The sequence below is a fragment of the Brevibacillus sp. MS2.2 genome (assembly GCF_013284345.1).
In the GTDB taxonomy this organism is placed as follows: Bacteria; Bacillota; Bacilli; order Brevibacillales; family Brevibacillaceae; genus Brevibacillus; species Brevibacillus brevis_C.
Genome location: NZ_JABSUZ010000015.1, coordinates 57,672 through 141,365, shown reverse-complemented (window position 1 = coordinate 141,365; position 83,694 = coordinate 57,672). Strand labels below are relative to the sequence as shown.

Genomic DNA, 83,694 nt, shown 5'->3' with positions numbered 1-83,694 from the left:
CGAAGTTACGAATAGGGGCTGTCCTCGTTCATGATAACTTATGAAATACTTCTTCGAAACTTCTACGTTTGAAGCGCTCCCGCCATTTATTCCGAAGCGGACAGTCTTGACCCCTTGCGGGGCGTAGGCCGAAGCGTAGACTGGAAATGCGCTTCTTCCCCCACCACAGCAACTTTTAAAAAAGACCTCCACCGCTTTTATCAAGCAATGGAGGTCTTCTGCATTTTTCAAACGGACTTACTTCATCCACTTCACATTCTCTTTTTTCTCTTCATTCACCAACAACGTAAAAACATCGGGTCGCGAATAATGTCCAACGACATCAAAATCAAATTGGCTATAAGCGATTTCGCGAATGTCCAGATCAGCGTAGAGAATCTCCTCCCGACCAAAAACAGGCTCGACGATATAGTCACCCAATGGCCCCACAATCGCACTTCCACCTCTGCTCATCTCGTCTGGCGAAGAAGCCAGATCGTCGTAGCACGCCAAATCAGTTGGATACATATCTTTTGTTACGTACTGATTGCACGATAAGACGAAGCATCTGCCTTCCAATGCGATATGGCGGATCGTAGCTTGCCATGCATCCCTCGCGTCTGCTGTTGGTGCGATATAGATTTGAACGCCTTTTGCATACATTGCTGCTCGTGCTAACGGCATATAATTCTCCCAACAAATCAGAGCCCCGATCTTACCGTAAGGAGTATCGAATACCGGCAAAGTACTTCCGTCCCCTTCGCCCCAAATCAACCGTTCGGATGCAGTCGGCTTCAGCTTGCGATGCACGCCGAGCAACTCACCATCTGGTCCGAAAAATAGGACGGAACAATATAGGGTGCCACCGCTATTTTCACTGTCTCTCTCAATCACACCAATGACGAGATACACGCCCGCCTTGCGCGCTGCCTCCCCGAGCTTGTCTGTCTCTTCACTCGGGACGACAATCGAATTGTCCCAATAACGAAACCAGTCTTTACGCCCCTCAGGGGAACGACTGCCTACTTTTGTCCCGAAAGTAAGGCCTCTCGGATACGCAGGGATAAAAGCTTCAGGAAAAACAACGATTTTCGCTCCCTTTTCTCCTGCTTCCAGTGTCAGTGAAACCGCCTTTTCCGTACTTGCCTCAAGGTCCATGATGACAGAAGCAGCTTGAACAACAGCAACTCGAACGTTTTGTTGCGGATTAGACATATTGACCTCCCCTGCTCTCCTAGAGAAATTCGCTTGTTCTCCTACTATTCGGTGTATCTAGGGGTCTCCCCTACTGCTGCAACAATTTAATATCCTCGATAATTTGATTGTAAGGCACGTCCGTCATTCCTTCGTAACGGTTAACCACTGTTCCCTTTTGATCGACCAAGTATAAAAACGTGTCGTGGATGATTTGATCGGAATTAGGGTCCTTTTCTATTGGAGTCTTGAATGACTTGAGAATAAACGTTTTGATCTCATCAAATCCATAGCCAGTCAATGCATGCCAATTGGAGAAGTCAGCATTGAATTTGCCCAGATATGACTTCAATGCCTCTGGCGTATCTCTTTCTGGATCAACCGAGAAGGAAACAAACTCCACATCAACGCCAGTTTCTTTTGCTTTTTTCTGCAATTCAGCCATGTTTGCTGTCATCGTCGGACAAACGGTTCCACAATACGTAAAGACAAAGTTAGCAACCCACACCTTATTGTCCAAGTCTTTCGATGAAAAAGGCTTCCCTTCCTGGTCCGTATAAGCAAATTCATTAACCGGATAGTTGTAATCATATCTTGCTGGACCACACGCAGTTACCAAAACCATCAGGATACTGAGCATGATCAACCAAGCTGTTTTTTTCATTGTACCGCCCCTCTCCTATTTCTTTTTCTCAGAGAGCCACTTCGCTAACTGGCCGATTTCTTCGGCGCTGAGCACTTTTTCATAACCAGGCATGCCATTTGCGCCGACCGTAATTATTTCAACGAGGTTTTCCTCCGTCATTTTCGAGCCAACTTGCTGCAAGCCTGGACCCACCCTACCGGATAAATCGTTACCGTGGCAGCTCATGCAATTATTTTTGTATAGCTTCATCGCACTTTTCTCTGCATCTGCAACTTCTGTTTGCTCTTCTGTTGCGCCATTGCTGCATGCAGTTGCAACCAAGAACAGGGAACCAATCATGAGATACTTAATGGCTTTCACAGAACCCCCCTACCTTTCAGACGGGAATAACGGTACCTTACAAAAAGGGACGGCCTGCTGTATCCATTACCATAATCGTTACGGTTGTTAGCAGCAGCACCACGTACGGAATCATTTGCAGCTTGGTTCGCTTGATTCCCTTCACTACCGGAAAGAGAGGAAAGCCACTCCCGCAAGACCGAGAACCAGGGCGTACAAGCAGTACGCACCCAGGTTTCAGTCGGTCCGCAAGCAAGTGGTCAGTCTTTCGTACCGGTCATTTTTTGATCAAGCTGCTCATTATAGTGCGACCATGTTGTACATCATGATCCAGATGGAGCCGATCACGATAAGGAATACGATAAACAACCCGAGTAAAAGCGACATCAAGTTGTAACGTGGTTTATCCTCTTCTTTCAGATGCATGAAGAAGAATAACTGGACAATAAACTGGAACAGAGCCGCTACCAAATAGATGATGAGTCGTTTATCACTATCCAACCAGCCGTTCTCTAGGGCCAAGATGGGAATGATCGTTAATACAAGCGACAAGACGAAACCGATCACATACGATTTCAGGGAACCATGACCGCCGTGTTGTTCTGTCGTGCCATGCACAGATTGCTTGCTCAATTAATTCACCCCCATCACATACACGATGGTGAAGACGAAAATCCAAACAACATCAAGGAAATGCCAGAACAAGCTGATGATGTTTACTTTTCGTTTCGTTACGGGTGTAATACCGTGCTTCGCGATTTGCATGATGACGATGATCATCCACCCAATACCGAGCGTCACGTGTAATCCATGTGTTCCTACCAATGTGTAAAAGGCAGTCAGGAATGCACTCGTTCCAATCGTTGCGCCTTCACTAACCATATGAATGAACTCATTGATTTCTAGGAACAGGAAGGACGCTCCTAAAAATATGGTAACTCCCAGCCAGTTCATCAGAGCAAGACGATTCCCCTTGTTCATAGCGAGAATCGCAAGACCGCTCGTGAAGCTACTGGTCAGCAAAATAAACGTACTCGCGTAAATACCATTCATCTGAAAAAGCTCTTTTGGACCTGGACCACCATCCGTGCTACCTTGCAGTACGATATAAGTCGCAAACAAGGTAGCAAACAAGATGACATCCGTCATGAGGTAGATCCAAAAGGCAAATGTGCGCAATTCCTCTTGGTCTGGATGATGATCATGGTGTCCAGCATTCACATTAGCCATTACGTAATCACCCTCCCTGCTTCTGCCTCTGTACGTTTAATCTCTTCCACCGTGACATAATAGTCCGTGTCGTAGTTAAACGAGTGAACAACCATACACGCAATTACACCGATAAATCCTGGTACAGCCATCCATAGCCAGTCAAAAATCAAACCGAATCCGACGAAGAACCAGAACATAGACATCACGATCGGAATACCGGAGTTTTTCGGCATATGAATCGGTTCCAGCTCTACTTTCGCTGGCTTTTCCAAGCCTTGCTCGATGCGCAGCTTTCTTTCATGCCAATCATCTTGAGACGTTACCTGCGGCATTACGGCAAAGTTATAGAACGGAGCTGGAGAAGGAATCGACCACTCCAGTGTACGAGCATTCCATGGGTCTCCTGTTGTATCTCTCTTCATGTGCTTGATACTGTGTGCAATGTCCCAAATTTGGACAAGGAATGCAGCTCCCATGATTACGGCACCAATCGTCGATACCAGGTTCATTTCGAACCAGCCCTTGTCCCAGCCGTACGTGTAAATACGACGTGTCATACCCATCAAGCCCAATGCGTATTGCGGCATGAAGCACAGGTAGAACCCGATGTTCCACAGCCAGAAAGCCCAACGGCCAATACGCTCATTTAGCTTGAAGCCAAAAATCTTCGGCCACCAGTAGTACAAGCCCGCGAAGAATCCAAACACGACACCCGCAATGATCACTTGGTGGAAGTGTGCAATGAGGAAGTAGCTGTTGTGATACTGGAAGTCAGCAGGTGCCACGGACAGAAGGACACCCGTCATCCCACCGATGACGAAGTTCGGGATAATCCCAACCGTCCACAGCATCGGTGTTTCGAACGTAATTTTTCCTCGGAACATCGTAAACAGCCAGTTAAACACTTTCACACCCGTCGGAATCGCAATCAACATCGTCGTAACCGCGAAGAAGGCATTGACGTCCGCACCGGAGCCCATTGTGAAGAAATGGTGCGCCCATACGAGGAACGAAAGAACGCTAATGATGATCATGGCGAATACCATGGATTTGTAACCAAACAGCTTTTTCCGTGAGAACGTCGCAACGATCTCGGAGAAAATCCCGAACGCTGGCAAAACGATAATGTAAACTTCCGGGTGACCCCACATCCAAATCAAGTTAATGTACATCATCGGATTACCGCCGCCATCCAAGGTGAAGAAGTGCCCACCCAAATAGCGGTCGATAAACAGCAGTGCCAATGTAACCGTCAAGATTGGGAATGCGAAAACAATCGCGATACAACTCGACAAAACCGACCAGGAAAACATCGGCATTTTCATCAAAGTCATACCAGGAGCACGCACTTTCAAGATCGTCACAATAAAGTTAATCCCGGTCATCAAACTACCAATACCTGAGATCTGAATCCCCCAAATGTAGAAATCCTGACCTGGTCCCGGGTTAAAGGCTAGCTCCGAATACGGCGGGTAAGCCAGCCATCCTGCATCCGGCGAACCCCCAATGACGAAGGACAGGTTAAACAGCATCGCCCCTGAGAAAAACAGCCAGAAGCTGAGCGCATTCAGAAACGGAAAAGCTACGTCACGTGCACCGAGTTGCAGCGGCACGATGACATTGAACAAACCAAACATAAGCGGCATCGCCATAAACAGAATCATAATGACGCCATGCGTTGTAAAAATCTGATTGTAGTGATCCCCACTCAAAAACTGCATCTCAGGCATAACGAGCTGCGCCCGCATCAGGAGAGCATCTACCCCTCCTCGAAACAGCATGAGAACGGAAGCGAGAATGTACATGATACCGATCTTCTTGTGATCGACAGTTGTCAGCCATTCGCGCCAGAGCCATCCCCATTTTTTAAAGTAAGTCAGCACCGATACGATTGCGATGATACTGAGCACAATGCTGACGTCCGCACCGTAAATAAGTGGATCGCCTGTTACGAAAAATTCAGAGGCGAATTCTTTTACACTCTCCCACATCGTTGTCTCTCTCCTCCCTCTTTCAAATTCAAGCGACTATTCTTTCACCCGCGCTGGCGGCTGCACTCTCGTAGATAAGCCGTGATTGTGTGAAGCAGCATACTTGGTCACCGTCATCTCGTACAATCCTTCAGGGAAAGCGGAGAAATAGCGCACATCCGATGTTCCTTGTTTGGTCAGCTCTTTGTAACCATCCAGCGTTAGCGCAGGGGATGTATTTTTCACCTGATTCACCCATTGATCAAAGTCTTCTTGGGAAGTCGCATTCGCTGTAAAGAACATCTTCGCAAATTCTTTTCCGGTAAAGTTCGCACCAGATCCCATGTACTCACCCTGCTCATCTGCTTGCAGGTAGAGAGTCATAGACATACCGGACATGGCATAAATCTGACCGCCAAGCTGTGGAATCCAGAATGAATTCATCGGGGCGTCAGATGTCACTTCGAAGCGTACTGGCGTATCCTCTGGGAACTGTACGTAGTTCACAGTGGCAATCCCTTGTTCAGGATATTGGAACAGCCACTTCCAATCCAAATTCGTCACTTGAATCGTGATCGGTTTCTTCTCGGATTCCAACGGCTTGGATGGCTCCAACGAATACGTGTACCGAACTGTCACGATCCCAATTAACGTAATAATGATGATGGGAATGCCCCACCAAATGATTTCCAGTTTCGTACTGTGTTCCCAATTAGGCGTGTACTTCGCCTTTCTTCCTTCTCTGTCACGGTATCGCCATACAATGACAAAAGTAAGAATTAGTACAGGAACAATCACAATTAACGTTAAAAGCGTGGATAAAATCATTAAGTCCTTTTGCTGTTCACCAATGGGTCCTTTCGGATCGAGCACGATATAGTTATCAGCGCAACCGGTCGTCAAGAACAGCAGGATGAACATGAACAAAAATGACATACAGCGTACTGTCTTGGACGTCTTCATGTCCTTGTCCTCATCTCCTATCACCATGCACGGGGTACTATTGAAACAAGTCTTACTCTAAAGCCGGACCATTGGAGTGTCACCAGCCAATGACAAAGTGGATCAACCAGCCATGTTCAATTTTCCGCAGCATTTTAGACACTTTTTGGACATAAAAAAGCCCTTCTCATGCAAGAAGGTCCTTATCTAGTCGAATGGAATTGGAAATCGATGGGTACGCTAAGATCACTTCCATCTCATTGCTGATTAGGTGAAGCTACGTGATCAAAAAGTTTCGGAGAAAGCTATCCATCCACCAAATCAAACAGAACCAGGAACCACAAGAAACTCCCCTACAGGAGGATCTTCAAGCAAATGTTACCACCATTCGGAGTCATTTTGGGTTCACGAGTGATCTAGCCGTCCGGACCATTTGGCTTGGGACAAATCCATCACAACAAGCATCTTTGCTGTTCCTAAAAGGTATGACGAATCAAGACGTAATGGATCGGGATATTATTAGACCCTTGATGAACACCGTTGGCGATCTCAACGAGGGCATGATTGATCATATGATGAATGCTGTTCTGCATGTCTCGATGGCGTGGAAGGAAAACACACTCGAAAAAGTACTCGAACAGCTTGCACGCGGATATATCGTGCTTTTTGTTCATAACCAAGCACAATGCATTATTATCGGAGCCAAATCAATCGGACAAAGAAGCGTAGAAGAGCCTTCTAAAGAAGCAGTCATTCGTGGGCCACGCGAAGGCTTTATTGAAACGATTGACACAAATCTCTCACTCATTCGCAAAAGATATCACAATCCCAATCTCCAAATTGAAACCTACTGGATTGGTACACAATCGAACACAAGAGTATGTCTCGCCTACGTCCGAGGAATTGTGAAGGAAGAATTGGTCGATGAGGTGAGAAAACGCCTATCTGTCATAAAAATGGATGCCATCTTGGACTCCGGCTATATCGAGCAATGGATCGAAGACGAACCGTTTTCTATTTTCCCAACCATCTTCAACAGTGAGAAACCGGACATCCTGGTAGCGAAGATTTTGGAGGGGCGTGTCGCTATTTTGGTGGACGGCAGTCCAGTGGCCCTCATGGTACCAGCCACGTTTCAAGAGTTTTTTCAAAACCCGGAGGATTATTATTCCCGCCCTTTCTACGCCAGCTTTTTGCGCTTGCTTCGCTATGCAGCATTTTTTGTCTCAGCATTTCTCCCGTCTCTTTATATATCTTTCGAAAATTTTCACAAGGATTTGGTTCCCCCGACGTTGTTGTTCAGTTTTATCAATGCCAGAGAAGGGGTTCCGTTCCCTTTACCCATCGAGCTGCTTCTTATGGCGATCGTGTATGAATGGCTGCGTGAGGCTGGGGTCCGCATGCCTCGCCCCATCGGACAAGCTGTCAGCATCGTAGGAGCTTTAGTCATTGGTGAGGCCGCCGTTAGTGCGGGATTAGTTGGGGCACCGACGGTTATTGTCATTGCCGCGTCAGCCATCACTTCGTTTATTTTCCCTGCCATTTCTGATGTGGTAGTCATTCTGCGATTTGTCTCAATATTTGCCGCCTCGGTGCTTGGATTGTACGGCAATTTTCTCGTCTTTTATCTGGTCACTATCTATTTGTGCGATCTCCGCTCGTTTGGGATACCTTATCTTGCTCCTTTAGCTCCTTTGAAACTGCAAGATTGGAAGGACTTCTTTATTCGCCTTCCACTTTGGTTTATCAAACAAAGCTCTGGTGCTACCCCTTTCCCACTGAAGAAGCAAAAGGGAGAATGATCATGAAGACGCTAACCGCTGTGATAGGCTTGCTGACTGTCATTTTAGGGGGATGCTGGAATAACATCGAGCTCACTGAGACAAGATTTGTCACGGCAATAGGAATCGACTTGAACGAGGAAGGCCGCTATGTCCTTACTGTGAACGTCATGAAGCCAAGCAGTGGAAAAACGGATGCAGGAGGCGCTGCGGAAAAAAGCGCGATTATCCAATCGACAGGCTATACCATGTTAGATGCAGCCCGAAATATGATCGAGTACTCGGGGTACAAGCTTAGCTATCATCAAATGCAATACGTAGCGATTGGCACTGACGCAGCCAAAAAGGATATCATCGGTCCCCTTGATTTATTTTTTCGTGATCAGGAATTATCCGGGCGTCACTGGGTCATTTATGTCGAAGGAAAAGCGGAATCTCTCCTGCACTCAAAAGGAAATACGAACGACATCCAGCCGCTGCAAATCAACGAAAAAATGATATCCAATCGATCCATTGGCAAATATCCACCCGTACGTTCACTCGATCTTATGCGCATGATGGCGAGTAAAGAGAAAGTAGGCTATCTGCCGATCAGTCATCCAATCCAATCGAAGAAAGAAAGCCGTGAAGCTAGAGCTGTCATTATCAAAGGCGGAAAAGCGATCGCTTCAATCAATGAGACACAGGTACGCGGATTACTGTGGACAACGGGGAAAATAAAAAGCACGATTGTCATCGTTCCACTCAAGAAGCAGGGACAATACGCATCGATCGAGATAGTGGATTCCAAAACAAAAATCCGTCCCGTTCTCGAAAATAATCAGTTATACATCCAGGTGACTGTCCATCCACACGGATATATCGGAAGTCTCAATCATCCCATTCCAATAGACACCGAGACGTATGAATGGTTGCAGACAAAAATCAATCATGTCATTAGGGATGAAATCCATGAGGCTGTAGCAGTAGCCCAAAAAAACAAGGCCGATATTTTTGGCTTTCATGAATATGTGCATCGGGCGTATCCACAAGTGTGGAAAACCTGGGAAGAACAATGGCCCGCTCGCTTTTCAGAACTAGACGTAAAAGTGAACGTCCAGAGCAAGCTCCTCTTAAATGGACTTCTGGCAGAGCAACTTGGCGAAAAATAAGGAGTGGGATGGTTGGACGTCCGCACGATTTCAAGATTTCAGTGGGTCTCAATCCAAGCATTAAGTCTCCCCATAATGGGACACGTCTTCTTAATCGAACCACTGATTCATACCGCTGGCAGAGACGGCTGGATATCTGCTTTGATCAGCATTCCCTCAGGTATTGTATTCGTTCTGCTGTTGAGCATTCTGCGAAGGAAGCTTCAAAGCAACTCGTTGCTGACAGGAACTGAAGAAAAAGCCGGTAGAGCAACAGCTGTCATTTTGTGTGTAATCTTACTCGCTTATTTTCTGTTTGCTTCCGCTACGACGATGCGCGGTCTGGAGGAGTTCGTCAAAATAACCTTTTTGCCGGAGACGCCTCTCTGGGCTATCGGAACGAGCTTCATGCTTCTCATTTGGTTCAGTCTCCAAAGAAACATCGAATCCATCGCTAGAATAGCCGTTATCTTTTTTTTGTTGACGATGATCACAGGACCGCTAGTTGGACTGACACTCATGCAAGAAAAGGATTACGCCCGTATTTTGCCGATCCTCGACCATGGGTGGGGACCTGCTCTGGAGGGCTCGCTTTACTATGTTGCGTTGTGGGGGGAATTGATCTTAGTCCTCCTGCTTCAGACAAAATGGGTCGGAGTGCGTCATGACTTCAATGGCTTCTCCTTTCTTATTTTATTCAACGTCTTTTTGGGCGCATCGATGCTGATGAGTGCCATTGCTGTATTTGGGCTGCCCCTCTCGGAAAAATTGGACTGGCCCGTGCAAAATACAGTCAGACAAATAAAAATGGGCTTTATAAGCCGCGGAGACATTTATGGCTTATATACGATGACAGCAGGCTGTTTCATCCGGGTAGCGGTATTTTTATATGCCATCTGTGAATGTCTTGCCTTTCTTCTTTCCACCACTTATAAAAAACTGAGCGTACCTGTCTGTTTGGTTACACTTTTCATGTCATTACTCTTGTTTTCCAATCATCAACAACTCTTGCAGGCCAATCACTCCTATTACAGGTATGGATACGTGCTTCTGTTGCTGCCGATTTTTTTGCTGATTCTCTTCCGGATCAAAGGGGGTAAAACGCTAGAGAACCCTTGAGTAAGCAAAAGAAAAAGGCCAACCCAAGGCGGCCTTTCCTCTTGTTTGGTTATTCCTTGATGACACGTATGGTTTGAAGCGTGGGGTCTTCAAAACCTTGTACAGGTAAACCTGCCTCGATGTTTTTCTTCGTATAGATGAGGTTCTCTTCCGAAATGATCTCACCCGGGATAAAGATCGGAATACCTGGTGGATATACCATGACAAACTCCGCGATAATTCTTCCCACCGATTGTTCGACAGGAATCATCTCTGTCGGTGCGTAAAATGCATCACGCGGGGTGACAGCGAGCACCGGTATTTTTGGAAGCTGCATCTTCGGGCGGCTTTTTCTGTTTCCTTGATCCTCGGACCCGGCAGCCAGCTCCTCCAAGGCATAGACAAGGATTTGCAAATCTTCTTTCGTATCACTTGGTGTGATAATACAAACGATGTTATACAGGTCAGATAGCTCTACCTCAATGTTATAGCGGTCACGGAGCCATTTTTCAGCTTCATATCCCGTAATGCCGAGGTCTTTTACCGAGATGACCAGCTTGGTCGGATCATGAGCAAACGCTCCATTTGTCCCGATAATTTCTCTCCCAATGCAGTACAAATGATTAATTTTATTGATTTGTGCTCGTGCTTCGTTTGCTAGCTGAATCGTTTGATCCAATAGCGTTTTCCCGGATGTAACCAACCGCTTTCTCGCCACATCGAGCGAAGCAAGCAGTAAATAGGAGGTGGATGTCGTCGTGAGCATGCTATAGATTGCTTGTACACGCTGAATCGAGACGAGATTTCCCTGAATGTTCAACAACGAACTCTGCGTCAGAGAGCCTCCTAATTTATGCATACTGCTTGCTGCCATATCTGCACCAGCTTGCATCGCCGACAGGGGAAGCTTGGGATGGAAGTGAACATGTGAGCCATGCGCTTCATCTACGAGTACAGGCACTCCTCTGGCATGCGCAATTTGAACGATACTCTTTAAGTCACCGGCAATTCCGAAATAGGTTGGATTGATGACGAGAACTGCCTTTGCATCGGGATGCTGCTCCAATGCTTTTTCCACAGCTTGCGGTGTAATTCCATGTGAGATCCCGAAAACAGGGTCTATTTCTGGATGTAAAAAGACAGGAGTCGCGCCCGATAAAACAATTCCGCTCATGATAGATTTGTGTACATTCCGTGGCACGATGATCTTGTCGCCGGGATTACATACCGCCATAATCATGGTCATGATGACTCCGCTCGTACCTTGAACAGAAAATATGGTGTGATCAGCGCCAAAGGCTTCAGCAGCCAATTCCTGCGCTTGTTTGATAATTCCTTTTGGTTGATGCAAATCGTCTAATGGTTCAATGTTAATCAAATCGATGGAAAGTGCATTTTTTCCCATGAACCATCGAAATTCAGGATCCATCCCTTTCCCTTTCTTATGACCTGGTATATGGAATTGGATTGGATTCTTCTGGGCATGCTTTCTCAGCCCGTTAAAGAGCGGCGTTTGCCCTTGAATCAACATTTTTCCCACCTCACTATCCTTCCGTGTTGTTTGAATGAGTGATGTTTCTGGGCTGATTATAAAGGAAGCGGCTCCTTCCTTCATGATCCAATCTTGACTTTTATGAACCATCCAATTTGTGTCCTTCCTCATAATTGGTCTGTTTCATCTTTCGCGAATTGGCTGGTTACACTGCTGGAGATTTCCCTTACAGTGTTGCTACCATGAAGTTTGGGAGGCCATATAGATGAAACAACTGCCCACGACACAATCGCGAAAAACATTAGAAAAGATACAATCCTATCAACCTGGAATGCCGATTTGGGAGATAAAAAAAATGTACGGACTCTCTCAGATCATTAAATTAGCCTCAAATGAAAATCCTCTCGGCCCATCCCCCAAAATCATTCGCGCCATTCTCAGTGCGCTCCCGGAGCTGCATCGTTACCCGGATGCCAATACAACGACGCTGAAGGAGCACTTGGCTGATCATCTTGAGTTAAGTCCGGAGCATTTAATCGTCACGAATGGCGGTGATGAACTGATCAAGCTCATTTCCGAAACCTATTTGGAGCCTGAGGACGAAATCGTCGTGCCTTCTCCGACCTTTGGTGAATATGAATTTGGCGCACATCTCATGGGAGCTGTCATCAAAACGGTTCCGCTTGAAGCCGATTATGCATTCAATATTTCTGCTATTTTGGCAGCCATCACGAATCGAACAAAGCTTGTCTACCTTTGTTCCCCAAACAACCCGACAGGCACCTATTTGACTCGTCAGGACTTGACTGCATTGCTAGACCACTTGCCAGATGGGGTGCTTGTGGTACTCGACGCAGCATACAGTCACTATGCAACGGCTGACGATTACACTACAGGAATTGAATTTGTCCGCCAGGGATACCCTGTTCTCGTCTTGCAAACCTTCTCGAAAATTTACGCGCTTGCCGGTATTCGCGTCGGATTTGGTGTCGCTCATCCATCGGTGATCCAAAAAATCCTGAAAGTAAAAGAGCCGTTTAACGTCAATTCATTGGCACAAACAGCCGCCATTACCGCCCTTTCTGACGTGGAGCATTTTGAAAAATCCCTCACGGAAAACACCAAAGGCCGCAAGCAGTTATATGATGCATTCGATGAAATGAATATCCCTTATACGGTGAGTATGTCTAATTTTATCTTGGCAAAATTGGGGCCAAACGCAGGCAGGATTTATCAAGAGCTGCTGGAAAGAGGAATCATTTTGCGGTACGGAGACACTTGGGGGTTACCGGAGCATATTCGAATCAGTGTAGGTACGCTGGAAGAAAATCAAATCCTCTTACAAAACCTCCGTGAGCTATTGCTTATCGTAGGAAAATGAACGAAAAGCACCGGATGAAATTGTCCGGTGTTTTTGCTTTTGCAAAGTGTTTCTGAAGCTGAAATCTCCTTGTGTTTACCCGTCGCCAATACTATACTGAATGCAAATTCCCCAGTCCATTCCACACGAAGGGATGACTGAAATTTCATAACTTCACGAAAGCTCCCTCTCCATAGAAAGGTGGATCAGATGTCACTCAAACCTGAAGCTTTACAAAGCTACATCGACTCCCCAGATAAACAGCAAAGACTATACAAGCGAACGCTCTGGATTGTAGTCATCTCACAAATTTTTGGTGGCGCAGGACTTGCGGCAGGTGTCACCGTAGGGGCTCTCCTCGCTCAGGATATGCTCGGTTCGGAAAGTCTCGCGGGCATCCCTTCCGCATTGCTCACGCTTGGCTCTGCTGTCGCTGCATTGCTGGTGGGTCGACTCTCTCAACGCTTTGGACGCCGTTTGGGGCTCGCTAGCGGCTTCTTAGCCGGAGGTATTGGCGCAATTGGGGTGGTTATCGCAGCCGTCGCAAACAGTATTGTCCTTCTGTTTGCTTCCTTAATTCTGTATGGAGCTGGCACCGCTACTAACTTGCAGGCCCGCTATGCAGGCACAGACTTGGCAAAGCCTAAACAGCGCGCGACTGCCGTAAGTATTGCCATGGTCTCCACTACATTCGGGGCCGTTGCAGGACCAAACCTGGTGGAAGTCATGGGACGATTCGCTACATCCTTCGGTGTCCCCGCACTGGCTGGTCCTTTCATCCTGGGGGCCGCAGCCTTTATCCTCGCTGGTCTCGTATTTTGGGTATTGCTTCGCCCGGACCCGTTCATCGTTTCGAAAGCAATCGCGGAAGCACAACAGGTGGATCAGAGCTCGCCATCCCGTCTGAATGAGAATCAGCTCGCAAGCAACAACCGGGGAATCATCGTGGGAGCCACCGTCATGATTTTGACGCAGATCGTCATGGTCGCTATTATGACGATGACACCTGTACATATGAAGCACCACGGACATGGTCTCTCCGAAGTAGGCATCGTCATCGGTTTTCATATCGGTGCGATGTACCTCCCCTCGCTTTTGACGGGTGTACTCGTTGACAAGATCGGTCGCTCTACAATGGCATATGCTTCAGGTGTCATACTACTTGCAGCCAGCATGACTGCTGCTTTCGCGCCAGCCGATTCGATGCCGCTACTCATCACCGCTCTTGTGCTGCTCGGACTGGGCTGGAATTTTGGATTAATTAGCGGCACAGCGCTCATCGTAGACGCAACGCAGCCCGCCACTCGTGCGAAAACACAGGGAATGGTTGATGTCTTGATTGCCTTGGCTGGTGCATCCGGTGGAGCCCTGTCTGGTATGGTCGTCGCCAATGCCAGCTACGCAACACTTTCCCTTGCCGGAGGCGTTTTATCGCTGTTGCTGGTCCCTGTCCTGATATGGTCCCATAGAAAAAGCAAACACAGTATAGAGATCTCCCAAAACTAAAGCCACCCTCATCAGGTGGCTTTTCTTCTATCCCAAGTACCCCGAAACAAAAAATAACACTGCTCACAGGCAGTGTCATTTTCCTCCAACCACTTTATTATCATGTCGCTCATTCGGACTATGCTCATCTACAATCTGTTTTAAGCTAGCGAAGCCAGGAGTAAATTTGCTGTTGGGAATCTTCTTCTTGGAAGAGAGATTTTTCGAGTAAACAGCAGTTTCGTTGCCTCTTTTCGCGAAGAACTCAGCTAATTTCATCGTATCCCACTCCTAACTAGCTCTCTTTAAGGTTTTGACCTTATTCACAAACTTGGTAACAAATCCTAATAATAACATATACGTAGTCAACCGCTCGAACTCCTGCATATTTTCGGGAGTAAATGTGTCATTCTTGTAAACGGCGACCGCAAATCCAAGCCTGAACTTACCAAAGTTCTTCACAATTGCAAATTGTTCAATATCCGTGTTTTGAATACGTCCCTTTACTTGTTTATCGGCAATTCTGCAATCCTCTTGAAGCATGGAAGACAGTAATAGCGTACGTACTGTGTCAAAATCTTTCAACTCGGTTAAGTAAAACACTTCAAACTGCTTGTCATTATTCGTAGGTACGATCCAATAACAGCATAGCTCGTCCGGTTTCAATCCATAAATCGTCTTTACTTCCATTTCAAATGCCTTCATAAACGTGATCGCGTTCGCATTAATGATAGCTGTTGATTGACCGCTGCCATCCAAACTGTAAATGGCATTGGCCAATTCTTTCTCGCAATATTTCACTTCCATCTGGAACTCGATTTCGTTCCCTCTAATCTTGTTGCAGATGAACAAAACGATGAATACCATTCCTGCCAAAATGGCGGAATACAAGATAGACAAGCCTAGAACAGAGCCTAATGAAGCTAGTTTGTTTTCCTCATGTGGTGGTGCCAGGATAAACAGCCATTCGATCGGTTGAAACATCCACTTATGTATGACTGCTATCAAATCTGGCAGCAAACCTTTTAATAATTCAAATACGAGCCATGAGACCAGAACGAACAAGATGCCAAGAACAGAAAAAACAATCTTTACATGGCTCTGCACGAGATTCTTTAGCACCTGTAAACCTCTCCTTCTGGTAAAGTTTTACATTATTTTAACATTATATTTGGATTCTACAAATAGGAAAAAACTACCTACATTTAGGTAGTTTTTTAGGCGTCTCTATCGTAATCGTACTGACTTTTTGATTACCTATGTACTGTATCGTCTGCTGTATGATCTTGCTGTTCTCTTCGATTATCTTTAGTGGTTTAAATGAACTCAACAATTTCTTATTCCCCCTATCGGTATACTGGGTGTACTTCGTGACGAAACGCTCCCTTATTGGTCTGCCCATTTTTCACCTCTATCAAACACGAAATGCTCATCATGACCTTCATCTGTCTTGGTAATACCCCATACCTTATGCCGTTCTGATTTTGTTTAGACCCCTCTTCTAGGTGCTGCTTTTCCACTGTTAGTGACGGTTTTGTTACAAACAAGGTTGCTTCCATTGGCACAATTGACTTCCTCAATTCTTGCCATAATAAAGGATAATCCGAACGAAAAGGAGTTAGTCAGAATGAATTCAGTGATAGCGAAGAATGAAACCATTCTTTCCTTTATCATTGCCATAACGCTTATCTTGCTCATGGTAGCCGCTTCCGTCATACTCGATGATCCCGAAGTGATTCTACCAGAAATAGCAGCGATGGCGATTGGCATATGGGTATACCGAGAACCGGGATGGATCAGACAGCCTTCTAAAATTTTTGTGGCTCCGTCAATTACGGCTGCAATCGGATTTGCGATAAATCAAGTAGATTTTCCATACCTTGGAAAAGTCAGTATCACACTCGTACTCATGATGCTCTTTTTACGAATCATCCAATCGAATTTTGGACCATCCCTTGCCACAGGCTTATTACCTCTGGTCACGAATGCCGTTGAATGGTCTTTTATGATCTCCGTCGTCATTTTTTCCTTTCTTATCATGCTCGGCGTTCTCGCCTTCAAATGGAATGACGGCCTGGAGAAGAAAGTGAAGATACCGTATCAGTATATGCTCGTGTTCTTGATTTTGATATTCGTGTGGATTGGTTTATGTTGGATAGCTGGTTACCCACAGTTAGCAGTTATTCCGCCCATACTCGTCGTTGTCTATGAATCTCTTCACAAGCCGATGTTCAACGGCAAGATGGCCTTTAAGCTGGGCCTCGTGTTAACCATATCGGCGACAGTCGGTACATTGCTCTACTTTGCGATTGATTCGTGGGTAATCGTCACGTTGCTAGACATGCTTTTGATGCTTGTTTTGTTACGCATCGTTGGCATGCGTGTCCCAGCCGCATACGCGTTTCCCCTGCTCCCCTTTGTCTTTCCGGTTGAAATGGTAATCATGTTGCCCGTGGGTGCGCTCATCGCTTCTATTTTCATGTTTGGCTCCGTGCTTATGTACAAGATGTGGGAGAGAAAAAGAAATCAGCTTCATTCCCCGAGGAATTAGCCCATAATAATAGAGCCACCCTTCTTTGGGTGGCTCTTATCCTTACTTCACCTTTGAGGTTACCTTTTCCACTTTGTTTTCGCCCAGTTTCACTTTGAATAGATCTTTTTTATCACGATCGGAACCTTGATAGTCGTAAAAAAAGATGAAATCTCCTCCGATGTTTATTGCTTGACTGGAAATGCTGCCCAATGGATACAGTGGGGTTGTCTTGCCGTCCGTCATATTCATTCTGCCTACCGTATGTGCGTCCTTTATTTCTGAGATGTAGTATAGATGCTTCCCGGCGACAATGATCGGATTTTCTGCTGGAGGCAACCCTTTCTTGACGAGAGCGGTTTTCCCATCCTTTAGTCCGATTTTATAAACATCGACGACGCCCTTATCGTTTACCCATTTTGTGTAGTAAATGAAATCACCAGACAGACCGATAAGGGTCAGTTCTTTGTCTTTGCTTACGACCTTTTTTTGCGTTCCATTCCGCTTCATTTTGTATAGAAGACCACTCTTATTGGTGTAAAAAATCCAATCCTGATAGAAATAAACTTCCTCAAACTGATCAAGCAGCTTCTTTTGATTTTTGCCGTTCGTGTCCATCCTGTACAAAGGACCGTAACCGTCTGCGTAGTAGATGATATCGCCTACTACATACAATTGGTGTACGTTATTGCGATCCCCTTCCGCAAGGCTTCCACTTTTGATGACTGTTTTCGAACTGCCGTCTGTCTTGATTTTCATGAGCTCCGTCACATCTTCATACGTATCATTGATATCGAAATGGGGCATCTCAAGCTGATAGATTTCTTTCCTAGGCTTATTGCGCGTATAGTAAATCCAGTCCCCTACCACATTCAGATTATCGGCCCAATCACTGCTCAACTTTTGAAGAGAGCTTCCATCCTTTTTGATTTTGTATAAGCCATCGTTGTTATAAAAAATCCACTCTCCTTGAACGGTGACAAAGCTTCGATTTGAATTGATATTGACAGGATCGCTGCCCATAACATTTATCACTGGCTTTTTCGTTGGCTCAGTCGCCATTGTTTGTTGATGAAAACCAAAGACCACAATCAGACATACTGCCATCGCAATGCTGATCATCCATTTCCCTTTATGGTGCACCATGCATCCCTCCCGTTCATAGCCTAATATAGCCACAGCGGAGATATCCCCATTCCTATACAATCCGGCAACACTGATTTATATGTATCAAAACGATTTCATTTTGTCTACCTTTATATGGATATTCAGGAAATTTATACACAAAACTATACAAACACATTTGAACAATGGGACGAGTTCTATTTATGATTTTCAGGAGGGATAACCGTGTCACAAGCAAATTTGCCGAATATTACTCCGACCATAACACTCACGCGTGACGACGCGATTCATTTGTTATTGTCCTCTATTGCTATTGAAGAGCTAGGGTTAGGACATATCATTAACGCGGAGGGGGAAAAGCTTCAATTTATTCTGGAGACGCTTCCAGGGGTTACCGCTCCGCCAGCAACGATCAGCGATCTTTTAAATATCAACCAGAGTGTACAAACAGCCAATGTCAGTATTACCGTCATCGAGTTATTTTGAGAATAGGAGAAGCCACCCATGATGGGCGGCTTCTTCTATTCTCTATGCTAAAGGGAAATGACACGCGACTTGGCGATCCTGCCCAACCTCTATGAGCTCGGGAATCTCCTTGCTGCATCTCTCCTGCGCCATTGCACAACGAGGATGAAAACGACAACCTGACGGCGGATTGGCCGGAGAAGGTACATCCCCTTGCAGGACGATCCGCTCTTGTCGCCGATGCGGAGTAGGCTTCGGAATCGCCGACAACAATGCCGCCGTATACGGATGCAGTGGCTGTGCAAACAAGTCGTCCGTTCGTGCAATCTCCACCATTTTCCCCAAGTACATCACGCCTACCCGATCAGAAATATGGCGTACCACATTCAGACCATGCGCGATAAACAGATAGGTCAGCCCCATCTCTTTTTGTAATTTCATCATCAGGTTCAAAACCTGTGACTGTACGGACACATCCAGTGCAGAAACAGCTTCATCCGCCACAATAAACCGTGGCGAGAGTGCAATCGACCGCGCAATACCGATCCGTTGCCGCTGTCCGCCAGAAAACTCATGCGGATACCGATTTCGCCTCGATGGATCGAGTCCCACCAGACTCATCAGCTCGACTACCCGCTCATCTATTTCCTTTGCAGATGCACGCAGATGAACTCGTAACGGTTCTCCAATAATATCGCTTACCAAAAATCGTGGATTCAACGAACCAAACGGGTCTTGAAAGATAATCTGCATATCCCGTCTCAGCTTCAAATTCTCTTGTCTATTCACTTGATGGATATTGGTTCCGTCAAACAGCACTTCTCCGCTCGTCGCCCTTTGCAAATTCAGCACGACACGCCCCAGCGTCGACTTCCCGCAGCCGGATTCTCCTACGAGCCCAAAGGTCTCCCCTGGCCGAATTCCGAAAGATACATCATCTACGGCTTTTACATGACCGATGACACGGCTCAGCAAGCCAGCCTTAATCGGAAAATACTTTTTGATATGATTTGCTTCGATCAAATATTCCCGGTTCATTGGCGGTTCACCTCTGCTTTGCTTCCAGCGACTGAATTGGCACGCTGATTTATTCTGAATAGATTGCTGACATCTTCATTCAACCAGCAAGCCACTTGTTGTCCTGTAACAACCTCGCGCAAGATGGGTTCCTCTTTTCGGCATTTGTCGATCGCATGCGGACAACGCGGGTGAAAACGGCAGCCCGTCGGCAATTGGGTAATACTCGGGATGGTGCCTTGGATCGTGTACAATTCTCCGCCGCGCTCCCCTTCAAATCCGGGGATGGACTGTAGCAGGCCAATCGTGTACGGGTGCCGGGGCTCGTCAAATATGCGTTCGACCGTTCCTTCCTCCACAATCGTCCCTGCATACATCACCGCAATACGATCCGCCATCTCTGCTGCTACCCCCATGTCATGGGTGATCAGCAAAATCGACATGCCCAATTCCTTTTGCAGCCGTCTGAGCAAATCCAAAATTTGCGCCTGAACCGTAACATCTAGAGCAGTAGTTGGCTCGTCTGCTATCAGCATTTCCGGGTTGCAGGCCAAGGCCATCGCAATGACAACACGCTGGCACATCCCTCCAGACATTTCGTGCGGGTACTGCTTCACTCGTACTTCTGGCGCCGGAATCCCAACTAGCCGAAGCATCTCGATCGCTTTTTTGAACGCATCCTGCTGGCTCATATTTTGATGCAGCATCAAGCTCTCCGCAATTTGATCGCCTACCGTAAACACCGGATTGAGAGCCGACATCGGGTCTTGGAAGATCATCGCGATTTTGTTCCCACGAATGTGCATCATTTCATCCAAGTCCTTTGCCGCCAGATCCTGACCGTGAAACATGACGTTCCCACTCTGAATAAATCCGCCCGCATAATCAATCAATCGCATGACCGCAAGTGACGTCACACTTTTTCCACTACCGGATTCCCCTACCAAGCACACCGTCTGTCCTTTGCCAACGTTGATGCTCACTCGATCCGTGGCCTTGACCGTGCCGTCATCCGTAAAGAAGCAAGTGGTCAAATTTTTTATTTCGAGGATGTTGCGTTCCACTTGTTCAGCCTCCTTTTCGGGTTCTTCTTTTTCTTCCGTGGGTCGAATGCATCGCGAATGCCGTCTCCGACGAAGTTAACCGCGAGCACCACGAGTAAAATACAAAGACCAGGATAAAGTGCTTGCAAAGGATCGACCAGCATAAATTCCTGTGCCTTGCTCAGCATTAATCCCCAGCTTGTTTGAGGCGGTTGAATCCCCAAGCCTAAATAAGAAAGACCTGACTCTGACAGAATGGCCGAACCAACCATGAGAGTCGCGTACACAATGATCGGAGCCATTGCATTGCGTATCAGGTGACGCGTAATAATGCCCCAATGTGAAACGCCGATCGCTCTCGCTGCTTCCACATACTGCATTTCCCGTAGCTGCAAGAACTGTCCGCGCACTAAACGTGCCACACTTGTCCAGCTCGTCAGCGACAAAATCAGGATCATGTAGATAAATTCCGCACCGAAGAGAGCCAGAACCAGAATGTTAAAGAACAGACTCGGAATGGAGTTCATCACGTCAACGAGACGCATGAAGCAGGTATCGATCCAGCCGCCGAAATAACCAGAAATCGCTCCAATCAGCGTCCCGATGACAACCGCAGCAAAAGCAACGCTGAAGCCGACCAGCATAGACACCCGGCTGCTATGAATGAGGCGGGACAAAATATCACGACCGAGCTCGTCTGTTCCGAGCACATGCCCTTCTGTTCCAGGAGGCAGGTTGGTAATCATAAAATCAATCTTTGCCGGATCATGCGGTGCGACCCAATCGGCAAACACAGCAATTCCAATAAAAAACAGGAGTACGATTAAGCCACTAACGGCATACGGGTTCCGCATAAATTTTTTGCCGGCGGTTGTCCAGAGTCCAGGAGGTTTTTGTCCAACGGGATTCGTCGGAAGCTGCCCTCCTGTCCGATTCGTTTCAACGACAGTGTCATCCTGAAGCTGTACTTGACTCATGCTGCCCTGCCTCCTTTACGTCCAAGCTGCACGCGTGGATCAACCAGTGCGTAAATTAAATCGGCAAGCAGGTTTCCGATAATCACCATCAGTGAAATCAGCAACGTGATCGACATCAACACAGAATACTCACGCGCTACAGCCATTTCCACAAACAGACGCCCCATGCCTGGCCAGTTAAATACACTCTCAGTCAATGCTGCACCTGCTACCAAAGTCGGCAAATCCAATCCGATGATCGTCACAACAGGAATTAGTGCGTTCCGCAGAGCATGGCGGAAAATAACGCGTCTTTCCTTCATCCCTTTGGCACGTGCCGTCCGAATATAGTCCTGCTCCAAAACCTCCAGCATACTAGCACGTGTATATTTGACATAGGCTGCAATGTTCACCAGTGTTAACACCGTAACAGGTAGAATCAAGTGCAATATGAGGTCGCTTACTTGTCCCTCTTTCCCCATCGTGTACATGTCAGATAATGGGAGCAGATTCAGCTGCATCGCAAAATACTGCTGTAGCATAATCCCAAACCAGAAGGTCGGCATCGCAAATCCGAGATAGGCAACAATGGAGGCGATCTGGTCAGACAGACCGTATTGCTTTGTGCTGTTGTAGATTCCCCACGGGATGGCGATCAGCATGGAAAGCCCCCACGCTACAGACATGAGCACAAACGTATTCCAGACCGTCGGCCATAAAATATCACCAACCGGAACGTTATTTTTAAAGGTATGGCCCAAATCTCCCTGCAACAAATTTCCAACCCATTTCATGTATTGAATGTAGACTGGCTGATCCAACCCCATATTTTTCATCTGGATGAGTTGTGCTTCTGGGGACATTCCCGGTGAGAGCATGACTTTTAAGGGTCCCCCCGGTGCTGCATGCATCAGTCCGAACGAAACCACGGTGATCAAAAATAAGACAAGCACAGCTTGTAGTACGCGGCGTACCAAATATTCAGTCAATCCAGCATCCTCCTTTCGTTTGAAAGGGGAAGGGACATAAGGCTGCCCTTCCCCCTTTTCCTATTGCTAACCGCTACCAGCCGAGCTTATTTTTTGGTATCGTCGATCCACCAGTTCAGGAAGCCAAAGGTCTCCCCATATGGAATCATGGATACTGGTTTAAACTCATCCTTATATTTGACGCGAGAAGTCATGCCTCGTGGCGTTCCGTACTGATACATGAATACGTATGGCAGGTTCGTCGAGATTTCTTTTCCGACTTCTTTATAGATCGCTGCACGCTCCTCTTGTTTCACCGTGGATACAGCTTTTTCCCACAGCGCATCCAGCTTCGGATTGTCGTACCAGCCAGCGTTGTTGCCAGGCGGGAATGCCTTTTTCCCGAAAGTAGAAATGCCATCCGGATCTGGGTCAGACAATTGCCAGCCGAGTAACAGAACCTGGAATTTACCAGGGTTGGCATACTGATCGACAAGAGCCGAGAAGTCTAATGCTTTTGGCTTCGCTTCAATTCCGATCTCTTTCAGGTTTTGCTGAATAACGACGGCTGCCTGCTCACGACGACTGTTCCCCGAGTTGAAAATGAATTCAAAGGAGAAACGATTGCCGTCTTTGGCAAGAATTCCATCTGCCCCGGCTACCCATCCGTCTTCTTTCAGCAGTTGTTTTGCTTTCTCTACACTATATTCGTAATGGACTGCTGCATCGCCCGGATCTGCCCATGTACCTGGCAGGAACGGTGCATCCATAATTTTTCCGGTTCCTTTCAAGATATTGTCGATAATACCTTGACGATTGATTGCGTGGGCAATGGCCTGACGCGTTTTTTGACCTTCAAACAACCCGTAGTTGTTGGGGAAGTTCTTCTTGTCAAAGTTGAAGGCAAAGTATTCATAGCTAGGACCTGGCTCCGTCGAAATGTTGATCGTCCCTTTCGCCTTCACCGCTTCGAGCTGCGTGACAGGAATGGAATCTACCAAGTCAACGTCGCCTTTCATCAGAGCCTGTACTTGTGTGTTTTGATCCGCATAGATTTTGTAAACAACCTTTTGAATATGCGGCTTCTTTTCACCCCAGTAATTTGGGTTAGCATCTAGCACATGGAATTCCTTTTGTTTCCACTCTGACCATTTGTACGGTCCGGAAGTAGGTGTCTTGGCTGGATCTTTTCCGTAAGAATGTGCTTGCAAGTCTTTAAACGGTACATCTTTCAACACGTGGGCTGGTGCCAACTTTTGCATTAATCCAAAAGCAAACGGAGCGTACAATTGAGTCAATTTGATTTCTACGGTGTAATCATCCAGTTTTTTCATCTCTTTCACTTTGTCGTATTTCGTAATTTCTGGTGATCCAGTCTCAGGAGTTTTAATGGCATTAATGGTAAAAATCAGGTCGTCAGCCGTAATTGGCGTTCCATCGGACCATTTCGCATTATTCTTCATCTTGATTGTATAGGTGAGGCCATCCTCGCTTATTTTCGGCAACTCGGCTGCGAGGGACCAAGGGTAAACTGCTAAATCAAAAGACGGGTTCCGATTGTACAAATACGCCTGGGTGTACTCCATAACGTCGCCAGATGCTGTGTCGTTTCCAAAAATCGGATTGATCGTGACGATGTCAGACGTGGTAGAATGCGTGAACGTTCCACCGTCTATTGGCTTCTCATCATCCGTACTGGTCGCCTGAGGAGCCACCTGCTCCACTGGTTTTTGTGTTGGTGCTGGTGTTCCTGGCGAAGCATTGTTCCCGCTTGAGCAACCGACCAACAGCGCGCCGGTTAACGAGAGCAACGCCAACGGCTTCAACCAACCTTTCCCTTTTTTCAAATCATTTCCCCCTCTTTCATGTGTTTTCAAGCCTTTTCCATAACGGGAAATACATCCCAAGACTTGTCTTTTTAATATTAAATAATTTTCTGTTATTTGAAAATATTTTCCCTTTAAAAGATTTAAAAAAATCTGATGATTTTATATTCCTTTATAAACCTTAATAACTCCCCCTTCTAAAAAAGGGGGAGCGAACATGTCTGCCCTACACAGTTTGGAACTGCAACAATTCACGTACAATGCTTAGCGCCTTATCGATATCCGCTGTCTCAATACCGGAATGAGTCACCGCTCGAATTCTGCCGTGACCGAGCTCGGCTACGCGCAGCCCATGTGCTTCCGCTGCTTCTACGAAGGTCTGCCACGTATGGACTGGGTGTTCAATCCGGAAGAACACAATATTGGTCTCTACATCCTCCACATGAGTCACGATTCCTGGAATCTCCGCCAGACCATGTGCCAAGCGAAGGGCGTTTGCGTGATCGACTGCCAATCGATCTGTCATCTGCTGCAAGGCAACCAGGCCTGGTGCTGCAATAATCCCTGCCTGGCGCATACCGCCACCCAGCATTTTGCGAAGACGATACACTTTCTGAATCAAGTCTTCTGTTCCCACAACAAGGGAACCAATCGGTGCTGACAACCCTTTCGACAGACATATTTGCACGGAATCCGCATAACGCGCAATCTCAGCCGCATCCACGTCAAGAGCAACTGCCGCATTGAACAAGCGTGCACCGTCCATATGAACGGGCACAGCCTTTTCGTTTGCAAATGCGCGAACCTCTTCCAAGTAAGACAGCGGTAGGACACGTCCCCCCATCCGGTTATGCGGGTTTTCCAGGCAGATCAAGGAAGGCAATGCGAATTGTGGATCTTCAGGCTCCAATGGAAATACCCGCTCCATATCAGCGATGTCCAACCTTCCGTCTGGCTGCGTCGGAATCGGTTCGTACATAATGCCGCCACACACAGCCGCGCCACCCGCTTCATAGATGTAAATGTCGGTCTCATTGCCTACAATGACTTTGGAACCGCGCGGACAATGTGCCATTAAGGATGCCAGATTAGCCATCGTTCCACTCGGCATGAGAATGGCTGCCTCTTTGCCCAGCTTTCGGGCTGCTTCTTGCTCCAATTGGCGAACCGTAGGATCTTCCCCATACACATCGTCACCGAGTACCGCCTCTTGAATGGCATCCATCATCTGACTTGTCGGCAAAGTGAATGTATCGCTTCTCAATTCGATCACTGGTTTCATACCCCACTCTCCAAATGCTGACCTACTTGTACTTTCAGGCTGTCTTTCACCTGCTGGATCAGCTCAGCGGTCTCGCTGTAATGCTTGCCTTCCACGATGACATAGCCGAGACGATGCGAGAAGTTTTGCGGAGGCCAGACGCTTTGACCGATTTTTGCATGAACGGCCACTTCAGCTATCCCTGGCAGGTTGCAAATGGTATCCATTCCATGCATCCCGCTAAAGGTCCCCTGACTCTCCGACACGAGAAAATGAATGCCTGCATAGCGTTGCTCTTTGATGGTTTGAGACAATTCTGGCGCAAGTCCTGCCGCACACCGAATCTGTTGCAAAAGCAGATCAATCCCTGTTGAACGGCGAACCAGCTCTGGAATCATTCCACCGGCAAGCCTTGCGTTGACTTCGATGACAACACAACCTGCTGATGTCCACTTCACTTCAGTATGGGCAGCACCGAATTGGTAGTTCACCGCCGCTAATGCCCTTTCCACTGTTCGCTCGATCTCCTGTTTCTCTTCTGTCGACAGCGGTGCAGGGAAAATATGCCCTGCTTCCACGAAAAATGGATATCCCGTTAACCGTTTCTGGGTAATGCCGATGACAAAGCATTGTCCCTGCCAAGAGAACGTCTCCACGCTAAATTCAGGGCCCTCGACATACTGCTCCAGAAGAACTGTTCGAGCCGTTTTCTGGCCGCGCGCATTGTACTTGATTGCAAGGATTTCCGCTGCCATATGCTCCACTTCCTCCCAGCTAAAGCACAGCCTTACGTTATTCGACCCGCTATCGTCAGCGGGCTTCACCACGCAGGGCAGAGAAATGGAAGACCGCGCTTCCATCAATGCCTCCATAGAGCCTATTGCCACAAATTCAGGCTGAGTCACTTGATGACCCTGAAGCTTCTCTCGGAAAACCGCTTTATTGCGGCAGGCCTCAATCGCCTCCAGCGAATTGCCTGTCCAACCGAATTTTCGGGCCAGCTTGGCTACCGATTCGAGGTAATAGTCGCTTGTTGACATGATTCCGGCAATCTCTCTGCCTTCCTTAATCACTTGTGCTACACTGTCAGTCAGCTCTGCTTGGGAATTCGTATCTGTCACGACTACGTGACATTCCAACTCATTCAAACCGTGGTAGCGTTCAGGCTTTTCTGTGAAAAATATGGGCGTAAACCCCAATTCGCGCGTTTTTTTAATCGCGAGCATACCTGTCCCCGTCGTATTTGCTTCAACGAACAGAAAGTGTTTGTTCATTCGGATACATCCCCATCAATTTGGAATAGGACCAGCTAGTCACGACTGTCTTTGGTTCCACACATTGAGGCGTGTCTCGCAGGTTCGTTTGCATCAGACCCTTGCTCTCCCGGTAGGAGTGGCTATAGATCGTATCGACATAACGATCCCCTCGATCCGGCAATATAGCCACGATATTGCATTCACTCCCGACTTGGCTCGCTAACCAGTTGGCTACGGCGTACACGGAACCTGAGCTGTTGCCAGCAAAAATATACTCATTACGGGCCAAGCGTAGCGTAGCCGCAAATGCCTCAGCATCATTCAGCCAATGCACTTCATCGATCATGGAAAAATCTACATTCTTAGCGACCAAGCTGTTTCCCAAGCCACCTTGTAGACGTGTCGGCTGATCGGGCTGTCCGAATATCACACTCCCCGCTGCATCAACCGCCACGACTCGCAGCTCCTTATAATGACGCTTCAGTTCTCTGGCTGTCCCGGACAGGGAGCCTCCGCTGCCAACTGCACCAACAAGCACATCAATTCGTTCAAGGTCTTGCATCAACTCGGATGCCAGCGCAGCATATGCACGCGGATTTTCCGGATTATCGTATTGTCGAGGCCAAAACGCTCCTGGATACTCCCTCATTAATTCTTGGAGTCGTTCCAGTCTGGCGCTTTGCCACCCTTGTTTCCCCATCTGCGAAACCACATGAACATGGCAGCCAAGCGAAGTCAACTTGGCATAGGTAATCGGGTCAATTCTTGGATCAGTCACGATGTGTACATCATGCCCCAACTGACGCCCAACCAAGGCCAAGCCGCAAGCCAACGTTCCTGACGAGCTCTCGATAATCGGCATGCCCTCCTGAAGTTCTCCCGACTGTATCGCTGCCAAGACCGATTGCTTGGCTACACGATCCTTCATACCGAACGGATTCATTAACTCGAGCTTTGCAAATACGGAGCCCACTGCCTTTTCATCAAGTCTCAGCTTGACCAATGGGGTATCCCCGATCGTATCTGCCAACTGTTCATACCGCATCTACGCTCACATCCTTCCCTTGCTTGCCAGAAAGCAACCTCTTCATTACCCTCCCCCGCCTTTCTTGGATCGCCTGTAATTCCCCTTGTCGATCCTGCCACTCCCGTTGCAGCTTCTCTGCATGCTCCCTCTGTGCTGTCAGCATCTGCTGCACTTCCTCCGGGTTCGTGGAGCCCGTTGATTTCTTTGCGTACAAGCCCCCCTGCACATCGAAGGAAGCAGCGAGGAGTGCAGCCGTGTCCGGTACTTGAAAGCCTGCTTCCGCGCAAGCTTCATAGAGTAACCGTGGATCTCCCGGCTCCGGCGATACACCGTGTTCCAGTGCACGAACGATGTATCTGCCTGCAATTACCTGTGCTGTGCGATACGGAATCTCATGCTCCAACGTCAGCAAATTCGCAAGAGTAAATCCTCCAAAGAAGTCCCGTTTACATATATGGAGCAAACGATCCTCATTGAATTGCAAATGATCGATCACCGCTTTTAACAGGCGCAACAACGTTTTGCTTTGTTGAAACAACGTCAGAAGGTGCGTCCCTGCCTCTTTGGACGTCTCTACCAAATTCGTGAAAGCTGTATTGCGCTGACCTAGCACCATATCCATATAAAATCCGGTTAGATGCGCACTCTTTCCCCGGATACGCTCCAGGATCGGGAAGTTTCTTTTCTGTGGCATGGCAGAAGATATTCCGGATAGCTCATCCGGCAATTGGAGGAAGTTCATTTCGCTGCTGCCCCATTGAATCAAATCTGTTGTAAATCGGGAGATCAATACTGAGAAGGTGGACAGCTCTCCTGCCATTCTCAAAACCCATTCCCGAGACGCAACTGCCGACAACGCACTCATTCGAGGCTGTCGGAACCCAAGCAACTTGGACAACCGTTGACGGTCCCACGGCAGTTCTACCCCAGCCATGGCCCCTGCCCCAAGCGGGCATTGATTCATGTCGTCATAGATTTGTATCCATCGATTCATGGCTTGCAAGAATTCACTGTTAATAGAGGAAAGATAGAATCCAGGGGTAATCAATTGTGCGGATTGGTAGTGTGTATATCCTGGCATGGGAACAGAACGATATTGATTAGCGAGTGTATGCATTGATTGAATAAGCTGTCCCAATTCTCCCATCGTCTCCAGCCATTGTGCACGACCAAACATCACCTGGGCGCACGCTTGGACATCATTGCGACTGCGATCCATATGCCAACACGGTACCGGTCTCGGGAGCAAGCCTTCAATATAACGCTCGAGGGCAAAAGAGATATCAGACATGTTCTGTCCGGGGTCAGGAGCGATTGTTTCTGGTGTAGCGCCCTGAAGTGCTTTTGCGATAGGCAAAGCGTCTTGTCGTGTAATCAAGCCCATTCTGACATATTCCAACAGCATGGCGAATTCAATCTGAATGTACCCTGACAGCAAATGATCGACTTCATATTTGAACTGTGGTTCCAATACTTCATCATGCAAGAGGCGGCTTGGTGTCGAAGCAATTCTGCCCGTTAATTTTACACTCATGCAAAAATACACCTCGCTTCCGACAGAGTAACGATCGAACCAGGAGTTGCCCTAAAGAGAGATACCTCCTGATTTCTGTTCCGCATAATCGTAGTGATGTTCTTTTTTCATTCTCAAGTGTGGATTCATCCACATGAGAACCACAATAAGAAGTCCCGCTCCGCCAATGATTCCAAATATCGTAAAGATGGAAACAAGACCAGTAGTCAGACCTACCAGGAAGACGGAGACTGGCATGGCGCACATAACCATTACATTGATCAAGCTCGATGCTCTTCCCAAGACTTCTTTGGGCACCATCAAGGTGATCAACGTACTCATTTTGATATTGACGAATGCCGAGCCTATCCCGTTCACGAATACACATATGACTTGCCAAACAAGTGGAATGCCGAAAGCAAACATTCCGATTCCGATACTGAACAGACTAATGCCGCAGCAAATGTAAATAATCGCATCATATCGATTCAAATAATTAATACATAGCGACCCAAGCATAATCCCGATAAAAAAGATGATCTCGAGCATGGCCAATTCAGTAACATTGGTAACGACCAGTGGCAGCAAAATCGCTTCTGGAGCCGTCAAAAAATTGAGGATGGTAAAATAAATCATGCAGTTTCGCAAAAAATCATGCTTCGTAATCGCATGGATTCCATCCTTCAAATCCGTCATGATCATCCTTGCTGTAAACTCACTGACAGTAGATAGGACAAGCTCCCTCTCGTTTATCCATAAAATAATCAGTGCCCCTAACAAATAGGTGACGACATTCAAAATAAAAGCATATTCCATTCCAAACGCGATCACCCCCGCTGCCAATGCCGGAGCCGCCAAACTGACAATCGTTTGAATCATCTGCGATAAACTTTGGGCTTGCGTCATATGTTGTTCGGGAACCAGCGTCCGTATCGCTACCGTGAGTGCTGGCCTGAAGAAGGCACTAACCGTAGTTAGCAAAACGGCAATGGTGATCAGTACAGCAGGATGCAGCCTGTTAAACAAGAACAACAAGACGATGCATAATAGGAGCGCAGCTCTCAATAAATGGGAAACAACCATGATCCTCTTTTTATTTCCTCGATCAACAAAAACGCCCGCGAACAATCCGAATACGATCAATGGAATGGTCTCCGCTGCCAATAAAACCGACATTAACAAAGGACTTTCCGTCAAAACCTTCATTAGCCAAATAAGCGCTAATCGATACACTCCATCTCCCATATTCGAGACAAATTGCGAAAAGATTAAATAGCGATAACTTTTCAAGCTCAGCAATGCCCGAAAAGATACCTTTTCATTAACGCTTATTGGCTGTTCCATCTCGATCATCCACTCCCAATACGAACGGAATCATTTTTTGGGGAAGATGACTTCCGTGCATGCCAGAAGCCATCTCTTGGATCTGCTCCTCTACGTGTGGTATACATGCACTTCTGTATTCAATTCACTTAACCATCTATACCCCAGTTCCAGCTTTTGATAGAAGTCAGGTTCTTCTTTCAACAATAAAATACCGAGGCTGGTCCCACTGTGTGCAACAACCGTACCTAACCCTCCAATTTTGTCGTTGATCTCCATGACTTCCGGCAATAGTTTCTTGGGCAGAATTTTTTGATTCAAGATCGCACTTCTGGACGACACGGCGCCTATCGTGTGGACATCTCTTTCTCTGATCGCTTTCGTGATTTTTTGCAGCAAGAGACTGTATTCCATCTTTTCCTCATTGGTAAACGGTTTTGATTGCTTGTTAAACTCAACCGTATCAATTGTTCCCCCCTCATCAATGCTTACAATACACAAAGGCGGGAGCTCCCCAAGATATTCTCGGAGCTTGACCTCCTTATGGTAGTAAGCAACAGCTCCTTCATACATCACTCCGTCAGTCGGCTCTATCGTCGATAAAAACAACTCCAGTAAAGCAGGCTCCATTTTTATATGAAAACAATTTTCTACTGCTCTGGAGGCAGCCACCAAATCTGCTGATGAACTTGCCATGCCTTTTCCTACTGGGAGCTCCGAATTGATCTCCAAAATTCCGCCAGCCGGAAAGCCATAATGCTTGAGTATTTTTTCTACGAGTTTTTTCGATTTTTGCTTGGAACGAGGTACAGTGACGATCTCTTGTAAGGATGGAATAGAATAAAAAGTAGCATAGGAAGCATTTTTTATAGGCAAAGTCACTAGAAAATCCCGATTATTTTCCCCTAGAATCCCCTGCAGAAGCTCCCCAAAAGTCCCGTTAGCTGCTCCAATGCCTACGTCTGTTGTTTGAGGAAAATTACGAATGGAACTCGTCTTTATCATGCTCATAGAGGCCCCCCAATTAAATGGATATCGTTTCTGCAGGATGATAGTTCTTCATAAAATAATCAAAGAATTCTATTTTGTTAAATTGACTTTTATTCGTACTAATAAACACCCCCAGATTCTTTTCTGGTAGCAACCACATGAAGGAGTTATACCCGATTACCTCGCCTGCTTTCGCCAAAATATTTTCATGGACATAATCAGGATGGAATTTCGCAGTGAAGCCATACCCTGTATAAGCCCCTTGTGGGTGAGGCACCGCTTTACTGGCGAACATTTTGCTAATCGAATCTTCATTTAGTACCCTTTCAGTCCCATAAGCGCCTTTGTTTAATAGCGTCAGCATCCATTTTGCCATATCGTCCCCAGTTGAGAGCAGACTGCCATCAGGAGAGTCCGCAGGGCTAAAATCGTACCTTTGAATCGGATTATTTTCCAGATCATAGCCTGTTGCCAGCTTCGCCTCCAGCTCTGGCTGCAAAAGAAAACTGCTCCTTCTCATTTCGAGAGGCTTAAATAATTTCTCACTGACATAGAGATGGAAGGGGATTCCAGTCACTCTTTCTACCAAATACCCTGCCAGCATAAAGGAGAAATTCTCATTGCAGTATTGTTCCCCAGGTTGATAAATAACGGTTGGCATATAGCGTTGAATGTATTCCTGCAAGGTTACGGACTCACGCTCGCCGTAGTGGTAGCTTTGGGCATTTCCCGTAAACGGTTCGTCAAATCCTGCTGTGTAGCTGAGTAAATGCTCAACCGTCAGGGGTCCTTCAACCTTTCTCGGTATTTCCATATCATCTAGATACGGCTGAATATCATCATTCCATCCAACAAGTCCCTGCTCCACGAGTTGGATGATGGCAGCGACTGTGACAATTTTGGATATCGAACCTACCTTCATTACCGTTTCATCCGCACTCATCCGCACTCTTTCGTTTCGATTCGCATATCCATATGCTTTCTTTAGCTGCACTTGACCATGATGGACGACAACTACGACGGCACCAGGAATATCACTCATCCTAGAAGCATCAAAAAATCCGTCTACCACTCCCTCGAAATCTACCGATTCCCCGGGGATTCTGAGATCAGTACTGTTGTGTATTTTCGTCAAGCAATGTTGAATGATTTCACATAAGCTCTCCTGAAGGCATGCCGTTAATTCGTCTATGGTTTCATTTTTATACTGATTCTCACTGTAAGCTACCATAAATTGAAAACGACCATGTAACACAACGCACTCAATATCGATCTTGCATTCTCGGGATTGATCCAGACTCATTGATTCGCCACCAGAAAATGTCGACAATTGAATGTCGCCATCCTCTTCTTTTCGATCCAGATCAAACTGCCCCAAATAATTAAAGCTGACCTCAGGCTTTATGTTGTTCTTTCGAGGATTTGCCGCCAAATATTTCAATATCCCGTAGTGAATCCCTTTGTGAGGAATTTGGCGCACATCCTTTTTCATTTTATGGATGATAGCAGACAGATCCTGTTCGTTGCCAACGTCTACAATCACGGGATATTCACTTGTAAACCATCCCACTGTGCGGTTTATCTCCACATCAGGTAGAATCGATTCCCTGCCGTGCCCTTCCATATTGATGGCGAATCGATCGATATTCGCCCATTTTTTAAAGGCCACCCCGATTGCTGACAACAATAACTCATCAATTTCCGTGTGATAAGCGCGATTGGCCTGTTTCAACAAGTCCCTGGTCTGTTGCTCATCCATCACGATTGTTTTTGTCCTGGTTTGCTTCCGAAGAGGTTTCCATTCAACGTAATCGGTTGGCAACGATTGAAGTTCCATCTCCTCGATACGATTCCAATAAGCACACTCGACCTCGATTCTATCGCTATGGGCATATTCGTTCAGCTTTTCTGCCCACAATTGGTAAGAATCGCTCTTGAGAGGCAGCGTCATCTCCTTGTCTTGAAGGAGCTGTAGATACGCTCGGTTGAAATCCTCGATTAGTATTCGCCACGATACCCCATCTACGAGTAAATGGTGAACTGCCATCAGCAGATGATCGCCATTCTCGCATTGGAATAGCCCTAACCGAATAAGTGGACCATCAAAAATATGAAGACGGGATTGTATTGCGGTGCATTGTGCATCCATCACTTGCTGTATATTTGCATCGGTTATATTTCGATAGTCCCACACTTCCAGACTGTACATGACGTCGCTTTCGCTGACCCCTCGGTTATAGGCTTGATAGCCCTTCTCCGTTTCGCGGAATACCATTCGTAGAGCATCATGATGTTGCAGGAGCTTTTCAATTCCTTTGCGTACCAGCCTCTCATCAAACCCGTCTTTTCGATAGAGCATAAAAGATTGGTTATAGTGATGGGGATGCTGATTGTGCTCCTGAAAAAACCAATGCTGAATCGGGGTCAACTGTACAGCACCTTCGATATCCCGCTGATCAATTTTTTGTTTCATCGGTTTCAGTCTTGTACCCAGTTCTGCAATGGTTGGAGATGTAAACAAATCTCTGATCTCCATCTTGTATCCCAAGCCTGACAATTGAGAAGCAACTTGTATGGACTTAATAGAGTCCCCGCCAAGCTCAAAGAAATTATCCAAAATCCCAACCTGCTTCTCATGCAAAACGTCTTGCCATACTGATACCAATATCTTTTCGATCTCTGTTTTGGGTTCAACGAATTCCCTATCACTACGCAGCGTTATGTTGAGTTCTGTTAACGCTTTTCGATCAATCTTTCCATTTGGGGTCACTGGTATTTCATCTAACTGAACGAAATAAGAAGGTACCATGTACGCCGGCAACGTTTTTCGTAGCGCCTCTCTCACCATGCTCGCTTCCAGCTCTTGCGCAGCCACATAAAAGGCAACCAGCCTCTTTTGACCTGATTCATCCTCTTTTGGGATAACAACAGCTTCTTGAATATCGCTCGTTTTTAACAATTCCGCTTCGATTTCTTCCAATTCGATGCGATTGCCACGTATCTTGACTTGATTATCGAATCGCCCTAAAAATTCGATGTTTCCGCTGGGGAGCCATCGAGCCATATCCCCTGTCTTATACAATTTTTCACCCGCACAAAACGGACTCTGAACAAATTTTTCATTCGTCAGATCTGGTTGCTTGAAATATCCCCTTCCTACTCCTCGTCCACCGATATACAGTTCGCCAGGAATCCCCACAGGCACTACATTGCCGTTCGCATCCAAAATATACATGTTCACTCCTGGCAACGGCTTGCCGATCGGTAAAAACTTGTAATCTTGCTGAGTCTCTTTCTCGTAATAGGAAGCATCGATGGTTGCCTCCGTCACGCCATAGCTGTTAATGATGCGCATGGTGTGACCGTACCTGTCTACAAGGTTGTGGAATACATGCAACGGACATTGATCCGATCCAAGAATGAGTATTTTCATAAAATCCATGTTGAGGCCCTTCTCATAAATATCGTTCATAAGAGGGATCAGAAGGACCGGTGTGGATTCAAACAGGTTGATTTCGTGCTTTTCCATCAGCTGATAAATCCGTTCCAAATCAATTCTTGCGTCCGCTGGGCAAATGACCAGCTTTCCGCCGTATAACAGGCTCCTTATATAATCTCCAGTAAAAACATCAAAAGCAAAACTCGCCCATTGCAAGCATCGGACCGGGAATTCGTCCAGCTTGTATTCTTGCTTCCATGCCTGTGCAAGCGCTTGAAGCTGTTGGTGCTCGATCATGACTCCCTTCGGCTTTCCCGTTGTACCTGATGTATAAATGACATAGGCTAGCTGGTCGAACTGTATGGATAATCCCAAATTTGTATACTCATGATGATAGGATTCATGGTCATCGAGTACGATTATTTTTTTGTCAAAATCGACTTTCTCTCTTAATGCTTGATGCAGTAGGAAAACTTCCGCTTCCGAATGTTCTAGCATATACCGAATCCGTTCTTCCGGATAATCAGGATCAATCGGAATGTAGGCCCCACCTGCTTTTAAAATCGCCAATACACCGACAATCATCTCAATCGATCTCTCAGCCATGATGCCAACCAATTGATTGGCGCAGACACCCTCCGCTACCAATGTTCGCGCCAGTTGATTCGCCCGTTTATTCAGTGCGGAATAGGACAGCTCTTGCTCTTCAAAAACGACAGCAATGTGATCTGGCGTTCTCGCACTTTGCTCTTCGAACAGTTCAATGATCGTTTTGTTTTCATCCCCGTTGGTAAAATGCACGTCTATAAATCTGCTTACCGCAGCCTGTTTTTCATCCACGGACAATAACTCTATCTGTTTGAGAAAAATAGTTGGCTGATTCGCTACTTGTTCGATGATGTTATGCAAATATCCAAGCATCCGTTGAACAGTTTCTGGCCGAAATAAATCTGTCCGATATTCAATGCTAAGACTCGCCCCATCTTCTTGATCCAGGCATACAAGCGACAAATCAAAGTTCGTCATGGAATTATAGGATTCGACTGCCTTCATTTCCAGGCCGCTTATTTTTCCGTCTTCCTCTAACTTTTCAATATATTGGAACATAAAAGAAAAAATAGGGTTGCGGCTTACATCTCGCTCAGGGTTAATTTTCTCCACCATTTTATCGAATGGATATTCATTATGCGCGTATGACTCCAGCGCCAGTTGTCTGCAAGCCTGAAGCGCTTCAACAAAAGTATGCTTCATATTCACTTCAAGCCTTAAAGGAAGGGTGTTCACAAAAAATCCGATGACTTCTTCGATATCCATGTTGTTTCTTCCCGCTTCCGGAGTACCGATGATAATATCCTGTTGATTGGTCAGCTTGGACAGCCAAATGCCGACAACGGATAAAGTCACCATAAACATGGATGCATCATACTGCTGAGCAATCTCCCGCATACGACCGAAGATATTTTCTGGAAGATGATAAGATTCCACTGCCGAGAAAAATGTTTGGACGGGCTGACGCTGATAGTCTGTAGGCAAGTCCAATACAGGAATTTCTTTTTGGAACGTCTTCAACCAGTACGCTTCTGATTCTGCCAGCTCTCCGTGATTGATAGCATGATTTTGCCAGACTGCATAATCTTTATACTGAATGAGCAGAGCAGGTAATACGGGATCGATCCCTTGCTGCAAGGATTCGTAAATCTGACTGAAATCCTTCAGTAAGATCCCCCATGACCACTGATCACTGATCATGTGGTGCATGTTCAGCAACAATGTATATTTTTCTTCGGCCACCTTACATAACTTCACGCGAAACAGTGCATCGCTCTCCAAGTCAAAGTACGTCTCCGACTCTTGTTGCATGATCAGTTGAATGGCTTTTTGCTTCGCAGCTTCTGACTGCTTGGAAACGTCAACAAATGAATAGGTAAAATCATGATTCCGCAGCACCTGTTGCACCGGATGTCCGTCTTTTACCAGGAATTTCGTTCGCAGTACTTCATGCCTTTGAACCAAGAGCGAAAATGCCTTATGAAGAATAGGCTCCTTCAATGGTCCCGTAATATGGTAAATCGTCGGCATATTATATGCCGTACTTTGAGGCTCCAGCTGCTGAATAAAAAATAATCTCCGCTGCGCATGTGAAACCGGGTAGTAATCCTTCTCCTCTGCCTTGTGAATCGTCGTTCTCTCCTGACTGGTATGGAGCTGACCACTTGCTGACTCTTCCCTGTGAGCCAGTAAGGAGGATAACTCTCGAATCGTTCGATGCTCGAACAAATCCTTGATCGTAACTTCAATGCCCAACTCTTTTTTCATTCGCAAACGAACCTGAATGGTTTTCATGGAATGTCCGCCAAGTTGAAAAAAATCATCATCGATCCCCATATCATCTACGCTGAGCACTGTACTCCAGATCACTGCTAGCCTTCGCTCCAAATCGTTACGAGGTGCGACGTATGCTTCATTCTTGGTTGGAACCGTATCCACTGTTGGCAATGCTTTTTTATCTACTTTTCCGTTTCGATTAAGAGGCATCGCATCGAGGATCATGATACGCTCTGGAATCATATATTCCGGCAGAATCGTTTTGAGATATTGCTGGAACTCCTGTTCATCCTGTTTTTCATGCAGGACAACATAAGAGACGATTCGATTATCTCCATTCCTATCTTCGCTTACGACCGCGACACATTGTCTAACGCTCTCATGACGTAAAAGGGCACTTTCTATCTCGCCAAGCTCAATCCGATGTCCACGTACTTTCACCTGGAAATCGGCACGCGTCACGAATACAAGTCTCCCACTTGGCAAATAACGTCCCAAATCGCCTGTTTTATAAAGTCTTTCTTTTTTCTCTTTCAAAAAGGGATTCTCTGAAAATGCGTGCTCGGTACGTTCGGGATCATTTACGTATCCCCGCCCTACTCCCATCCCGGAAATGTAGATTTCTCCCACACAACCAGTGGGAACCGGACGCATCCATTTGTCCAGCAAATAGTGCTTCATATGGCCGATGGAATTGCCCAACGCAACATACGGATAATCGTCATGCTGATAAGAGCGATCAATGATTTCATGCATCGTATCATCCGAGCATTCTGTCGCTCCATATGTGTTCACTACAATGCCTTCAGGATACAAGGTCTGCCACTTTTTACACAGTGTTACCGGCAGTCCTTCACCAGTAGAGATCATATATTGCAAGTGTGGCAAGGCTTGTTGTTCCGGAGAGCGAGCCAGCGCAGTGTTGTGCACGGCTTCAATCATTGCAGGAACCATTTGAATCACCGTTACCTTGTCACGGCTTATGGAATGAAACAATAACTCCGGGTCTGTTGCTGTCTCGTTGTCATAAATCACCACTTTTCCCCCTACCATCAGGGGAGCCAGGAATTGCCACACCGATATATCGAAGCAGTGGGAAGCATTCTGTACAACAATGCTGTCTTGGTTCAGGACAAGCACATCGATTTTTGCAAAAAGGTGATTCAACATTCCTCTGTGCTCAATCATTGCTCCTTTTGGTATACCGGTAGAGCCCGAAGTAAAAAAGACATTTGCCAAATCATCATAGGCATTAATGATCTCAGGATCATTCGTATCCTCTGTTTGCAAAGAAGTCTTATCCGGACTTACGCCGTTGCCCTCGTTCAAGCAAAACACGATAGGTTTATGCGCTACTTCCGTTGCCAATGTCATGCTGCGTGACTGATAATTCGCCTCGGTTAGTATAACTTTCGCCTTGCTATTTTCCATAATCGTAACCAATCGTTGATCAGGGTGGGAGGTATCTAGCGGAACATAACATCCCCCTGCTTTTAGAACGGCCAGAATGCCAACCAACATATCGATGCTTCTCTCTAAAAAAACGGCAGCCAGATCATTTCTACCAAATCCTTCTCTGCGGAGCCAATGAGCCAAACGATTGGAAGTTTCATTCAATTCTCTGTAGGTAATAGAGTGGTTCATATAGACAGCAGCGACAGCATCAGGATTGCACTTAACCTGTTCTTCTATGATTTGCTGAGCCAGTTGATCCATGTTTCGATGTGACTTCGTAAAATTGCCCATCACGCTCGTCATCATGTTTTCCTCTTCATCCGTCATGGCATTCAGATCGCTGATTTTCATTTCGAAATCCGAGCAAACCTGCTCAAGTATACGGATGTAATGGGACTGTAGCCTTTCCAGATCGCGCTTGGCAGAAGTATAGGGATGAATGAATTGAATTTGTATGGACTGGCCAACCTTCACCATTATTTCGAGCGAAGGAAGGCCACCTCGATAAAGGACGACCGATTCATAATCATCTCCTGCACCACTCACTACCGTCACTGTTGTTCCGATTAAAGGATGATCTTCCGGGACTCCAGCATAGTTACGAATCATCTCTTGTGTAATGAACTGATTTTGCTGCAATTCTTCCCAGCTTATCTGAACAATTTTTACAAAATCACACACGTTTTGATTCGCATGTAATGTCATGAAGACTGGCAAACTGTGAGCCAATGGCCCAATAATGGTATCTGCCCCTTCCAGTGACTCAGGTCTCCCGGAGACGGTAACACCAATCGCTACCTTTTCATCCCCGCTATACATATTTAATAACAGCAGCCAAGCAGCCTGAAAGACAGCTTCAATCGAGACGCCTTGTTTGAGTGCCATGCTCTTGATTGTTTGGGATAATGGTTCGGAAAGTACAGCATGGCAGCTCGTCTGCTGATTCGCTTCCTTTTGTGCACCCTGACCCTGTACTGGATAAAAGACTGACTCGTTATCATTGTGATTGATTTTATCTATCCAATAGCTTTTCGTTCTGGAGCCATCTTGACTTGACTCCCAGATAAAATAGTCTTTGAATGATGTTCGATGATGATTAGATGAATAATTGCCCTTTGCTCTCTTTAGCCATTCCTCCAGAAGAAGCCCGCGACTGACATCGTCCATACACAATGTATGATTGGTCCAAATGATAACCGTTTGATTTTCCTCCATCTGCATCACAGACAGTCGGATCAATGGACCTTCCTCAAAGGCAATAGGCTCCTGATGGGATGCAATCTCAAGAAGATACCTTTGCTCCTTTTGTTCAGCAGATAATCCTCGCAGGTCGTGCCAGTCAATAGAAATCGGGAATTGCTTTAAAACCACTTGTACATATTTATTTTTTAGTTTACGAAAAACCGTTCTCATTAGCGGCGTCTCACTGACTAATTCATTCCACGCTTCTTGAGCTCTTTCCCTTTCGATAGGCTGTTTGATCAGATAGCGCACCGTTGTTATCATGTCTTGGCGTAAGAATTGCTTCTGCACCTTCGAAAGCTCAATTACTTCCCCTACATTTTCTTTTGTTAAATGCTGCAAGCCCGTGCACCTCTTTCGCTAAAGGAATAGTTGCTCATAATCATCATTTGAAAGAAATTGGCTGTTTAGATGACTGACAAGTTCACGGATTCGTTGATGCGGCTGGGCTATCACACTTTGCAATACGTATTCATATTGAGATAACATTCTTTGTGCGGTCTCCCTCTTGAATACATTTGCATGATAGGTAATGGTTCCATACAGTTGACCTTGTGACTCGTGGATGCGGAATTGAAAATCAATCGTGGAGTGTGGTTCTTCCTCGTTCATTTCAAACAAAATTTGCGGCTCAGGTTGTCCATGTAGCAGCGATTCCAAGCCGTCTTTATATTGATAGGCTTCTTTTACCTTGCGCTGTACTTGCAGAACCAGCTCGGAAAAAAGTGGATTTCCTGATAGATCCGTTCGTAGCAATAGGAAAGAAATTTTTTGTAGCTGATCACAATCCGCCCGAAATGCCAGGGCCATATCCTCCTTCTCGCTTTCAGCATGCAAGAGGACCAAAAATGTACTCATGAAAATCTCAAACGATGAGCTGTCCCAAGATTGGGCCAGACGGGATATTTGAGTCGACAGCACCCCTGTTATTTCAAACTTCTCCCGTTCAAACACAGTGGAATCGCTAGAAAGACTACTTCCATCCTCAGGCAATATTTTAAAGGATGGCAAATGGACAAAGTTCTTCGTCCAGTAGTCTTTTTTCGCTTGGCTTTTTAGCATCAGGATATTTTCACTATCATTTTTCAAAAGAAATAGACTGGCGGCTTCAAAATCGGCAATCCATTGGACGACCGTTTCTTCATTCAAAATATCCGCATTGTATTCAAATCCTGCCAATATGTCCTGTTGGTTGTCCTTTTCAACCACAAAACATAAATCATACTGGGATATATTTTTATGAATAGGATAAGAACTGATTGTTAAGTCATTGCTTTGAAACGTATTTTGGGCATTGCCCACAAAATAGGCGCCATCTTGCTTAATGGCTTTTTGATGGACAAAAGCGATTGAAAAAAAAGACGAATATTTTTTATCGCGATCATAATCCAGCTCTCCTGCTATCAGAGAAAATGGGTAGTTTTGATACTGGGAGCATAATGACAACTCTTCTTGAACAAGTCGGGCTAACTCTTTAAATGAACAATTCTTCGGGATTTTGATTCGGAGTGGCAGCATGACAAGACATGGTCCCATGATGGAATAAAACTCCTTTTGGGGCCTGCCAAATCTAGGTACACCGATAATAATGTCATCTTGGCCTGAAATACGAGAAAGAAAAGCAAGGAAGAGAGACAAATAAATAACATCTGTTTGATAGTGATGATTTTTACGGTAAGCTATCATCTCATCGCGAAGCTCGTGTTTACACGTAAAGAAAGAAATCCCGCCTTTAAACGACGGAGTACTGGGACGAGTTTTATCCATCGGCAACTCTAGCCTCTTAAGAGGTCCGCCCAGCTTCTTTTTCCAAAAAGCTCTCGCTTCCTCTCCTTCTTGGCTGGCTAAATAATTCAGTTCCCACTCAACAAAATCCGCATAATGATGTGTGGACGGTTGTATCACAAGCTCTTGATCTGCTATCAACTGTTGATAGATCATCGTAAATTCATCGAGCATGAGCGAAACACTCCACCCATCTGAGCAGATGTGGTGGTACTTAAAGCTTAGAATGCTGCCCATTTCTTTATAATCCAGCAATCTGCAACTGAATAACGGCCCCTTGTCCAACTGAAACGACTTGCCCAGTTCCTGATTCAGATATGCTCGAATCGTCTTATCGTCCCAGTCAGCAGAAGCCACATGCTCAAAATCCAATATAGGCTCGCTGTAGACTTTTTGTATGGGCTCGTCTTCTAACACAAAAATGGACCGATTGATTTCATGACGCTTCACAATCTCGGTAAGCGTACGTATCGTCACCGTTACATCTAGTCGCTGCTCGAATCTGAAAAGAAACTGCTCATGATAAAAAGCACTTGTCGGGTGTACCAAATAGTGAATAAAGTAATCTTTTTGCGTTTCAGACAGAGCGATTGTTTTGATAAAGGTTCTCTGATCCATTCATGCTCACCCCGATTCTTTACTGCGTAATGGTTGGGCATGCGGCTTTCACCAGCATGCCCGAACAAGCAATCAAGCCGTTAGCTGAACAGTTCATTGAAATCGTATTCTTCCGCCAATTTCAATTGAGATAAACGCTGCATTGGATTTTCAGTCATTTGGCATAGGATGTACTCGATTTGACTCATAAACGTATCCATGGCATTCCTGCTAAATACATCCGCATTATACTGTGCAGTAAATGTGAGCTGGTCATGATTCGTGGACAAAAATAACATCATATCCAATTGATCATCTTTTATAAAATGGCTTCCTTCATATGATTTGACCATCGTTTCATCCAGGAAACGATTTAACGGACAATACCTGTAGATAATGCCGTTTGATTCAATTAGACTGTTCGAGGCTTGTTGCCCAATAAAAACAACGGAATACAAATTCTTCTTCAGGCCCTTCGCGGCTAGTTGATCCTCTACGACCAAATTGTACGGATACTCCTGATTCTCATACGCCGCATACGCCGTTTCTCTCGTTCTCTTCAACATTTCCAAAACGGTTGGGTTGCCGGACAAATCTGTGCGCATGGCGACGGGATTGATAAGAGGACCAATAATTCCTTCGAGGTCCGTCTGGGTACGGCCAGATAAAGTAGATCCGACAGTAATGATCATTTGGTCCGTGATGAGCGAAAGCCAAATGTTTAACGCCGTAAGCATGGTCGTATAAACGGTACCGCCGGCCATTCGAGTCAATTCTGATAGCGACTGCGCTGTCGTTGGTTTAATGGGAAGCGACGTTACATTTGAAATCTGGTTGTCGCGAGTGAATGGATGTGCATCGCGCGGTATGAGCGGTGCAGCGACATTTTGTTGCAGTTGCTTTAACCAATAGTCCCGCTGCCGATTCAATTCTCCCTTTTGTAACCGCGCCTGCTGCCACAAGGTGTAATCAATATAATCCAGCGGTTTGGAAAACGGACGATGCCCCCCGCTCTTTTCTTGTTGATACACGTCCGCCAAATCTTTCATAAACACATCTAACGACCAGCCATCAAATCCAATATGATGAGTGCCCAAGAGGAAGAAGTGCTTCGTTGGTGCGACTCGATATAACCTCATTCGAAAGAAAGACTCTCGGGAAAAATCAAATGGCTTGTACAAGTCAGATTCCAAATCCATTTTGATACGTTGCTCGCCTTCCGTAACAGATAAGGAAGACAAGTCCACATACTCGTTATCCGCCCTCAGGTCATCATGCACTTTTTGATACAATTGCCCTTCCTTTTCTATGATGGTCGTACGCATAATTCTGTGCCGTTCAAACATGAGACCCATAGATTTGTACAGAACCTGACTATCAACAGGGCCCTCAACTTCAAAGAGGTACACCCCACCCACCGCTTCCTGGTCACTGAATTTTGCATGGAACCATTGTCTTCTTTGGCCGTGGGATACTTCAAATAACGACTGACCCGGCTGATCCTCTACTCGTGAAACTTCATGAATACGGGTGTTCGACTCGCTGCCTTGCTTGATCTCAGCTATCCGGGCTGCTAGAGCTTCGATCGTCGTAAACTCAAATATAGTACGCAAGGGGATGTCCATTCCCAGAATCGCTCTCATACGGGATATCACTTGGGTCGCCAATAAGGAATGCCCACCTATATCAAAGAAGGAGTCCTTGATACTAATCTGATTCATCTGCAAGATATCGCACCAGATGGAGTGGATAAGCTCCTCAGGAATCGTACGTGGTGCAGCGATGGAGGAGTCGGATGGTTTCATCACGGGCAATTCCAGTGCATTGCGATTAATTTTTCCGCTTGTTGTTTTCGGGATGCTGTCCAGCTTTGTGAAATAGGTCGGAATCATATAAGCAGGCAATTGCCCCTTCAGGAATGTGCGCCATTCGTTTATATCCCCTTCGCCCACGATATACGCAGCCAGTTCTGTAGAACCCCTGTCGTTTTGAACGGAAATGACGGCTGCTTCACGAATGGACGGAAGTCTGCTTAATGTCGACTCAATCTCCCCTAGTTCAACCCTGATGCCTCTTATCTTGATTTGATTATCTTGTCTGCCAACAAATTTGATATTTCCGGAAGGCAAGTAATATCCTTTGTCTCCGGTTCGATACATTCTTTCCCCTGCTACAAATGGATTTTCTATGAAAGCTTCCTTGGTTTTTTCGGGATTGTATAAATAACCTCTTGCCAGTCCCAGACCACCGATATAAAGGTCGCCTATGACACCAATCGGAACCGGGTTTAAATTTTTGTCCAGAATGTATATTCTGTTGTTGTCAATCGGCTTTCCTACACTGACACAGTCCTTCCCAAACGCGTCCTCGGGTGAGCAGGTATAAATGGTAGAGTCAATTGAGACCTCTGTTGCCCCCCAAGTATTATGGAGCTTGGCGTTCAATTTCTGATAGAACTTGCCTACTGTTTCCGGTAATAGCGCTTCGCCACTGGAGATAACATTTTTTAATGTCCCCAATTTTGCTGCATCATCAGGTGTAAGGGCATCGACAAACATGTTGAGCATGCTCGGCACAAATTGAATGCATGCCACTTGATACTGAATAGCTGCCTGAATAATTGCCTCTGGATCTCGATGCAACCACGGCTCCATCAGTGAGATCCGACCGCCTACAGACAATGGCCAGAAAAACTCAACGGCTGCGTCATCGAATGTCAGTGTTGTTTTTTGCAGGACGGACTCCCCTTGCTCCAATCCATGCTGGCGCTGCATCCATAGCATTCGATTAACCCATCCGACATGGAGGTTTTCCACCCCTTTCGGAATGCCCGTCGATCCTGATGTGTAATAAATCGACACCAAATCCGTCGGTTTTACGGTTTGCTCCGGCAATCCCTCAGGCATGCTTGCTATCTTTTCCTTGTCTGCCTCTAGTTCTATGCATTGAACATGCGTCGCTTGCTCGAACAGATGCCTGAATTCCTGTTCTGTTATGCAAATATTCGTTTTTGAGCTTTCCAGTAAATGAACCATCCTTGCTTCCGGCAGCTCGGTATCTAAGGGAATAAATGCCCCGCCTGCCTTTACGATGCCGAGAATCGATATGACAAGTTCAAGGGAGCGATTCATGCATAGCCCGACAGGTGTATTGGGTCGAACCCCGAGCGTAATCAAATAATGCGTCAGCTGGTTAGAACGCCTGTCCAGTTCCTGATAGGTTATCGTTTCACTGCCCATTTCGGCAGCAATTAGGTCCGGGGTCTTTTTTACCTGTTCGATGAACAAATCATGCAAGCATGTATTCTCTGGAACGGTTGCTTCTGTCCGATTCCAATCCCCTACGATTTTGTTACGCTCATCCTTGGGTAACAATTCGAGCGATGCAATCGGAGCGTCCGGTGCATTCACCAGTTCTTGCAGCCAATTTTCGAAATGAACAGCCATTCTTCCTATGGTTGCTTGGTCAAATAAATCCGTGTTATAGATCATGTTCATGATCAGACCAGCTTCAGACTCACCCATGGATAACTCGATATCAAATTTTGAAACGTTATGACGAACGGGCATGATTTCCAACGCTCCGGCAGACGATTGGTAAACATTCGATGACAACTCAGCCCACGTGAACATGGTCTGAAAAACCGGGGAGTAGCTTGTATTGCGTTCAAGCTGAAGCGTCTCTACGATTTTTTCAAATGGGACATCTTGGTTTTCCTGTGCCAGAAGCGCTTTTTCTTTTACGCGAGCAAGCAGTTGTTTGAAGGTAGGACCGTCTTGAAAACTTGCCCGATATACGAGCGTGTTCACGAAGAATCCAATTAATCCCTCGATTTCTTTTACATTTCGATTCGCTACAGGGCTCCCCACCAAAATATCCGACTGTCCGGTATATCTGGATAAAAAGCTTTGATAAGCTGCCAACAGGGTCATAAATAAAGTCGCATTCTCTTGCCGGCTTACGGTTTTCAATTTCTCAAGCAACGTCGATGGCAGCACGGTTTTATGCATACTTCCTGCATAACCTTGAATCGCAGGTCTAGGCCGATCAATCGGCAATTGCAAGACAGGAAGCTCTCCAGACAGTTCCGCTTTCCAATAGTCTAGCTGTAGACCTATCGCATCGTCCGTCAGCCATTCACGTTGCCACACAGAGAAATCGGCATATTGAATCGGTAGGGCAGCAAGCTCCGCATGACTGCCACTCTGTGCCTCCTCATAAAAGGCCAGCCATTCTTTCAATAAAATTTCCTCAGACCATCCGTCCGTAATGATATGGTGCATGGTACACAGCAGAACGGACTCTTCTTCCCCTAATGCTATCAATTTGGCCTGAATCAAGGGGCCTCGATGCAAGTCAAACCTGATGCTTGCTTCCTGCTCAATAAAGTCGTTGAGTTGCTCTTCTTGCGAGGCCTTGGTTCGTTCTCTCAGATCGATGACAGACAAAGGTGTAAACTGATATGGTTGGACAGCCTGGAAAGGTTGACCATTTTCAATTGGAAAAACCGTACGCAATATTTCATGGCGCAAAAGCAGCGCATTCCATCCTTTTTCCAGCGCACTTGCATCCCACAGTCCAGTCAAACGCCAAATATGAGGAACGTTGTAAGCTGTACTATCCGGTTCCAATTGATGCAAAAACCATAAACGCTGCTGTGCATGAGATAATGGGAACCTTTCTGTATGCGGCGCTTTCGTAATCGTTGGTATCCGCTCTCTTTTTCCATTCTGACTGAGCTCCATTATTCTTGTATGTAAACTCGCGATCGTCGGACATTCAAACAAGATTCGCAACGGTATAGACAATTGGAAAGCGTCCTCCAGGCGGGATATGAGCTGTGTCGCAAGCAGAGAGTGACCGCCTAAATCAAAAAAGGAGGAGTGGATACTAATTCGTTCCACTTTTAAAGTCTCACGCCAAATGGACGCTATCCGACTTTCTGTCGCAGTACGTGGTTCGACAAATTCCTCCTCTATCATGACGGTTTCTGGCAATGGCAACGCCTTTCGGTCCACTTTTCCTTGCGTGGTAAGCGGAAATGCTTCCATTTTCACAAAATAGGACGGAACCATGAAAGGAGGCAATTGTATACTTGCATACTTTTTCCACTGTTCGACTTCTCCATCTCCAGCCATATAGGCGATGAGCCTTTTATCGTCAGCTCCATACTCCTGTGCAATAACGATGGCTTCCCTGACGTCTTCCGGCTGATTCAAGACGGTCTCAATCTCGCCCAGTTCGATACGATACCCTCTTATTTTTACTTGGTTGTCTTTTCTTCCGATAAATTCAAGGCCTCGATCAGGCACATATTTCACCATGTCACCCGTCCTGTATAAGATGGCTTCCGGGTCTGGATTAAAGGGATGTTTAATAAATTTCTCTTGATTAATCTCGGGTCGATTCCAATATCCCAGAGCCAGTCCCTTGCCCCCCACGTACATTTCCCCTACAAGACCAACAGGCACAAGCTTTTGTTTGTCGTTTAAGATATACACTTCTGTGTCATTGATAGGGCGACCGATCGAAACGGAGTGTTGGATGGCGCTTCTATCTGTTACTGGATAAAAGGTGGCAAATGTCGTGGTTTCCGTAGGACCATAGCAATTGATCAATAATGTATCAGACAAGTTGTCTACTACCTTTTGAGCGTGCTTGGGGGACATAATATCCCCACCCACCAGCAATTGACGTAACCCTTTTACATCCTCCAGATGGAAATCAATCAGTTGATGAAAGACTCCTGCAGTTAACAATAATGTACTGACTCGATAATCACGCAATACCTGCCCCATCTCGCCAAGATCAAGCTCTTTGTATGGAAAAACAACGAGCTTTGCTCCATTTAGCAAGCTGCCCCATACCTCGAAGGTCGATGCATCAAATGAAATCGACGCCATATGCAGCATGGTTTCTTCCGCCGTAAGCGATACATAGGATACATGTTTAACGAGCCGGATCACGCCGCGATGAGGAATGAGTACCCCTTTCGGATTTCCTGTCGAGCCGGAAGTATACATCAAATACGCAAGGCTTTCTGGAGCTGCATGCGGCTCCAAATTCGCATCTGATTCCATGCTGATCGCCAGTTGGTCACGCTCAGGGCATACGACCTTCAAGCCTTCTGGCAGCCGCGATACCAAGCTTTCTTGTGCGAGTACGATCGTAATGCCTGCGTCTTGCAGCATATAATGGATTCGCTGCTCAGGATAGGCAGGATCAAGCGGGACATAAGCCCCGCCAGCCTTTAAAATCGCTACCATACTGATGATCATTTCGAACGAACGATCCATACACAAGCCGACCTTGCTTTCCGACCCTACCCCACACTTTTTCAAATAATTTGCCAGCCTGTTGGCCCTGCTATTCAGCTCTTGATAAGTGAGTGAGGCATCCTTCCATAGCAAAGCGATGTTGTCAGGATGAAGTTCAACCTGCTCCTCAAAGAATGCAGTGATGGAATTGTTCATACAGCCCCTCCTAATTGCTCTTCCATAGTTCCAGCAATTGTTTTTCTTCATCCTCGGTAATGAGCCGCAAGTTTTCTATGCTCTCGTCAGGATATGCCGTCACTTGTTCAAGCCAATTCACAAAATGCCCGATCATTCGTTGTATGGTGGCATACTCAAACAAATCCGCATTGTATCCAAACGAAATCAATACAGAGTGCTCATTTATCACTTCGATTGAAATAGACAAGTCAAATTTGGCAACTTTGATGGCAAGCGTCACAGGCTCAACTTTTCGATTCGGCCATTCCTTTACATTTCGCAGATGAGTATTCATTGTAAAAATCGTTTGGAAAACAGGAGAGTAGCTTGTATTTCGTTCTGGTTGAAGGGCTTCTACTATTTTTTCGAACGGTACGTCCTGATTCTCTTGTCCACGCAATGCTTTTTCCTTGACTTGGGCGACCAATTGCCTGAAGCTCGGCCCTTCTTCTACATTCACCCGGTAAACAAGCGTGTTTACAAAGAACCCGATCAATCCTTCCATTTCTTTGCGATTCCGATTGGCGACCGGACTGCCGACCAAAATGTCTGTTTGTCCGGTATATCTGGAAAGGAAGCCTTGGTAAGCTGCCAGTAAGGTCATGAACAGCGTTGTCCCTTCCTGTCTGCTGAATGCTTTTACTTTCGCTAATAAGGCAGGCTCCACTTGTATATGCTGCATATCCCCTCTATAGCTTTGAATGACTGGCCGTGGATGATCGAATGGCAACTGCAACACGGGAAGGTCACCCGCCAGCTCATTTTTCCAATACACCAGCTGCTCGTTTACAGTCTCATCCGTTAACCAATCCCTCAGCCACACTGCATAATCCCCGTATTGAATAGCCATTGGCGGTAGATCGGCTGGCGTGCCACTGACTGCTTCTTCATAGAAAGCCATCCACTCGTCTACCAAAATATCCTCTGACCAACCATCGAAAACAATGTGATGAACGGTACACAAAAGAACATACTCCGACTCATTCTTTTTAATCAGCTCCGCTTCAATCAGCGGTCCTTGACTCAAGTCAAATACGCGCTCAGCATTCCGTTGAATATGATGAGTGACGTGCCTGTCCCCTTCTTCCATAGAGAGATGGCTGAGATCAATGACAGGCAACGATATCGGTTGATAAGGCTTGACGAGCTGTACAGCGGTATCATTTTGTTTTGCGAATACCGTACGAAGCATTTCATGACGTTCAATCAATCGGTTAAAGCCTTTTTCCAATCCGCTAACGTCCCAAGCGCCGCTTAAACGCCATACATACGGAATGTTGTAGACGTTGCTCCCAGGCTCCAGTTGGTCAAAAAACCATAGCCGCTGCTGCCCAAAGGATAGCGGAAGCGGTTTCGTCCTATCCACTTGGTGCAATGCGGGCAATTGAGCCGCTTTTTGCGCCTAGACGCCATTCGGATATCCGCTTGGCCAGGCTCTCGATGGTCGGGCATTCGAAAATATCTCGCAGAGGGAGATGCTGACCGAACACTTCTCGTATGCGCGAGGCGGCCTGCGTCGCTAATAGAGAATGGCCTCCCAAATCAAAGAACGAATCAGATACGCCAATTTGGTCGATGCGCAAAATGTCGCTCCATATGAGTGCTAGTAATTCCTCTGTTGTGTTGCGAGGAGCTGAATAGTGATGGCTTACCGTATGGCTGTCGGGTAGCGGCAAGGCTTTGCGATCCAATTTGCCACTTGATGTGAGCGGCATTTTCTCCACCTGCACAAAATACGAAGGAATCATGTAAGGTGGCAGCTGTTTCTGCAGAAGGAGCTTATACTCTTCGACCGATGCGGTACCACTGTAATAGGCGATTAACCGTTTATCTCCCGGCTCAAATTCTTGGGCAATCACAGCGACTTCCCCTGCGCCTGGCTGCTTCCTCATGAGCGCTTCGATCTCTCCCAATTCAATTCGATACCCGCGAATCTTCACTTGGTTGTCCATTCGGCCAATATACTCAATATTGCCGTCTGGCATCCACCGCGCATAATCTCCTGTCCTGTACATTTTTTCTGCCGATAAACGACCATATGGATTCGGGATAAAACGCTCTGCTGTCAGCGCCGGCTTTCCTACATACCCTCGAGCAAGCCCTACGCCCCCAATCACCAACTCTCCCATGACGCCAACGGGCTGCAAGTGACATTCTTTGTTGATGATATAAGCCTGCGTATTATCAATCGGTCTCCCAATGGGAATGACCGTACTGTCCGCGTGACAATCATAGTAGGTCACTTCAATGGTCGTTTCCGTCGGACCATACAGATTGTGGAGAGTCGTTTGATTCCGCTGCTGAATCAATCGATGAAAACGTTGAACCTGTTCCGTAGTCAAAGCCTCCCCAGTCGTATACACGCGCTGTAAGCTTTTGATTTCTTCCGCACAATCGTTGCTTTCCAGATGGTCTAAAAAGATGCTGAGCATTGATGGAACAAAGTGAATATAGGTGATCTGGTGTTTGGCGACCGTTTTTATAATCAGCTCCGGGTCTTTTTCAGCATAAGGAGCGAGAAAACATAGCTTGCTGCCGGTGAAAAACCATAAAACCAATTCGGTTACCGAAACATCAAAGCAATAGGGAGTTTTTTGCATGATCGTGTCGTGTTCGCCCATAGGATAGCGATGAACCATCCAGTTCATGCGATTGACGACAGAGCGATGTTCAATCATGACGCCTTTTGGTGCTCCCGTCGAGCCTGAGGTGTAGATGACATAAGCCAAATTTGTCGAGTGAGCAACTGGTTCAAGATTGTCACATTCTACTTCTTGCTCAGGCATATTCTCACCAACGTACAGAACCGGACCATTGAAATCGATCGCTGTCCTGAATTTCTCTTGCATGACGACTACTTTCGTATCACTATCCTGAAGAATATAGGACAGTCTTTCTTTCGGTGCCATCGTGTCCATCGGCATATAAGCCCCACCAGCTTTTAAAATGCCAAGGATACCAATCATCATGTCAGGTGAACGTTCCATCATTAACCCGACTAATGTATCCGGTTTCACTCCCAAGTTTCGCAATTTTCTTGCCAGGAAGTTGGCACGATGGTTGATTTGCCGATAAGTCCACTGTTCGTTTTCAAATATGACCGCGATTTGCTCTGGTGTCCGTTCAGCTTGCTCCTCGAAAATTTGATGAATGGTTTTCTGATCCGCAAACGCAACAGAAGTGTCATTCCACTTCTGAAGTATTTGATTCTGCTCAGAGACGGTCAACATTGGCATGGAATGGAGCGTTTGGTCACTGTGGGTAAGAACACTTTTCAGCAATTGGATATAGTGCTCAATCATGCGACGCATGGTAGATTCGTCATACAAATCCGTATTGTATTCCCAATCCAAGCTGATACTCCCGTATTCCTCCTTCGTTAATAGAGAATCGGAGAGCTCAGAGTGGTTCGTCACTACCACGTTAATATCAAATTTTGCCGATCCGTTGCTAATGCCTTCGGTGAGTTGAATATCCAAATCGGATACAGGTAAATGGGTAACTTTCGTGTCTTGGAAGCTAAACATGACCTGGAATACAGGGTTCCGGCTTTGATCGCGCTTCAGTTTTAACGCATCGACTACCTGATCGAATGGAATTTCTTGATTCTCATAGGCTTCCAATGCTGACGTTTTGACTGCTTGCAAAACATCCTGAAACGTCATCTGATCGGTAAACTGCGTCCGAATCACAATATTGTTCACAAACATCCCGATCAAGTCTTCGGTGTCTTTCCAGCGCCGATTCGCGATACCCGAACCTACGATAATATCTTCCTGATTCGAATACCGATGCAGCAATGTCTGAAAGGCAGCCATCATGACCATGAATAAGGTCGTGTTTGTTTTCATGCAGTAATCACGCAATTGAAGATACAATTCTTCCGGTATTAAATGGGTGAACATGTTCCCGTTAAATGTTTGATTGACCGGGCGTGGCCTGTCGGTTGGCAGTTCGAGAATCCCGTTGGCTCCGTTCAACAGATTCTTCCAGTATGTTAACTGCTTATTTTCCTTGCCTCGTTTAAACATCTCGTTCTGCCACACGCAATAATCTGCGAATTGAATCTGCAATTCCGCGAGTGGAGATGGTTTATTCTCCAGATACGCACTGTACAGCGTAAAAAGTTCTTTCAGGAATTTTCGGAACGACCATCCATCATGAATCAGATGATGCTCTACAAACAGAATGACCGATTCCCTATCTGAGATCTTGTAAACCAGCCATCTCGCCAATGGCAGTTGCGAAATATCGATCGGCTTCTTGATCTCTGCTCGAATCAATCTCTGCACTTCACGTGCACGATCACTCTCAGGTACATAAGAAACATCAATAACGGGCAATTTCACATCGAATGGTTCATAAATAACCTGATACGGCCGCCCATTTTTCTCAAGAAAAACGGTTCGAAATATTTCATGTCTGCGTACAATCTCGGTAAAACATTGATTCAAGATGGGGATTTCTAGCATCCCTTGCACTTTCATGGTTGCCTGAAAGATATAAGCCAAATTATTGGAGCTTAACTGTTCTAAAAACCACACTCTCTCCTGCGAATAAGAAAGCGGCAAATCTCTGTCTCGTGATGCCCTGCTAATGGCAGGAAACGCATCCATCGAGTATGTATCCTCTGCGGCATTGATGACTGGCACGATACTTCGGATTGTCGGATATTGAAACAGGGTAGACAACGGGAGTTCTTTTTTGAAGACTGCGCGGATTCTTGCTACAACCTGCGTCCCTAACAGCGAATGTCCGCCTAATTCAAAGAAATTATCCTCTACACCAATCTCCTCATATCCAAACAAATCCTTCCAAATGCCCAAGAGCTGCATTTCCAGTTCTGTTTCCGGTTTTTTATATTCTGCTGAAATATGCGGTCGGCTATTTCCTACCTCTGGCAGTGACTTTATATCAATTTTTCCGCTGGGCATAAGCGGGAAAACATCCATTTTCACAAAATACGCTGGAACCATATACTCCGGAAGCTGAGCCTTCAAATAATCACGCCATTCCGTTATGCTTCCAGACCCTATCACATAGGCGATAAGCTTGTTATTTTCATAGGAATCCTTTTGGGCCACTATAATGGTTTGCTCAATAGATGGATGAGTGCTTAAAATCGTTTGAATTTCCTCAAGCTCAATCCGGTATCCTCTCACCTTGACCTGATTGTCATTGCGACCAAGATACTCCAGATTACCGTCGGCTGCATACCGAGCCAAATCTCCCGTTCGATACAATCGCGAATCTGCTTCTGGACGATAAGGATTGGCAATGAAACGCTCTTCGGTTAATGCAGGACGGTTTAAATACCCTCTTGCTACACCTGTTCCACCGATATAGAGCTCGCCAGCCACTCCGACGGGTTGGATTTGTAAATGCTCATTGAATACGTACAATTGTGTCTGACAGTTTGGCTTTCCAATGGGGATCAAAGAGCGATGATCCTCAGGCATACATTTGTAGCTGGCAACTTCGACGGTCGTTTCCGTTGGACCATAGGTGTTATATAAGATTGTCCCATGAGGAATAGTCAGCAGATGCGTAAATTTCCGGGCAACTTGAGGTGGAAGCACTTCCCCACCGGCAGTGACATATTTCAGAGAGGATAGGGCAGAAGACGTACGATCATTCTCGATATAATCCAAGACTACTTTTAACATGGATGGCACAAACTCAAGATGGGTAATGTTATATCTCTCCACTGCTTTTACCAGCAGGGCAGGGTCTTTCTCTTCGCCGTTAGGGAGGATGTACAAGCTCGCACCTTTCACCATCCACCAATAGAGCTCCCAGACAGACGCATCAAAAGAAATAGACGTTTTCTGCAAGATTCTGTCTGTATTCGTCAGTTCACTACGCTTCTCCAGTGTTTGAAGAAAATTCATGATGGAGCGATGTTCAATCATGACCCCTTTCGGATTGCCAGTCGAGCCCGAGGTATAGATTACATAGGCCAGATCGTTACCATTCACTTGGTTTTCAGGCTTTTCCATGCTTTCATTCGAGATTATTTCAGAATCATCAGATAAATTAATAGTTTTTATTCCGTCAGGTATTCTTGCGACAGATGCTTCATCCGCGATGACGATTGGCAATTCTGCATCTTCTATCATATAGCGCAGTCTTTGAACAGGATAAGCAGGGTCCATCGGGACATAAGCGCCTCCTGCTTTCAACACGCCCAAGATGCTCACGATCATTTCAATGGAGCGCTCCAGGCATATGCCAACGAGCGTCTCACTTGTAACACCTATCTTTCTAAGATGATGGGCCAATTGATTCGAGCGTATATCCAATTCCCTGTAGGTGACTTCCTCTTGCCGGAAAACGAGTGCGATGGCCTCTGGATGACGATTAGCTTGGCAATCAAAGGCAGCTAAAATAGTATCAGGAAGCTCAAAAGCCTCGTCATTCCTGCACCACTCGTCTAGCAATTCTCTTTCCTGACTTTTGGTGATCAATCGCAATTGATCGACAGGTGTTTCCCTATTCGTTACAACCTGTTCCATCCAGTTACAAAAGTTCTCCAGCATTCTTCGGATGGTTTCTTGTGTAAACAACCTGGCATTGTAGGAGAAAGATATGCGCAAGACGTCTGCCTCTTCAACATCCACACGCAAGTCTACAGTTGACTCGTCGTACTCGATAGAAAGCTTGTCTATCGTGACTACATTTCCAGCTTTTCTTACTCTCAATAAGGTATGAAATAATGGCGTGGCTGCTGAAAGACTTGCGAGCATCTGTCCCTTCTCTGCTTTATCCTTGCCCTCGGTAAGTAGCTGTTTAAAATTCATAGCTCCATCAACAAGGACTCGATTTATCCAAAACGCAGAGTCTGTCACCGCACCAACCCGAATATCCTTTTGACCCGTATACCTGTAAAGATAACTGTGATAGGCAGCTAAGAGTACTGTAAACAGATCGGCCTTTTCTTGTATCCCCACCTGTATGGCTTGCTTGCTCACCGTATCTGAAAGATCAATCGTTTGAGTCTCGCCCGCATATCCAGTATGGTGATGCCTGGAGATATCTAGCGGAAGCTGTAGCAATGGAGCTTCTCCAGCTAATTCTGACAGCCAATGGTTCTTTTGATCTTCCATGGACATGGTCATCCTCCCTTTTCGCGTTTGGTAATGATGGGAATCTCCAAAACGAGCGAAGATCCTCACCTGTTCTGATTAATCAACACGACACCTCCCCTCCTCTCAGCAATTGTCTGCAAAGGAATCAATGAGTGGCTTCATCGCACAGCATATGAAATAATCAGGCCAGCGTCTGATAATCGGTCTTTGTCAGTGCTGACACGCTAGTGGAGTATGCAATTGGAAGAATACCAAGAATGACAGTTTGATGAATCGACAATTCTAGCCCACGACTGTAATCTCGCCGCGGGGTGACTCTTCTTTTTAGGTGAATTGGAATATAGATTTCATGTGGGAGTTGAATGATTAGCGCTTTATACACTAGTTGATTGGATTGCTATGATGGGAGATGGAGTGTAGAGTGAGGATGTTGTTATGTGTAATCAAACCAATGCAGGACACTGCACTTGATCATGAGAAATGGTTCTTTCGAATCAGAGTTGCTAAACTAGCTACTGACTCTATGAAAGGAGGGAAACTTGTTGAAATGCAAAGGAGTTGGTTAGGAATGAATCGCAGAGAATTACCCATATCAAGTATGAATTGTAATCTTTTGTCATTTAAGGATATTATATCATGTCTGAATTTTATGTCAAATACGATGATATTGAGTCGTCTTTGCTCAACCGGAAACTATAATTAGGAAATTTTTGCACATAAAAAATATAAGACATTTCTTCTCCCTGTGCTAGGTTCGTTTCACAGCTCACCTAACGCCAAGAAAGGAAAAATGTCTCAGACATTTCTAGGAAAAGTTATACACACCTACGCCCAACGACACTGCCAACAAAATACCAAAGTACCACTTCGTAAACCGAAGACTGAACCACGAGCCTTCCCACCATAAGATCCCAAAAAAAATGGCCCCAATCAAGATGCTACTTGCAAAAGCAATGAGTGCATTTTCCATATTTCTTCACCTTTTAAACAGAATGGAAAAGGGGCTGCGCTCTACAGTTGATCGAACAGCCCCTTTTCGTTTACCAGACCGTAATGTTAATCGTTATGGTCTCGCCGCCGTATTCTACTGTAATCGTTGTTTTACCAGATTCCAGAGCGGTTACGACACCATTTTCTACAGTCGCAATCTCAGGATCTTCCACTGTCCATTCGGCATCCTTGGTGACGATCTCCTCGTATCTTTTTTCATAGACCGCATACAGGACGATCTCTCCAGTCTTGTCTGCCTTCAAGCGCAGCGAAGAGCGCGATGCTCGCAAATCTTTCACTTTCTTTTCCTCTACGACGAGCACACGATTGGTTACCTTTTTACCGCCAAATTTCGCAGTAATGACAGCCTTCCCTTCAGCCAGCGCTGTCACTTTTCCCTCTTTTGTTACTTCGATGACCTCTTCGTCGCTTGAGAACCAAGCTGCTTTTTCTGTCACCTCTTCGGTGTTCTTATCACTGAAGACGGCTGTCAGCGTTAGCTGCTTCTCCTCATCGATCTCCAAAACCAAATCCTTGAAGGAAGTCGTCAACGAACGAATGGTTTTCTTAGAAACCGTCACCGGAATCTCCAGTTCCTCGCCCATATAGCGTACGGTAACGATGTCTTCTCCCTCTTCTTTGCCTGCCGTAATACGGCCCTGCTTGACGGTAACCAACCCGTTTTCCGTGTCGTACTCAACATTTTTGTCTCGCGTGATGTCTTTGCGTTTTTTGCCTTCTACTTTATAAAGGCGCAGGGTCGTGGTTCCCCTTGGCTTCATCCAGAAGGACGGTTCGTTTGTTTCCAACTGGAAGGTGGCTATTTCCTTAACAGTTACTTCCACCGAATCGGTTTTGTTCCCGTCTACGGTCGTTACTGTAATCGTCGCAGTCCCAGAAGCTACTGCCGTGATCTTGCCTTCCTCATCTACCTCGACGATCTCAGAGTCGCTGCTTTCCCACTTGACTCGTTTATTTGTTGCATTCTCTGGTTTTACAGTGGCACGAAGGCTTTCTGTATCGCCAACACGCAGCGTTAACTCCTCTTCCTCCAACTCAACTCCGGTGACCGGCTCTCCTATTGGTGGATTCGGCACATTTGGCACATATAGCTCAATGGAATCATCCAGTTCGACGGAGTTTCCTGCCTGGTCGCGAAGCTGAATCAGAACTTTTTTCATCCCATTGCCATACGTCAAGTTCCACGGTACCGTCCCCGTCACTTTTTCCCAGCTGCTCCACTTGCCTTGGTCATTGGAGATGCACATCTCTACATCTCCCAAATTGTCCGTGGCAGTAACATGCAGTCTCACGCTGGTGGAGTAGGTTAGACGATCATCATTGTTAATGACGAATGTTCCCGTTGGTGCTGTCTTATCCAAGGTAAACGTGATCTTGATTTCGTTTCCGGAAGCATCGACGACCCGCAGTTCATGCTTGCCTTCACTGGTTACCTGGTCGCCACTTGCAAACGGAGCACTATTCAGCGTCGCAGTTCCTTCGTTGAATGTGATTGTCACGTCATCTTTGTAAATCCCTTTGTCCTCGACTCCTGTAACAACGGGCACATCTGCATCCAGCTCGATCGTATCGGAAACGGTTGTAATGTGCCCTGCCCTGTCTGTGATCTGCATTTCGACAGTCTTGGTTCCATCACCGGACTTCAACTGCCATGCTTTGGTCGCAGTTACTGCCTCCCAATCGCTCCAGTCGTTGTCACCATTTGCGAAGCGGATTTGTACATCGCTGGTACTGTCGTTCGCTGTGATGGCGAGCGTAACATCACGGGACTTGGTGTAGCTGTCTCCGTTATTGATCGTGATAGAACCAGTCGGCGCCACCACATCGAGTTCAATCGTATCGCTTAGCTTTGTGACGTTCCCCGCCTTGTCCCGCAGCTTGACATAGACCGTTTTGATGCCGTTTGTACTGCCATCAGCCAGCTTCCATGCTTTGGACGCTGTGAATCGCTCCCACGTACCCGAATTGTCATCTACGTTAGAGATAGCCATCTCGATGTCGTCTGGATTTCCGGACGCAGTGAGTTGCAGCGTAACCTCTTCTGTTTTCGCAAATTCAGCTCCGTTATCGATGCTGAACGTTCCAGCCGGTGGTGTTTTATCCAGTGTGAAACGAATCGTCGTGCGATTTTGTGCATCATCTGTGACGACCAACTCATACGATCCTTCCGCGCTGACGACAGAACCGCTCGTAAACGGATTGCCGTTCAGCAATGCTGTTCCCTCGCTGAAGGTAATCGTTACGTCGCTGGCATAGACACCATCCTGAGTGACTCCTGTGACAACGGGTCCAGAGGAATCCAGCGTGATTTGCTTTTGAAGAGCCAATTGGTTTCCGGCCGGGTCTTTCAGCTCAAGATAGACCGTTTTGGTTCCATCAGCACTGCTCAGCTCCCATGGAACGTCGCCTTTTGATGGTGCCGCTTTCCAATCGCTCCACGTCAGGTTGTCATTGGACAAGCGCATTTCCACACCATGGGCATCAGCCGACTCCACACTCAACGTAACTTTGCTCGTGTTGGTATACAACTGACCTTGATTGATCTCAAAAGCACCCGTAGGGATGGTCATATCGAGTGTGATCTCATCGGTAAAGCTGGCAATATTCCCTGCTTTGTCCTTTACTTCCATGTAAACCGACTTAGTTCCGTCCCCAGTCGGCAAGTTCCACGCCTTTGTCGTGGTCAGCGTTTCCCAGGAAGTCCAATTGGCTGGATCACTCGTATCATGGGAAAAGCGCATCTGTAGTTCATTGCTGAAATCGGTAACGGCAATTTGTAATGTGGTTGCAAGTGAATTGGTATAATTGGCGTCACCATTGATCTTGAGACTGCCTGACGGCTTCGTTTGATCAATCGAAAATGCAAGCGTCGCTGTATTGCCCGCTTCATCAGTGACAATCAGCGTATAAGCACCATCATCATTGACGATTTCTCCGTCAGCTATCGGCTTTCCGTTCAAGATCGCCTTTCCTTCGTTGAAGCTGATCGTAATACTCTGATTGTACAGCTTGTTGTTCTCTACCCCTGTGACTACAGGTGCAACCGTGTCGAGTGTAATCGATGCCTGTAAATCATGGGGGTTGCCAGCTTCGTCGATCAACTGTAGATAGACCGTTTTCTGTCCATCCCCATTTGTTAGCTTCCAAGTCTTGGTGGTCGCCACATTCTCTAGCGCACTCCAACTGATGTTATCGTTGGACAGCTTCATTTTCACCTTGCTGGAAACGTCAGTGGCATCGATTTGCAAAGTGACATCCTGGTTGTTCGTATGGGTGGCTCCGTTATTGATCGCAAGAGTTCCTGTAGGCGCGGTTTTATCCAGGGTAAAGGTTATCGTAGCCGTATTCCCCGCCGCATCCGTCACTACCAGCGTATACTTGCCCTCCACACTCACCTTTGTGCCGCTGGCAAAAGGTGCACCATTCAATGTTGCTGTGCCATCGTCGAAGACAGGTGTGACATCTGCCGTGTAGAAGCTGCCATTCGCAACCCCCGTCACAACAGGTGGCGTTTTATCTAACATGATGGTACCAGATGTATAATACAAATTCCCTGCACCATCACGGAACCTCGCATAGACTGTTTTTTGTCCGTCTCCATTAGCCAAGTTCCATTCCAGCTTGTTGTTGGCTGGGACGGGTATCCAACTGCCTGTAAAGATATTATCATTCGACAACATCAGATCTACCGGGCCGTTCGCATCACTCCCCTGAATGGTAAGCTCTACCTTTTCTGATGAAGTGGCTACGTTCCCGTTATTGATCTCGATGGTCCCTGTCGGTGGTGTTATATCCAGCACAATGCTATCCTGCGCTTGAAGGACAGCTCCTGTTCCGTCACGCAGCTCCATGAAGACTGTTTTGGTCCCTTCGTCAGTCGTAAGGGTCCACGGTACAGGTGTCGCAAGCGACTTCCATTCGCTCCAAGGACCGCCTTGCACGTTCGTCAAACGGTACTCGGGCTTGGCAGCGTCTGGGTCATCATGGGTCATGGTGAGCGTCACATTGGAGGAATTCGTAACGGCAGCACCGCCATTGATCGTAACCGTCGCTGTCGTAGGTGGTTCATTTTCATCCGTCACCTGAATGGTCATCACCTTGGCGAATGTATTGCCAGCCGAGTCTGTTGCGGTTATCGGCACAGAGTAAGCCGACTTCGTTTCAAAATCAAACGTTTCCGTCGCCTTCAGTTGATTTCCCTCAACAGCAAATGGCACCGTAGTGTCTTGAATACTAAACGTAACGGTGTCTCCTTGATCAGGATCTACTGCCGAAAGCGTACCAACTACCGCTCCTATTTGATTGTTTTCAGGAATCGAATTGGACGATAAGAGGATATCCGTTGGCGACGAGTTAGGAGCATAAGTGATTTCTAGCTGAGAAGCGTAGCTAAAATTTCTTTTGTCGTAGAAAATGATTTGAGGCTGATACAAAACGGGGACAGGTGGTGCGGTTTGTCTTCCTCTTAAAACAAAGGTAGCTTTTTTGTCTGAAATATTGGTCTTGACAAAGCTGGTTACATCAAACGATTTCCATCCTGTGAAATTACTGGGGATAAACTCATTTGTTATGATTTTTTCATGATGCGTAGGTAGCGTCGTCGTGAAATCATCGTTCCAATTGTCATCAGACGAGCCCCATAGATCAATAAAGGGCATATCTCCGCCTGTTGCTTCTACCTTATGCACATAAATTTTCAGGGCAGCAGACTGAATTTTCCTCTCACTTTGCACGCCGCTCAGGTCAAAACGCAGGGCAGTATTCGCAGCCCCATAGTCCCCACCAGAGTCTCGGGCATAGCCGACGATCAACGCGTTCGGAATTCCTTGGTAATTCAGGCCATCAGGATAGGCACCAAACGCATCCACGAACTTGTCTGCCTCTACCCTAATCACAACGGGAAGATCGGCTGCTTTCACTTTTTCTTGAAGAAACACAGGTTGGACAATTGCGAACAGCAAAGTGAATACCAACAAACGAGCGATTATTCTTTTCATGAATAATGTTGTCCTCCTTTCTTCTTCATTTCAACTCCCCCTACTGTCGACACACTCCCCTAGCAAAACATCTAGGTGAAACAAAATTATGTTAACAACAGTCTTTTACAAAAAATACTAACTAAAGTTATGTCTTTTCTTGATTATTTTCTTCCCAACAAAAAACCCCACCGTATAAGCGGGGGTTGATTCTAATGGTCGATCTCGCTCTCTCTTAATCTAACAATCGCTTGTGCACGATTTTTCACCTGGAGCTTGCTAAAAATTTGATGCACATGCCCTTTTACCGTCCCCAGTGTGAGATGCAGCTTGTCCGCAATCTCCGAATTGGATAACCCTTCACCGATCAGTGCCAGCACTTCCGACTCTCTTTCCGTCAATTTTTCCAATGCAGGTGATACCCGGATTTGAATATCAAGCGTAGGAAATTCCTTCTCCACGCTTTTGAGCAGCATCGAAAGATAAGCCATCTCTTGCTTGGATACGTTTTTGCTTTTATAGAGCGAATAGAGCATTTTGGCGACGCCAGGGCCTTCATCCAAAAAAGTGCGTACATAGCCTTCTGGTGCGGCTAATATCACCGCCATGCGCATACACTCCATCGCTTCATGATGCTGTTTTTGGATCATGAAAGCTTGGCTGAGCAGTAGAAAAGCTTCAATCTGACTCCCGAGCCGATCCTTTATTTCCGCCTCGTGCTTTAGACTGGTGAGCAGCATGATGGCCGCACTGTCGTTTTTTAAATAGATGTATACCCGAGCCAACGTCATTCGCTCAAATTCATGTCGGGAAGCGACAATATCGACATTCATTTTCGTGTAGGGCTCAGCCCATTTTTCTATTTCTTCCCGTCGATTTTCTTCGATCCATAATCGGACGCGGAATGTTTCTACAAAAGACATCCAATGGGGAGGCGCATCGTGCTGGCGGCATAGCAATGTAATTTCCTCCATGGCCAGCCACATCTCGTCGTTACGATGCTCTGCTTTTCTCCATCGGGCCAAAGTCAGATACACAGGGACCAATACGCCGAAATTCAAGGAGATGGTGCCTAACTGGATTGCTCGCGGTACGAAATATTTTAACTGCTCACAATCATTTTTCTCATAATAAAGCTCAGCCATCACGATGGAACCGTAGGCTAATATGCCAAGACCACTGTGCTTCCAGATCGCCCTCAGTTTTGGATAGAATTCATTCACGTTGGACAAATACCCGCTCAAAGCCACACGACTACGCAGCACGTACGGCTCATCCGAATTCAGCTCGATACCGACGATGAAGTAGCGGCTGAATTTTGGCTTCATTTGAACCGATTCTTCCATATATTTGAGGGAAAGGTCTACATTTCCCCGCATCACTTCGATATATCCCCGGAGCACACACATTTCTACTCGACAGTCGTCAAAGCCCCCATGATTGGCCCGTGTAGCTTCGTCAGCCAATTGAAGGAGGATTTCCGCCTGATCAATTTCGTTGGATACAGCATGCAGCCAAGCAAAAGCAATGCACAGCTCGGGGTTGCATTCCAACCAGGACTTCTCAAAGTATTTCATCCATCTGCGCAGTGTTATATTTTCGTACTGTTTCAACATCCACGGCGCATGTGCGACGATTAAACGGCTCGCCCGGGTCCAATCTTTTCCGAGAAACGCATGCTCAGTCGCCTCCATTACCCATCCGTGACTTTCGAACCAACAGCTTGCAGAGATATGTAGGGCAGGAAGCAGTTCGTTATAGGTTTTCCTTACATGGGAGAGCAAAAGTTCTGCGAACAAATGGTGATAACGATACCACTCATTTACCCCGTCCAGCGCGATGACAAATGAATTCGTTCTCTCGAGCATGCGAAGGATGTCGTGAGCGTCCGGCTCTCCGGTAACGGCTGCGCATAGATCTCCTGTCAGCCGCGGCAGTATAGACGTTTTCAATAAAAACATCTGCACCTTTTCTGGCAGTCGTTTCAATACTTCTTCCGTCAAATATTCCCCGACATACTTGTCGTTACCGGAAAATTGATGAATGATCTTTGACGCTTCGGGCTTTCCTTGCATGGACAAGGCTGCTAACTGCAAACCGGCCACCCATCCCTCCGTTCGTTTGCTTAGCGAGCCAATGTCTTGATCTGACAGACTTAGACCCAGTTGCTCCTGGAATAAGCGTCTGCACTCCTCCTCATTGAACCGAAGAGTGTCTGAGCCCAGTTGCTTCAACTGTTTCCGAACGCGTAGACGGTGTAGGGCAAAAGGAGGTTCCTCCCGCGTAATCAGGACGACATGCATATATAAGGAAGCATGCTGGATCAGAGTCTGCAGTCCTTCATGAATGGAAGGCTCCTTTATGAGATGGTAGTCGTCCAATACCAGATAAAAATCACGTTCAAACCCCGCAATTTCTTCGAGTAACACGGACATCAACTGCTCAGCAGAAGCCGTGTACTGCGGGTGGAGCACCGAGGAGGATTCTTTGCCCAAGCCTTCCTGCGCCGAATCAATTGCCCTGGCAAAATATCGCCAAAAGCGCACGGGATCATTATCGGATTCATCCAGGGAGATCCAACCGGTCGGTTTGCCAGAATTTTGCGTCCATTGACTGACTGCTGTCGTTTTTCCGAAACCGGCTGGCGCGCACACGAGAATCAATCTTGCTGCGCCCGCGTCATCGATTTCTTTCAATATCTGATGCCGAAGCAACAAGTCCGAACCATACTTCGGAACATGAAGCTTGGTTGCGATAAGTGGACTGTACGTTAATAAATCCATACGCATCTCCTGCCTAGAAGTAAAATGACATTCATGAAGGAAACATGGAAAGTAGCCTTGCTATCGATGTCCTGAAGCGCAATGAGGTTGGCTAACGGGGAAAAAGAGTTCATAGAAAGATAGGAAATATTGCTCAGATTAAAGATACAGCAAAGTAGTCTCTGAGTGGGTAATTTTTTTATGAACGTTGCATCCAGACAGAGAAAAACCCGACTATCACAGTTGTCGGGTTTACTTTCAGTCATCTAAACATTCTGTTGATTCGTCTGGCTTCTATCGCGACTTTTTTACTGTACAGCCTTTTATCCTGCTTGAGTTGCAGCACCTTGGCACACTGGTGCGCCTTCCTCAAAACATTACTGTTCGAGTTGTTTGTCGATTTCAACATCTGGTCAGCCCAGCGGTACGCTTCTCTAGCCAAAACCTCGTCGCTGTCCCTTGCCTTCAAGCTGATATCCAACAAGGTTTCGCTCAAACTTCTACCCAAACCAGCACTTCTCCAGGAAGTAAAGAGCTTGAGCTCTGGCTCGCACTGCTTGACGCTGGCAAAAGCCTGGACCCAGTCCTGCTTGAGTAAATGGATTTCGGCTATTTTTAACCAGTGCGATACTTTGTCAAACGAATCTTCCTGTTCCGGGAAATTCTGTGTGAGATAGTGAAGTGCCTTGTCGTACTCTTCCAATCGTTTTGCCTGATGATACAGCAGAGAATAATTCTTTTTGTCAGAGCCCAACTGCTCTTCTAGCTTCTCCAGTAATTTCTTGGCTTCTGCCATGTTACCGAAATCGCTTGCTCTGTCCATTAACGTTATCAAGGACTCATCCTCGCGCTTGGCTGGGTAAATCCTAGCCTTGGATTGAAACCATCGCTCCATATGTTCAGCCGTATACATCGTTTCCAGCTCCTCTTTCTTATCCTGAAAGAAAGAGCTGATTCGATACAGAGCGTTCTCTTCGATATACGTGATCGCCTCTTCAATCCCCGCCGAAATGATATATTCGGTGTCAAAGCCATAGTAGGTATCAAAATTGCTTAATTTTGCCTGCTCAAACAGTGGGATATGGTTAACATCCTTACACTTCGCCAACAAAAAAGCCACGATGTCCATGGATTCATGTAATCCCTGATACGGATGAGACTTATGCATCTCAATCTCTTGTCTCATCAAATAGTGCAGGAATTCTTTGTCTGCTTCTGTCACAGTCTGATCGTATTGAAGCTGAACGATCAACGCGTATCTTTTCAGCCCGTTCTTGTCATAACCGTATGCATCCTTACACTTGCTATAGGCAAAAGAGCCCCAGAGGTCTTTGGAATGTTTGATCAATGGCAATTGCTCGGGTATTTGGTGGATTTCCATATTTGATTCTCCTCTCCTCGGAATGGGACGGCAGCGCCTTACTCATCTTTTCCCATTCTAATCGTCTACAATTGACAATACAATTTTCAAAGTGGTTAAATGTAATATGTTTACATTTTTCAGGAGGTGCACAAAATTGGAGCAACAACCGCCATCACCATTGGTACCGACAGAGTTTTCTCCTCATGCCCAGCAAGAGCCACCAAAAAACATGGGAGATTTATCGAAATCGTATGACAGGGCGACGATTTTTTTCACGAGATGGGGAGCCCATGTTCTTGATCATATTCTCCTCGCTTGTTTTCTAATCGGATTGCTCTCACTTGGAGTTTCCATTGATAAAGACGCAAACGGTCTCTACTTCTTCATCCTAGCCGCCATTATCCTATGTTCTTATTATGTACTGTTAGAAGGACTTACCGGATATACGATCGGAAAATTTACTTTCCGCATCATTGCTGTCAATGCGGAAGGACGGCCACCGGGGTTATGGAAATCATTTCTTCGCTCCCTCATTCGTCTATTCGAAGCAAATGTATTTCTTCTAGGCGGGTTACCAGCCGGTATCAGTGTGTTGGCTTCCGACAAAAGACAACGCTTAGGCGATCTAGCAGCGAATACATACGTCGTTAAAGTAAAGGATCTGAACAACGTCAGCAAAAAGCAAACAACCGTACTCGCTGTTGTCTTCTCTATCGTAGCTGTTTTATCCATCATTGGGATGATTTTTGGGATAGTCGATCTCGCATCAAGAACGCCTACCGAAGAATTATTCTATAGCAAGGATAAAAAGTTTCAAATAACAGCCCCTTCGGATTGGAGTAAGGATTCAGCCCTTCACGATGAAGCGGATATAGAAATCTCCAATCGTTTTAGCGAAAAGTATGTACTGGTACTGTCAGAATCGAAACAGGATCTAGACAGTTCATTCACACTTCAGGATTATGCCCAAGTCATTGAAGCAAACCTTCAAGAGGCTGTAGAAAATGTATCCGTTGATAAACAGATTCGTACTGTAGTTGACAACCAGGTGGCCATCCAATTCAATGCCAAAGGCGAAATAGACGGCATTAAGGTCGCTTATATTGTGACATTGGTCGAAACGCCTACACATTTTCATCAAATCATGGCTTGGACAGAAGAAAAAAGATTTGAGTCCCTCAAGCAAGAGCTGCAAAAGGTCAGTGCAAGCTTCCGCGAGGTAAAATAGCGAGAGAATACAGAAGCCACCTTCAATAGGTGGCTTTTCCCTTGGAAAAAGTAGGGACTCTATGCCTATTTGTATACAGGACAATATAACGATTGAAAAAAGTGGTTTATATGTATAATTGAAGGGTAGTCCTTCCTTACATATAATGTTAAAGTAATACAGGAACCATTTTTTTCTAGAATGTTTATTCCGATAAGTGTTAATTTTCAGTTCAGGGTAGCGCTCTTAATCCTTAAGAGTTACTATAAATATTTCTTGAGAGGTGCATGTACATGTTTATGGGGAAAGGAACAGTCCGAGAGCTCGGAAATCAAATCGACAAGGTTCTTGGAGATATTAAAGATATCCAGGCAGAAATTGACCGCGACTCCGATAAAATTGACAACGAATTGAATTCTTGCTCTCGTGAGCTGATCAATGCACAAACAACGTTGGGTGAAATTCAACCACTGATCGAAAGTCTCGTGGCTCAGGTTGGTCAAAATGCTCCTGATCACATCAAGGTGCTTGTTGGTACCATTGCAGATGGTATTACGGGTAAAGTAAAAAATACGTTGAACAACCTGGCTGAGGTTCAAAAGAACGTGAAGGACGTTGACAAGCTGACAGACGCCATTGATGGACATACGGATAAAATTGCACAAAAAGTAAAAGAAATCGATAGCATCACTGACAAAGTCCAAAAGTAGGTGATCGAATGTCGTACATAAACAATTCGAACGGTTGGGGTAATCAGCATACGAATCACGTGGCAAATAAGGTTGACCATCTCGCTGACAAAATTTCCTTTGCAGTGGATATGGTAGCCAATGCAGCGATTAACCTTGACGGCGCTCAACAAGAGCTGCTTACCCTGGCAAATGCACCCTACCCACCACAATCTAGCCAATTAATATCGTTAGCGAATCGCATTGCAGCGAATAAGCGCCAGATTGATGATGGACTGGCCAAAATCAAAGAAATGGCCCGCACCATCGATCAAGAAACGAATCATATCCAGACCCCTCCTCAAAGAGGCTGGTAATGGACGGAGGTTCTACTTTTGTAGAACCTCTTTTATTTTTGCGACGCTGCATAGGTTAAAAAGAGGAGCTCTTCTTAGGGCTCCTCTTCGCAGTTCACTGTTTTCTTTCCTCACACACACTACTTCTCTATCTGCTCTTTATCACTAACCTTTTTGCTGGCTATTTGATTCCCCCACGGAGGTTCTGCTCTCATCAAGTGCCTTACAAAGTAATCCCATTTCCTGCGAATAAAGTACGGTTCCAATGAAAAGCCGTGATGTCGGTTGGGCAAAATCAACATGTCTACATCTTTATCCGCTTTAATCAATGCATCTGCCATTCGAATCGTTTGGGAAGGATGCACATTTTCATCCATATCTCCGCTCACCAGTAAGAGCTTTCCTGTCAGATTGGCTGCCAGACGTGCATTGTCTTGATCCCTGTACAAGTCCGGATCATACAGACCTTGATAGCGTTCTCCCCATGCTGATATATACAGCCGTTGATCATGATTACCGCACGCGGAAACCGCAGCCTTGTAAAACTCAGGAAATGAGAGCATGGCCCTTGTCGAAGCGTAGCCTCCCCCTGACGATCCCCAAATGCCTACCCGATCAACATCCACATACGGGTAGCGCTCTGCCAATTGCCTTATCGCTGTCACATGGTCAAGCAAACCTCCTGCTTCCTCCAATTTTCCGTTTGAAATGTCATGGAACGCTTTAGAACGATATGGTGTTCCCAGTCCATCTAGGATCAAAACGATAAACCCCAACTGCGCTAATGATTGTCCACCACCCAGCGGATCATGGCTTCGGCCGGGATCAAGCGCGAAAGCTTTCGGCGTATTGATGATTTGTGGCCCCCCGTAAATGTAATCGACGACCGGATACTTGCGTGAAGGATCAAACGGGAATGGACGCAGCATCAACCCATAAAGATCGGTTACACCGTCTCGTGCTTTGACAGTAATCCTTTCTGGAAATTGGTACCCCATCTCGAGCAGCATCTCCACATCAGCGTACTCCAATTCGCGAATCAGGCTGCCATCTACCGAGCGAAGAACAGAAACAGGCGGCAAATCAACTCGCGAAAACGTATCGACGAAATACTTCATAGTGGGAGAAAACACAATATCATGCTCTGCATCTTCTGGCGTCAGCAACGACAAACCGGTTCCATCCAGGCGAACGCGATACAGGTGTTGATAATAAGGATCGCGCCCCTCTTCTAGCCCCCCTCCAGTGATGTACACCCATCCCTGCTGCTCGTCCACTGCCATCAATTTTCGTACCGTCCAGGACCCCGATGTGATCGGATTGCGAATCTCTCCCGTTTTGCCATCGCAATGGTAGAGGTGGCTCCACCCATCACGCTCCGAGTGCCAGATAAACGAACCATCGGCCAATAACCGAATATTCGGATTAGCAGCTCCGAGATTATGCAGGTCTTGGTTCAAAAACGTATCGCTTTCTTCCCGCAGTAGCGTGCAAACCTCACCGGAGCAAGGATCAGCTACGGAAAAATCGACAGAGCGGGCATCACGGGACATCCGGGCGAAATATATCTGTTTACTGTCGGCTGACCATCCTGCCATTTGCATCCCCGGAGTGAGGGGTGAGACTGGACATGCCAGTAAAGGCTCGCTTTCAATCTGGACTGTGGTTCGCCTTTCCAAATCACAGACGACCAGCTCTGCCAGCGGTACGTGTGGATCGCCAACCAGTGGATAACGGTACGAGTGCAGAACCGGTCTGACTTCTTCTCCTTTCGGAACCGATTGAATCAGATGCAAATTGCGCACCTTTCTTTGATCAAGCCGATGGGTCAACAGCATCTTGGAATCGGGTGACCAAATCGCTACGGGAGGAAGCTTCATGTTTGCCAATCTCTCCGCCACGGTCGAGAGCCGACATTCAGGCTGGGTTCCGTAATCATAGTATGCCTTGCCGTCGCGAGTCAGCCTGAAACGCTTTCCGGTTTCGAGTGACCGAACATACAAATTGTGATCATATACGAACGCCACCCACTTTCCATCTGGAGACGGCAATTCATCCATCGACGGCTTATCAACTTTATCTATGCGCTTACAGCTGTATTCCTGTAAATCACAGTTCCAAACAGTACCGCCAACCTCAAACTGGAATGACGATCCATTATCGGTAAACAAAAGTTCCCCAAGTGGCAATGTTTCTGCACTATATGTTTCTCCTGCCCTTCCTGACAAACAGACGGCTAATCGGGCGTGATCGAATGCTGGTTGACTCGTATTCTGTTCAGCATCCACGATCACATACTGCCTGCCAGTACCCTTTTCCAACCGGATTTCTCGGATGTACCAAAACCGATTCCCGCTGATCCAGTTTGGCCTGAGAAAAGCATTGAATACTGCGTCGTAATAATTGGCAGGATGCAGGCGTTGTGCCCTCTCATACTGTTCCCATGTGACAACATTCTCCATTTGAATCCCCCTCTTTCAAAGTGAGATACAAGAATCATGTGCTTCACATTTCCAAACAAGAAATTCCCTTAATTATCCATTTGTTACATGCATATGTAAAAAGCGAGATAATATATCACCGAATTTACTTTTTTAGCACCGAACAAGTGAATTTTTTTCAAAAAAGAACAAGTGAATTTTTTTCAAAAAAGAAAGAAGCGATTTCTCGCCTCTTCGCTCCAAACATAGATTACTCCACTTTTGCTATCATCGTTTGGTTCCTACCCGATCTCTTCGCCCTGTACATGGCCTCGTCAGCTATATGTATCAGATCTTCAGCCGAATCAGCATGAGAAGGATAGTGCGCAATACCCTGTGACACGGTTAGCCGCTGCCCGATTGGATTTGTCCTTGTTTCTAAGGCATGGCGTATTCGTTCGGCAACCTGATAGGCCTCCTCCAAGCCAGCATGGGAAACAAGGACAACAAATTCCTCGCCGCCAAAGCGACTGCTCACATCTTCGGGCCGAAGTGATGAAGAAATCATTTTCGCAAAATGTTTCAACACCTCATCTCCAGACTGATGACCATATGTGTCATTAATACATTTAAATCGATCAAGGTCCATCATAATAAGAGAAAAGGAGATTTGCTCCATCATCCATTTTTGCATGGTTTCCTCGAGCGTTCTTCGGTTTGCTAGCCCTGTCAACGGATCTGTTCGCGCATCATGAGCCAACTGATCTGTCTGTTTTTTGATATCGTTTAATGTAAAGCGAATGGCTCGCGTTAACAGGTCAGCCTCTCGATTCCAATGCTGTTTACCTTCCGAGAACTCAACCTCTTCTCTACCGGCCTTGCTCACAAGATCGGCCAGGGATACGAAAGGCCTTGCTACTTTGCGTGCTAGCCCAATTACAACTAACATTAATAATAGAAAAGGAGGCAGCGTATACAAAAGAACGCATTGAATATCACGATTTACTTGTTCATAAACAACACTGATGGGTGACCCGACAACGACACCCCAGTCATTCTCAGCAACCTTCACGTAAGCGGCTAATACCGTCTGCCCCCTCAAATTGACGATCTGTTCATAGCCACTTTGACCTTGAAGGAGCTTGCGTACGGCTGGACTCGCACTGATATCCTCTCCGATCCGACTTGCATCACGGTGGAACAACAAATGACCGTTTGAACCTACGATGTAGAAAGATGAACCTAGCTCGTCTGTTGGGTTGCTCCCAAGGATCGTATTTAAAATGTTCTCTTCTTGAAGATAAATGGTTCCTCCGATAAACCCACGATAAATTCCGTCCTTATCGAAAATAGGCTCGCTAATAAGTACAACGAGACGTTTCGAATTTGCAGTCATGTATGGTACAGAAATATAAGGCTTTTTTTTTGCCAAGATCGTTTTCGCCGCTGTCGTCCTCAAATATGTCCCTTCTGTACCAATTGATTCGGGAGACACACTTCGAACTAACCCGGTTTCATCCACCACGGTAATCGAATTAAAATAGTTGTTTGTACGTCGTATCAATTCAAGCTTCGCATGTATTTCATTTGCATTCATCGCGTGCATATCGGAAAAGATACTCGCCGAATACTGTAAGCTACTTCGCATGGATTTTATCAAAGCGTCTATGGTGTGACTCATTTTGAGTGCACTTGTGTGATTTAAGGTCAACGTCGTGTGAATCAGTGCCTGTTTTTTGGATTGATAGAATGAAATAAGGAGGATGGTAACAGTCAGAACAACAGATAAAGAGACTAGTCCTGTTAATAGTGCCACCAGGCTAATCTTTTTTGAGTGGTTTGCTTTTTTTTGTAAGACAGGCATCGGATGCCCCCTTGTATTTAGCATATAGCGATAATCAATAAATAAAAAATAGTCTAACACTTGATAATATTCATTTCAAGTATATAAGAAAGTTCAAGCAGCCGACTCTTGGCTTGTGGACATAAAAAAGCCACCTTTGTCAGGTGGTAGTTTCGCATCGTAAATGTATTTGGTAGAGGCCGGTCGGGGGATTGAAATCCATAATTCATAGCTTCCGTAAGTTACAGAAAGGATTTAATGCTAGTTTACGGACTATTCATTTCAAAGGAAACATAGCCTTATGATGTTAATCACTCACTAAAAGTAAATCGTAATATTCTATTTTCACATTATTATTCACTGTGAAAAACACTTCTTTTTTTGTTTTGAGATCGCATAAACTCACTTGAAAAACATTGAATCTATTATATGCTTTTACAAACTCATGAAACCCTTTCTTCTCGTAGTTTCCATTTGTATATATTTGCAGTATCGCCAAATACCTTCCCAACTATTGGTAGTTTCCATGATTGTTCAACATTTTCTAATATGCCTATAATTACTTTATCTTTATCATTAGGTAAATTAACTGGAATTCTTATATCATCACCTAGAACCCATCCTATATAAATAATACCCAATCCTTCACCCGTTGCTATTTTTCCCCTATGGTGTACACTAATCCACTTACTAATGAACAAAAAAACCCGCCTCCTATATGGTAAGAGACGGGTTTGTAATGCATCTTCTAAGTGCCATGAGTCTATGTGAAAAGTTATTTTCATGCCTCCTTTTGTTTTTGAACGTGGTACACATTCTTCCGGAATACACTGATCATGTATCCGCATCCCCCCCCTATAAGAGAAGGCAGCAGCCAGCCTAAACCTACGTCATACAGTGGAAGGTACTGAGTAAAATAATGATGGACAAAACTGTTTTCGAGTCCAGCAGCCTTTAAGCCATCAAACAGACTAATCAGAAAAGTGAAAAGCAAACTTCCTTGATACACTTCTGGTCTGCCATTGAATGCGTTGTGCAGAAACGTCAAGAAAAGTAACGAGATCGCAATCGGGTACATGGTCATTAAGATCGGAACGGAGACCTTAATGAGTTGCGTCAATCCAATGTTAGCAACGAGTGTACTGAAAACAGACAAAATAACCGCGAATTTTTTGTAAGAGATCTTCGGAAACAATGAATGAAAAAAAGAAGAGCAGGCGGTAATAAGCCCTACACTTGTAGTCAAGCATGCCACTGTAATCATTAGTCCCAATAAAATGGCACCATATGAACCAAAGTAGTAATTCGAAACTTTCGCCAAAACTTCCGCGCCATTTTCTAAGTGGCCCAACTTTTCTACACTAGAGGCACCCATAAAGGAAAGGGCAGTATAGAAAAGAGCGAGCAGTAAGCCGGCTATCATTGTTGCTTTTGCGCACGCAGCCAAAACTTGTTTTTTGGCAGTAACCCCTTTTTCTTTAATCGCATTCACGATGATCATTCCAAAAACAAAAGCGACAAGCGCATCCAAAGTTAAATACCCTTCTTGAAAACCCTTGAAAAATACATGGGATGTGTAATCTGCTAGCGGGGCTTGAAGGGTTCCAATTGGATAAAGAATAGCTGTTACTACAATAATTCCGATAAATGTCAATTTAATTGGAGTTAAGATTTTTCCGACTACATGGATAATTTTCATAGGGTTGAGCGATAAAAAGCAGGCAAGTGCGAAAAACAGGATGGTAAATAGAATCAGCGGTGCCGAACCTGCCTGTTCTGATAGGAAAGGCTTTACCCCAATATCAAACGATACATTGCCGGATCTAGGTATCGCAAAAAACGGACCGATTGCTAGATATAAAATAATCGTGAATATCATTCCGAATACGGGATGCACGCGACTGGCTAAGGAGCGCAAGTCGTCCTTTCCCGAATAAACAAAGGCTGTGATGGCTAGCAAAGGCAACCCAACCCCTGTAACCAAAAAACCCGCATTGGCTATCCATACATTTGTTCCTGCTAATTGGCCAAGCATTGGCGGAAAAATTAAATTACCCGCTCCAAAAAACAGAGCAAATAACATGAATCCTATCGTAACTACAAAAGAAACTGGCGCTTTCTGTGACACAACAGTCCTCCTAATTGTTCTCTATCTCTCATTCATAAATGTTCATTCAGATGGTTACTTACACAACCTTCATTTATTCATTCTGATACTATACTCCAAATAAACACTCTTTTCAAACATACGACTCATCTTTCTCTTCCACATATAGAGGAGTACGACACTCCGATCGCTATGAGCTCAGTTACTCCAAGTTGCCGAAAATCAAGCTTACATCCCTGATACAGTTTACTACAAGCACCCCAATATCGCAGCAGGAAGTACCTTCCCTGGAAAAACCACACATCATTTAGGTATGTATTGGAAGAGGGAGATTCGACCCGCCATCAACGAAACTTCTATATTTCAGAAAATATTTATTTTTCTTAACTTGAAATGAATTGTCAATTTTCCTTATAATTACAACTAAGCCTTTTGTTGAGAGTAAACTCATATAATTCCATCTCTATAGAAGGGAGGTGTAAACTCATGAAAAAAGTCGTAAAAGTAGCAGTGAACAAGAACAAACAAGTGCAAGAAATGAAAGCACTGAAATGGCGTGTAGTTGTTGATGTGTGCTTGTAAGAGAACCAAAAAAGCATGCGTTATCTCCGTATATAAAATTTGAAAGGACGGGATTTCTCATGAAAAAGGTAGTGAAAGTACAGCTTTCCAGCAATCAAAACGTTCAAGAAATGAAATTGCTTTTCCATCCAATTATGACACTTGCATGTAAAAAGTAATCAATGTTCAAGAGCACCTCGTGTGCTCTTGAATTTTTTGCATAAAGTTCTCGCTTTCCAGGCAGTAAGCAAACATGACGGGATGGTGCAATTTATGAATCAAGCGCATTTGTTGGATAGATATCATCAGTTGAGAGAGCTTGCCGAGGACACAGACGCATGGCTGGAATCAGAGATCGGTTCCGATCTTTGGGTGGATGGAATTAACGTATTTTTAACGGTATCAGCAGAGGATTTTGTCGAGGGACTTGAGAGATTCGAGGGGAACTACGGTTTTAAGAACCATGGAATTGTAAGCGATATACTTCAATTTCAACGTTATTGTAGAGAAGCATCAGCGGATGGTGAATTTCCTTTATATCAGGCTCTAGCAGTTGGGATGACCTGGTTAAGCCTACAGCCTCAAATAAACGGCGGCTATTTCAACTTGCCTGTTCAAATTACCAATCACTCCATCGCTTTGTTGTTAAGCCCAACCTATTTAGCTGTTTGGGCACATAGTTACAATGAAGGGATTGGATTATACTTAGATTTACACTCGACACTCCCCACATTATTTCGACCAGAGCATGGACGGATCTATCAAAATGCAGGATCATATTTGGAAGGAAATCACATCAAGTTTCCTTTTCAAAATTACTTCCACGAAATTGCTCATATCCTCTTCTTCCATGACGTCTATCAACGTGTACTGGGGAGCGAAGACGAATGTAGAAGCTACTGGACACATATCGAAGCATGCATTTATGGACTTGAGGAGCAGGTGCTCGCAGAAATGATGGAAGTCCAACCAGATTTGCATGCCATTGATGATGGATTTGGAAGTAGTAAAGGATTCGAGGATTTTATCTCTTATCGTTTTGGAATTCTTGGTGCTCAAGAGGATAGATCGATACCAAAAGACACGGTTCGAACGTACATCAAAAGAAGCATGCAATTAGGCGAAGCGAATGAAAACATCCCAGATAATGAGGTAAAAGCGAGGATTCTTGCTAGTCATAAGCTAGATGAGGAACGATTAGAAGAGCTCGATACTTACTGCAAGTCATTTGCTACGGCATTGCAGGTACATAGCTTGTGGGGAATCAAAAGCTATCAACGAAACTCGATTCCAGCGTTTCGTGAAGTGGTAGAGTTACTCTCTCCTGATGCATACTGTCTGCAAAAACTCGAAGAATCTATGCGACCAGATTCATGGCGTACATTAAAGGATTTGTTATCAAAAAATCCGTTTACGGAGATATGCTCTCAGACAAGAGAAAAAAATATTCAAGTATGGAACTGGCGTGATACCCTGTCTCGTTTGGCAGAAATGCGCGGATATTTAGCAAATGCGAATGAACCTAGTCACGATGAGACCAATCAAGAGCTACTTGAGATTGCAAAGCGTTTAGCTAAAGTAATTCACGAGGAGAAACAAAAAGTGGACCCGGAAGACCAGCATGAAAGCCAGTACGCGGACATGAAACAAGAAATTAGCGATTCATTAAACCGATTGCCTAACGTGGAAGTACGCGATCATTTGCACAATCTTCTCTCCAAACCCTATTACTTTGTGTTAGAGCCCAATTAATAGCTGATTATGAGTCAAAGACCGGCGATATTTACTATGTTGGTCTTTGTTTTTTTATGCAACGTATACATAAGCTGCGATGACGTTCAGATTTTATCCTTTTTTTAGAAATCGTTTAGGGTTTGTTTTGAACTTGCGTTTAGGATGGGGGTAAGACAAATTATTCAGATGGGAGCGGTTTTGCGTGCTTGAGACGAATGAGAAGATTCCCCTTCCCCCTCCTCGTGTGAAACTATTTGGGGGGAAGAAGTCATGAAACTCCCTAAAATTTGGTGGGGATTATTTCTTGTATCGCTAGTGGTTATCCTTCCATTTATGTTTCCCTATTTAACATTAGACCCTGCAAACAGTCGCATAACGATTATTCCCGGCACTGTTCAGTATCCTTTATTAGTTGCTCATATCGTGTCTGCTTTTATTGCTCTTCTCACTGGTTTTTTCCAGTTTGTCGACCGAATTCGCCTGAAGAAACCAAAAATACACCGTTTTCTTGGGAGAGTTTATGTGTATAGTGTGTTTATCAGCGGACTCCTCTCTTTAGCGAGTATCTTTTATGCAGAAGATTTCATGAAGGCAACAAGCTTCCTGATCTTATCTTTGGCTTGGCTGTTCACTTGCTGGAAAGGGTATCGTACCGCCATCAACAGGCAATATGAGGAACACCGAAAATGGATGATCCGCAGTTTTGGAATGACATTAGTTGCCGTAAGCGCGCGTCTGTTGGTGCCAGTATTACTCCTTCTGTACTTTATTCTACACGGTTTTTCTCTTCCTCATGGTATGGAAACCGTCATTGATGAGGTATTGAATGTAAACATTTGGGCTGGGCTTATTCTCAATTTTGTGATTGTCGAGTGGGCTATATTGAAAAAATAGGCTTGCTTAGTCCCTCCACATTGTCATATTTAAAAGAGGAAAAAACAATAAATAGTACAGCCTAAAAGGAGAAAAATATGCAAAAAATAGTTGGTTTGATTATTGCGCTGTCCATGACTGTGCTTACAATTGGTTGTAGTGATTCGTCACGCAATATTTCTTCTAACTCCAATGGTACCCAGGTACAAAACGTGCAGAAAGAAGCAGGACGATTAACGTTTTCATTAAATTCAAAAGAATACTCAATCCCGATTCAAAAGGTTGACTCCATTTATAAATACCTTGAACAATTCGATCAAAGTGATCGAGCAACCGAGATAGAACGAATACAAGCTACAGCCTTCACTTCGAATTCCCGGATTATATATGGTGATTTTCAATACAGTTGTGGAACAAAACTTTGCAACCATTCATTCGTTCAGATTAAAAATGATGAGATTAAATCCGTCCCTTTACACTCTGGAAGCACCTTCTCTGATCATGCTTTTTCTCCAAACGAAAAGAATCTCGCTATCTTGCTTGGAAAAAATGAAGGTACTGATGTTGTCCGAAATAGTGTAATGATTATAAACACAGAATCCTTAACGCTAGCCGAGCTTGATGACGCTAGCGATATGGTCAATAAGGTAACGTCTACAGATTTTAGTATCCCAATACTTTCGTTACATTGGGAGAATGACACAACATTAAAGATAACCATACCAGATCTGACCGACTATTCGTTTGAAACACTTAAGCAATGGCAGCAAAAAGAGAGTAAAGCGAAAGAAGTTACATTACGTATTACCACTATATAATGATACGGTTCGCCCCGAATCCTCATAAACTATCCTGCCATTTCTCTTCGTAAGTTCGCCATCTTGTTACAGTCACCGTGGGAAATTTTGGCTTGCCGAAACAAAAAAAGCGAGATACGCATCTGCGTACCTCGCTTTTCTCAGTGTATTATACGAACATCGCGTGCTGCTTATAAAAGGATTGAAAAAAACGTGCCGAAAGTGGCCGCTTTCCATAAAGTTTCTCGCAGAACGCGTAAATCGTTTGCCTTGCGGCTTCATCCTCGAGCATTGTCATATGTGTCGAAGCTTCAACGTCCATCACGTACGCCTGCGGGATCTGTCGAACCCATTCCTCCCAGTAAGGCAGATGGTCGAACGGAACGGCCCCTTCTTTAGCCGTTAAATAAGGTTCCCATGATCCCATGAACACCCCACTCTGGTTTCGGAAGTAATAGCAGGTTACCTCATCTGGCCGAGGCAAAGGCAGAAGCTTATAGTCTATCAATCTGTAGCTCTGCTGCATGGAAAACTGACGCTCAAATTGCTTCTCCAGCAGCCGCTTAGGAATATCCAGACCTCTATGCTCGGCTAGCTCGGTTAGACGTTCAAAAAATACATCGAATCCGTTGTCGCAGTCAATCTCATCCCTATGGATGAGAAGACCTTTCTCATCGGTCGAGGCAATGCCATGGACGGCTGCCAACGCCATGTTAACGGTTTGCAGGGCTATAGAATTCTGATCGAGGGTCGTCCTCTGGACCTCAGGGCTAAACATCGTATCCAGCATAACCAAAGACGATACAGTCTCACCCGCTTCCTGCAGCTGACGCGTCATTTCGTAAGCCAACATACCGCCGAGCGAATATCCGCCAAGATCATAAGGGCCCTCCGGCTGAATCGCTTTGATGAGTCGGACATAGTGTGAAGCAATAGCCACTATGCCCTCAGGTGCTTCATCGCCGGTACCGCTGAACGATTGGATACCGTAGAACGGTCTTTTCGCATACGCCGCCAAAAAACGATATACTTCCACGCTTCCGGATGCGCCATGAATCCAAAATACCGGCCTTCCATCCGTAATTGAATTGAGCCGAATGATCTGCTGATTGAAGTTCTCCTCCAAAAAAGAGCCGTCAACATGAAGATCATCGATTTCCGGCGGGAAGTTCGCTTGCACCTTGTCGATCAAGTCTTGAATCGTTTCACAAGTCAACAGATCGGGGAGCTCCATCGACGGAGCAGCCACTTTCTGCAGGCCTGCAAGCAATTGCGCGAGATGAAGCGAACTCAATCCGTAATACATCAATCGCTTGTCCGTTTGAATCTCTGTCGGCATCATGCCAAGAAGTAGAGCGACGCTGTTTAAGACGATTGTCTTTGCATCATTCCCGTTCATGGCAAGCTGAGCCTTTTGTGCGCTCATCTCATCGTTCTTGCCCATCTCAGCTTCCGTCCGCTCTAAGCCCGCTTCCGGTTGGATTTCAAGCCAGCAGCGCTGCTTGACGAACGGGTAAGTGAGCAATGGTACGATTCTCCCCTTTCTTCGGCTGCGATACAATTCCCTCCAGTCCATATCGCCGCCCTTTGACCAGTAGATGGCAAGCTTCTCGACATCAAGTTCATCCATCAAGTGCTTCAAATACAGCTGGCCATTCTTACCAGAAAGGAGCCTGAGCATATCATCCGGAGGTCCTCCCGCATTTCCTTCGTATAACCCGAAGTTCCGAAGCTCCGAACTGCCGGTATCATCCAGATAGTACGAGAGCGCGGCCATCAATTCTTCCCTGCTGCTCGCAGTGACAGCAAGACGGAAGTCCATGGATTCACGACCGACCTGCAGCGTATAGGCCAGATCGTCCAGCGAAAGCTCCTCGTTCCGCTTCACATACTGACGTACATGGTATACGGCTTCCTTCAGACGTTCCCGGCTTTTGGCCGAGAGGATCAATAATTGATTTCCAGTTTCCTGTACAGATGGTTCTTCAGCAGGCTGCACATATTCCTCGACAATCAGATGAGCATTCGTACCGCCGGCACCAAAGGAGCTGATCGCCGCGCGAAGTGGGAATTTCCCGCCATGTGGCGCTTCATTTTCCGTCTGCTGCCAGTCCTCTAAATGCCGCTGAATACGGAAATTCGTTTCCTCAAGGCGTAAACTCGGATTCAAGGCTGTGTCCGAGCCGAGTGTCGGAACAAGCTGCCGATGCTTTAACTGAAGAACGACTTTTGTTAATTGGGCGATGCCCGAGGCAGCTTCCCCATGCCCGATGTTGGATTTGACGGACCCAATCGGCAGAGCACGCTTCATACCGGAATGACTGCGGTACACCTTGTTCATCGCCGCCATTTCAACTGCATCGCCGATGGATGACCCGTTAGCCGCACACTCAATATAGCTGATCGACTCTGGTTTTATGTCGGCCTGGCGCATGCTTTCTTCCATCAGTTGAGCTTGTGCATTTGGATTTGGCGCTCCGTAGCCGTTTGTCTGTCCGCCATGATTGACCGCGGTTGATTTAATCACCGCTAAAATGGAGTCACCATCCTCGATGGCTTTGACCAGCGGTTTTAATAGGACCGAACCAACTCCTTCCGATGGCAAATAACCGTCCCCGTCCGCGAAGCTTCTGCTTCCAGGATGACTGCCAGCCAAACGCGACATGCTTAAGCCGACATACTTTTGCGGATGAAGCGAAAGATTGACGCCTCCGGCGATTGCCAGCTCGCATTCACCTTTCCGCAAGCTTTCGCATGCCATATGGATCGCGACCGCCGAAGAAGAGCACATCGTATCGACAGCGATGCTCGGACCTTTGAAATTAAAGAAATGGGACACCCGGTTGGCGATGGAGCTATACGAGGACAGAGCAAAAAGCGGCTCCTTCGCCGGGTCGTTATTTAGCAAATGATAATGATTGTACATGCAGCCGGCATACACGCCGACCTTGCTGCCGTACTCGTGCTCAAGCGTCTGGCTTGTATAACCCGCTTGCTCCAGCGTGTTCCATACGGACTCGAGAAACAGCCGCTCTTGCGGGCTTATATAAGACGCTTCCAGGGGTGAGAGCTGGAAAAAGATCGGATCGAATTGATCGATATCTTTTAGAAACCCGCCCCATTGACAGTAGCTCTTGCCTGGCTTGCCTTTCTCAGGATTATAATACTTGCCGCTTTGCCAACGAACAGCGGGTATTTCTTCAATACAATCCTTCCCGCTCTTCAGATTGTCCCAGAACTGGTCTAAATCCTCCGCTCCCGGATAGCGGCCCGACAATCCGATGATCGCGATATCGGACGCAGGTTGACGCTCGGATATCTCCTCGCGGATCAGCGTTGCTTGCTTTAACGCTGGTTTTGTCGCCACTGGAGCCGGCGTAACGGATAAATGAGCAGCCGCTATGACTGGTGAAGCTGCCTTTGGTATCACTTGCGTAAGCTCGGGCGCAAGCACCCGACGGAGCTTAGGCTCATAATGACCGATAAGATATTCACACAGCGCTTGTATAGTTTCATACTCGAAGAACAAAGTTTTCGGCAGCGAGCCTAATTCGTTCTCAAGCTGTGCCGTAAGCTGCATCGCCATAATCGAGTCAATGCCAAACTTGCTGAAGGAGGTCTTGGCATCCATGCGATGTAGAGGAATGCGTATATAGGATGACAGGCTCTCCCTTAAGTAGTGCATCGTTCTCTCATACAGCTCGTCTGGTCCGAGCCGGTTCTCTCTATCTGACTGCCACTCGGCCGCAGGAGCTTGCTGCGCTGTCACCAACTCTTCCATGAGCGTCGGTGTGCCCAAAGCCATGTTCATCACCGCAACTTGGTGCTTCCCACTTGCCAGCGCTGCGTAAAGCGCTTGAATGCCCTGCTGGCTCTGTATCGCTTTCATTCCCGAGCGCTGCTCCATCATCGCTTCCGTTGCGGGATCGACGGTCATCCCGCCTTCCTGCCACAGCGGCCAATTCACTGAAAGCGTATGTCCTTGCCGATGGCCGGCCGCTACCAGCTCATTCCGATAAGCGGCGAAGGCATCCATAAACCCGTTTGCTGCTGCATAATCCGCCTGCCCATAGTTTCCGAGGCATCCGGAAAGCGAGGAAAACAGAACAAAGAAGTCGAGCTCCAGCCCGCTTGTTGCTTTGTCCAATGCTATGAGTCCATCCACTTTAGGTCCCAAGACAGCAATCAAATCGTCTGTTGTTTTATGGATCAGGAAGCTATCCTTCTTCATGCCTGCAGCATGAAGGATGCCGTTCAATCGGCCATGTCGAGCTACAATTCCACTCATCAGTGCCGCCATGTCCGATTCCTTACGGACATCTGCGGTATGATACTCCACGTGTGCACCTAACTCCCGAATCATTTCCAATTGGGACTGACGATTACGGTCAAGCTCTGACCTTCCGGTTAGAATGATTGCCGCTTCACGGGATTTCCTAGCGATATCCTGTGCGAAGATCAATCCAAGTCCTCCGGCACCGCCGGTTATGAGGTAGACGCCTCTGTCCTTCCACGGCGCGTCCACCGCAACGTCCGATGCATTCAGGCCTTCGATTACCGCTTCATACCGCCGGTTTCCTTCATAGCGAATATGGCTGACCGATGGATGACGGCCGTCAATCTCTAAAAAGGAAAGAAGCTGCTCGGATGAGACGCCCGCATC

Annotated in this window: 48 protein-coding genes and 2 pseudogenes (1 of these 50 cut by a window edge); 13 read left to right on the top strand and 37 right to left on the bottom strand. The window is 46.0% G+C overall.

Annotated elements, in window-relative coordinates; all coding sequences use genetic code 11:
• The 9 genes and pseudogenes from HP568_RS29540 to cyoA all read right to left on the bottom strand — a co-directional run.
• Positions 1-231, bottom strand: a pseudogene (locus HP568_RS29540) (hypothetical protein); the annotation flags it as partial.
• Positions 232-237: 6 nt separating this feature from the next.
• A complete protein-coding gene (locus tag HP568_RS15735; protein WP_173629566.1) occupies positions 238-1,194 on the bottom strand; it encodes a carbon-nitrogen hydrolase family protein in 957 nt (318 codons plus the stop codon).
• 70 nt (positions 1,195-1,264) lie between these two features.
• On the bottom strand, positions 1,265-1,837 hold the full coding sequence (locus HP568_RS15730) for an SCO family protein (RefSeq protein ID WP_048034887.1): 573 nt from the start codon (positions 1,835-1,837) through the stop codon (positions 1,265-1,267).
• 15 nt (positions 1,838-1,852) lie between these two features.
• Complete coding sequence (locus HP568_RS15725; protein WP_173629565.1) at positions 1,853-2,179, bottom strand: c-type cytochrome; 327 nt, start codon at positions 2,177-2,179, stop codon at positions 1,853-1,855.
• Between the two features lie 64 nt (positions 2,180-2,243).
• Positions 2,244-2,348, bottom strand: a pseudogene (locus HP568_RS30290) (heme o synthase); the annotation flags it as partial.
• A gap of 110 nt (positions 2,349-2,458) precedes the next feature.
• The gene (gene cyoD, locus HP568_RS15720) at positions 2,459-2,791 is read right to left on the bottom strand and encodes a cytochrome o ubiquinol oxidase subunit IV (RefSeq protein WP_007723955.1); all 333 of its coding nucleotides are present in this window, start codon (positions 2,789-2,791) and stop codon (positions 2,459-2,461) included.
• Positions 2,792-3,388, bottom strand: a complete 597-nt coding sequence (gene cyoC / locus HP568_RS15715; RefSeq protein ID WP_048034889.1) for a cytochrome o ubiquinol oxidase subunit III — start codon at positions 3,386-3,388, stop codon at positions 2,792-2,794. It abuts the gene before it with no gap.
• Complete coding sequence (locus tag HP568_RS15710) at positions 3,388-5,361, bottom strand: cbb3-type cytochrome c oxidase subunit I (protein WP_173629564.1); 1,974 nt, start codon at positions 5,359-5,361, stop codon at positions 3,388-3,390. The genes cyoC and HP568_RS15710 overlap by 1 nt, the downstream gene beginning before the upstream one ends.
• 36 nt (positions 5,362-5,397) lie before the next feature.
• Positions 5,398-6,303 carry a ubiquinol oxidase subunit II gene (gene cyoA, locus HP568_RS15705; protein WP_048034891.1) on the bottom strand — a complete coding sequence of 302 codons (906 nt, stop codon included), beginning with the start codon at positions 6,301-6,303 and terminating at the stop codon, positions 5,398-5,400.
• Positions 6,304-6,563: 260 nt separating this feature from the next.
• Between cyoA and HP568_RS15700 the strand changes: the two genes are divergently transcribed.
• Genes HP568_RS15700 through HP568_RS15690 form a run of 3 tightly spaced genes read left to right on the top strand, consistent with a single transcriptional unit; the run spans position 6,564 to position 10,312 of the window.
• Entirely contained in the window at positions 6,564-8,084 is a 1,521-nt protein-coding gene (locus HP568_RS15700; RefSeq protein ID WP_173629563.1) for a spore germination protein, read from the top strand.
• A gap of 2 nt (positions 8,085-8,086) precedes the next feature.
• Positions 8,087-9,214: a Ger(x)C family spore germination protein gene (locus HP568_RS15695; protein WP_173629561.1), complete on the top strand. Its 1,128-nt coding sequence runs from the start codon at positions 8,087-8,089 to the stop codon at positions 9,212-9,214.
• Between the two features lie 12 nt (positions 9,215-9,226).
• Positions 9,227-10,312 (top strand): GerAB/ArcD/ProY family transporter, encoded by a 1,086-nt coding sequence (locus tag HP568_RS15690; protein ID WP_173629559.1) that lies wholly within the window; start codon positions 9,227-9,229, stop codon positions 10,310-10,312.
• A gap of 49 nt (positions 10,313-10,361) precedes the next feature.
• Here the strand turns inward: HP568_RS15690 and HP568_RS15685 are convergent, their stop codons facing one another.
• On the bottom strand, positions 10,362-11,819 hold the full coding sequence (locus tag HP568_RS15685; RefSeq protein WP_048035976.1) for an aminotransferase class I/II-fold pyridoxal phosphate-dependent enzyme: 1,458 nt from the start codon (positions 11,817-11,819) through the stop codon (positions 10,362-10,364).
• A 229-nt stretch (positions 11,820-12,048) separates the two neighbouring features.
• Here HP568_RS15685 and hisC point away from each other — a divergent pair, with 229 nt between their 5' ends.
• Together hisC and HP568_RS15675 are read left to right on the top strand one after the other, a co-directional pair.
• The gene (gene hisC, locus HP568_RS15680) at positions 12,049-13,164 is read left to right on the top strand and encodes a histidinol-phosphate transaminase (protein WP_173629558.1); all 1,116 of its coding nucleotides are present in this window, start codon (positions 12,049-12,051) and stop codon (positions 13,162-13,164) included.
• Positions 13,165-13,353: 189 nt separating this feature from the next.
• Positions 13,354-14,649, top strand: coding sequence for an MFS transporter (locus HP568_RS15675; protein ID WP_173629557.1), 1,296 nt, complete (start codon positions 13,354-13,356; stop codon positions 14,647-14,649).
• Positions 14,650-14,724: 75 nt separating this feature from the next.
• Here the strand turns inward: HP568_RS15675 and HP568_RS15670 are convergent, their stop codons facing one another.
• Positions 14,725-14,907 carry a hypothetical protein gene (locus tag HP568_RS15670; protein WP_007723975.1) on the bottom strand — a complete coding sequence of 61 codons (183 nt, stop codon included), beginning with the start codon at positions 14,905-14,907 and terminating at the stop codon, positions 14,725-14,727.
• Between the two features lie 12 nt (positions 14,908-14,919).
• On the bottom strand, positions 14,920-15,750 hold the full coding sequence (locus tag HP568_RS15665; RefSeq protein ID WP_015893411.1) for a hypothetical protein: 831 nt from the start codon (positions 15,748-15,750) through the stop codon (positions 14,920-14,922).
• Positions 15,751-16,255: 505 nt separating this feature from the next.
• Between HP568_RS15665 and HP568_RS15660 the strand changes: the two genes are divergently transcribed.
• A complete protein-coding gene (locus HP568_RS15660) occupies positions 16,256-17,179 on the top strand; it encodes a hypothetical protein (protein WP_173629555.1) in 924 nt (307 codons plus the stop codon).
• A 42-nt stretch (positions 17,180-17,221) separates the two neighbouring features.
• Here HP568_RS15660 and HP568_RS15655 read toward each other — a convergent pair whose 3' ends face one another.
• Positions 17,222-18,304, bottom strand: a complete 1,083-nt coding sequence (locus HP568_RS15655; RefSeq protein ID WP_173629554.1) for a DUF5050 domain-containing protein — start codon at positions 18,302-18,304, stop codon at positions 17,222-17,224.
• A gap of 204 nt (positions 18,305-18,508) precedes the next feature.
• On the opposite strand from HP568_RS15655, the gene HP568_RS15650 reads away from it, so the two are divergent.
• Positions 18,509-18,769 (top strand): alpha-helical endospore appendage domain-containing protein, encoded by a 261-nt coding sequence (locus HP568_RS15650; protein ID WP_048034899.1) that lies wholly within the window; start codon positions 18,509-18,511, stop codon positions 18,767-18,769.
• Between the two features lie 42 nt (positions 18,770-18,811).
• Here the strand turns inward: HP568_RS15650 and HP568_RS15645 are convergent, their stop codons facing one another.
• The 19 genes from HP568_RS15645 to HP568_RS15560 form a co-directional block, all read right to left on the bottom strand.
• Positions 18,812-19,786 carry an ABC transporter ATP-binding protein gene (locus tag HP568_RS15645; protein WP_173629552.1) on the bottom strand — a complete coding sequence of 325 codons (975 nt, stop codon included), beginning with the start codon at positions 19,784-19,786 and terminating at the stop codon, positions 18,812-18,814.
• A complete protein-coding gene (locus HP568_RS15640) occupies positions 19,783-20,829 on the bottom strand; it encodes an ABC transporter ATP-binding protein (RefSeq protein WP_048034901.1) in 1,047 nt (348 codons plus the stop codon). Before HP568_RS15640 ends, HP568_RS15645 begins: the two co-directional genes overlap by 4 nt.
• Positions 20,805-21,785, bottom strand: a complete 981-nt coding sequence (locus HP568_RS15635; protein ID WP_056495304.1) for an ABC transporter permease — start codon at positions 21,783-21,785, stop codon at positions 20,805-20,807. Before HP568_RS15635 ends, HP568_RS15640 begins: the two co-directional genes overlap by 25 nt.
• The gene (locus tag HP568_RS15630; protein WP_016741862.1) at positions 21,782-22,753 is read right to left on the bottom strand and encodes an ABC transporter permease; all 972 of its coding nucleotides are present in this window, start codon (positions 22,751-22,753) and stop codon (positions 21,782-21,784) included. Before HP568_RS15630 ends, HP568_RS15635 begins: the two co-directional genes overlap by 4 nt.
• A gap of 86 nt (positions 22,754-22,839) precedes the next feature.
• Positions 22,840-24,579: a peptide-binding protein gene (locus HP568_RS15625; protein ID WP_048034903.1), complete on the bottom strand. Its 1,740-nt coding sequence runs from the start codon at positions 24,577-24,579 to the stop codon at positions 22,840-22,842.
• Between the two features lie 205 nt (positions 24,580-24,784).
• On the bottom strand, positions 24,785-25,840 hold the full coding sequence (gene ltaE, locus HP568_RS15620) for a low-specificity L-threonine aldolase (RefSeq protein ID WP_173629551.1): 1,056 nt from the start codon (positions 25,838-25,840) through the stop codon (positions 24,785-24,787).
• Positions 25,837-27,093 carry an ATP-grasp domain-containing protein gene (locus tag HP568_RS15615; protein WP_173629550.1) on the bottom strand — a complete coding sequence of 419 codons (1,257 nt, stop codon included), beginning with the start codon at positions 27,091-27,093 and terminating at the stop codon, positions 25,837-25,839. Before HP568_RS15615 ends, ltaE begins: the two co-directional genes overlap by 4 nt.
• The gene (locus HP568_RS15610; RefSeq protein ID WP_173629549.1) at positions 27,068-28,120 is read right to left on the bottom strand and encodes a PLP-dependent cysteine synthase family protein; all 1,053 of its coding nucleotides are present in this window, start codon (positions 28,118-28,120) and stop codon (positions 27,068-27,070) included. Before HP568_RS15610 ends, HP568_RS15615 begins: the two co-directional genes overlap by 26 nt.
• Entirely contained in the window at positions 28,110-29,636 is a 1,527-nt protein-coding gene (locus HP568_RS15605) for an argininosuccinate lyase (protein WP_173629548.1), read from the bottom strand. Before HP568_RS15605 ends, HP568_RS15610 begins: the two co-directional genes overlap by 11 nt.
• Before the next feature lie 51 nt (positions 29,637-29,687).
• Positions 29,688-30,959 carry an MFS transporter gene (locus HP568_RS15600; RefSeq protein ID WP_173629547.1) on the bottom strand — a complete coding sequence of 424 codons (1,272 nt, stop codon included), beginning with the start codon at positions 30,957-30,959 and terminating at the stop codon, positions 29,688-29,690.
• Between the two features lie 90 nt (positions 30,960-31,049).
• Entirely contained in the window at positions 31,050-31,943 is an 894-nt protein-coding gene (locus HP568_RS15595) for a GHMP family kinase ATP-binding protein (RefSeq protein WP_254551263.1), read from the bottom strand.
• A 19-nt stretch (positions 31,944-31,962) separates the two neighbouring features.
• Positions 31,963-40,731 carry a non-ribosomal peptide synthetase gene (locus HP568_RS15590; protein WP_173629544.1) on the bottom strand — a complete coding sequence of 2,923 codons (8,769 nt, stop codon included), beginning with the start codon at positions 40,729-40,731 and terminating at the stop codon, positions 31,963-31,965.
• A gap of 18 nt (positions 40,732-40,749) precedes the next feature.
• Complete coding sequence (locus HP568_RS15585) at positions 40,750-42,792, bottom strand: condensation domain-containing protein (protein ID WP_173629543.1); 2,043 nt, start codon at positions 42,790-42,792, stop codon at positions 40,750-40,752.
• A gap of 80 nt (positions 42,793-42,872) precedes the next feature.
• Positions 42,873-49,244, bottom strand: a complete 6,372-nt coding sequence (locus tag HP568_RS15580) for a non-ribosomal peptide synthetase (protein ID WP_173629542.1) — start codon at positions 49,242-49,244, stop codon at positions 42,873-42,875.
• A gap of 10 nt (positions 49,245-49,254) precedes the next feature.
• Positions 49,255-50,631 (bottom strand): condensation domain-containing protein, encoded by a 1,377-nt coding sequence (locus HP568_RS29820; RefSeq protein WP_309142224.1) that lies wholly within the window; start codon positions 50,629-50,631, stop codon positions 49,255-49,257.
• Complete coding sequence (locus tag HP568_RS15575) at positions 50,624-56,371, bottom strand: non-ribosomal peptide synthetase (protein ID WP_254551259.1); 5,748 nt, start codon at positions 56,369-56,371, stop codon at positions 50,624-50,626. Before HP568_RS15575 ends, HP568_RS29820 begins: the two co-directional genes overlap by 8 nt.
• Before the next feature lie 1,022 nt (positions 56,372-57,393).
• Positions 57,394-62,361 (bottom strand): Ig-like domain-containing protein, encoded by a 4,968-nt coding sequence (locus HP568_RS15570; protein WP_173629541.1) that lies wholly within the window; start codon positions 62,359-62,361, stop codon positions 57,394-57,396.
• Between the two features lie 191 nt (positions 62,362-62,552).
• Positions 62,553-65,123, bottom strand: a complete 2,571-nt coding sequence (locus tag HP568_RS30115; protein WP_173629540.1) for a winged helix-turn-helix domain-containing protein — start codon at positions 65,121-65,123, stop codon at positions 62,553-62,555.
• Between the two features lie 241 nt (positions 65,124-65,364).
• Positions 65,365-66,483, bottom strand: a complete 1,119-nt coding sequence (locus HP568_RS15560) for a hypothetical protein (RefSeq protein WP_048034916.1) — start codon at positions 66,481-66,483, stop codon at positions 65,365-65,367.
• A gap of 136 nt (positions 66,484-66,619) precedes the next feature.
• On the opposite strand from HP568_RS15560, the gene HP568_RS15555 reads away from it, so the two are divergent.
• The 3 genes from HP568_RS15555 to HP568_RS15545 all read left to right on the top strand — a co-directional run bounded on the left by HP568_RS15555 (position 66,620) and on the right by HP568_RS15545 (position 68,717).
• On the top strand, positions 66,620-67,693 hold the full coding sequence (locus HP568_RS15555) for an RDD family protein (RefSeq protein WP_173629539.1): 1,074 nt from the start codon (positions 66,620-66,622) through the stop codon (positions 67,691-67,693).
• A 272-nt stretch (positions 67,694-67,965) separates the two neighbouring features.
• The gene (locus HP568_RS15550) at positions 67,966-68,382 is read left to right on the top strand and encodes a hypothetical protein (protein WP_233220522.1); all 417 of its coding nucleotides are present in this window, start codon (positions 67,966-67,968) and stop codon (positions 68,380-68,382) included.
• Between the two features lie 59 nt (positions 68,383-68,441).
• Entirely contained in the window at positions 68,442-68,717 is a 276-nt protein-coding gene (locus HP568_RS15545) for a hypothetical protein (protein ID WP_173629538.1), read from the top strand.
• 119 nt (positions 68,718-68,836) lie between these two features.
• On the opposite strand, the gene HP568_RS15540 is transcribed toward HP568_RS15545, so the two are convergent.
• From HP568_RS15540 to brnQ, 4 genes are all read right to left on the bottom strand, one after another.
• Entirely contained in the window at positions 68,837-71,158 is a 2,322-nt protein-coding gene (locus tag HP568_RS15540; protein ID WP_173629537.1) for a S9 family peptidase, read from the bottom strand.
• Positions 71,159-71,387: 229 nt separating this feature from the next.
• The gene (locus HP568_RS15535) at positions 71,388-72,980 is read right to left on the bottom strand and encodes a sensor domain-containing diguanylate cyclase (protein WP_173629536.1); all 1,593 of its coding nucleotides are present in this window, start codon (positions 72,978-72,980) and stop codon (positions 71,388-71,390) included.
• 422 nt (positions 72,981-73,402) lie between these two features.
• Positions 73,403-73,744, bottom strand: a complete 342-nt coding sequence (locus HP568_RS15530) for a hypothetical protein (protein ID WP_173629535.1) — start codon at positions 73,742-73,744, stop codon at positions 73,403-73,405.
• Positions 73,741-75,087, bottom strand: coding sequence for a branched-chain amino acid transport system II carrier protein (brnQ, locus tag HP568_RS15525; RefSeq protein WP_173629534.1), 1,347 nt, complete (start codon positions 75,085-75,087; stop codon positions 73,741-73,743). The genes HP568_RS15530 and brnQ overlap by 4 nt, the downstream gene beginning before the upstream one ends.
• A 702-nt stretch (positions 75,088-75,789) precedes the next feature.
• Between brnQ and HP568_RS15520 the strand changes: the two genes are divergently transcribed.
• The 3 genes from HP568_RS15520 (at position 75,790) to HP568_RS15510 (ending at position 79,052) form a co-directional block, all read left to right on the top strand.
• Positions 75,790-77,379 (top strand): hypothetical protein, encoded by a 1,590-nt coding sequence (locus HP568_RS15520; protein ID WP_254551256.1) that lies wholly within the window; start codon positions 75,790-75,792, stop codon positions 77,377-77,379.
• A gap of 252 nt (positions 77,380-77,631) precedes the next feature.
• Positions 77,632-78,255 (top strand): DUF2306 domain-containing protein, encoded by a 624-nt coding sequence (locus HP568_RS15515; protein WP_173629533.1) that lies wholly within the window; start codon positions 77,632-77,634, stop codon positions 78,253-78,255.
• A gap of 77 nt (positions 78,256-78,332) precedes the next feature.
• Positions 78,333-79,052: a hypothetical protein gene (locus HP568_RS15510; protein WP_173629532.1), complete on the top strand. Its 720-nt coding sequence runs from the start codon at positions 78,333-78,335 to the stop codon at positions 79,050-79,052.
• 148 nt (positions 79,053-79,200) lie between these two features.
• Here the strand turns inward: HP568_RS15510 and HP568_RS15505 are convergent, their stop codons facing one another.
• Positions 79,201-83,694 carry the 3' end of an SDR family NAD(P)-dependent oxidoreductase gene (locus HP568_RS15505; RefSeq protein ID WP_173629531.1) on the bottom strand. The gene runs 9,813 nt beyond the window's last position, so 4,494 of the gene's 14,307 nt are visible here — the last part of the coding sequence; the start codon falls outside the window, past its right edge — the gene reads right to left on this strand; it ends in the stop codon at positions 79,201-79,203.

Coding starts and splice junctions, on each gene's coding strand:
- HP568_RS15645 (WP_173629552.1), bottom strand. CDS start 19,786: ATGAACCGGGAATATTTGATCGAAGCAAATCATATCAAAAAGTATTTT.
- HP568_RS15570 (WP_173629541.1), bottom strand. CDS start 62,361: ATGAAAAGAATAATCGCTCGTTTGTTGGTATTCACTTTGCTGTTCGCA.
- HP568_RS15605 (WP_173629548.1), bottom strand. CDS start 29,636: ATGAGTGTAAAATTAACGGGCAGAATTGCTTCGACACCAAGCCGCCTC.
- HP568_RS15580 (WP_173629542.1), bottom strand. CDS start 49,244: ATGAACAATTCCATCACTGCATTCTTTGAGGAGCAGGTTGAACTTCAT.
- HP568_RS15675 (WP_173629557.1), top strand. CDS start 13,354: ATGTCACTCAAACCTGAAGCTTTACAAAGCTACATCGACTCCCCAGAT.
- HP568_RS15510 (WP_173629532.1), top strand. CDS start 78,333: ATGCAAAAAATAGTTGGTTTGATTATTGCGCTGTCCATGACTGTGCTT.
- HP568_RS15655 (WP_173629554.1), bottom strand. CDS start 18,304: ATGGTGCACCATAAAGGGAAATGGATGATCAGCATTGCGATGGCAGTA.
- HP568_RS15535 (WP_173629536.1), bottom strand. CDS start 72,980: ATGCCTGTCTTACAAAAAAAAGCAAACCACTCAAAAAAGATTAGCCTG.
- HP568_RS15550 (WP_233220522.1), top strand. CDS start 67,966: ATGTTTATGGGGAAAGGAACAGTCCGAGAGCTCGGAAATCAAATCGAC.
- HP568_RS30115 (WP_173629540.1), bottom strand. CDS start 65,123: ATGGATTTATTAACGTACAGTCCACTTATCGCAACCAAGCTTCATGTT.
- cyoA (WP_048034891.1), bottom strand. CDS start 6,303: ATGAAGACGTCCAAGACAGTACGCTGTATGTCATTTTTGTTCATGTTC.
- HP568_RS15710 (WP_173629564.1), bottom strand. CDS start 5,361: ATGTGGGAGAGTGTAAAAGAATTCGCCTCTGAATTTTTCGTAACAGGC.
- cyoC (WP_048034889.1), bottom strand. CDS start 3,388: ATGGCTAATGTGAATGCTGGACACCATGATCATCATCCAGACCAAGAG.
- HP568_RS15560 (WP_048034916.1), bottom strand. CDS start 66,483: ATGGAAATCCACCAAATACCCGAGCAATTGCCATTGATCAAACATTCC.
- HP568_RS15610 (WP_173629549.1), bottom strand. CDS start 28,120: ATGCGGTATGAACAGTTGGCAGATACGATCGGGGATACCCCATTGGTC.
- HP568_RS15660 (WP_173629555.1), top strand. CDS start 16,256: ATGAATTCAGTGATAGCGAAGAATGAAACCATTCTTTCCTTTATCATT.
- HP568_RS15585 (WP_173629543.1), bottom strand. CDS start 42,792: ATGGATCAGAGAACCTTTATCAAAACAATCGCTCTGTCTGAAACGCAA.
- HP568_RS15735 (WP_173629566.1), bottom strand. CDS start 1,194: ATGTCTAATCCGCAACAAAACGTTCGAGTTGCTGTTGTTCAAGCTGCT.
- HP568_RS15600 (WP_173629547.1), bottom strand. CDS start 30,959: ATGGAACAGCCAATAAGCGTTAATGAAAAGGTATCTTTTCGGGCATTG.
- HP568_RS15615 (WP_173629550.1), bottom strand. CDS start 27,093: ATGAACAAACACTTTCTGTTCGTTGAAGCAAATACGACGGGGACAGGT.
- HP568_RS15670 (WP_007723975.1), bottom strand. CDS start 14,907: ATGAAATTAGCTGAGTTCTTCGCGAAAAGAGGCAACGAAACTGCTGTT.
- HP568_RS15540 (WP_173629537.1), bottom strand. CDS start 71,158: ATGGAGAATGTTGTCACATGGGAACAGTATGAGAGGGCACAACGCCTG.
- ltaE (WP_173629551.1), bottom strand. CDS start 25,840: ATGAAACCAGTGATCGAATTGAGAAGCGATACATTCACTTTGCCGACA.
- HP568_RS15635 (WP_056495304.1), bottom strand. CDS start 21,785: ATGAGTCAAGTACAGCTTCAGGATGACACTGTCGTTGAAACGAATCGG.
- HP568_RS15515 (WP_173629533.1), top strand. CDS start 77,632: ATGAAACTCCCTAAAATTTGGTGGGGATTATTTCTTGTATCGCTAGTG.
- HP568_RS15595 (WP_254551263.1), bottom strand. CDS start 31,943: ATGATAAAGACGAGTTCCATTCGTAATTTTCCTCAAACAACAGACGTA.
- hisC (WP_173629558.1), top strand. CDS start 12,049: ATGAAACAACTGCCCACGACACAATCGCGAAAAACATTAGAAAAGATA.
- HP568_RS15575 (WP_254551259.1), bottom strand. CDS start 56,371: ATGGAAGATCAAAAGAACCATTGGCTGTCAGAATTAGCTGGAGAAGCT.
- HP568_RS15730 (WP_048034887.1), bottom strand. CDS start 1,837: ATGAAAAAAACAGCTTGGTTGATCATGCTCAGTATCCTGATGGTTTTG.
- HP568_RS15530 (WP_173629535.1), bottom strand. CDS start 73,744: ATGAAAATAACTTTTCACATAGACTCATGGCACTTAGAAGATGCATTA.
- HP568_RS15695 (WP_173629561.1), top strand. CDS start 8,087: ATGAAGACGCTAACCGCTGTGATAGGCTTGCTGACTGTCATTTTAGGG.